The sequence below is a fragment of the Bacillus sp. LH1 genome, assembly GCF_057924895.1.
The window spans coordinates 747,501-860,289 of the sequence record NZ_CM175007.1; the positions used below are offsets into that span (position 1 = coordinate 747,501).

Below are 112,789 nucleotides of genomic sequence, written 5' to 3' on the forward strand. Positions count from 1 at the left end.
GTGAGAATGCCGGTATGAGTAGCGAAAGACGGGTGAGAATCCCGTCCACCGAATGCCTAAGGTTTCCTGAGGAAGGCTCGTCCGCTCAGGGTTAGTCAGGACCTAAGCCGAGGCCGACAGGCGTAGGCGATGGACAACAGGTTGATATTCCTGTACCACCTCTTTATCGTTTGAGCAATGGAGGGACGCAGAAGGATAGAAGAAGCGTGCGATTGGTTGTGCACGTCCAAGCAGTTAGGCTGATAAGTAGGCAAATCCGCTTATCGTAAAGGCTGAGCTGTGATGGGGAAGCTCCTTATGGAGCGAAGTCTTTGATTCCCCGCTGCCAAGAAAAGCTTCTAGCGAGATAAAAGGTGCCTGTACCGCAAACCGACACAGGTAGGCGAGGAGAGAATCCTAAGGTGTGCGAGAGAACTCTGGTTAAGGAACTCGGCAAAATGACCCCGTAACTTCGGGAGAAGGGGTGCTTTCTTAACGGAAAGCCGCAGTGAATAGGCCCAAGCGACTGTTTAGCAAAAACACAGCTCTCTGCGAAGCCGTAAGGCGAAGTATAGGGGGTGACACCTGCCCGGTGCTGGAAGGTTAAGGAGAGGGGTTAGCGTAAGCGAAGCTCTGAACTGAAGCCCCAGTAAACGGCGGCCGTAACTATAACGGTCCTAAGGTAGCGAAATTCCTTGTCGGGTAAGTTCCGACCCGCACGAAAGGTGTAACGATTTGGGCACTGTCTCAACCAGAGACTCGGTGAAATTATAGTACCTGTGAAGATGCAGGTTACCCGCGACAGGACGGAAAGACCCCGTGGAGCTTTACTGTAGCCTGATATTGAATTTTGGTACAGTTTGTACAGGATAGGCGGGAGCCATTGAAACCGGAGCGCTAGCTTCGGTGGAGGCGCTGGTGGGATACCGCCCTGACTGTATTGAAATTCTAACCTACGGGTCTTATCGACCCGGGAGACAGTGTCAGGTGGGCAGTTTGACTGGGGCGGTCGCCTCCTAAAGTGTAACGGAGGCGCCCAAAGGTTCCCTCAGAATGGTTGGAAATCATTCGTAGAGTGCAAAGGCATAAGGGAGCTTGACTGCGAGACCTACAAGTCGAGCAGGGACGAAAGTCGGGCTTAGTGATCCGGTGGTTCCGCATGGAAGGGCCATCGCTCAACGGATAAAAGCTACCCCGGGGATAACAGGCTTATCTCCCCCAAGAGTCCACATCGACGGGGAGGTTTGGCACCTCGATGTCGGCTCATCGCATCCTGGGGCTGTAGTCGGTCCCAAGGGTTGGGCTGTTCGCCCATTAAAGCGGTACGCGAGCTGGGTTCAGAACGTCGTGAGACAGTTCGGTCCCTATCCGTCGTGGGCGTAGGAAATTTGAGAGGAGCTGTCCTTAGTACGAGAGGACCGGGATGGACGCACCGCTGGTGTACCAGTTGTTCTGCCAAGGGCATAGCTGGGTAGCTATGTGCGGAAGGGATAAGTGCTGAAAGCATCTAAGCATGAAGCCCCCCTCAAGATGAGATTTCCCATAGCGTAAGCTAGTAAGATCCCTGAAAGATGATCAGGTTGATAGGTTCGAGGTGGAAGCATGGTGACATGTGGAGCTGACGAATACTAATAGATCGAGGACTTAACCATATAATATGTAGCAAATGTTATCTAGTTTTGAAAGAATATAAAAAACTTGTTGACTTTCGAGGTCAAATGAGTTAAAATGATTCTTGTCTTAAATGAATACAGTCTGGTAATGATGGCAGAGAGGTCACACCCGTTCCCATACCGAACACGGAAGTTAAGCTCTCTAGCGCCGATGGTAGTTGGGACCTTGTCCCTGTGAGAGTAGGACGTTGCCAGGCAAAATGGAGGATTAGCTCAGCTGGGAGAGCACCTGCCTTACAAGCAGGGGGTCGGCGGTTCGATCCCGTCATCCTCCACCATATATGTCGGAGGGGTAGCGAAGTGGCTAAACGCGGCGGACTGTAAATCCGCTCCTTCGGGTTCGGCAGTTCGAATCTGCCCCCCTCCACCATTCTTAATTAATGGGCTATAGCCAAGCGGTAAGGCAACGGACTTTGACTCCGTCATGCGCTGGTTCGAATCCAGCTAGCCCAGCCATTAAGAGCCATTAGCTCAGTTGGTAGAGCATCTGACTTTTAATCAGAGGGTCGAAGGTTCGAGTCCTTCATGGCTCACCATTTTAATGAAATATGCGGGTGTGGCGGAATTGGCAGACGCACTAGACTTAGGATCTAGCGCCTTTGGCGTGGGGGTTCGACTCCCTTCACCCGCACTTTTAATAAAATAACTCATACATGTCTTGCGGAAGTAGTTCAGTGGTAGAATACAACCTTGCCAAGGTTGGGGTCGCGGGTTCGAATCCCGTCTTCCGCTCCAATTTTCAATATGACATGCCGGGGTGGCGGAACAGGCAGACGCACAGGACTTAAAATCCTGCGGTGGGTGACCACCGTGCGGGTTCGACCCCCGCCCTCGGCACCATATGCGCCCGTAGCTCAATTGGATAGAGCGTTTGACTACGGATCAAGAGGTTAGGGGTTCGACTCCTCTCGGGCGCGCTTTTATTAACGGGAAGTGGCTCAGCTTGGTAGAGCACCTGGTTTGGGACCAGGGGGTCGCAGGTTCAAATCCTGTCTTCCCGATATTCCCAAAAAACATGGGGCCTTAGCTCAGCTGGGAGAGCGCCTGCCTTGCACGCAGGAGGTCAGCGGTTCGATCCCGCTAGGCTCCACTTTATTTAATATATGTCTCGGAGGTATACCCAAGTTCGGCTGAAGGGATCGGTCTTGAAAACCGACAGGCGGTGAGAATCGCGCGGGGGTTCGAATCCCTCTACCTCCTCCATTTTTTCTTTAATGGCTTAGACATATAATAATAAAATATTTATTTTTTCCTTCATGGAGGTATACCCAAGTTCGGCTGAAGGGATCGGTCTTGAAAACCGACAGGCGGCGAGAGTCGCGCGGGGGTTCGAATCCCTCTACCTCCTCCATTTTTAAAACTTTATATTGTCGCGGGGTGGAGCAGCACGGTAGCTCGTCGGGCTCATAACCCGAAGGTCGCAGGTTCAAATCCTGTCCCCGCAACCAAATGGTCCCGTGGTGTAGTGGTTAACATGCCTGCCTGTCACGCAGGAGATCGCCGGTTCGACCCCGGTCGGGACCGCCATTTATGTTGGCTCGGTAGCTCAGTCGGTAGAGCAGAGGACTGAAAATCCTCGTGTCGGCGGTTCGATTCCGTCCCGAGCCACCATTTTTTTTATGCCGGCTTAGCTCAATTGGTAGAGCAACTGACTTGTAATCAGTAGGTTGGGGGTTCAAGTCCTCTAGCCGGCATCATTTAGGGGCATAGTTTAAAGGTAGAACTGAGGTCTCCAAAACCTCCAGTGTGGGTTCGATTCCTACTGCCCCTGTAAAGTATATGGGCCTATAGCTCAGCTGGTTAGAGCGCACGCCTGATAAGCGTGAGGTCGATGGTTCGAGTCCATTTAGGCCCACCATATATTATTCCGCAGTAGCTCAGTGGTAGAGCTATCGGCTGTTAACCGATCGGTCGTAGGTTCGAGTCCTACCTGCGGAGCCATGGCCCGTTGGTCAAGTGGTTAAGACACCGCCCTTTCACGGCGGTAACACGGGTTCGAATCCCGTACGGGTCATACCAAAAAGAGTCAGCATTATGCTGGCTCTTTTTTATTTTGTTAATCCTTTTTATTACGTTACTTTCCAGAAATAAATAAAGGAATTTTGGAAAAGCTATGGTATGTATAAAAAGGAGGAAATCATAATGACACGAGTGAGAGACTTAATGAGTACCCATATTGTACATTGTACACCGCTAGACAATGTATATGAGGCAGCTGTAAAAATGAAGGAAGAATCGATTGGATTAATTCCTGTTGTTGAAAATGAGCAAGTTGTTGGGCTTGTTACTGATCGTGATTTAGTCGTTCGAGGGATTGCTGAAAAACATCCTGGATCTAATAAGATTACAAATGTAATGACAACAAATATTATCTCAGTTTCTCCAAATGATTCTATTGAAAAAGCTACAGAGCTAATGGCACAGCATCAAATTAGACGATTACCAGTAGTTGATAGTGGTCAACTTATTGGCATGTTAGCACTAGGAGATTTAGCTATAAGGGAATCAGCAGATGATCAAGCTGGATTTGCCTTGAGCGAAATCTCAGAGCGTACAGAGTAAATTGAAACTTTCATTAACCGAGAGTTTAATGGTCACTCATAAAGAGCTAAATTATATATAAATTTCAGATACATTATTCTAGTATATATGGATTAAACTAATATGTTAGCGTGATGTATCTGAGACATTATATAATAAGTATGTGGTTAATAATTTCGACATTTTTTTAAAATTTGTTATTCTTAATTTTTAATAAGAGAAAAGATGATATACTGATAGATATAAGTATTATGAGAGATTTTGAATATAACAATATTAATTTTTAGTGGTGCGATAATAAATTAATATTTCCTACATAGATGAAAAGGGAAGGGGAATTATATGAAGGCTGTACAGGGCGATCCAAATTGGAATTTGGTTACAGATACATATATAGAACCAAATAATTTCGCTGAATTATTTTCTTTGCTTGTACCTTGTCACCCAAAAGGTGAGGGGAAAGAACGAACTATATTAGTATGGAAAGAGAAAGAATTTTATAAAGAAGAAAATTTAGCGGCATTTATCGTATATGGCATGAATAAAGCAAAGAAATTACCGCAGTTTCATAAAGATGAAATTCCAACTTTAGTGCGTATTCTTCGCTTATGCCAAGAGATTGGTTGGTATGAAGAGGCAAATGATTTTATGATAGCGCAAGGATTAGCTGAGTTTGTTCATACTTCATTGGAATATGAAACATGGGATCTTTTGACGCAATCAGTTGCTTTAAATTATTTAATTATTAAATATCGTATAGGTGAATTGACAGATAGGGATATTGAAATTTGGGATAGAGTTAAATTTAATGAGAAGTGTATAACCGATTGTAAACATTTATTATCTCATAAAGAAGTATTGGAATTTACATTCTTTTATATGTGCAAGAGAGCGAAATCATTATCAAAAGAGCAATTAAATAGTGATATGATGAGTTTAGCAATGTATTGTAATACTTTTGTATATGATTTGTATACACATGATTTATTACGGAAATATCGTAAGTGTACAGATTTCCTATCATATTATGGACCTAGTCAGGCAGTTTTAGCATGTCAAAGAGCTGTATTATCTCAAATTTCCGATCGCTTAGACCCATTAAAGACAACGCATGTAGATGATTATTTATATGTGATGAAAGAAATGATGGAGCATATGACGATAGGAGTAATGGATCGATATGGTCATTTTATTGGAAAGCTACTATCTTATGTGCCATTTTTCGAAATGATACAAGTTCCACAGCATGCATATTATTGTGAAGAATTACTGTATATTTGTAAGGGCATTGAATATAAAGAAGAAACACTACGCAATTATATATTTATACAATTACATGATTGTTTACCATCATTTTTTAGGCTATTTCTTAAAAATAAGCGTTACGCAACGATTCATGATATTCTTTTCTATTGGTGCGATGACGAACAACGAATGAGCTTAGAGAAAAAATATAATCTGAGCTTTATTTATGAAAAATATGCTTGTGGATAAACAATATTTTCGATATGAAAAATTAATATAAATTAAAAAGGATCTCCAGTTTATGTGAGATCCTTTTTTGTTAGTAAAACAAGGAGAAAGTGATTAAGACAAGAAACAACATTCCATATAGGAGAAGTTGTGCAGTATAACTTCCTTGTATACCAAAAAAAGTATTGGCTTTCTTATACAAATGCAATATGTATTTTATTGGAGCATCTTTGAAAGATTGGTACACAGTGTCTCCTCTTTCTAAGCTTCTTGTTCTTGTTTTTGTTTTTGGTTATAAGGGACATTAATATATCTAGCTACAAATAATAAAACAGCCATAAAGAATACTGGAAATACAGTAGATAAATAAAAGCCATTACTAATTATATTTGTTATGAGAGCACTCAAAAGAAAAATAGCATTATAAATATGGGCAATTTTTTGTTTTAGTTGCACTTGAAATGATTCCATCATAATTTCTAATGCAACAAAAGCAATAATAATAGATAAAAATACAATGTTTGTATTGTAAATGATTAAACAACAGATTAAACCTAAAAAGGCTACGTATTCAATTATAAGAGGTATATTGCGTGGCATACAATTTACCTAACTAAATATGGCAGTGGATTTACTGCATTTGTTTTTTCAAAATTCCATTCTCCATTATGTAATTCAAAATGAAGATGTTGCCCGTATGAATGACCTGTGTTTCCCATATGACCTATTAATTGTCCAGTCTGTACTTGATCACCAGCTTGTACAGTGCGATCCTTCATATGAGCATAAACAGTTGTATATAATTTCCCATTGATTTGATGCGCAATGAAAACAACATTGCCATAGCTAGCTGAATAATAAGATTTCACAACTTTACCTGCAGCAGCAGCTTGGATAGAGACGTTTCCTGGAGCGGCAATATCTATACCATAATGCATTTGTTCCCAGCGTATATCAAAGGTTGAGCTAATTCTTCCTTGAGCGGGGAATTTGAAAGCAGCTGGAATTGATGAAGGCTGATCTGTTTTAGCTTGTGGTTGATTTTGTACTACATAGTGTTTTGCTACATATCCGTATCCTGTGCCAAAACGAATTTTATACCAAGTACCTACAGTTTCTACTACTTGTACTTGAGTACCGTTTTGTAATGAACCGAGTAGAGCGCTACTTGTACTAGCTGTGCTACGTACATTTAGATTAGGTGTTGCAACAGTATATTTTGTATTATTTTGAACGGTGATTCCTTTTACTAAGGGTTGTGAACCATTAGAGATGAATGCTTTTTGTACGTAACCTGTTTGGCCATTATGTGATATTTTATACCATTCGCCTTGATCTTCTTGAACGGTAATAAACTTACCATTTGGTAATACATCTAAAATGGAAGATTCTAAATTAGGTTCAGAGCGAACGTTTAATGCATTAGCATTAACGATGTATTGATCATTAGATTGAAGTTTGTTTTTTAGTAAAATAGCATCTTTTTGTACATAACCTACTTTATTATGAACAGATACTTTATACCAACCATTAGTTGTTTCAATGATGTTCACTTTTGTATTAAAGCGAATTGTATCAATTGATGTGCTTTTTACGTTATCTTCTGTATGTAATGCTACTTGATCGACTTTGACATACCCAGTTTTAATATTAGATAATTGTTCAGCGTTTGCTTTTTGTACATTTGTTTCACCCATAGAAGGAAGTAAAGAAGCAATCGCTACAGTAGTTGCTGTTAAAGCAGTAGCTTTCATATTCATGGAATAGAGACCTCCTCTAGTTGTATAGTTGTAATTTTATTATAGTATAAAGATATAATATAGTGGGGGTATTCACATAAATGTAATATGAAATCAATATAAAAATAAATTTTTTGAGGATAATGATTCCTTTTTATACAATTAATTGGGGTTTTATTTTCTAAAATAGAATGTATGTATTGTATAATTTTGATATTATGTTGACAATTAAGAAAATTAAAAAAGTTGATGATGTCTTATTAGGGTGTTATACTGACAGTGATAATTTTATAGTTTGCTAGGAGAGCTGGTGTTGCCAGCTGAGAGTAGGCCGTAAGCCTTTGATCCTTTTTATTACCTGATCTAGATTATGCTAGCGTAGGGAAGCAATTCGGACACTAACAATGAGTCCCCGTTTCTTTGCGTATAGAAACGGGGCTTTTTTATTTGAAAATTTCATATTGAAACCACTAGGGGTGCTTGACTTGCTGAGAGAGGAATAATCCTTAACCCTTACAACACCTGATCTAGGTAATACTAGCGAAGGGAAGTGGAACATCGAATAAATGTATAACTTTATTTGCTGTAACCACTTCTTATATATAGAAGTGGTTTTTTATTTAGATACATATATTGAAAGGGGATAGAGAAATGAAATTTTGCGATAGATTATTAGAAACTGTGCAACCGGTTTGGGAGATGAGTCATAATCATCCGTTTGTAGTGGGTATGGGAGATGGCACGTTAGAAAAAGATAAATTCCAGTATTATATTATTCAAGATTATTTATATCTGCTAGATTATGCAAAGTTATATGCGATTGGTGTTGTAAAAGCAACGAATCCACAAGTAATGGGAAAGTTCGCTGAACAAATTGATGGAATATTAAATGGCGAAATGACAATCCATAAACAATATGCAAAAAGACTTGGAATTTCTATAGAGGAGATAGAGTCTGCGAAACCATCTGCTAAAAATTTAGCTTATACAAATTACATGATGTCTGTATCTCAAAATGGCACACTTGCGGAATTAATAGCAGCGCTTCTTCCATGTATGTGGAGCTATTGGGAAATTGGAAAGCGTTTAAATGATATTCCTGGAGCAAGAGATCATGAGTTTTTTGGTGAGTGGATTCAAGGATATAGTTCGGAAGAATACGGTAATCTTTGTATTTGGTTAATAGATTTATTAAATGAAATGGCAGTTGGAAAGTCTGAGAAAGAACTAGAAAGATTAGAGGAGATCTTCTTATATTCCAGTCGATTTGAATATTTATTCTGGGATATGTCCTATCGTAAGGAGATGTGGGGATTTGAGGAGCAAGAACATACTACAGTTTCATAATGTTTCTTTTCATTACGATGAGAAACCAATCATCCATGAATTAAATGCTTCTATATATGAGAAAGAGTTTGTCAGTATTATCGGACCGAGTGGATGTGGAAAAAGTACTTTATTTCGCCTTATTACAGGTCTAGAAAAGGTAAGTACTGGACAGATAGAACTGACAGAAACAAAGAACCATCCTGTAGGATATATGCCGCAAAAAGATATGCTTTTGCCGTGGAGAACAATTATTGAGAATGCTGCCCTGCCGCTAGAGTGCCAAGGTGTACAGAAGAAAGAAGCAGAAGTAAAGGCAAAGGAACTGTTACATAAATTTGGTTTGCAAGGGTATGAGCAAAAATATCCGAAAGATTTATCTGGTGGGATGAGACAACGTGTATCTTTTATTCGAACTTTATTAACAGGCGGGGAGATATTGCTGTTAGATGAACCATTTAGTGCGTTGGATGCTTTAACGAAGACCTCTTTGCAAGAATGGTTGTTTGAACAATGGCAAGAGTGGGAAAAAACAATTTTATTCATTACTCATGATGTTGAAGAAGCGTTATTTCTTTCAAACAGAGTTTTAGTAGTGGAACAGCAGCCGATAACGACTTTGACTGAGCGGACTGTACCGCTTGATCATAACAGAACACGAAAAGATTTATATAAACCGGAAGTATTAGCGCTGAAAGATGAGCTTCTTAGTATGTTACAAAGGCAGGTACTTGTGTGATGAACCGATTGAAAGAATTAGTTCCTGCTATTACACTTTCTAGTATTTTACTAGCTGTGTGGGAAATAGGAGCAAGAATTGTAGATGAGATGTACATTTTACCGTCACCGTCTGCGATTGTAATGAAGATATGGAAACTAAAAGACATATTATTTACAGTTCATTTACCTGCAACGTTATACGTCGTTTTAATAGGTGTTGTTATCTCTATCGTATTAGGTGTAGGGCTAGCGATGTTAATGAATGCGAGTACATGGATGGAAAGAGCATTTTATCCATTATTAGTTGCTTCACAAACGATTCCAATTACTGCGCTTGCTCCGCTATTTGTTTTATGGTTTGGATATACAATTTGGAGTAAGGTTGTTGTCACAGTTTTAATTACGTTTTTCCCAATTGCGGTCAATACGTATGATGGACTGCGTAGTACGAAAAAAGAATGGGAGGAGCTCTTAGTTACATATGGAGCAACAAAAAGAGATATTTTTCTTAAATTAAAGTTGCCGTCTGCTCTTCCTTATTTTTTCTCAGCTTTAAAAATTGCAGTTCCGCTTAGTGTTATCGGAGCAGCAATTGGAGAATGGCTCGGTGCACAAGCTGGGCTTGGATATTTCAGTAAGAGAATGATGACGCAGTTAGATGGAGCTGGCGTATTTGCACCTATTGTATTGTTATCATTATTAGCTATTTTCTTCGTCGTAATTATTTCCATATTAGAAAAGAAATTCATTAGTTGGAGGAAGCATTCATGAAATTTTTAAAACGCATCTTTGTGTTTACATTATTAATTGCAATAATTGCAGGATGTTCGAGTAATTCAGCATCAGACAAAAGTAAAAAAGAGAAAGAAATAACAGTCATGTTAGATTGGTATCCAAATGCGGTACATAGCTTTATCTATGCAGCAATTGAAAAAGGATACTTTAAAGAAGAAGGTGTAAAGGTAAATATTAAATTCCCTTCTAATCCGACTGATCCATTAACGCTAGCAGCAGCAGGGAAGGTGACAGTTGGCTTGTATTATCAGCCAGATGTTGTTATGGCGAGAGCGAATGAGCAAATTCCAGTGAAATCAATTGGGGCTGTCGTACGTTCACCATTAAATCATGTTGTATCACTGAAATCAGCGGGCATTCAATCACCGAAAGATTTAGAAGGAAAAACAGTAGGATACTCTGGAACACCATTAAGTGAGATGTATTTAAAAACGATGGTAAAAGAAGCTGGTGGTAATCCTAATACAGTGAAAGTAGTAGATGTTGGCTTTGATTTAGTACCAGCATTAATTACGAAGAAAGTAGATGCGGTAACAGGGGCATACATTAACCATGAAGTACCTGTTATGCGTCATGAAGGCCATGAACCAGCGTACTTTAATCCAGCTGATTACGGAGTACCAAACTATCATGAGCTTGTGTTTGTAACAGGTGATAAAACGTTGAAAAAAGATAAAGAGGCGTTGCAAGCTTTCTTACGTGGTACGAAAAAAGGCTATGATTTCATGAAGAAAAACCCAGATGAAGCATTGAATATTTTATTAAATCATCAAGAAAAAGAAAACTTCCCACTTGTGCCAGAAGTTGAAAAGGAAAGTATGAAAATTTTATTAGAGAAGATGGAAACGAAAGATGAGCCATTCTTATCAGATTCAAAAGAATCTTGGGAGAAACAAAATAAGTGGCTGAAGGACAAAGGAATGACGAATGAAACCGTCCCAGCCGATGAATTATTCGAAAATATTTTAAAGTAGGCGAATGAATATGAAAAATGAGCTCCACGTAATCTCAAATGGCCATATGCCATTCGAAGAGTTAGTGAATGTAGCGATGCAAATTGAGAGTGAGATTGATTATTTGCATATTCGTGAGCGTGAGAAGAGTACGAAGGAATTATATGAAGGTGTGGAAAGTCTATTAATGGAGGGCTTTCCAGCTTCTAAAATTGTCATAAACGATCGAATTGATATTGCAATTTTATTAAATATTCCTCGTGTTCAACTAGGATATCGAAGTACAGATGTAAAGTCAGTGAAAGAAAAGTTTTCGTATTTGCATGTCGGTTATTCTGTGCATTCGCTAGATGAAGCAATAGTAGCTTTTAAAAATGGAGCGGATTCACTCGTTTATGGCCATGTATTTCCGACAGATTGTAAAAAAGGTGTGCCAGCGAGAGGGCTTGAAGAAATTTCAGACATTGCAAGGTGTTTATCTATACCGATTACAGCAATTGGAGGAATTACCCCAGAAAACACAGTGGATGTTCTTACTAACGGTGTAAGCGGTATAGCAGTTATGTCTGGAATTGTAAGTAGTAGTAACCCGTATAGCAAAGCGAAATCTTATAAGGAATCAATAAGAAAGTGGGCGGAAAAACATGTGTGAGAAGTATGATGTAGCGATTATTGGTGGTGGTGTAATTGGTAGTTCAGTTGCACATTTTCTAGCAGAAAGAGGACATAAAGTAGCGATTGTGGAGAAGCAAAGTATTGCATCGGAAGCTTCAAAAGCAGCTGCTGGTTTACTTGGTGTTCAGGCAGAATGGGATGCGTATGATCCGCTATTTGAACTTGCTAGAGAAAGCCGAGCTATATTTCCACAACTTGCAGCAGTTTTACGTGAAAAGACGGGTGTTGATATTGGATATGAAGAAAAAGGAATTTATCGTATTGCTCAAAATGAAGATGAGAAGGAAAGAATTCTTCACATTATGGATTGGCAGCAGAAAACAGGTGAAGATTCTTATTTTCTAACGGGAGACCATGTGCGGGAAAAAGAGCCATATCTATCCGAATCTATTATAGGAGCAGTATATTATCCGAAAGACGGTCATGTTATTGCACCAGAGCTTACGAAAGCATTCGCACATTCTGCAGCGATTTCCGGTGCTGATATATATGAACAGACAGAAGTATTTGATATCCGTATTGAAAATAATAAAGTGACTGGAGTTATTACAAGTGAAGGTATTGTCACATGTGAGAAAGTCGTTATTGCAGGAGGTTCATGGAGCACGAAGTTACTCAGTTATTTTCACCGCGATTGGGGTACATATCCAGTTAAAGGAGAAGTGGTTGCGGTAAGAAGTAGAAAACAACTTTTAAAAGCACCTATTTTTCAAGAAAGATTTTACATTACTCCAAAGCGCGGTGGACGTTACGTAATTGGGGCAACAATGAAGCCACATACGTTCAATAAAACTGTGCAGCCAGAAAGTATAACTTCTATATTAGAGCGTGCTTATACAATATTGCCAGCTTTAAAAGAAGCAGAATGGGAAAGCACGTGGGCAGGATTAAGACCACAATCGAATCATGAAGCTCCTTATATGGGAGAGCATGAAGAAATAAAAGGTTTATATACTTGCACGGGCCATTATCGAAACGGTATTTTATTAAGTCCTATTTCTGGCCAATATATGGCTGATTTAATAGAAGGAAAGCAATAGAATCATTTGCTAGATTCATTGCTTTCTAGAAGAGTTTAGAAAGGGGATGGAAGTTTGAATTTAAAAATTAATGGTAACCAAATTGAAGTGCCAGCGAGTGTAAAAACAGTAGCTGAGCTACTTACACATTTAGAGCTAGATAACAGAATTGTTGTAGTAGAGCGTAATAAAGATATTTTACAAAAAGATGATCATACAGATACATCTGTTTTTGATGGAGACCAAATTGAGATTGTAACTTTCGTAGGAGGCGGTTGATTATGTTAAACATTGGACCATTTTCATTTCATTCTAGACTTTTATTAGGAACAGGTAAATTCCCTGATTTTGACGTACAGCAAAAGGCAATTGACGTTTCTGAAGCTGAAATTTTAACGTTTGCAGTACGTCGTATGGATATCTTTGATGCAAAGCAACCTAATTTATTAGAGAAACTTGATGTGAAAAAATATACGTTATTACCAAATACAGCAGGAGCAAAAAACGCTGAAGAGGCTGTTCGTATTGCAAAATTAGCAAAAGCTTCTGGGCTTTGTGACATGATAAAGGTAGAAGTTATTGGTGATGATAGAACGTTATTACCTGATCCGGTAGAAACATTAAAGGCATCTGAAATGTTACTGGAAGAAGGATTTATCGTACTTCCGTATACATCTGATGATGTTGTATTAGCACGTAAATTACAAGAGCTTGGCGTGCATGCGATTATGCCAGGAGCATCTCCAATCGGATCAGGACTTGGTATTGTAAATCCATTAAATTTGAGCTTCATTATTGAACAAGCGACAGTACCAGTTATCGTTGATGCCGGTATTGGTAGCCCAGCTGATGCGGCATTTGCAATGGAATTAGGAGCAGATGGCGTGTTATTAAATACAGCTGTATCAGGAGCAAAAGATCCTATTAAAATGGCACAAGCAATGAAATTAAGTATTGAAGCAGGCCGTTTAGGATTTGAAGCAGGTCGCATTGCACGTAAGCGTTGTGCAACTGCAAGTAGTCCTTTAGAAGGAATGAGCGTAGTTGAATAATCGATATTCTCGCCAAGAACTATTTTCTCCAATTGGAGAAGAAGGACAGCAAAAGATAAGAGAAAAGCATGTGCTTATTATCGGTGCAGGTGCATTAGGTAGTGCAAATGCAGAGATGTTTGTAAGAGCAGGTGTTGGCAAGATAACAATTGTTGACCGTGATTATGTAGATTGGAGTAATTTACAAAGACAACAATTGTATGCAGAGAGCGACGTAAAGAATAATCTTCCAAAAGCTATAGCGGCTAAAAAACGTTTAGAAGAGATTAATAGTGATGTAACAATAGAAGCTCTCGTTCAAGATGTAACAGCTGAAGAGCTAGAAGAACTTGTTATAAATGTTGATGTAATTATTGATGCGACTGATAATTTCGAAACGCGCTTTATTGTAAATGATATATCACAAAAATATTCTATTCCATGGATTTACGGTGCATGTGTAGGTAGTTACGGTCTTTCTTACACAATCCTTCCTAGTAAAACACCATGTTTATCATGTTTATTACAGTCGATTCCGCTTGGCGGGGCAACATGTGATACAGCGGGTATTATATCACCTGCTGTATCTCTTGTCGTTTCTCATCAAGTAACAGAAGCTCTTAAACTGTTAGTAGAAGATTACGAATCACTTCGAGATGGGCTTGTATCGTTTGATATGTGGAAGAATGAGTATTCATGTATGAATGTGCAAAAACTTCGCCAGCATAATTGTCCTTCATGCGGAGAGAATGCATTATATCCGTATTTAAATAAAGAAAACACATCAAAAACAGCAGTTTTATGCGGGCGAAATACAGTTCAAATTAGACCACCTCATAAAGATGAAATGAATTTTGAACAATATAAAGAGTTGTTGGAAGGTCGTGTAAATGATTTAAATATAAATCCATATTTACTATCATTTTCTGTTGAAGACAAGAGGTTAGTAGCCTTTAAAGATGGCCGTGTGCTCGTACATGGAACGAAAGATATAAGCGAAGCAAAAACAATTTATCATCGCTATTTTGGATAGAAAAGGATGAGTGGGATGAAAGTGAATAAAGCTTTAACAATTGCAGGGTCTGATAGCGGCGGCGGTGCTGGAATTCAGGCAGATTTAAAAACATTCCAAGAGCTTGGTGTATACGGAATGACGGCTATTACGGCAATTACTGCTCAAAACACGCTTGGCGTTCAAGGGGTATATCCTGTTCCATTAGAAGGTATTACAGAACAGCTGAATTCAATTGGTACGGATGTAACACCAGATGCAGTGAAACTAGGAATGTTATTTAGTAGTGAAATAATTCAAATTGTTGCAGAACAAATTAAAAAGTTTGGCTGGAATAATATTGTGCTAGATCCCGTTATGATTGCAAAAGGCGGTGCATCATTATTACAGCAAGAAGCAGTTCAAGCATTAAAAGAATATTTATTACCAGTAGCAACTGTTATAACACCGAATGTCCCAGAAGCAGAAGTGTTAACTGGGGTGGAGATTCATAATGTTGAAGATAGTAAGGAAGCTGCAAAAGTATTGCACAAATTAGGTGCTAAATATGTGCTTATGAAGGGCGGACATGCAGAATATCAAGGGAATGAAGTAATTGATTTCCTCTTTGATGGAGAAGAATTTATTGAGTTTAGAAGCGAGCGAATTCCTTCAAAGCAAACGCATGGAAGTGGGTGTACATTTGCTTCAGCGGTTACAGCAGGACTTGCGAAAGGATACTCAATTGAAGATGCTGTTCAAGAAGCAAAACGATTTATTAGTATAGCAATTGAAGAGCCATTGAATATTGGTAGTGGTCATGGACCGACGAATCATTTTGCGTATAAAGTGAATAGAACGCGTGTATAGATAAGTGAAAAGCCAGTTTTATAACTGGCTTTTTTTCTGTTTACTTTTTCAAAATACAGGAGTAATATATCAGCCAGAATACATTTTTTTGTAAACGCTGAGTCCAATTATATGGAGCGGAGGAACCAATTTGTGCAGTGTCACTAGGGGTGAATCTTTCAAGTTTGAAAGTAGGGCTACTCTCAAAGTCCGAATCCGACAGCTAACTTCGTAAGCGTCTTGAGAGAGGACGGTGCCATGATGGATACATCACTTCATCGATCTGATTAGTATAGGGGAATATCAATCTATGTTTGATTTCTTTTATACTAAGGAGGATGAGGTACATGGAACTAACACTTATTTGTGTTGGAGAAGAAAGTAAGGTAAATAGTTTAAGAGATTTAGTATCATTTCAACATGAGTTAATTATTTTTACAGCAAATGAAGAGATAGCGGCTGAAGTTAGGAATTGTGGGTTTGATTGGACTTATAGCTGCAGTAAGGAGCAGGACTTTACTAGTATTTGTGAGTGTATTAAGAAGGTGATTTTACTAGGGGATGAGCTTCCAATCGTTAGTTTTTTCACAGAACACATTCGCTTTTCTTTTCAAGCACCTATTACTGTTGTTACAAGGAATAAACGATATCCAGCGAGGCTCTATGAAACAATTGGAGCTAAGTTTGTCGTGTTTACAAATTGTGATAATATTTCTTTTTTATTTTTTGAATAGGGCGGGGGAAGAAATGATGAAGGTACTATTACTTGGAGATATAGCAAATCGTTGGGCAGTATCGGTAGAGCGAGTTCAAGAATTGGTTCAGATCGATCCCCTTTTTCCAGGGCCGTATATTATATTACCATCAAAAGATGCTTTGTATTTAGAGGTAGATATTACCGAGTATGAGCAGCTACATGCAGAATTGACACAAGTTTATATTCGCGGGAGAAATTTACGTGCATTTTTACGAGGAGAATAAAGGTTGAATAAAAAAGAGCGAATGCTGAGTGCAACAAGCTATGCACTTCATGTCATTCGCTTTTTTTATTTCATATTTAAAAGGTCATTTTTAAGAAAAGAAAAGAGAAATAAAGAAAATAGATGAAATAACAGTAATAATCTTCAATGTAAGCGTTTAAATGAATGTAAATATTATTATTTTCAGTAATTTACCCCTTTACAAGTGAAATATAGAGGAGTATATTTACTCTCATAAATCATTCATAAAATTTCCAAAAAAACCTAAAATCGCTGAGTTCCAGAAATGGAGCGGGGGAACCAATTTTGTGCATCGTCACTTGGGGTGAATCTTTCAGTTTTGAAAGTAGGGCTACTCTTTAGGCCCGAATCCGACAGCTAACCTCGTAAGCGTTTAGAGAGGAGGTTTACTTTTTGTTGTTCATTTTTTGAACACTGAGTAGAGCTCAGTGTTCTTTTTTAATATTTAAATGGTAAATTTTAACAAAAAGAGAGGGATAGTTATGTTAGATGTTGTAATGGTCGGGATTTTTATTTTATTAGTTGCATCGATGGCAAGTCTTGCAAGTTGGTCAGATAAAGTTGTGAAAGAAGGAAAGCAATCATGATGATTGTCTTATCGGTTATTGTCGCAGCAATTACAGTGTATTTAGTGTATGCATTATTAAATCCAGAGAAGTTTTAATTAGGGGGAATCATTCATTATGATTTGGGTTGCAGTCATTATTACAATGCTCTTGTTTATTTTAGTAGCAAAGCCAACGGGGATTTATTTAGAAAAAGCTTTTCAAGGTAGCAAAACGTTAGATAAAGTATTCGGGCCTTTTGAAAAACTTATTTTTAAAATTACGGGTGTAAAAGCATACAATCAAACGTGGAAACAGTACGCATTATCATTAGTTTTATTAAATGGATTTATGATCGTTGTCGTATACTTCATTTTCAGATTACAAGGTGTGCTGCCGCTAAATCCAGCACATATTGAAGGGATGGAGCCTACGCTCGCTTTTAATACAGCGATTAGTTTTATGGCTGATACAAATTTACAGCATTATAGCGGTGAAAATGGTTTATCCTATTTATCACAATTAATCGGGATTACATTTTTAATGTTTGCGGCACCAGCAACGACATTAGCGCTCGTTATGGCTTTTATAAGAGGACTTGCTGGAAAAGAACTTGGTAACTTTTTCGTTGATTTTACGAGAGCGTTAACGAGAGTGTTTCTTCCTATTGCATTTATTGCGGCACTAGTTTTTGTCGCACTTGGCGTACCACAAACGTTAGATGGGGCGGTTACAGCACAAACGATTGAAGGTGCAAAGCAAAGTATTTTACGTGGACCTGTTGCATCATTCGTTTCCATTAAGGAACTTGGAAATAACGGCGGTGGATTTTTCGGAGCAAATTCTACGCATCCTTTCGAAAATCCAGGACAAATGAGTAATATTTTGCAAATGATGCTTATGATGTTATTACCAACAGCACTTCCATTTACGTACGGACGAATGGTCGGAAATAAAAAACAAGGCCGCATCCTTTTCGTGTCACTATTTATGGTATTTTTACTAGGGTTTATAACGATTACGACATCTGAACTAAACGGGAACCCGGCATTAAATGGAATGGGTATCGAACATGTACAAGGAAGTACAGAAGGGAAAGAAGTACGATTTGGAACAGTATTTTCTTCACTATACGCAACGGTAACGACAGCTGCTGAAACAGGCGCTGTTAATACGATGCATGATACGTTAACACCAATTGGCGGTTTAGTTCCGCTTGTAAATATGATGTTAAATACTGTGTATGGCGGCGTTGGAGCAGGTTTTGTAAACATTATTATGTATGCAATTATCGCGGTGTTTATATCTGGGTTAATGGTTGGACGGACACCAGAGTTTTTAGGTAAAAAGATTGAAGGTAAGGAAATGAAATTAATCGCGGTCACGATTTTATTTCATCCATTGCTCATTTTAGGATTTTCGGCATTAGCTCTTTCAACAAATTTAGGGACGGATGCTATTTCTCATTCCGGTTTCCACGGTTTGACGCAAGTGGTATATGAATATACATCGTCAGCTGCGAATAACGGATCTGGATTTGAAGGATTAGGAGATAATACACCGTTTTGGAATATTACGACTGGTTTAGTTATGTTTTTAGGACGTTACTTCAGTTTAATTACGATGCTAGCTGTGGCAGCTTCATTGAAAGAAAAAACGGTAGTGCCAGAAACAGTCGGAACGTTCCGTACAGATAATAGTTTATTTGGTGGCATCTTCATCGGAACAATTGTAATTGTCGGTGCATTAACATTCTTCCCGATGTTAGTACTCGGTCCAATTGCAGAATTTCTTACATTGAAGTAATGGAGGGTAAATGATGAGACCGGTAGTAGTAAAAGAAAAACAATTAAATGAGTCACAAATACATGCTGTAGAAGATGAAGTTAGACAAGCGAAAACGATGGATCGTGATATCGTAACACATGCGATGAAGCAATCCGTTGCGAAATTGAATCCGAAAGTCATGATAAAGAATCCGATTATGTTCGTTGTGGAAATTGGATTTATCATTACGTTCATTTTATCTTTTCTTCCAAGTAGTTCTAGTAGTATACCAGGATGGTTTAATATAACAGTTTCTCTCATTCTATTATTTACAGTTTTATTTGCGAATTTTGCAGAAGCATTAGCAGAAGGTCGTGGTAAAGCGCAAGCCGATTCTTTAAAGCAGTCGAAGAAAGATGTGTTTGCAAATGTAGTAAAAGAAAATGGAGACATTGTCCAAGTTTCAGCAACTGATCTTAGAAAAGGTGACGTTGTTATCGTAAAACAAGGAGAAATGATTCCAAGTGATGGTGAAGTAATCAAAGGATTAGCATCTGTAGATGAATCTGCAATTACAGGTGAATCAGCTCCTGTTATAAAAGAAGCAGGCGGTGATTTTTGTTCCGTAACAGGTGGAACGATGGTCGTAAGTGATGAAATTACAATTGTCATTACGAGTAATCCTGGTGAATCATTTATCGATAAAATGATTTCTTTAGTAGAAGGAGCTGCTCGTCAAAAAACGCCGAATGAGATTGCTTTAAATACAGTATTAACGAGCTTAACTCTTATTTTCTTAATCGTCGTTGTGACGTTGCCGATTTTTACAAATTATTTAGGTTTTCAAATTGATACTGCTGTACTTGTAGCGTTGTTAGTATGTTTAATTCCAACGACAATTGGTGGTTTGCTATCAGCGATTGGTATTGCGGGGATGGATCGGGTGACAAAATTTAACGTGCTAGCGATGTCAGGGAAAGCAGTAGAAGCTGCGGGCGATATTAATACAATTATTTTAGATAAAACAGGTACAATTACTTTTGGGAACCGAATGGCTCATACATTATTGCCTGTAGGAAATGAAACGATTGAGCAAGTTGGAAAGTGGGCCGCTATTAGTTCTGTTTTAGATGAAACACCAGAAGGTCGATCTGTTATCGAGTATGTGCAGGGAAAATCTATATCATATAATAGAGAACTTGCAGAACAAGGTGAGTTTGTTCCGTTTAAAGCAGAAACGAGAATGAGTGGTGTTGATTTACAAGACGGAACAAAAGTGAGAAAAGGTGCTGTAGGTGCCGTTATTGAATGGGTTGAGTCACAAGGCGGAACAATTCCGAAAGATGTAAATCAAAAAGCAGACTTAATTTCAAAAGAGGGCGGAACACCACTTGTAGTTGCAGTAGATAATCGTATTTACGGTTTAATTTATTTAAAGGATACAGTAAAACCGGGTATGCGTGAGCGTTTTGAACAGTTACGCCAAATGGGGATTAAAACGGTTATGTGTACAGGTGATAATCCGTTAACAGCAGCAACCATTGCAAAAGAAGCTGGAGTAGATGAATTCGTTGCCGAGTGTAAACCGGAAGATAAAATTGCTGTCATTAAAGCAGAGCAAGATAAAGGGAAACTTGTAGCGATGACAGGTGATGGTACAAATGATGCTCCAGCATTAGCACAGGCGGACGTTGGATTAGCGATGAACAGTGGTACGACAGCAGCGAAAGAAGCGGCAAACATGATTGATCTAGACTCGAATCCAACGAAAATTATTGAGGTTGTAGGAATCGGTAAGCAATTGTTAATGACGCGAGGTGCTTTAACGACGTTTAGTATTGCAAATGATATAGCAAAATATTTTGCAATCATTCCAGCAATGTTTACACTTGCGATTCCGCAAATGGAGGCATTGAACATTATGAAATTAACATCACCACTGTCAGCGATTTTATCAGCATTAATATTTAACGCTGTTATTATTCCATTACTCATTCCGTTAGCGATGAAAGGTATTGCATATAAACCGATGAGTTCTAATGCATTGCTTAGCCGAAACTTACTTATTTATGGGCTTGGCGGAGTTATCGTTCCGTTCATTGGAATTAAAGTAATTGATATAATTGTCGGCTTGTTCATATAAGGAAGAGGGGAAAAAGATGGAGAAGAAACAAAGTATACTATCACCAATTATCCGTATTACTTTTACATTTCTAGTGTTGTGCGGACTTGTATACCCGCTTATTGTTACTGGTATTGCACAAGCCGTGATGAAGGATAATGCGGATGGAAGTCTAATATATAATGATAAAAATGAAGTGATTGGTTCTAAATTAATCGGGCAAAACTTCACGGATCCACGTTATTTTCAAGGGCGTGTTTCTAGTATTGAATATAAGGCTGAAGCATCTGGTTCAAATAACTATGCACCATCTAATCCAGATTTAGAGAAACGAGTAGAGAAAAGTATTGAAGAGTGGAAGAAACAAAATCCGAGCGTTCCAGTTACAGAAGTACCGATTGATTTAGTGACAAATTCAGGTTCAGGGCTTGATCCTGATATTAGTCCGAAGGCAGCTTCTGTGCAGGTGGATCGCATATCGAAATTAACGAATATTCCGAAAGAAAAACTTAATCAATTGATTAAAGATCAAACAGAAGGTGCTGCGCTTGGTTTATTTGGAGAGACCCGCGTAAACGTCTTAAAGCTAAATTTGGCATTACAGGAATTAATGAAATAGTAACAGTGCTACCTCAATCTAACGGATTGAGGTAGCGTTGTTTCGAATGAAAGGTAGTGTTTATTTTGTATGCAGATGATTATGAACCGAAGTTTCAAAGGCGAACGCCAGAGGAATATTTAGAATATATTCGTCAGCAAAATCGCGGAAAGTTAAAGTTATATGTAGGAGCAGCTCCAGGCGTAGGAAAAAGTTATAAAATGCTCTTTGATGCAAGGGAAATGAAAAAAGATGGAATTGATATTGTAATTGGTTTAATTGAAACGCATGGAAGAAAAGAGACGGCAGAAGCAATTGCTGATTTAGAAAAAGTTCCTTTGAAAGAAATACAGTATAAAGGAAAGGTATTTTATGAGCTTGATGTGGAAGGAATAAAAAAACGCGCGCCGCAAGTAGTCGTAGTGGATGAACTTGCGCATAGTAATGTTCCTGGTTCTAAGCATAAAAAACGTTATATGGATGTGCAGGAATTGTTAGAGGCTGGTATATCGGTATTATCAGCTTTTAATATTCAACATTTAGAAAGTGTTCATGATATTGTAGCTCAAATTACGAATGTAAAAGTAAGAGAACGAATTCCAGATTTTATTTTACAAAAAGCAAATGAAATTCAGCTCGTTGATGCAACACCGGAAGTACTTCGGAAGAGGTTAATAGACGGAAAGATATATAAAGAAGAAAAAATTCAGCAAAGCTTACAAAATTTCTTTACGCTTAATAATTTAGGAGCACTTAGGGAATTATCGCTTCGTGAAGTCGCTGACGATATGGACGAAAAGATTAGTCAAACAGTGATAGAACCAATCGGAGTGAAAGAAAAAATTCTCGTTTGTGTACAATACAGTTCAACAGCGGAGAAATTAATAAGACGGGGATGGCGCATGGCTGATCGGTTAAACGCTGAATTGTACGTATTAAACGTTGAGAGGGAAAATATAGATTCTATTTCAGCTGGAAAAAAGCAGACGATTGAAGAGTGGAAGTTGCTAACGAATCAATTTGATGCAAGTTTTGTATTAGAAGAAGCAAAGGGAAGAAAGCCAGCAGATGTTATTATTGAAGTGGCAAAAAGATTACAGGTGACGCAAATTTTACTTGGACAATCGGCTAGAACAAGGTGGGAAGAAATACGAAAAGGCTCTATTGTAAATGAAATTATGAGACAAACAAAGTATATTGATATTCATATTGTTGCGGATCAAAGAGGATAAATAGAGCCGACCTTTTTGGGGGCTCTATTTTGCTTTTTGTACAGAATGAAAACTTAGCATTTTCATTGTATATAAGATTACAAGTAAAAACATAATTGCGCCTAGGAAGAAAATCCAAAAGTAATTTTGGTTAAATAAAAGAAATCCACCTATAAGTGGCCCTGTGCCCATACCAAGATAGCGGATGAAGTTGTACATACCGATAGCTGTTGCGCGTTCTTGTACGAATTCTTCTGTTAATAAAGTAGTGTGAGTTGGCATAGAAAGTCCCATACTAAAACCGTACAAAGATGTAACGATAATAATGAATGGGATATTGATGCTATATGTGAAAGAGAATAAAACGACACATATAATATTGAAGAAACTCGTAATAAATAAAGCTTGCTTTGTTGTGAGTCGTTTTTGCAAAAACTTGTAGCAAAAACTTCCTAGCATGATAGAAAGAGACATTGGTACAAACATAAGACCAATTTTATTTACAGTTAAATGAAATGAATTTGTTAAAATACTCGGTAAAAAAACGAGAAAGCAAAAGTAAATACAAAATTGAATGAAGCCAATAAGAGTAATAGAAAATCCAGTTTTATTTTTTAAGATAAGAGAGTAATTCTTTTGTGCTTTAGATTGTTTAATTATATTTGGCCTTGTTTCTGGGAGTAGTGAAATGTTTATAATTAATAAGATAATGCCAAGTGTAGATAAAAAGAGAAATACAGATAAGTGACCATTTATACTGCCAAGATAACCACCTATGAGAGGAGCCATTGCAGGTGCGAGGGCAAGTAACATTTGGTATAGGCTCATCGCTTCTCCGCGTTCTTTTCCTTCAAATAAATCGCCGATAATCGTTGCTGAAACTACAGGTATAGCCGCTATTCCTATAGCTTGAACAGCTCTAAAAAAGAGAAATAAATAAATGTTTGCCGAAAAAGCACATCCGATTGAACCAATTGTACTAATGACTAAACTAGGGATAAGGACAGATTTTCTCCCTTTTGTATCAATTAAAGGTCCATATACGAGCTGCATAATTGCAAGAACGAATGTGAAAAGTGAAACTGTTACATTTACAAGATAAAGAGAAGTGTGAAAAGAATTTTGAATCATCGGTAAGATAGGTGTGTAAATATTTTGAGCGAAGGAACCGAGTAAGGCACTAATACAGACAACATATAAAATGAAAGTTAGTTTAGATTTTTTCATCTTGTTAACCTCCTTGTAATTTAGTTTCCTTGGAAACTAAATTTATTTTAACATGATTTTCTTACTTGTAAAGATGAAAAAATGGTTTTAAAATGGTATATAGTTAAATTGTTTCTTTGGAAACTTAGGAGGCGAACGGATTGAAGCATGCAACGAAGCAAATGGAAATACTGTCGGACATTCGTACACTTTTGCATAAAAAAGAAGAACATTTAAAACGACAAAATGAGAAGTTTCTTCGTGAGACAGGCGTAAGTAGTATGTCTTTATCTGAGTTACATGTAATCGAATGTATCGGAAAAAATGGTTTGATGAATGTAACGGCAATTACGACAGAAATGGGCATGACGAAGGGAGCAATCTCTAAAATTTGTACAAAGTTGTTTCAAAAACAATTCGTTGAGAAGATGCAAATGTTAGATAATCAAAAAGAAATCTTCTTCAGCTTAACGGAGAGTGGGAATGAAATATATAAAGCTCATGAAAAATTGCATAAGCAAGCTGAAGAAAAGTGGTTGTTACTTTTAGATGGATATACGAAAGAAGAGCAAGACTTTATTCAAAGGTTTATAAAGGATGTCTCCGGTCATTTGGAAATATAATTGGAAGAAAAAACTCCTTTTTCTCAAGTCTTTTAAATATAATTTCTGAAAGAACTCATATATAATAGAAAAAGATACTTAACATGGTGAATAATTAAAGAGTCAATATATATAGAGGAGAGAGTAACATGCTTGAAAATACGGGGTTAGTATTAGAAGGCGGCGGTATGCGTGGTGTATACACGGGCGGGATATTAGAATACTTTATGGAACAAGATTTATATTTTCCATATGTAATCGGTGTATCAGCTGGTGCTTGTCATGCAGCGTCGTATCTTTCCAGACAAAGAAATAGAAATAAAACGGTCAATATTGATTATGCATCACATCCGAAATATTTATCGTATAAAAACTTATGGAGAAAACGTCAGCTATTTGATATGGATTTCATTTTCCACGAAATCCCAGAAAAGCATGTGCCGTTTGATTTTGAAACATACTTTAATAGCCCGGAACGTTTCCTTGTAGGAACGACGGATTGTGAAACAGGGCAATCAGTTTATTTTGAAAAAGAAGGCACGAATGATGATGCGCTAAATTTATTACAAGCGTCTAGTTCATTGCCTTTCATTGCACCAGTAGTAAATTATCGTGGCAAGCAACTGTTAGATGGCGGGATTTCTGATCCAATTCCAGTTCGTAAAGCACAGGAAGATGGATTTAAAAAATCAGTCGTTATTTTAACGAGAAATCATGGCTACGCGAAGAAAAAATCAAAGTTTGGATGGGTTGCAGCGAAAGCTTATAAAAAATATCCGAACCTTGTTAACACGATGCTAAATCGTTATGAAGTGTATAATGAAACACTTCACTATATTGAAAAAGAAGAACAAGCTGGCAATTTATTTGTTATTCGCCCAGAAGTGCCGCTTCAAGTAGATCGTATGGAAAAAGATACAGCAAAACTACAAAATTTATACGAGCAAGGCTATGAAGATGCAAAGAGGCAATTTGCAGATTTGCAGGCGTTCTTGCAAAAATAAATATTAGGCTGTGGAGAAGAATTTCTCTGCAGCCTTTTTATATTGCTACTTATACGTTACTTTTTAAAAATGTATGAATGTTTAAGTGTTTAAAGAGTTTGTAAAACATCGGGGTTTCTTGTTGAGGAGAATTTATTTGAAGGATATTATGATGATGTAGCGCTACTAAAATATTAAATTTATGAGGTGATTGTTAATGAAAGGAAAACTTTTTTCAATTACGACTTTAGTATTATTAGCAACATCAATCTCAACAAGTGCATTCTATCCAACTCTAAGCGGTCACAAAAGCGGTAACCTACTATCTTATAGAGCTCAAACTACTACGAATCAAAATGCATCTCGTTGTTCAGTAGCAATTTCTTTTATTAAATCAAATGGAAATAATTCATATATTGAAAGCGCTTCAGACAAATTAGGGTCCCATGAATCTGGAAGAGCATTAAACGCAACTGTGAGTAATGGTGCATATAACGCCTTTGGTGCAAAAGGACTATACTCGGAGCATTATGCAAATGAGAATAATGACTATCAAGAAGATACACACAAAGGTACTTTTGATAGTAACGGTAACTTACGATTACAGTGGTAAAAAGCATTAAACAGTTGTCTTTATAAATATTTGGATAAGGAGATGTTCATCATCTCCTTCTTATTTAAAAGGAGCACAGACATGTACCTAGCTTTTAAAAATATAAAAAGCAATAAACTGTTTTTCTTAATTCTCCTTATGTCATTTTTTATTTCTTTTCTTTCTATATCAATAGCCGCACTTTTAACAGAATCTAAACGAAACTTTATATCTGCTTTTCAAATCGGTTTTCCAGAGAAGAATCAAATTTTAACTGTTCCGATAGCGAATGCAACTGAATTGGAAGAGATAATTCCTTTCATACAAGATATTTTTGTTAAAAGTGATATTTATGTAGAGCATTTAAAAGCATTAAATAGTTCAGGGGCAACAAAGATTATAGCTGTGAACTTAAAAGATGATTATTATTGGAAGCCATATATTTCTGAAGGACAATATTTTCATCGTGAAAATGTAAACAATATGGTTGTTGGCGATCAAACGAATGTAGAGGAGTTATATGAATTTGATGATACATATAAAAAAATAGGAACTATATCAAGAAAAGACAGTGACGTCGGTGTAGCAGGTATATACGTTCCACTTCAAAACTTACCTACTATATCTAAAAAAGGTATTATCGCGAGTAAACAATTACAATTAACAGTTGTTAATCCTACATCATCTATTCATAACGAAATAAAAAAGTTTATGGATAGGAGTAAAGAAGTGCTTTCGGGAGATGTTCAAATACTGAATGAACGAGATCTTCAGGAACTACATGTGACACATATAGATCCAGCAAATAAGTATTATTATAAATTCATTCTTGTTGCAATTGTTTCTGGCATTTCTGCGGTTTTATTTTGGATTTATAAAAAAGAAAGAGAGATTTCATTAAAAAAAGCAGTAGGTGCTTCTAATATATCTATTTACTGCGAACTATATATTCAAATTTTGTTTATTTCTCTAGTGGCGATGCTGTTGGTTTTTCTGGTGTTAGAAATGTTTTCTGGAACAATTCATACGTATTTTCAGACATACTTATTAAAACCGTTAACACCATATGTATTGGTATGTAATATTGTTTTTATAATTTTTCTTACAATGTTTGTTACTGTAATTCCAATCAAGCACATTATAAATATATATCCCGGAAAACATTTAAGAACGTAGGAGGTCTTCATGTTTTTTATATTTGATTCTATACGGTCTGTGAAAAAACGGTTATTACCAAGTTTGATTATAGTAATTTCTTTAATTATTGCATTTTCTTCAGCAATAGAATTTGTTAGTAATCTTTCGGGATATCGAAAAATGATGACGGTAGCAAATAATTTATCGACTCATAAAAATTTTTATGAACTTTATGCGACGCAAGATATAACATTGTTTAGCGAAGAAAAAGCAAAAAATGATTATCAACATTTCATGCAAGGGTTATCTAATACGATACCAATAACAAATAAAACAAATTATTTGTTCCGTAACTATTCACTTAGTTTAAAAAAAGAAAATGGAACGATAAAGACTCTTATTGTTGATAAAGATATTAATAAGTACTTTCATATACGAATTTCACAAGGCAGATATTTTGAGGAATCGGAATTTCATAAATCAGTATTTGATATTAGACCTGTTATATTAGGGGCTAATTATATAGAAAAGGTATCTATTGGTGATGTTATACCATCTGGAAAAATGAAGCTAAAAGTAATTGGCTTTTTAGAAAAAAATTCACCATTTACATATCCTCGAAGTGGTGAAATATCGGATAATCGTATTACATTATTAGATGACATGGCGATTTTACCAATTGGAACAGAAGAAATAGAGTTCTATAGTGTAGAACTTTTATACAATGGGTTAATTATAGAAACAAAGGAGCAGATAAATATAAATGAATTTCAAAAGAAAGTATTAAAGGTAACGGAAGGTAAGGGTTATTCGTATTATGTTACAAATCCGAATAAATTGTTAGAAAATGAAAAACAAGGTATTGATAATATGTCATACCCCTTATTATTAAGCGGTACAGTCTTATTTTTTTCATTTCTATCTATTGTATTGACATCAATGGCAGCACTTTATATGGAACGTAAAAATATTTCTATTAAATCAGCGTTAGGTGCAAGCACTTTTCAAATATGTCTTCCATTTATTATTGAGTATATGTTGCTATTCGTTTTAGCGATATGTATAGGAATAATGTATTTTCAATGGGAGAATAGCGGAGTAATTGAAATTCAGAAAGGGCTAGAAAATAGTATAGTATCTTTCTTTGGAACGTTAAAAGTCTCTATAGAATCATTGGTTGTTATAGGTGCTTTATCACTTGTAATGATCCTCGTTATATATGCAATCATTTATTTCAATGTACTAAAAATAAAAAATACATATATGAAAGAGGTGTTATAGATGATTCAGCTCGCAAATGTGGCTAAGGGCTTTGGAAAGAATAATTTTAGTGCTTTAAAAGATATTAATCTTACAATAGAAAAAGGCGAAATGATAGCCATTATGGGCCCCTCTGGTTCGGGGAAGTCTACTCTCCTTAACATTATTGGCTTAATCGATACCCCCTCTGCTGGAAAGTATTTTTTAGATGGAATGGATACGAGTACATTAAAGCAAAACTATCATAAGTATAGAAACACGGAAGTTGGATTTGTGTTTCAAAACTTTTCGCTACTCGATGATTATACGATTATTGAAAATGTAATGCTTCCACTTGTATATAGAAGAATTTCTCATAAGAAACGTATGCAAATATCAAAAGAAATGCTGAAAATGGTAGGGCTTGAGAGGCATATTAACAAATATCCTTACGAGTTATCAGGAGGAGAACAGCAAAGAACAGCAATAGCAAGGGCTTTAGCACAAGATACAAAAATTATACTTGCTGATGAACCGACTGGTGCTCTTGATCAAGAAAATGGGGAAAAAATTATGAGTATTTTACAAGAGATTAATAAAGAAGGAAAAACAGTGCTAGTTGTTACACATGATCAAAAGGTAGCTGCATATTGTCAGAGGACGATACGGTTACTTGATGGTTGTATGGCATAATATGGATAATGTTATGTGAAGAGGTGATACATATGGAAAATGTATATAAAGGACTTAGGCATACCGGATTTACTGCAATGCTTATTTTTGGAGGGGTATTTCTACTTCGCTGGCTCATACATGATGAGATGCTACTGGATCAGCTTATTGGATTTAGTGTAGGAATGGTAATGGTTGTTTCGTCAGTTTCCATTCAAAAGTATAGTAAAGAATTACAGATGAATGAGAAATATTAATAATTTTTAATTGCTGTTATCTTTTTCATAGTTTAGGAATAGTGGAGGCTTTCGTGTGATTTTCTTATTTGTAGTATATTTTGTTTTCATTATGACGTTGGTAATTACGTTTCTTCTTTCACAAAAGTCATATAAGAAGCCTGTTATTAAATATATACCAACGTTAGTATTGTTTATTTTGGCTTTCATTTCTTCTGCTATGTTTGTATTGAATAATGGAATGGGAGAGCTGATGATATCGGTCTCTTTAGGGGTTGCAGCGATAGTGAACGGTCTTTTACTTCTTGTTTTGAAAGTAGTTCGTGTGATTGTTGCAAAGGGAAAGTAGAGCATCGAATTCGATGCTCTACTTTTTATTTACGCTTCTTTTTAATAAATGAAAAGGCTAAAGCTGTAATTAAAATGCTGCCTTTAATGATATCTTGTGCATAATAAGGGACGTTCATCATTGTGAGTCCATTTAATATAATTCCAATTAATACCGAGCCGAGGAATGTTCCGACTATATTTGGTTTTTTGGCACCGAACATTGCGTAACCGATATAGGCAGCTGCGACTGCATCCATTAATAATGGAGCACCAGCTGAAACTTGTCCTGTTCCAACGCGGCTGCATAGAATAATGCCGCCAATAGAAGCTAGTAAACCACTAATCATATAAGCATATACACGGTAACGATCAGTAGGAATACCGGCTAATCTAGCAGCTTCTCGATTCCCACCAGTCATATAAAAGAAACGACCGTACGTTGTTTTTTCTAAAAATAGATGTGCAATTAAAACGACAGTAAGCATGATAATGACAGGGACTGGAATTCCTAAGACGGAACCTTGACCGATAAATAAAAAAGATGGAATAAAATGTCCTGTTGCACCGGACATTCCTTCATAAATTGAAGATCCTTTTGAAAATGTTAAGTGTAGTCCATTGACGATATACATGATACTTAATGTAGCTAGTAAATCGGGTAGTTTAATTCGGATAACGAGTAGTGCATTTAATAATCCAACTAATAACCCGCAAAGAATAGGAACAAGGAGTGTGACTAATAGTTCTTGTCGATATAAAACGAGACAAGAAGCAGCTGCAATTGTTGCTAAACTAGCGGTGGAGCCGACTGATAAATCAAACCCATCTACAATCAATGTAAAGGTAACGCCGATTGCAAGTAACGTTACGATGGAAATAGAACGTAAAATATCACTAATATTGTTATATGTTAAAAAAGAATCATTGACGATAGAGAAAAAAATTGTAACACCTATAATAATAGCAATTGTACTAAATTGATAAAAAAGATGAGTAGGTAAATATAGTTTCTTAGTTTTCGTTTTATGAACGAGATTCAATGGAATAGCTCCCTTCAGATAAATGTAAAAGCTGTTCAGGAGATAGTTCGTTTGGTAAGTATTCACCTACAAATTCTCCGTTTGCCAGTATAAGAATGCGATCAGCGATATGCAACGCTTCATCTTGTTCTCCTGTGAAATAAATTACGGAACTTCCGTTTTCTGTAATGTTGCGAATGAATTGAAAAATGTCTTGTTTCGCAGCGATGTCTACACCTTTAGTTGGCTCGTCTAAAAGAAATAGATTAGGTTTGAATCCACTCCACTTTGCAATTGAGACTTTTTGTTGGTTTCCACCGCTAAGTGAATGAATAAGTGCCTTTGGGTCATTTGGTGAAATACCGAAAGAAGAAATTGCTGTAGTAGCATCATTTAATTCGGTTTGTTTTCGTTTCCAACCTGATTGATGTAAATTTGTGTGACTTATAATATCTTCCGAAAGAAATACGCCTTGTTTTCTTCTTTCTTCTGGTACAAGTGCGATTTTCGCTTTAATCGCATCTCGTGGTGTTTTAATCGTTAGTTTTTGACCGTCTATTTCTGCGTGATAAGTATGAAGAGCACCAAATAACGTTTCAGCAAGTGTTGTTTTTCCACTTCCAATTAATCCGTATATCACAACAGTTTCTCCTTTTCGTATTGTAAGAGAAAGGGGAGAATGACCTTCGTGTAATAGAAGCTCTTGTACTTTAAATAGTTCCTCGCTCCCGGTTTTTGGTGCGGTATTAATAGGAAGTGTAAGTTGTTTTCCAGTCATCGCTTCCACAATTTGTTGATCTGTAATCGTTGTAATGGTTTCAGAAAGGGCAACTTGACCGTTATGTAATACAGTTACATCATCCGCGAAATTTCGAATCTCTGATAAACGATGAGAAACTAAAAGGATGCCAATTCCTTTTGATGTTAAATCTTTTAATAGTTTCCCAAAGGTTTCAACTTCTTTTGGTCCAAGAGAAGAAGTAGGTTCATCTAATAAAAGGTAATTTGTATTGTTAGATAAAGCTCTTGCGATAAGAAGTAATTGTTTTTCATGTAATGAACAGTTTGAAACATCTTCCGAAACATTTAAATTTACCTGTACAGTTTGCAAATGTTGTTTAGCAAGTGCGACTAATTTGGACTTTGAAAATAGTACTTTATTTTGCATTGCTAAATGATCGATTAGTACATTTTCTAATACAGATAATCCGGGAATAAGTCCGTGATCTACTTCTTGTGTTACGAAAGAAATGCCATGTTTTTTTGCATCGCGCGGTGAAGTAAAGGAAACAGACTGAGTATCAATTTTTATATCGCCAACAACTGGTTGAATTTCACCAGTTGCTATTTTTAGTAAAGTACTTTTTCCTGCACCGTTCATGCCTAGTAAAGCGTGTACTTTTCCTTTTTGAATATGAATAGAAACATCTTCTAGAACAGGTGTAGCGACATGATAAGAATGTGTAATGTTTTGAAGAGAGAACGTCATCATTTTTTCTCCTTCTCTAATTTTTTCATCCAAGGGGAATATGCATCTTTTGAGTCTCCCCAACCGTTTATATATTTTGATAACTGATCCATTGTTATATTTTCTTTTGGTAAACTACTTTTCTTTACTAAATAAGGTTCTAGTGAATAAATATCTGGCGTTTGTTCACCAGCAATTTTTTTGTATAAAAATCGTACTTGAACCTTACCTACTTCAGCTGGATCAGTTGCAGCTGTAGCAGTCCAAGGTGAGTTTTCTTTTTGCATGAGTTGTAAATCCTCATTACTTAAGTCAATGCCATATACTTTTATATCTGTACGACCAGCTTGTTCAAGTGCTTTAACAGTCCCTTTAGCAAACTCATCCCACGAAGCGAAAATAGCTTGTAAATCGCCTTTTTTCGGATATTTCTTTAGTAAAGCTTCTACTTGTGTTTGTGTATCGAGTGGCGTGTTATTACTAGCAGTACCGAATCTTGCGACTTCTTTTATATTTGGATACCGTTTATAAAAAGCATCAATGATAACATTGCGACGTTCCATTGGAGCAAATCCGCCGACCCATACAACTGCGATATTTCCTTGTCCATTCAAATCTTCCGCTAACGTTTTTAATGATTTCCATGCAAGACTATAGTCATCTTGATCAATAATTGTCACACCTGGCAAGCGTAGATCGTTATCGAACGCAACTACGGGAATGTTCGCTTGTAACGCTTTTTCTACTCCAGGTTTTAGTGCTTCAGAACGGCCATGATCAATTAAAATACCATCCACTTTTGAGTTAATAGCAGTATCTAAATTTGCAGCCATTTTTGCTAAATCGTTATCAGAATTGTAGACTTGTACACTGCCGCCAAATAGCTCAACTTGTTTTTTGACACCCTCAATATATTGAGAGGAAAAAGTTCCGATGGACATTTGCATAATTAATGCGATTTTTAATGGCTTCTTCATTTGGCTTGGAATTTCTGTTTGTAATTGATTTTCTACCGTTGTAGTCGCCTTTCTCACAGTTTGTTGCTTTTGTGAAGAGATAGTATCTTGTTCATTTGTACAAGCTGCTAATGTAAATAAGAGAAAAATAAGTACGATGGAACATAATTTTTTCATAAAAAAATCCCTCCTAAACTAAAAAGAGAGAGGAGGGAGTGAAAATAAAAAACGCCTTTTCATATAGAAAAGACGCCTTATCATATTACTCTTATCTTTCAACACAATGTGTTGTAAGAATTAGCACCGTGCCCATAAATGGGTCGGTTGCCGGGCTTCGTAGGGCTCATCCCTCCACCTGCTCTTGATAAGACATCCGATATTTAACTATTTTGAATTATTCCACAAACGAATGGTATTGTCAAACAGTATTTATAAAAAAATCCCTCAGGAAGAGGGATTTTAATGTGGTAAGAATATCAATTGATAAGCAAACAAAATTCCAAATACATATACAAGTGGGTGAACAGCACGGAATTTACCTTTTGCCACTTTCATAAGTGGGTATGAAATAAATCCAAGTGCGATACCTGTTGCGATACTTGATGTAAGTGGCATGCTTAAGATTACTAAGAATGCTGGGAATGCTTCATCAAATGCGTCCCAATCGATGTGGCGAACTGAACCCATCATAAGACTACCAACGATAATTAATGAGGGTGCAGTAATAGCTGATACACCAGAAACAGCACTTACTAATGGGCCGAAGAATGCTGCTAGTGCGAATAGAACCGCTACTGTAACAGTTGTTAAACCAGTACGACCACCAGCTGCAACACCAGCAGATGATTCAATGTAAGCTGTTGATGGTGTCGTTCCGAACATAGAACCAATAGTTGCTGAGAATGAGTCAGATAGAAGAGCTCGTCCTGCTTTTGGAAGCTTTCCGTCTTTCATAAATCCACCTTGTTGTGCAACGCCAAGTAATGTACCTGTTGTATCGAATAGTGTAACAAGGAAGAATGAGAATACAACGCCGTATAATCCGTAGTTAATTACGTCAGATACAGCAGTAATTGGATTTGAAACGATAATTCCTTCTGGTAAACCAGGCATTGATGTAACACCGTTTGAGAATGATAATTGTCCCGTGAAGAAAGCGATAATACCAGTTAATAGCATCCCGATAAATAGTGCGCCATTTACATTTAAAGACATAAGGACAATTGTAATTCCAAGTCCAGCTAATGCTAGTAGTACTGGAGCAGAGTGAAGATCACCAAGTCCAACTAAGTTTGCATCATTTTTTGTAACGATACCTGTTAAACGTAAACCGATAAAGGCGATAAATAGCCCGATACCAGCAGTAATTGCATGTTTTAAGTTTTCAGGAATTGCTTCCATTAATTTTGTACGGAAAGATGTAAATGATAGCAAAATTAAAATCATACCTGCTACGAATACAGCAGAGAATGCAATTGCGAAAGTCATGCCTTCATGCGCTTTTACAACAGAGTAAGAGAAGTAAGCATTTAATCCCATACCTGGCGCGATTGCGATTGGTAAGTTTGTAAAGATTGCCATAAATAATGTTCCGACAACAGCAGCGATAATTGTTGCTGTAAATGCTTGTTCAAATGGAACACCTGCATCTCCAAGGATAACAGGGTTTACGACAATGATATATGCCATTGTTAAGAAGGTAATAATACCTGCCATAATTTCAGTTTTAATAGAAGTTTTATGTTTTGAAAGGTTAAACATATAAACATCCTTTCTGTTTACGAATAATTTTCACAACAGTTATATATAATATTCGTTTTTTATCTATTTTGCAATAGTTTTGCATAAAAAGTTTATAACAATTCATATTTTGTGTCTTAAATTCGAATATTAATCGTAAAACGATGTGTGAATTTCAGCTTTTTATTGTGCACATGCTAAGGAAAAGGAGTTGAAAGCAGCTATGCCACAGCAAAAAAACTTTATAACAATGCCTGCGCAACATCAAAATAAGCAGCCAGGTATTGAATCATTAATGAGCCCCCTTCCGCAGTTTGAAGATGCAAACTATAAAGGAAGTGAAAAGTTAAAAGGGAAGAATGTGTTAATTACGGGAGGAGATAGCGGAATTGGACGAGCAGTTTCCATCGCTTTTGCAAAAGAGGGAGCAAATGTTGCGATTGCTTATTTAGATGAGGAAGAAGATGCAAATGAGACGAAACAACGTGTTGAAAAAGAAGGTGTAAAGTGTGTATTGTTGCCGGGGGATTTGAGTAATGAACAGCATTGTAAAGATATTGTGGAAGAAACCGCCCGGCAGTTAGGTAGTTTAAATATTTTAGTGAATAACGTTGCACAGCAATATCCGCAGCAAGGGCTAGAGTATATTACAGCAGAACAGCTAGAAAAAACATTTCGTATTAATATTTTTTCTTATTTTCACGTTACGAAAGCAGCCCTTTCTCATTTGAAGAAAGGGGATGTCATTATAAATACGGCATCTATCGTTGCATATGAAGGAAATGAAACGTTAATTGATTATTCCGCAACGAAAGGAGCAATCGTAGCTTTTACAAGATCACTTTCTCAATCGTTAGTGCAAAAAGGGATTCGGGTAAATGGTGTTGCACCAGGCCCGATTTGGACACCGCTTATTCCATCGAGCTTTGATGAGAAGAAAGTCTCTCAGTTTGGGAGCAATGTTCCGATGCAACGGCCTGGTCAACCATATGAGTTAGCGCCGGCATACGTATATTTAGCATCTGGTGATTCATCCTATGTTACTGGGCAAATGATACATGTAAATGGGGGCGTTATTGTAAATGGATAGTTTTCATTTATAAGAGCAAAGTAATGTTAATTCCACTTATTATAGGGAGCGCTAGGGGGGATATAGCTGAAAAAGTTATGTTTCATCATACTATTATTTTTCATCCTACCGGTTAGTGCTTTTGCTAATACAGATCATTTAATATTAGTAAATCTTACGACGAACCAGTTGTCTTTTTTTGAAAATGGAAATTACACAAAAACATTTCCAGTAACGACTGGAAGAGATCGTACACCTACGCCTGAAGGTAATTTTTGTATTATAACTAAATTTAAAAATAAAGAATACCATCGAAAAAAAATACCTGGGGGTGCACCGAATAACCCTCTTGGTACGAGGTGGCTTGGACTAGATAAGAATGAATATGCAATTCACGGGACGAACCGGGAATGGACGATTGGAAGTAGGGAATCAAATGGCTGTATTCGTATGCATGACAGGGATATACAATGGTTATATGACCGAGTACAATTACAAACAAAAGTAATCATTTCTCGTTTTCATACGAGCCCCGAATATGAAGCGAATAAGCTTGGTTATCGCGTTGTGAGCTGGAATGGTCGAAAAATAGAAGAAGAACAAATTGGAGTACTTACGCTAGTAGACCGTGCGGATATATATTGGCAAGAACCAAATGGACAGTTAACGAAAGTGAAAACGGTATTGCCAAATGAAAGATATCCAGTGTACTCAAAACGAAAAGATGGAATATATTATATAGGAAACAATTCGTATATTATAGATGAAACAGGAGAGAAAGTTCGTTACGAGCAAATTCCTTCTTCGATTTTAAGTAATATATATAAACGGAAATACAATGTTCCGTAATGGCTACCGTATTATAGACGGTAGCTTATTTATACTTGGAGTTTAACTGCAACTATTGTATTTTGCTGAATATAATACAGTACAGATAGGGGGCGGTTATATTATGAAAAGTGAATTTGCGTTTAAAGTTTTCTTAGTAACGACCTGTTTATTTATCGTGTATTTATATGCGTTTCTCGTCTTTTCTTTTTATGTTCCATATGTTGATTTAATATTATTCTTCGGATTTATTTGGGCGTTTGTGAAAGCGAGGGAAGGAGAGAAGAGTATATATCGGCGCATTACCCTATGCGGGACGGCCGTTCTCGTTATTTTGTACTTTTTTATTATGCATGATTTTTGGAGAGGAATGTAAAAAAAGCATACGATTAATCGTATGCTTTTATATCTGTTAATGATGGAAGAGAGGCAATTGCACCGTAATTTGTACATGTGATAGCGCCTACTTTATTTGCAAAGGAGATAAATGCTGTTAAGTCTTTGAAATGATACGAAAGTGTATGTTCACTTTGGGCAATCTGATATAACATTGCTCCAACGAAAGCGTCACCAGCACCAGTTGTATCGACTTGTTGAATGGAAATAGAAGAGACAATAGTTTGACCTTCATTTGTCGCAAGAAGGGTACCGTCTTTTCCAAGTGTAATAGCTACTACTTTTGCGCCATAATTTAATAATTTGAGTGCAGCTTGTTGTAAATCACTCTCTTTAGAGAGCATAGTAGCTTCCTCTTGACTTACTTTTACGAAGTGTGCATGTTTTATAAAGGTTAGACAATCTTGAGAGAATTGTTCTGTATTTGTAATGAGTGCACTTCGATAATTTGGATCAAAAGAAATGAAATGGCCTTTATCTTTCGCATATTGTAACAACTGAAAATACGTTTCTTTTAATGGGCTTGATAGTAAAGCTGTCGCTGAACCGAAATGTATTAAATCATTCGTTTGTATTTTTGATAAATCAATGCTATTGAATTGATATTCACCATCTGCACCACGCATAAAAGTAAAATCACGTTCGCCATCTTGATCGATGGATACGAATGCAAGTGTTGTTTGTTTATCTTTTATGAGCATGGATGTATCGACTTGCGCACGCTGTAAAGTTTGTTCAAGAAACTCACCAAATGGGTCGTTTCCTACTTGCCCCATAAATGTAGCGTGTCCACCTAATTTTGTAATCGCAGCAGCAACGTTAGCGGGTGCTCCACCAGCTTTTTTTTCGAAATCTGAACCGTTTACTAAAGAAACATTAGTATTTCGGCACACAAAATCAATTAATAGTTCACCTATACAAAAGACATTTCTCATACAATCCCTCTTTTCAGCTTATATTGTGTGATGGTAAAGTTTAGTTTTGCATCTGAAAAGATTGCGATATGATGTTTCATGTCTTTTCGAGGAAAAACTCGGGACGTAAAGACTGTTGAACCATCGTATAAGAAAATTTCCACGATGCTTTTATCTACAAATATTTGTAGTTCTATCGTATCTTGAATATCGATTTTTTTACAGCGTTCAAATCCATATTCTCCGCCAAATTGATGGTAGAAGTTGCCCCTGTCTATAGAAATAGTACCTTGTTCCCGATTAAATGTAATGGGGAAACATTCCTCCTCATTGTGGAAGAGAGAAAGACCAAACCGTTTTGCATCTTCTGTTTTAAGTGTAACAATTAATTCATAGGAGTCTTCATCATCAAGCGTTGATAATACATTTAATCCGGCTGTTATATCTCCTGAAATGTCTTTTTTTGTTGTTCGTAGTTTTGTTAATTCTGAAACTGGTTTTTGTTTTAAGATGTTATCTTCTAATGTTAATTCACGTGGAAGTGTTAGGCAATGAGCCCACATATAATCATCAGAAGGATATGTGATTTCACTTGATCCTGCCCAAGCAAACAATAGGCGACGACTAGTAGAGTCTTCTAAAGTTTGAGGGGCATAAAAATCGAACCCTTTATCAGCTTCGTAATAGGAATCAACATGGAAATATAAATTTTTAATATCGAAATGGCCTATAGCATAAACGACATTGTATACATTGTGAAAGTTTTCTCCGTCTTTTTCAATTCCTTGCGGTGAAAAGAGAAGTACATCTTTCCCTGATAATTGGAAGTAATCGGGGCATTCCCACATAAATCCGAATTCTTTTAAGTTTGTTGTAATCTCGCCTTGGAAATGCCAATTGTATAGGTCTTGTGATTTGTATAGTAATAGAGTTCCTGTTTTATTTTCACGTTGGGCCCCGAGTAACATATAGTACATATCATTATGTTTCCAGACTTTTGGATCACGTACATGTTTTGTATATCCGTCAGGAATTATATCAATAACAGGATTATTACTATATTTCGTCATCGTATATTGTGAATCCATTGTTGCCATACATTGTTTTGCATCACGGGAATCATCAGGCTTTTTTATATTCCCTGTATAAAGTAGATGAAGAAGGCCATCTTTTACGATAGCACTACCAGAATATGCACCGTGTGATTCATAGCTTTCAGTAGGGATGATGGCTACAGGCATACGCTCCCAGTTAATAAGGTCTTTTGACCTCACATGCCCCCAATGCTTCATTCCATGAATGGGACCAAATGGATACCACTGATAAAAAACGTGATATTCATCATTGTAGTATGATACACCGTTAGGATCATTCATTAATCCAAATGGTGGGTGGATATGATAAATTGGTTTCCATGAATCTTGGTTTGCAATTTCATATAAAGAATGTAATTCGTCTTTATTAGATTGCAGTATTGTTTTATATTTTGACATAGGTTTTCACCCCGTTATTATTTACTTTCTTTATATAAAATGAATGTGGCAACAAAAGCAGTGATAACTGCAATAGCGAAACCAATTATATAGTGAATCATGTTCATCATGCCAAGAGGTGCAACAATTGTAAGCATCGGAATACCTGTTAAACCGTATGCATTAGCCGCTACTTGCATCCAAACAACGTAAGCGCCTCCAATTGCGCCGCCAATAGCTGCTGCAATAAATGGTTTACCAAGTTTTAAATTGACACCAAAAATAGCTGGTTCTGTAATTCCTAAAAATGCTGAAGCTGCTGCTGGAATTGCAATTTCTTTCGTTTTTTTGTTTTTGGTTTTGAAATAGACAGCTAAAGTAGCACCGCCCTGTGCAACGTTCGCCATTGACCAAATAGGGAGTAAGAAATTGACACCGATATCTTTATTTGCGAGTAAGCCCGCTTCAATAGCGTGGAAGCTATGATGTAAGCCAGTAAGAACAATTGTTGAATACAACCCACCGAATATAAGTCCAGCTACTGGCCCTGCAAATTGATAAATTGTATTTAAAAGGTACGTAATGCCGTCACCGATTTTATATCCAATTGGTCCGATAATAATAAGTGATAAAAAGCCAGTTATAATAATTGTTAAGAATGGTGTAACTAATAAATCTAAAGAGTTCGGAACACGTTTTCGAAGTTCTTTTTCAATTGTACTCATAACATATACACATAATAAAATAGGTAAAACAGTACCTTGATAGCCAATCATATCAATATCCATACCAAGGAAATGTAAAACTGTGGGTTTTGCATTTGAAAGAGTCCAAGGATTTGTTAAGCTTGGGTGAGTTAATATACCACCAACAACTGCACCTAAGAAAATGTTTCCACCAAATTCTTTAGCGGCACTAACTCCAATTAAAATGGGTAAAATGATGAAAGCTGCACTTGAGAACATATCAAGTAATTGGATAAGTGAGTGATCTCCAGGAACTAATTTAAACGCTTTCAACATTCCGAGTAGACCCATAAGTAAACCGCTTGCAACGATAGCTGGAATAATTGGAACAAAAATATTAGATAGTGTCTTTGCTAGGCGGGCGATAGGATTCATTTTTTTCTTAGGTATATCGTTTGATGTTGTAGAATCTAGTTCGGCTATTCCAATTAGTTTTGAGAATTCATCATATACTTTGTTTACTATGCCAGTTCCAAAAATAATTTGATATTGCTCGGTCGTTGCAAAAGCACCTTTTACTCCATCGATGTTTTCGATTTCTGCAGCGTTTATTTTCGTATCATCCTTTAATATAAGACGAAGGCGAGTCGCACAATGTGTGGCACGAACAATGTTTTCCTTTCCACCAATATTCTGTATTACTTGAGTTGCAATTTGTTTCATATCCATAAAAATTCCCCCTTACTATAAATTCTCTTTTATGGAACCGGTTCCGCAATAAGTTAAAATAAAAAACAGGGAAATGATGTTGAAAATCCTGTTTTTAAAATGTGGAACCGGTTTTAATTTTATTATAGAGCGCCTTTATATTTTGTCAACGCTTTCTTGGATTTTTAATGTATAACGGGAGTGTAATATTTTTGGTATAGTTTTGTTTTCAACAAGCTGTGAAAGAGAAGTGGCAGCAAGCTTTCCAGCATACTCATAGTCAAACGCAATTGTCGTTAAACTAGGGTGTACCATTTCTGAAATATCATATCCACCGAATCCTGTTACAGAAATATCACCTGGTACAGAAAGAGAGTGGGAGTGAATGACTTTCATTGCGCCAAGAGCGATGTTATCTGTAGCACATACGATAAGAGTTGGGCAATTATTATCTAAAATATGTTGTACTTGTTTCATGGCATCTTCTATGCGGAAAGTTGTTTCGTAATATGAAACGTTGCAAGTCGGTTCTAAATTTTCAATTGCTTTTTGAAAACCATTTTTTCGATTTATTCCAACAGAAATATCATCTTTTTCTATCCCTAAATAGGCAATATGTCGATGGCCTTGCGATAAAACGTATGCCCCTAACTCATAAGCTGCATCATAATCATCGTGAACGAGGCAATATTGATCTTTATATTCTTGCCCGACGAATAAAATAGGGATGTTTGAATTAGCCATAATTTTTTGATGTTCATTCGTCAATGTTTTTGTTAATAAAATAATGCCAGCTACCTTTTGTTTTATAAAGTTTTCAATTGCTTGTATTTCAGTTCCGGTTGTTTGATTTGCATTTGCTACAAGCATTTGATAGTTATTTTCCTGTAATGTTTTATCGATCCCGATAAGTGTTTTCATTGTAGCGAAGGAGTCTAATCGGGGGATGATGACACCAATTAAATTTGTTGTTTTTGCTTTTAAACTTTGAGCAAATGTATTGGGAGAGAAATTTGTTTCTTGAATAATACCTTCGATTTTAAGTTTTGTTTTATCACTTACATATCCGCCGTTTAAGTAACGAGAGACTGTGCTTTTTGCAACTCCAGCCAATTTGGCGATATCTGCAATTGTTTTAGCCATAGTATTTCACCTTCGTATTCATAAAAATGTTAACTTTATTATAGGGAGAATTAGAGATGACGTAAACAAGAAGAGGGAAAGAAAAGACCACCTCACGTATATGAGGTGGAATAATTGTTAATATCTAGGCTTAAATGTATGACAACAAGTCTCTACACTCGTTGCTACAGAACTTTCTAGCGTCTCGTTTGTTAAAACAGCAGCTGTATATGAATCATTTTCAGTTTGACCAGTTTCATCTGCATCAGGCTGAACGATGATCGCACTTGCTTGACAAAAGTTACCTTGTCCCCAAAAAGAACAGTTGGAAACAGAACATCTTACTTCTGGCATAAAACCCCCTCCTTATACATTAGTGTGGGATTTTACGCCCATTTCATGTGTAGAAGGAGTTTCCTTTTCTAATTACTTTTTCGTTTGTTCAAGCCATTCTTTTAATTTGTCTTTCGGCTGTTCACCGCTAATACGGCTCACTTCTTTGCCATCTTTAAAATGAATGATTGTTGGTGTACCTTGAATTTTATATTCATCCCAAGGAGCATCTAATTTTTCAATATCCATAACTTTCATATCAACGTTCAAGTCTTTAGCCATTGGCACTACGACAGGAGATAATTTTTGGCAATGAACGCAAGATGTTTGATAAAAGTATACTGTTTCTTCTTTTTTCTCTTTTAAGTTCTTTTGAAGATCTGAAAGAGAAATTTTATTTGTGTAGTAGTCAGGACCATCTGTTTGACTACCAGTAGCATTATCAATTTTTTGGCTAGTTGAAGCGTTTTTTTCTTCCATTTGTGTTACAGCGAAAATTGCCGCAAACAAGGCGATAATAATACCACCAAATATAAGCATTTTTTTCATTCTTTCATCTCCTTATTTGTTTTTGATGACAATAAAGCTACAAACAGCGATTGTAATAAAGCCGATAAGTGCTAAAAACGGGATTGTCACAAAACCGAACCAGTTTATGTATTCTCCCGTACATGGTACACGTCCACAAGCTGCCCCAGCAGCTGAAAATGCTGCGACTTTTTGAATTGCATAGTGATATAAAGAAATACAAGCACCAATAGTTGCGATTGGTAAAGAATAACTTGCAATGCGATAATCTTTCTTTGCTACAGCGATACCAAGCCATAAAACGAATGGATACATAAAAATACGTTGATACCAACAAAGAACACAAGGCTCAAATTTCATGATTTCGGAAAAGTACAGACTTCCTAGTGTAGCGATAAAAGAAGCTCCCCATGCGGTAAGTAAAGCATATTCTTGCTTTTTTTCTCGTCCCATATTTTATACCTCTCTTATAATAGTTACATACTAAATTATAGTATGAAGTAGTATGGAAAAGAAAGAAAAAATATGTTTATCAATAAAAGTTTTATAAGGAGAAACTTTTATTGATATAAACATTTTAAAAAAGCGCCATTCTCCGGAAGAGAATAGCGCTATATTTTACATTTGAATTTGTTCTACTTCTTCTACATGCGACTTTTGGGATGCGTGGTCAATATATTGAAATAGGAGCTGCAATTGTTTATCAACTTCTGGAAGTTCTTTACTGTATTGATAAGCGTGTAAAAAATGCTCAATACGTTTAGAAAATAATTGATCGTTCGTTTGAACCATGAGAACGAGTAATTTATCCCAATTACAGCAATACGTGTAATAGAGAGCTTTATCATAGTCGTTATATGTTTGCACTGTGTACCCTCCTTACCGAGAGTTATATATAGTGTGTGATAAGTAAGGGGAAATACACTTGAAAGAATTTGTTAAGAAAAAAAGTGAATGAAAAGAAAAAACGAGGAGTTTCCTCGTTTTTTAAGCTTTTGGCATTGGCGTAGGTGTTGGTTTGCCATAGCCTTCTTTGTATTTATTATCGATATAGTTACGAATTTCAAGCGTTGATTTTCCTTTTTGTTTCATGGAAGCAGATTCAACTGCGATTTCTAGGCAATTGACGCAAGTCGTTGCATGGGAGTCCCAAACAACTTCACCATTCTTTTTAATTTCACGAATAAAGCAGTTTTTATTATTTTTATGTCCTACACTTTCACCGCAACCACAATAGCATGGAATCCAATCTAATAGTTCTGCATTTTGTCCAGCGACAGTGTAGATATCTTTCATTTGTGGATCAAGCTTGTCTAGGAAGGTAGGAAGTGTGTCGACTCCTTTTGTTTTCTCTTGAATGTCAGCTTGCTGAGTGTGCGATGCGTGGTCATGTTCTTCTTTTTTTGATTCAGAAGATTTTTGGTCATTTGTACTAGTACTTCCGCATCCAGCAAGAATTAAGCTTAGTACTGCAAGTAAAGAAAATACATACTTTTTCATTCGCTTGTCCCCTTTATAAATGTATTAATCAAATTGTATCAGACTAAGGGACACCTAGGGAGAAGTTTTTTTTGAACGATTTTTGAAGTACCATCTTAGTGAATGAAACAAAAATAAAATTGGGATATAAGCGTATACAATATATAAACCCGCTTGAGATAGTACGGTATTTAATGTGTTGATACTTTCACGGTTTGTGAAAAGTAGAGAAGCTGAAAATATGATGAAAATAAAAAACGGTAATGTAAATTTAAATGAAATATGAAAGGAACGCTTCATCGTTTGACATGATGACCAAATGGTTAAGCAGAGGTTTGGTAAAATAATTAAAAACCAAACGAAAATAATAATATATTCAAAGCGCTGGATAAAAGGAACTTTAATTATTTTTAACATCGTTAAAGTAGGCCAAATAGTACGGTTTAATTGTCCCTCGCTGTAATACATAAAAGATACGATAGCTAAAACTACATAAATTAAGGTGCTAAAAGCAATTCCAGCATGGGCCCATCGCTTTAAAGATTTTCCTTTTTCAATAAAGGGATAAAAGATAAGAATTGTTTCAAACCCCAGAAATTCCAATGCGGATTGTTTTGCAGATATAAGCATGTCAAAAGGTGAATGTGTAAAAATAGGTAAAATATTACGAAAATGAGCATATTTCATTGGATAGATTAAAAAGAATACAACGAAAATAGGAAGAACAATACCCCAAAAACATATCCCTGTCACAGAACGGAAGCCACCTTTTATAATGTAGTAAGTGACTAATAAAAACATAAGCGTAAGTTTCCATAACTTAATGGTAGGGAAAATCCAAACTTGTATCACTTCCATATACGTACGAAGAACCGTAAGGCAAAATAATAAGCAATAAAGAGTGAAAATTACAGAAAATATAGAGCCAACCCATTTTCCAAAGGTTGTTGTATGAATGCTAATTAAATCTCCGTCTTTTTCAAGCATTTTTAACATACAAAACAGCACAATATGAGTTGCAATTCCCGCAATAATAAGAGAAATCCAGGCATCATAACCAGCGTTTTTTAAAATTACACGTTGATATCCGAGAATTCCTATACCAATCTGGAGAGAATGCAATAAAATAAATGCAAAATATGGAGAGACTGTCTTTGTTTTATTCATTGTATTCATTGCTTATTTCACCTCACTATTCTCCGATTCCAGATTGTACAATATTAAGATCTAAATTTACATCCACCGCTACATTTTTATACATATTTCGAATTTGTGTTATATTCCATTTTCTCGTATGGCTTCTAATTTCATCTCGTATTCCTAAAGGATCAATTTCCTTTTCTTGAAATTGTTTTATTAGATCTTCACAGTCTTTTTCAACATTTCGTTCAATTTGTTTTTTTATATAGTTGATATTTGTTTCTTTTCTTAAATCAATCCAATTAGGAGAGTTTTTAATTAATCCATTTAATTTTAAATGGATTTTTACTTTTGGTATGTCGCCAGTTTGATCTATATTATACTTATTTTCCCCAGCTAAGTTTTGTATAACAACCATACCTTTATGTTTATCCTTTTTTATCGCTGCTTCGTAACGTCCATTTTTCGTAGGATTAATAAGTAATTTTGCTAAAACAGAATGTCTTTTGTCCGTATACATGACGACTTTATCGCCTTTTAAAAAGGCAAGCCCTTTGACAGCGACAGAATGATTATCGTCCATTTTAATATAAGGAACATAGGCATCACATACGGAAGAGTAATAATTATATAAAAAAATGTTTAATTCGGTTTGTGGAATGTTTTCATTTCTTATATTTTGTTCGAGTAAATCAGCAATATATAAAGACCCATTTTTTTTTCCGTAATTTAAAAGCTCTTCAGCTGATCCATCTACAATTGCTAGTTGTACATCACGCCCGATATTTGGGTCACGTTGTAAGTTAGTAATAATCTCTCCCATTCCGCGTTCTCCTAGAGCTTTTCCAAATAGGACGACACGCATTTGACCTACAACGACATTGTGAGGAGATTTTGCATTTAATCGTGAAGCGATTGTCTCAAGTGAACGGGCAGATGTTGATTGCGTTTCTGGTTTAGACTTTACACCATGTGTGTACTCTGGGAATAGAATAGTTCCTTGGAATCTTTTGTTTTTTGTGATGTCAAATCCAGCGATATGAATGATACGCTGCGTATCCACTATATAGGTTTGTGTACAGCCAGTTTGTAAAATGAAGAAGATAATTATAATAAGGTGCAATAAAAATTTTTTCATTCATTCTCACCATCACGTTTTTGCTTCGCTTTGTTTGGATTATAGCGCCATTTTGATTTTGGTCTAAGAAAAGAAGGTCTTTGAGCTGTTTGACTAAATGGTAATCGAAGAAAACCTTCTGCTGTACCTAAACCACGAAATGGATATAAAGGTAATAAATAAGGTGATCCAAGTGATTTTAATTTAATTAAATGAGCTAAAATAAATACAAATCCGACAATAAGACCTAATCCTCCGAATGCACCGGCTAAAAGAATAAGTGGAAAGCGTAATAACCGGATAGTAGAAGACATCTTTACGGTCGGTGTTGTGAAAGATGCAAGAGCGGATAAAGCAACTGCAATTAATAAAATTGTACTAGTCAAAGCTGCCTCCACGGATGCTTGGCCAATTACAATCCCCCCAACAATACCAATCGTTTGTCCGACTTTTGTCGGTAAACGCGCTCCAGCTTCACGAAGCAATTCAATTGTAATTTCTAAAAAGAGTGCTTCTAGAATGGGAGGGAAAGGTACGTTAGCTCTCGAGAAAATAATAGGACCTAGTAAATCAGCTGGAATCATTTGATAATGATATGTTAAAGCCGCTGTATAAATAGCGGAGGAAAAAAGAGAAAATATAGCTCCGAAAAAACGAATAATACGAAAGAACGATCCAATCATCCACGGTAAATAATAATCTTCTGGTGAAATGAAAAAATCCAGTAACGTTGTTGGTCCTGATAAAGCATATGGAGAGCCATCTGTTAAAATTAAAACTTCCCCGTTAATTAATGCAAATACAGCTCGATCTAATCGTTCTGTAGGTAATAGAACTGGAAAAGGTGAATTGCTATTATCACTAATAAATTGCTCAATCATAGTTGAATCAAATGGGACATCAAAGTCAATGTCTTCTAGCCGTTGAATTGCGGTGTTGATGAATTGTTCATTTGTAACTCCTTCTATATAAGCAACTGCTACTTTCGTTTTTGACATAGATCCGACGGTAACTTCTTTAAAAATGAGTTGCTCCGTTACGATATTTCGGCGTAATAAGTGTATATTTGTATCAAGGTTTTCAACGAAACCGATTTTAGGCCCGATTACGCTATACTCATTTTCTGTATCGTTATATAATCGTGTTCCTAAAACAGTACTTTCGGCACGAATTAAAGCATATTGATCAGGATTCGAATTGTTTTTTAAGCGTATTAAAATATATCCACCTAATAATTTCTCACGAATATCATCAATAGAAGGGGAGATAATAATGTCTTCAATAGAGACGATATTACATAAATCAGAGATGTTTTGGATTTGTTCCGATTCCTTTTTTAGAGGAGTTAAAATGAATTGTTTAATAATAAGTGCTTCCACGACAGATCTATAATAAAACAAGCACAATGTTTCATTTTCAAGTACGTTATGAGAAACAAAGTCGCTTGATTCTTTCATGGTTTGTATAAATTCTGGAATAGAACAAAGTGTTTTTGTATTAGTCTTTTTTGATTTTTTAGATGATAAACCGAACATTTTCTCACCCCTAACATATATCATTTACTTGTGTTAGTTTTTGGGAAAGACGGGAATTTATACTTAAAAATTGAAAGTTCATAAAGAAAAGGAAGAGTGGTGAATGCCTCTTCCTTTTTAGCATTTTAATTTGTTTTTTGTTCTTTAATAGACTTCACTAATTTCATCATTTCCGCTCGTATATCTTCTCTTTTTACATTTAATTTTTCGGCAATTTGTTTAATGTCCATTCCATCTTTTTTCATCTTTAATACATCATCAAGAGGAGTATTGCTTTTTTGAGAGATGATTGTTAACACAGTAAGATGACGCAATTTGATGTTATATTCTTTCATTTTTTGCTTTAGCTGATCCGGTGTGGATTTTTGCATAGTTGCTAACTGTTGTAGCAGTGCTTGCTTTGTTTCTTTATTCATATGATGCTTTTTCAGCTTACTTGGATCTATACCGAAATGCTCGGCTGTTTTCTCCCAAGATTTATTTTGCTTATAGTAAGCTAAAACATCTTGTATTTCTTTATTACTAATTCTTGCAATATGAGCAGCTTTCCAAATTTCATGTTTGTTATAGCCGAGTTTTTCTAGCGATTGTATTTCTTCATCTGAAATTGGTTTATGGTGATGCATTGTTACTTCTTTTGGGGTGGCAGCGGAAGCGGGGAAGATAATTGCTCCGCATAATAATGCTGCCATAGTCATACTTACCGCGATTTTTTTGTACATGTAAACTCCTCCTAGATGGATAATGTAGAAAACTGTACACATATCATTTCCATAAAATGTGAAATACTTGTGAACAAGTTAAGTTTTTTTATTCACAGCATGGAATGACGTTTTTAGAAGTTTTCCAACATAAAACATTGATTAATAGTAAAAAACTAAGGTATAATCGAAATTGAAAATCAATATCAATACTAATGATAAACTTATACATATAGATAAAAATAAGGGAGAGATAAATATGACTACATATACTTCCATCGCTAATGTGATTAAAGAAAGACGCTCTGTTCGTACATTTACAGACAAAGCAGTAGAAAAAGATTTATTAATTGAACTATTAAACGATGCAACATGGGCACCTAATCATAAGCACCGTGAACCATGGAATTGTAAACTATACATCGGAGAAGGCCGCAAGAAATTAGTAGATGCGGTATTAAACTCTTTCACGGAAGAAGAAAGAGCGAAACGCGGTAAAATTTTATCAGATCGTTTTTTAAGCACGCCTGCACAAATCGTTGTATATATAAATGAAGATCCACGTCAAATTCAACGTGATGAAGATTACGCTGCAACATGTGCATTTATGCAAAACTTCCAACTTCTTGCTTGGGAACGTGGATTAGGTTGCGTTTGGAAATCAGGCGGATTAAACTACAATCCATTATTTATAGAAGGAATCGGTTTAACAAGAGGCCAACGTATCGTTGGAATTCTTCATATCGGCTATTTCGATAAAGCACCAGAAGGAAAAGCTCGTACTCCGATTACGGAGAAGATGGAGATTATCGAAGGTTAATAGATGAGACATTCTCGTTTTTGCGGGGTGTCTTTTTATTATGCAATCAATCCTCATGAAAGCTTGTTTTTCATCATACACTTTCTTAAGGGAAAGTGTAAGGAGGGAAAATAATGAGAGCAAGTGATGATAAAGCACTGCAATATGCGATTGCGGAAATTACGGAAATTGCGACTGGATTTGGGCTTGATTTTTATCCGATGCGTTATGAAATATGTCCAGCGGAAATTATTTATACATTTGGTGCATATGGGATGCCGACAAGGTTTTCACATTGGAGTTTTGGAAAACAATTTTTCAGAATGAAATTACAATACGATTTAGGACTTAGTAAAATATACGAACTCGTTATTAACTCTGATCCATGTTACGCCTTTTTATTAGATACGAACTCTTTAATTCAAAACAAATTAATTGTAGCGCACGTTTTAGCACACTGTGATTTCTTCAAAAATAATATTCGTTTTTCAAATACGAAGCGAGACATGGTGGAGAGTATGGCGGCAACAGCGGACCGTGTGAAAGCGTATGAGCATAAGTACGGAAAGGCAGAGGTAGAAACATTTTTAGATGCCGTACTTGCCATTCAAGAGCATATTGATCCGTCGCTTATGCGTCCGAAGCTCGCATGGAGTATTGATGATTTAGAAGATGAAGAAGTAGAAAAGAAAAAGGTGTCGCAATACGATGATTTATGGAATTTAGATAATCGCAATAAAAAGCAGGAACGTTCTAATGTGCGTAAAAAGAAGAAAATTCCACCACAACCAGAGAAAGATTTACTGCTCTTTATTGAAGAATATAGTCGTGAGTTAGAAGATTGGCAGCGTGATATATTAACGATGATGCGCGAAGAAATGTTATATTTTTGGCCACAGCTTGAAACGAAAATCATGAACGAAGGCTGGGCATCCTACTGGCATCAACGCATACTTCGTGAAATGGACTTAACCTCTGATGAAGCAATTGAATTTGCGAAATTAAATGCAGGTGTTGTACAGCCATCAAAAACAAGTATTAATCCATACTACCTCGGTATTAAAATCTTTGAAGATATTGAAGAACGGTACAATAATCCGACTGAAGAAATGAAACGACGAGGCGTAAAACCAGGATCTGGCCGTGACAAAATGTTTGAAGTACGCGAAATTGAATGGGACGTATCGTTCCTAAGAAACTACTTAAATAAAGATCTTGTTATGCGAGAAGATATGTACTTATTCCAGCGCCAAGGAAAAGAATATAAAGTAATAGATAAAGAATGGGAGAATGTGCGTGATCAACTCGTAAATATGCGGACAAATGGTGGGTTCCCGTACTTAGTAGTAGAAGATGGAGACTACTTAAAGAACGGAGAATTATACATTAAACATAGTTACGAAGGAATCGAGCTCGATTTAAAATACTTAGAAAAAGTATTACCATATCTTCATCAGCTATGGGGAAGAACGGTGCATATGGAGTCGATTGTGGAGAGTAAGGGCGTTGTGTTTTCTTATGATGGGAAGATGGTGCATCGGAAGTATGTGTGAGGGGAAGAACGGACATAGGATACTGTGTCCGTTCTTTTTATTTGGAACAAAGTTAAATATGCTATTCTTGAAAAAAGGGAGTTACATAGAGAAATGGAGTGATTTAAATGAGCAAAGTAGGGATATGTAAGGTTGATATTACGCCGCCTGTAGGTATTGATTTTGTCGGATATCATAGAGAGACAGGCATAAATAATGTTGAAGAACGTATTTACGGGACAGTTTTTGTATTTGAAAAAGATGAAATGAAGACTGTGTTTATAAGTATTGATAATATTGGGATGCTAGTAGAAGATACGAATATGATTCGTGAGCGAGTAGCAAGTAGGCTTCATGTGCCATTTGAGCGAATAACGGTTGTTTATACTCATACGCATTCCGGTCCAGAGACAGTCGGTGATAATCCGCTAGTGCAGTCGTATAAAACGATTTTAGTAAATAATGTAGTGCATGGTGCTATTACTGCGAATAACAACTTGAAGCTATGTGAAGTTGGCTGGGGTGTTACGACAGGTGATATTGGGGTAAATCGAAGAGAGAGAACATGTGATGGAAGAGCGAAGATGGGAACAAATATAGATGGTGTTGTAGATAAGCGAATTGGTATGTTAGCAATAAGAGATGCTGAAACGAAGGAGTTATCTGGGATTTTAGTATTTTGTACTGCGCATCCTAATGTTTTAAAAGGTGATAGTGATGAATTATCAGCGGATTATCCTGGAATGACGAGAGAGATTTTAGAGCAGATAGTGAACTGCCCTGTTATTATCGTTCAAGGTGCCGCTGGAAATGTGAATGCGAAGTACCGCGGTTCAAGTGAAGCGTTAAAACAAATGGCCTATTTACTTAGTGGACATGTATTAATGATGTTGCCAACAGTTACATATAGCTCAATTGTAAATTTAAGGACAGTTTCGAGTATGATGCAAATGAAGTTGAAGGATATTCCTGAATTTGATGAGATACGAAGCATGGCTCGATTAGCCGAGAAGCAGTGGGGCGTGAATACGGATGAATGGCTTACTATCGTTTTAGAGAAATATGAGCAAGGTATTCGGCGGTTAAGTATTGATTTAGAAGTGCAGTTATTTCAAGTTAATGATGGTATGTTTTCAGGTTTACCGATGGAACCTTTTTCGGAAACGGCATTAGAAGTGAAAGAGAATCTTCAAAATGAATTAGCTTTCTTTGGTGGATATACGAATGGATATATTGGTTATTTACCAACGAAGGAAGAATTCTTATACGGTGGGTATGAAGTGGAATTAAGCCCTGTTGTGTATGGATCGGTTACGAATTTATTGATACCACCGGAGGAGAATACTGCGGAGTTGGTTGTGAAGAGAGTTATGGAATTATATAACGCGTAAAAAATATATTTAGTAGAATAAAATTTAAAGAAATTAATGATTTTTAATACATCTGTAGAAAACGAATCCATTTTGAAGAAGATGAATCAAAATGGATTCGTTTTTTGTTTACCAGACAGGTCGTATATTTGATGATAATTTCTCTGTATTTTCTTTAGTAACGAATGTTGTTAAATCCTCTTTCAGTATTTGCATTCGTTCTATACCTATGTTTTCAATCCATCGCTGTTCTATTTCAGCTACTATTTCTTCTTTTACTTTCATTACTGACAAACCACGTTCGGTTAAAACGATGATTTTACCTCTTTTATCAGTAGGATGTGTTTTGCGTGTAACGTAGCCATTACTCTCAAGAGAATCCACCATTTTACTTACAGCTTGTTTGGAAATCCCCAAATACTCAGCTAGCTCTATACCAGTTGCCCCATTAGGAAGGATGCGTTTGAACATAAAACCATGTGCTGGCCTAATATCTTCAAATCCTAATTCACTTAATTTGTCATGTAGCTCAGTGATTAATGTGCTAAATGATAATGATAAAAGCGATGTAAGATCTAACTCGTTAAATGTTTGATCCATGTATATAACCTCCGCGCTTGTAGTCAATTAAGTTGACTATATGTAATGTCTATTGTACTATACATAATATAGTCAATCAAATTGACTATATTATGTCGGTAGAACAAATAATGATTTATATAATATAGAATCAATGGAGGTTTCACATGGTTAATATCGTGAAAATTAGAGGGAGTGTATTTGCACCGTATGCATCGCTGGAACCTATTAAGGACCCTGCAACAGGAAGAGTGTTTGAATATGCTGGAGATGCACGTGAGTTTACACCACAAGCTGTGAACACAAAGCGTTCAAGATTAGAACAAGAAGTGAATATTGATTTTTATAAAAGAGAAATTTTCACATATGCAGATGCTTGTATCGTCACCGTGAAGATTACAAATTCAGATGGCTCAATTGAGTATCAAAAGGGAGAAACAAGTACAGAAAACATTGTATGTACAAATATTGTATGGAGTGAAGATGAAGTTTCATTTGAAATGAGAGCAAGTGCAAGTAATCCTTTAAACGCAGCAGCACCTGCAGCTGATTATTTTTTGACTATACGAGCTAATGAAAGTGGCACTGTGAATATTGAAGGTGTACATGATGGTTTCCCTTGCTATGAATTTTATAAACAAGTAGATTTTGGTTCGTTTGAATTGATATACACACATGATTTCAGAAAAACGGATGATACCCCAGCAGCACTAGCTGGAGAGATGGAATATAGCTTTAAAACGACAGTCTAAACATAAATATAGCGCTATTTTTTAGAAGGAAATAGAAAAGTAAAAGAGAAATCTATTGGTTTTAGGATTGAAATTATGGTCTGTTTTATTTAATAAGCATTCAGCATCTAAAATAAAATTATAGAGGTGTTTCTTATGACTAATATCGTGAAAATTAGAGCCAGTGTATTTATTCCAATGTCTTGGACTGAGGCTAAGAAGGATATGGAAACAGAAAAAGTAATTCAATTCGAAGGTGATTCACGTGAATTCACACCGTATGCGGTAAATGCGATGCGCTCTAGAGTTGAGCAAGAGGTAGTAGTTGATTTCTATAAAGAAGAAGTGTTTTCATATGCGAACACGGGTATTACGACCGAGAAGATTACAAGTCCAGATGGTTCTGTGAGTAAAAGAACAGGGAAAGCAAGTACAGAAAATATTGTGTGCACTGATATCACATGGAATTCTGAAGGTGTGCAATTCAAAATGAGTGCGAGTGCAAGTAATCCATTAAATGTATATGCACCTCCTGTGGATTATGTATTAAATGTATGTGTGAAACAGGATGGTAGTATTGATATTCAAGGGGAGCATGATGGATTCCCTTGTTTTGAATTTTATAAGCAAGTAGATTTCGGTTCATTTGAAAAAATATATACACATGATTTTAGAGAAACTGGTGATACAGCGGCAGCCCTAGGCGGGAACATGGAGTATAGTTTTACAAAGAGATTATAGGAAGTATGATAATAGAACGATGGATTGATTCATTCGTAAAGAACTTGGAAATATCTAAGTTCTTTTTTTGTTTCAAATTTGTGAAAGACATATTGATTGAAATTAAATTTTTTATAATTTATTATATACCCGTACAGGTATAGGTTTTATATGTGTGATATATGAGGGAATTAAATAATAAATAGTATGGAGGTTTGACATATGTCTAGAAAAATTATAGTAGTAGGCGGAGTTGCTGGCGGGGCATCAGTAGCTGCAAGGCTTCGTCGTTTAAGTGAGGAAGATGAAATTATTATGGTTGAACGCGGTGAATACATTTCGTTCGCAAACTGTGGATTGCCATATTATATTGGCGGTGTCATTACAGAAAGACAAAAGTTATTAGTACAAACTGTTGAAAGGATGTCAAAACGTTTTAATTTAGATATACGTGTATTGAGTGAAGTTGTAAAGATTAATAAAGAAGAGAAAACAATTACGATAAAGAATGTAACTACAGATGAAACATATAACGAGGAATATGATGTTTTGATTCTTTCACCAGGGGCGAAACCAATTGTTCCACCTATTCCGGGCATTGAAGAAGCGAAGGCGTTGTTTACGTTACGAAATGTACCTGATACAGATCGTATAAAAGCGTATATTGATGAGAAGAAACCACGTCATGCGACGGTTATTGGTGGAGGATTTATTGGAGTGGAAATGGTTGAGAATTTAAGAGAACGCGGGATTGAGGTTACTCTTGTAGAGATGGCAAATCAAGTGATGCCACCAATTGATTACGAAATGGCGGCATATGTACATGAGCATATGAAGGTGCACAATGTTGAGCTTGTTTTTGAAGATGGTGTAGATGCGTTAGAAGAGAATGGGACTGTTGTACGTTTAAAAAGTGGCTCAGTTATAAAAACAGATATGATTATTTTAGCAATTGGTGTACAACCAGAGAGTAGTTTAGCGAAAGATGCAGGATTATCATTAGGAGTTAAAGGAACGATAAAGGTAAATGAGAAATTTCAAACATCTGACCCATATGTATATGCAATTGGTGATGCGATTGAAGTGAAAGATTTTGTTACAGAAACAGAAACGATGATTCCTTTAGCGTGGCCCGCTAATCGTCAAGGTCGTATGTTAGCAGATATTATTCATGGCCATACGGAGTCTTTATATAAAGGTACGATGGGAACTTCTGTGGCTAAAGTTTTTGATTTAACAGTTGCTTCGACTGGAGTAAATGAGAAAATATTAAAACGATTAAATATACCCTATGAGGTAGTACATGTACAGGCAAATTCTCATGCAGGATACTATCCAAATGCTACGCCAGTGCTAATAAAATTAATTTTTAATAAAGATAGCGGAAAAATTTACGGAGCACAGGCTTTAGGGCGTGATGGAGTAGATAAGCGTATCGATGTTATTGCAACGGCAATGAAGGCAAATTTAACTGTAATCGATTTACCAGATTTAGAATTATCATATGCCCCGCCGTATTCTTCTGCAAAAGATCCAGTAAACATGGTGGGGTATGCCGCAAGTAATATAGTAGATGGTTTTGTGGAAACGGTACAATGGCATGAAATAGATCGTATTGTTGACAATGGTGGATATCTTATAGATGTTCGGGAGCCCAATGAACTAAAACAAGGAATGATTAAAGGCTCTATTAATATTCCGTTAGATGAATTACGTGATAGATTGGATGAAGTGCCAATGGACAAAGAAATATATATCACTTGTCAACTTGGTATGAGAGGGTATGTTGCAGCGCGTATGTTAATGGAAAAGGGATATAAGGTAAAGAATGTAGATGGTGGTTTTAAATTGTATGGGACAGTATTGCCAGAACGTGTTGTATATTGATATTTTTCATTTTCTATTTCAAGATTTAGTGGAAGATGAAAACCTATAGATTAAGGTTTTACTTTTTGTTTTGCGAACATATAAGGCGAAAAATAAAAATAGAGGTTTACAAAATACCCTACAGGGTATAATATATTGTCATAGGTTATAAATAGTGACATAATGGTAATGAGGTGATTATAGGATGGAATATAATCAAGATATGAAAAATAGATTGAAACGTATTGAAGGTCAAGTTCGTGGTGTGCTTCGTATGATGGAAGAAGGAAAAGATTGCCGAGAGGTTATTACACAGTTAACGGCATCTCGTTCTGCACTTGATCGTACAATTGGACTCGTTGTTGGAACGAATTTAGAGCAATGTTTGCGTGAACAGTTTGAAAGTGGAAATGGTTCAAATGAAGAGTTAATTAAAGAAGCCGTTCAATTACTTGTAAAAAGCCGATAATCTGTCAAACGTAAGTGTTGACAGATTTTCAAAAACGGTTCAATATACCCCTATAGGTATATGTATATAAATTGTGGAGGAATCGATTATGAGTATAAAAGTGGATATGAGTTTAGATTGTAAAGGTTTGGCTTGTCCGATGCCTATTGTGAAAACGAAGAAGGCGATAGAAGGATTAGCACCAGGGCAAGTGATTGAAGTTAAGGCAACAGATAAAGGATCTACGGTAGATATAAAAAGTTGGGCTAGTAAAGTAGGACATCAATATATCGGGACGAAACACGAGGGTGATGTATTGGTGCATTATGTTAGGAAAGCAAACGAGCATGAAGTGAATGAAGTTGTGAAATATCCACATACAATTACGAATGCAGAATTACAGTCTATATTGTCTCATGGAGAAGAGAGCATTGTATTAGATGTTCGCGAAGCAGCGGAATTTGCTTTTGGCCATATTCCATCCGCCATTTCGGTGCCATTAGGTGAATTAGACAGCGCAGTATTAGATAAGATGAAGCAAATTTATGTTATTTGTCGAACTGGTAACCGTAGTGATGTAGCTTGCCACATGTTGAAAGAGAAAGGTTATGCAAATGTGAAAAATGTCATCCCAGGCATGTTAGAGTGGAAAGGGAATGTGGAAAAATAAAATTTTTTAAATAAAAATATACCTACGGGGGTAATGAGATGGATATTAAAGCATTACAAGCAAAAGATGTTGCAGAGAAAGTTTTATTCGGAGAGTTATTCATTTTAGATGTTCGTAATGAGGCGGATTATGAAGATTGGAAAATTGAAGGGAAACAAGTTTCTTCTATTAATAAACCTTATTTTGACTTGTTAGATGGTGTAGATCATATTGTCAGTGAACTACCTAAAGATAAAGATGTTTTAGTAGTATGTGCAAAAGAAGGGTCTTCTATATTTGTGGCAGAGCAATTAACAGAGGCTGGATTAGAAAATATTTATTATTTATCTGGTGGTATGAAGGCTTGGAGTGAATATGTAAAGCCTATAAAAGTGGGAGATTTAAAAGATGGCGGAAGTATGTATCAGTTTAACCGTCTTGGAAAAGGTTGTTTATCATATATGGTTATTTCAAACGGTGAAGCAGCAGTTATTGATGCGGTAAGGACAGCCGAGGCATATGAAGAATTTGCGAAAGAGCATGCTGTTACGATTACGAATGTAATGGATACACATTTACATGCAGACCATATTTCTGGAGGACGTAAGTTAGCGGAAAAAGTAGGGGGTACGTATTGGTTACCGCCAAAAGATGCGGAGGAAGTCGTTTTCTCATACGAACCGCTCGTTGAAGGATCTGTTATTACGGTGGGGGGTACTAAAATTGAAATTGACGCGTTATACTCACCAGGGCATACGATTGGAAGTACGTCATTCATTGTAGATGATTCTTATTTATTATCAGGCGATATTTTATTTGTAGATTCAATTGGGCGTCCTGATCTTGCTGGTAAGGCTGAAGATTGGGTGAGTGATTTACGTAATACTTTGTATAGCCGATATAAAGAGCTATCTCAAAATTTAGTTGTGTTACCGGCTCATTATTCAAAAATAAGTGAAATGAACGAAAGTAGTATTGTTAGCGCAAAATTAAAAGATTTATTTGAGCATAATGCAGGATTAAATATTGAGGATGAGGGAGAGTTCCGTAAAGTTGTAACAGAAAACTTACCACCTCAGCCAAATGCATATGAAGAAATTCGTCAAACCAATATGGGTAAAATTCACCCGAGTGTGGATAAAGAGCGTGAAATGGAGATTGGTCCAAATCGTTGTGCAGTGCACGAATAATGAAATAAATAAAAAATGGAGGAATTGATGATGAATATAAAACAAGTGTTAGATGCGAAAGGTTTAGCCTGTCCAATGCCGATTGTAAGAACAAAGAGAGCAATGGATGCTCTACAAACTGGAGAAGTGTTAGAAATACATGTAACGGATAAAGGGTCAGTTAAGGATATTCCAGCGTGGGCAAATAAATGTGGCCATGACATCGTAAAGCTTGAAGAAGAAGGCGATGTGCTGAAGTTTTGGATTAGGAAGGCGTAGTGAAGCAATAGTTTTGTAAATATAGAGAGGTTGGTTATATGAACACAATATTAAGTACGCTTTTCATTGTACTTGCTGCATGGTTTGTTATTTCACGATTTTTACCAGTGAAAGGTGTTCAAAATATAAATGGCAAAGAATTGAAAAGTATAGTGGGGAAAAAGGGGAAGTATTTTATTGATGTCCGTACAGTAGGTGAATATAGAGGGAATCATATGAAAGGCTTTCAAAATATCCCCCTAAATGATCTAGCAAGTAAGGCGAATCAATTAGATAAGAATAAGGAAGTAATCGTTATTTGCCAAAGTGGAATGAGAAGTAAGCAAGCAGCAAAGGTATTGAAAAAACTAGGGTTTCAGCAAGTAATAAACGTTTCAGGTGGTATGAATGGTTTGTGAGGAGGAAATTTAAAATGAAAGAAATGACTACAAAAGAATTAGAAGAAAAATTGTTGCGTAAAGAAGCGGTAAATATTGTGGATGTACGTGAAGTAGAAGAAGTAGCTGAAGGGAAAATTCCAGAAGCATGTAATATTCCACTAGGACTATTAGAGTTTCGTATGCATGAATTAAATAAAAATCAGGAATATATTATCGTTTGTCGTTCAGGCGGGAGAAGTGCAAGAGCTGTTCAATTTTTAGAAAGTTACGGTTTTCAAGTAATCAATGTGGTAGGTGGTATGTTAGCTTGGGAAGGAAAAGTAGAATAGGGAGAAACAATTTTTATAAATAAAAATACCCCTATAGGTAATTGGAGGGAGAACAATATGGAACAACAGAAGAAAACAACAATCGTTTTATTTAGCGGAGATTACGATAAAGCAATGGCTGCTTATATTATTGCAAATGGTGCAGCGGCGTATGATCAAGAGGTAACTATTTTTCATACTTTCTGGGGATTAAATGCTTTAAGGAAAGATGAGCATGTGAAGGTAAAGAAAACTTTTATAGAAAAAGTGTTTGGAAAAATGATGCCACGCGGTGCGGATAAGATGGGATTATCAAAAATGAATTTTGCAGGTATGGGACCAAAGATGATTAAAGGTATTATGAAAAAACATAATGCGATGCCTTTACCAGATTTAATCGATTTGGCGAAAGAACAGGGGATTAAACTTGTCGCTTGTCAAATGACAGTAGATTTATTAGGGTTAAAAGAGGAAGAGATTATGGAAGGGGTAGAGTTTGCAGGTGTAGGGGCATATTTAGCAGATGCTTCGGATGGGAATGTAAACTTATTCATTTAATCACCTTCTTTTTAGAAGGAGGGGGATGTAAGGTGAGTGGAGTATTATTACTTTTTATAATTGGGTTTATAGGATCGTTTATATCAGGAATGGTTGGAATTGGCGGTGCAATTATTAATTATCCGATGATCTTATATATTCCAGTATTGTTAGGATTTACTGGCTATACGTCACATGAAGTGAGCGGTATTACAGCGGTACAAGTATTCTTTGCAACTTTTGCAGGTGCCTGGGCATATCGGAAAAGTACTGATATGAATAAAATGTTAGTTGTGTATATGGGAGCTAGTATATTAATAGGAAGTTTTATAGGAAGTTTTAGTGCAAATCTATTAGATGAACACGCTGTAAATGTTGTTTATACAGTATTGGCGACCATTGCAGCTATGATGATGTTTGTACCGAAGAAAAATAATAGTGGAGCAGTTAAGTATAATAAATGGTTAGCAAGTGTGTTAGCGTTTATTGTAGGAGGTGTTTCGGGCATTATTGGAGCTGGAGGTGCGTTTCTTTTAGTTCCTATTATGCTAGTTATTTTAAAATTACCATTGCGCATGACGATAGCGACATCTATCGCTATTACGTTTATTTCCTCAGTAGGGATTACGACTGGAAAAGTGATTACTGGACAAGTAGTTATCATTCCAGCTCTAATTATTGCGGTTGCAAGTATATTTGCTGCGCCACTTGGAGCGCGAGTCGGGAAGAGGATAAATCAAAAAGTACTACAATATATGTTATCGATTTTAATTGTCGGCACTGCTGTTAAGATGTGGATTGATATGATATCGAAATAAAAGGATGGCGCTGCTTGCAGCCCATCCTTTTATTTATGCCCAAATAACTTTCATTAAGTTTTTATATTCGTCATTCGCTAATTTATATAGCATTCTCGTATGTTCAAAGACAAGTGCTGGATTAAAGTTTGGTTCTGAGAATGCAAGAGATGTTGAAATATCAATTGCATTTTGCTTATTTAATGTGAATTTTGCAAAGCGATAAGATGTATTTAATTCATTGATGACATGTAAAATATCATTTGTTGATGTTGCATCAGGTACGTGAGCAACATTGAAGCAGTATATATCCACCGTAGGATGTTCGTTTTGGAAAGCAGCGATAAGTTGAATCTTTGCGCCAGCTTCAGTCTCTAATCCTACTGAAAAATGAACAGAGCCATCATTTTCATCTATATTTTCTTCCATGTATATATCGTTGGATTTTAAGTAGTCTTTAAAATCTGAGATGTTATGTTTTACTGCAGCTTTCATATGTATGAGCCCCCTGATAATTGGAATAGATTGCTACTATTTATTATAATTTAAAAATATTAAAAAAGATAGTTAGAAAGTTCTGATTTTTAATTCTGAAGAAATAAAAAGAAGCCGTACTCTACCTCCATAGAGTACGGCTTCTTTACTATTCATTGTCGTTAGACGATGTTTCTGTATCTTCACTGCTATTTTTGTTCTTATTTTTCACTTCATTGTTACTTGATTCGCGTTCACTTGAATTTTCAGACTTAGATTCTTTTGTCTTTTTCGAATCAGAGTCTGAGTCAAACTTTGTATATGCAGGTAGTCCAAGATGAGTACGAAGTTCATTTGTAACATTAGCTAATTCTTTTTTATCTGGATTGTAGTAGTAAGTTCGACCACCACCAGCAGATTTGCTACAAGTATCGTCACCTTTTGCCATATAGCAATCATCACCTTGGATTTGTAATTTCTCAATTTCCGAATCCGATCCATATTTATAGAATGACAGCATATCATCAAATGTTAAGTTTGTAACGAATTGGCCGTTAATATCATCAATGATGTTGCCAACTTTTGTTACAGAACCAACACTTGTTAGTTTCTTTAAAATAGCCTCGATAACGAGTTGTTGACGTTGTCCACGCATTGCATCACTATCGATGTGTCTTGTTCTAGCAAGAGCAAGAGCTTCTTCGCCATTTAGCTTTTGAACACCTTTTTCTAGGTGAATAGCCTCAGCATTATCATTGCTATCTTGCTCAGTAAATTCAACTGGTACATCAACTTCAACACCGCCCAAGTCATCGACGATTTTTATAAATGATTTAAAGTTGAATTTTACAAAATAATCGACAGGAACATTCATTAATTTTTCAACTGCATCAATGCTTGCTTGTGGTCCACCATTTTTTCCGTTTTTAGCAGAACCGAATGCATGAGCGTGTGTAATTTTATCTTTTTTCTTTTCTATTGGAATATAAGTATATGTGTCACGTGGGATACTTAATAGTTTAACAGTTTTGCTATCTTTATTAAATGTTGCAAGTAAAAGCGCGTCTGTTCTTATAGCTTCACCATATTCTTTTCCACGGACATCGCTTTCATCAACACCCATTATTAAAACAGAGACATTGTTTGTAATAGGTTTTACAGCCTTATCACGTAAATCAGATTTATCACCGCGTGCTAAATCGTGTGCGGCATTTCGAACAGCAGAAGATGCTTTATTTACTAAAAACCAAGTATAACCGCCGCCTATTAATAAAACGAATAGTATAGCGCTTATAATAATTTTTATTTTTTTCTTATTTTTTTTCGGTTTATTGCGTGTATTTTCTTGCAAAGATGGGTTTTGCTCCATTTCCTGTACTCCTTCATTTGGATTGAAATACGACACTCATATCCACTTATTATAATGAAATTTAGCGAAAAAAAACATTACAAAACATTTACATTTCGTAAAAATTCAATATATTTATAAAAAGTCAGATTTTCTATATTATATTTTTGAGATGTAGAATAAGTATAAGTTGTTTTAGTAGAAATGAAAATATGTATTGTGAGAAAGTGATAGAGAAGTAAGATTTGTTGAAATATAGCCAAGAAGAAACGAGTAGGTTTACTAAGTTTTTCTATATAATAAAGAAGAACTTTACGGATAAAGGAGAGAGCATAATGAATCATACATCATTCCGAGCAATCGTTGTGAACGAAAAGGAAAATCATCAGTTTGTAAGAAAAGTTGTTGAGAGAGAAGTAAGTAGTTTACCTGAAGGAGACGTATTCATACAAGTTCATTATTCTTCATTAAATTATAAAGATGCTCTTTCAGCTACTGGTAATAAGGGTGTTACGAGAACATATCCTCATACGCCAGGAATTGATGCTGCAGGAGTGGTTGTGAGTAGTGAAGATGCTACCATTAAAGCAGGAGATCAAGTTATTGTAACGGGATATGACTTAGGTATGAATACCTCTGGTGGTTTCGGAGAATATATTCGCGTGCCATCATCTTGGGTCGTGCCTTTACCGGAAGGAATGTCATTAAAGGAAAGTATGATGTATGGGACAGCAGGTTTTACTGCGGCTTTGTCGGTATATAAGCTTATTGGAGCAGGAGTCAAGCCTAGTATGGGAGATGTTTTAGTAACGGGTGCTACAGGCGGCGTAGGGAGTGTAGCTGTTAGTATATTAAGTAAGCTAGGGTTTAACGTAGTAGGAGCGACAGGAAAAATGGAAGAGGAAGATATGCTACTACGTCTAGGAGCGAAAAAGGTGATTCATCGCGCGGAATTGAATGATGAATCAGGAAGACCGATGTTAAAAGGGATATACGCGGGAGTTATCGATACTGTAGGTGGACATATGCTAGAAACAGCTTTAAAAACAGTAAAGTATGGTGGTTGTGTAACGACATGCGGTAATGTGGCAGGCCAGGAACTACAAACAACGGTATATCCGTTTATTTTACGAGGTATAAGCCTTTTAGGGATAGATTCCGTGCAATGCCCAGTAGATGTGAGAAGAGATGTTTGGACGCTTTTAGCGAAAGAATGGGGAAATAAAGAGTTACTATCTTATACAGAAGAATGTACATTAGAAGAATTAGAGAAGAAGTTTGCACTTATATTGCAAGGAAAGTTAAAAGGAAGAACAGTTGTTAAAATATAATGAAAAAAGAGACGCTTAAGTTAGCGTCTCTTTCTTATTATAATGATTGTTTTAGATTGATTTTTCCTTGTTCACCTAAAACACCGTCAGCGATATTTACAGCGTGATCGCCAATGCGCTCTAAGTTACTTACCATATCGACGAAGATGATACTTGCATCACCTGAACAGCTGCGTTCGTTTAGACGTAATACGTGACGTTTACGAAGAACACGTTCCATTTGGTCGATTTTGCGTTCTTTGGCAATAACAGTTTGAGCTAGTTCAGTATCGAAGTTTGTTAAAGCTTCAACTGAGTCTTGCAGTGTTGAAATTGTTAACTCAAGCATTTCGTTTAATTCAGCTAATGCTTCATCTGATAGTGAAACACGGTTTGAAATTTGGAAATCTACAAGTTCTACAAGGTTTTCTACATGATCACCGACACGTTCAATATCTCCAACAACACCTGCTAAAACAGAATGTTTTTCAGAATCCGTAGGTGAAAGTGGCTTTTCTGATAGTAAAACTAAATACTCGGTAATTTTTTTATCTAAATTGTTAATAGCTCCTTCTAATTGAGTAGCCATGTTTGCGTGTTTTTTGTCTTGTGTATTTAAAAATTGATTTGCTTCTTTTAATCCATGTAATGAGAACTCAGCCATACGGATAATCTCTTTTTGAGCTTCAGTTAAAGCGATGGCTGGAGATTGTTCAATAAAGATTGGATTTAAATGTTGTGGTTTGAAGTCAATCGCTGCATCTTCACCACGAATAATTTTTGTTACGATCCATGCTAACACTGCAATAAACGGGAATTGAATGATTGTATTTGTTACGTTAAATGTTCCGTGTGCAAATGCAATAGTCATTTCTGGATTCAAGTTTAATGATGTTTGGAAATATTGAATTAAACTTGTAAATGGTATTAATAAAATTGTAAAGATAATTGTACCGATAATATTAAAGATAACGTGAACTAATGCTGCACGTCTTGCTGCAATTGAAGTACCGATTGCTGCTAATACAGCTGTAATTGTTGTACCGATGTTATCACCGAATAATACAGGAAGAGCTGCTTGTAAATCGATTGCACCTTGACCGAATAGTTCTTGTAAAATACCGATTGTTGCACTTGAACTTTGTACAATTAAAGTAAAGACTGTACCGACAACAATTCCTAAAATTGGATTATCACTCATGCTCACTGTTAATTCTTGGAATGATTCTAAAGAACGAAGAGGTTTCATACCTGCGCTCATTAATTCTAAACCGAAGAATAACATACCAAAACCGAATACAACTTGACCTACAGAATGTACTTTTTTATTTTTAAAGAAGAATAGTAAGATTGCTCCAACTGCCATAACTGGGAGAGCATATTCTCCGATTTTAATTCCGATAATAAATGCAGTAACTGTCGTACCGATGTTTGCACCCATAATAACACCGATTGCTTGTCTTAATGTCATAAATCCGGCACTTACAAGTCCGACTGTTAAAGCGGTTGTTCCTGAACTGGATTGGATTAATACAGTAACTAACATACCTGCTAGTACACCCATAAGTGGGTTTGTTGTAAAACGATCTAGAATATCGCGAAGACGATCTCCAGCTGCTTGTTGCAGTCCATCGCCCATGTATTTAATCCCGAATAAGAAAATACCTAATCCACCAATGAACTGGAAGATCATATCTTGAACATTATATTCCACGCATTCCACTCCTTAAATTTCATGTACGATGTAATTATTAACTGAACCTTGAGTCACTGTAAACGGTTTGCTAGTAAAATTTACACTAAATTTACAAAGGGAATAAAAGTTTACAATCCCTTAAAGAAACAACTGCATTTCATTGGTTTTTATCTTGTATAAATCTTAATTTTGTAAAGAAATCACACTTTTTAGAATAATGTTGTTCAGTCGAATATCAAGGAAAGCGTCTGCAAGTTCATCGTATATTTTTTGATGAACTTAAAAAAAATATGTAGGGAAATGCATGTAGTTTTAGAACAGCAAAATGAGGGAAAACAATTCTTTTAACATGATAAAAAAGCCACTGAATTATCCAGCAGCTTTTTCCGTGTTTTTATCGCCATGCTTTTGTTTTCTTATGCTTGTAATGTAAATGAAGAGAAAAGCAATAAGTAATAGAGAGGAGTAACGATATACAGTTGCATAGTTTGTAAAGTGAGCAATAAATCCAAAGATAATCGCTCCAGCGCCGATTCCAAGGTCAAATGCGGAGAAGAATGTAGCAGTTGCTACGCCGCGTCGATGCGGTGCTACGCGGTCAATCATCCATGCTTGTAGTGCAGGTTGGATCGCTCCAAAACCACTTCCGTAACATGCTGCAGCAATAATTAAGCTCGGAATTGTCGTCGTATACGACAATAAAATAATACCTGTAAACGTTATAATAACTCCCGGAATGATGACGAATGTATGGCCTTTCGCATCATATAGCTTTCCAGAGAATGGACGAGTCACAGCAATTGCTAGTGCGTTACATAAAAAGAAGAGACTAATATCAGCTATGCCGACTTCTGTAGCAAATAGTGTGATAAAACTTCCGATTCCTCCGTACATTAATGTAATACATAATATTAATAATGAAGGAAGTAAAGCTTTACGCTCAATAAATCCATCGAGAAAAGTACTAGATGATTGTTGTGGAGGCTGTTTCGTTTTTTGGATTTGAAGTAGTTTCGTTAATATTAATGAAACAATTGTGCACGATAATGCACATAAAAAAAGAATTGTGAAGTTATATGTTTGCATAAGCCATAGTCCGATAAGTGGACCGAGGGCCATTGCAATTGTTCCAGAAAGGCCAAAATATCCCATGCCTTCTCCGCGGCGAGCTGAGGGAATTAAATCAGAAACGACAGTTCCATATGTAGTCGTTGTAATACCGAAACCAGCTCCGTGCAAAATACGAACAGCAAGCAAGAGAAAAATAGTTGAGGCGAAAAGGTAACTGCCCATAGCGAGTAAACAGATAGCAGTACCGATCATTAAAATGATTTTTTTATTGAATTTTTGCAAGGCGTTCCCAGTTAGCGGTCTAACAAAAAGTGCCGCAACGGTAAACATACCGACAACAAATCCGATATTTGAACTTGTGCCACCAATTTCTTTCACATAAACAGGTAAGGTTGGAATTAACATTTGAAACCCTAAAAACATACATAAGTTTGCAAAAATTAAAGCAACAAACTCTTTTGTCCATAACGGTTCTCGTTTTACGAGTATTGCTTCTCCCATATATTCATCCCCTATATAAAATTTTCTCTTTTCTTTCGAGTATATGTATTGGCCAATGCAACAGTCAAGGAAGGTGTCTTGAAAACGGATAACAATTTTTAAGGTGAAAAACTGACAAATTTGTGTAAAGGCTACACAACTATGAAAAAAAGATGTAAAGTATAGATGTATAGACTTGTAGGTGTTAAGAATGATAGAAATTGTTTTTTCTTTAAAGAAAGCGGATTCAAAGGAGTAGTGAACAAGAAGGGGATATATACTTTTTCACTACATATATTTGAAAAGGTTTACAATATGATGAAGAAAGAGGCGTGTACATATGAGACGATTAGGTATTTCTATTTATCCAGAACATTCAACAGTAGAGAAAGATAAGGAGTATTTAACATTAGCAAGTAAATATGGGTTTACACGTGTGTTCACATGTTTATTATCTGTGGATGGAGAAAAAGAGAAAATTATTGAAGAATTTAAAGAAACGATCTCACATGCGAATGCATTAGGGTTCCAAGTATTAGTGGATATTAGTCCATCTGTTTTTGAACAATTAGGTATTTCGTATAATGATTTATCATTCTTCCATGAATTGGGTGCGTACGGTATTCGTTTAGATGTTGGTTTTTCAGGATTAGAAGAATCAATTATGACTTATAATCCGTATGGTTTGAAAATTGAGATTAATATGAGCAATGGTACGAAGTATGTAGATAACATTATGAGTCATAGACCAAATCGTGAAAATTTAATTGGTTGTCATAATTTTTATCCGCATCGTTATTCAGGGTTATCATACGATCATTTCATTAAATGCTCGAAACAATTTAAAGATTACGGTATGAGAACGGCTGCTTTTATTTCATCATTTGATGCAACATATGGACCTTGGCCAGTAACAGAAGGGTTATGTACATTAGAGCAGCATCGTGAATTACCGATGACAACACAGGCGAAACATTTATTCGCGACGGAATTAATTGATGATGTTATTATTGCAAACGCATATGCGTCAGAAGAAGAATTACAAGCACTAGGTGCATTAAATAAAGAGAAACAAACATTTGATATAGAAATATATGATACAACGACAGAACTAGAAAGAATTATCGTATTAAACGAACCACATTTTTATCGCGGAGATGTATCTGAATATATGATTCGTTCTACACAAAGTCGTGTGAAATATAAAAAAGAAGAGTTTAAACCTCATAATACGCGTGAAATTAAGCGTGGGGATTTATTAATTGATAATGAACAATATGGTCAGTATAAAGGCGAATTACAAATTGCATTAAAAGATATGGTGAATACAGGAAAAACAAATGTAGTTGGTCGAATTGTAGAAGAAGAGATTTTCTTACTAGACTATTTACAAGCATGGGATAAATTCGGATTTACATTAAAGAAATAGAGAGAATATAAAGGGGAAAAACTACTGATTTCAGCAGCTTTTCCCCCTTTATATATAAAGAGCGAGAGGAAGAGCTATGACAAAGGTGCATCAGCGATTAATTTCTATTTTAGAGGAATTTTTAGAAGAGAAATCGATGTTAAATCGAGCTTTTTTAGCGGGCCGTTTACATGTATCGACGAAGACGATTCAAAAGGATATAAAATTATTAAATGATATATTGGAAGAAAATGGAGCGAAAATCGAATCGCAAAGAGGGACTGGGTACGAATTAGAAATTATACAAAAGAAGAAATTTGAAGACTTTTGTGTGAGTCTATTTCAAAAACAGACGGAAAAGATCCCAACTTCTTATGAAGAAAGAATAGCGTACATTCTGCAGCGTGTTTTAATGACAGAGGGATATGTGAAGCTTTCAGAATTAGCGGAAGAGATGTATGTGAGCAAATCAACGGTCAATTTAATTATGAAAGATGTTACAGATATATGTGGTCGCTATAAATTACAAATTGAGAAGAGACCGTATTATGGTATACGTATTGTTGGAGAGGAATTTAATATTCGTTCTTGTTTATCACAATATGGTTTACCGCGTTATGACCATACTCCGTTTCATGAGCAATTTGAGCAGACGGAGACATATTTATCGCTACCGCATATATCACTCATTCGTTCAATTATATTAAAGTATATTGAAGGCGGAACAATATATTTATCTGATTTAGAAATTGATAATTTAGTCATTCATATTGCAATCGCATTAAAGCGTTGTCAAAGCCAACATTATATGAAAGGACTGCATGCGGAGCAATCAGAACTTATAATAAAGAAAGAATATACAATTGCGAAGCAGATTTTAGGAGATTTAGAGAAAGCGTTAAAATTTTCATTTCCAGAAGAAGAAGTATTATATGTGACGATGCATTTATTAAGTACTGCTGTTACAACGAGAAATCGCTATGAAAATATAGAAGAGCTATTAGGGAAAGATATATATGCATTTATGCAACATATTCTTTTTAAAGTAGCGGAAGAACGGAATCTTATTTTTTATTATGATGAAGAATTATTATTTGGATTTGGTATTCATTTAAAAACGTTATTAAATCGTTTGAAGTATAAGTTAAATACGAGAAATCCTCTTTTGGCAGAAGTGAAAAAGAATTATCCGTATGCTTTTGAAATTGCGGTTCTCGTTGGAGATATCATTGGTGAATATACGGGTGAATCGATCCCTGAAAGTGAAATTGGTTATATTGCAATTCACTTCGGTGGAGCTATGAGCCGTTTGCAGGAGCAAAATCAAAAGAAAAGATGCTTATTAGTTTGTGCGACTGGTCAAGGAAGTGCCCAACTATTAAAATATAAAATTTTATCACAGTTCCGAGATAAATTAGAGATTGTAGGTATTACAGGCTATTATCAATTGAAAGTAGAAGATCTTTATAAAGAAAAAATAGATTGTATTATTAGTACGATTCATATACCGAGTGGCTTGCCTGTTCCAGTTATAAAAGTGAATTCAATATTTGATGATAAAGAGATTAAATCGATTGGTCAGCGGTTGTTTACGCATGTGAATACTAGTGTGCAGCCTTATATTAAGGAAGATTTAATCTTTTTAAATTATAGTGCTTCTACGAAAGAGGATGTTATTCAGTTTTTATGTGAGAAAGCTGCTGAGAAACGCTATGTACCAAAAAACTTTTATGCTTCTGTTATGGAAAGAGAAAATACGTCTCCGACAGCGGTTGGGAATTCAGTTGCAATCCCGCATCCGATGCAGTTATTAAGTGAGGAAACTTTTTTGATGTTTTGCACACTTGAAAAGGCTGTTGATTGGGGAGATAAAAAAGTACAAGTAATTATTTTATTTAGTGTAAAGCGCAATAATAATGAAGATTTGCAAAGGCTTTATGATTTTTTATATGATATTATGTCTAGTCAAACTACGATAGAGAAACTTACTCAGACCGAGGTAATTGAAGATTTTCAAGAGATTTTATTATCATTTTGAAAAAGTATATAAAAACTTCCGTTACATAACGGAAGTTTTTTATGTTTAATTGTATGCGTTTTCATAATAAGATGGAAATATAGAAAACATATAGCTTGGGGGAATTTAAAATGGCTGATATGCAAACTCCATTTGCGTTAATTTTACATGGTGGCAATGCGAGAAGTGCGGCGCTTGAAGCAATTGCTTTTGCAAGACAAGGAGATTTCGGGAATGCCGGTGAAAAGATGAAACTTGCTAGTGAGGAAATTTCAGCAGCGCATCGTATTCAAACGGATTTAATTCAAGAAGAGGCAAGAGGAAATCATGCAGAAATTAGTTTACTGTTGGTGCACGCACAAGATCATTTAATGAATGCAATTACAGTGAAAGAACTGGCTGAAGAATTTATTGCTCTTCATAAACGAGTAGAAGAGAAAGTGACCGTATAAGATGTACATTTTATTATGTTGTGCAGCAGGTATGTCAACGAGTATGGTCGTAAGAAAAATGCAAGAAGAGGCAAAGAAACAGGGGAAGAATTATAAAATTAAGGCAGTTGATTCAGAACTAGTGAAGCTTGAAATTAAGGAAGCCGATGTCGTTTTAATTGGCCCACAGGTGAAATATTTATTTCCAGCTGTAGAGTTTCTTGCAAATTCATACAATATACCAGTTGCGATTATAGACCAACGAGATTATGGCATGTGTGATGGTTTGAAGGTGCTTAAGCAAGCAGAACAATTAGCTTTAGCATAATTATATCTTTTTAAATATAAACATTATAATGTTATAAAGTTTATTTCGTTCTTTTATAGTAGAGAGAAAGAGGAGGGCTATTGATGAATGGGTTTATGAGTTTTATGGAACAAAAGATTATGCCAACAACGCAAAAGATTGCAGGACAACGACATTTATTAGCAATTCGAAACGGGGTTATTTCTACATTACCGTTAACGATCGTCGGATCATTTTTTGTTATCTTTTTAAATTTACCAATTGATGCATATATGGAATGGATCGCACCGTTTCGCCATATTTTAGATATTCCATTCCGATTTACAGTAGGACTAATGGCGTTATACGCAGCGTTTGGTGTAGGGGCTTCGCTCGCGAACTTTTATCAGCTCAATCAGTTAAGTGCAGGGTTATTATCTGTACTCGCCTTTTTACTAGCATCAGTTGAACCAATTCAAATTACGAAAGCTGTACCAGGTGTTATTGATGCAGGGAGATATATTTCAGTAGGAACATTAAGTGCAACGTCTTTATTCGGCGCAATTGTTACAGCATTAATTGCAGTAGAAATTTATCATTTTATGATTAAGCATAATATCTCGATTAAATTACCAGATAGTGTACCACCAGCAGTTTCAAATTCGTTTGCAGCATTAATTCCAACATTAGCAGTTATTCTTTTATTCTGGGGCATTCGCTACGGTTTGAAATTTGATGTGAATACAACGATCACATATTTAATCGCACCATTAAAATCAGTATTAGTAGGAAATAATTTATTCGGTGGTTTATTAACAGTATTCTTAATCGTGTTTTTCTGGTCATTCGGTATACATGGACCAGCGATTTTAGGACCAATTATTCGTCCGATGTGGGATTCAGCAATTCTTGAAAATATGGAAGTATTCACGGCTACAGGAAATGCACATCAGTTACCAAACTTATTTACAGAGCAATTTATTCAATGGTTCGTATGGATTGGCGGATCAGGCTCAACGTTAGCTTTAGTAATTATGTTTATGTTCTCTAAATCTAAGTTCCTAAAAGAGTTAGGTAGATTATCATTCGTACCAGGTTTATTCAATATTAACGAACCAATTATTTTTGGGGCACCGATTGTAATGAACCCAATTCTAATTATTCCGTTCGTTATTACACCGTTAGTGACAACGACAGTATCATATTTTGCAGTTGTTTCAGGTATGATTCCACTTATGATGGCGAAACTGCCATTTACGATGTTAGCACCAATTGCAGCGGTAATTAGTACGGACTGGACAATTATGGCTGGTGTACTTGTACTTGTTAACTTTGTCATCTCATTCGTTATTTACTATCCATTCTTCAAAATGTATGAGAAACAACAATTAGCAGGAGAGGAGAAAACAGAATGCTCGGAGCAATTATCATCTTAATTACATTCGTGGTCGGACAGTGTATTGCCCATTATTCGAAATGGGTACAAAGTAAATCTTTATTAGTGTTACTACTAGTATCAGTTTTATTTATCGGTTGTTCAATGGGTGCATATGTAATGTTAGGATTGCAATCACCGTACGTAATTATTGTACCGACAATTTTATGTGCAACGTGTTTATCTGCAAAATATAGATTTACGAGCATGGCATTAATACAACGTGTGAAGGAGATGCAAAAGCATGGAGCGTAAATTAGGAATTTCACTTTATCCAGAACATTCAACGAAAGAAAAAGATATGGCTTATATTTCCGCAGCGGCACGACACGGTTTCTCAAGAATATTTACTTGTTTATTATCTGTGAATCGTCCGAAAGAAGAAATTGTAGCTGAATTTAAAGAGATTATCAATCACGCAAAAGATAACAATATGGAAGTTATTTTAGATGTAGCTCCAGCTGTGTTTGATCAGCTTGGTATTAGTTATAGCGATCTATCATTTTTCGCAGAATTAGGCGCAGACGGTATTCGTTTAGATGTAGGTTTTGACGGATTAACGGAAGCGAAAATGACGAATAATCCGTACGGTTTAAAAATTGAGTTAAATGTAAGTAACGATATTGCGTACTTAGAAAATATTCTTTCGCATCAAGCGAATAAATCAGCTTTAATTGGTTGCCATAATTTTTATCCGCAAAAATTCACTGGTCTTCCATACGATTATTTCATTCGCTGTAGTGAACGCTTTAAAAAGCATGGTATTCGCAGTGCAGCCTTTATTACATCACATGTCGCAAACATCGGTCCATGGGATATTAACGATGGATTATGTACATTAGAAGAGCATCGTAATTTACCAATTGAAGTACAAGCGAAGCATTTATGGGCAACAGGGTTAATTGATGATGTCATTATCGGAAATGCTTATGCGAGTGAGGAAGAGTTAGAGAAACTAGGAAACTTAAATCGCTACATGTTACAGCTAAAAGTGCACTTTGTAGACGAAGCGACTGAAGTAGAGAAGAGAGCTACGCTGCAAGAATTACACGTAAGGCGCGGCGACATAACAGAGTATATGGTACGTTCTACAGAAGTACGTAAAAAGTACAAAGATTATGACTTCCCAGTGCGTGAAAGTGTGCTGCAGGAAAGAGGGCAAGTTGTAATTGGAAACAATTCATTTGGTAAGTATAAAGGTGAACTGCAAATCATTCTGAAAGAAATGCCGATAGATGAACGGAAAAATATCGTCGGTACAATTGCGGAAGAGGAGTTATTCTTACTAGATTATGTAGGAGCTTGGACGCAGTTTACTTGTGTGGAATAGGGAAGATAGGGCGCGTTCCAAATTTTGGACCGCCTTTTTAATATTAAAGTACTTTTAACGTCAAAATTTGTCGGTAAATCGATATCTCTTGTCGAATCGTTGATATATTATAAGTTACGATAGATATATTCGAAAAATCGTTGATATATTGTAGGTTACGATAGATATATTTGAAAAATCGTTGATATAATTTCATTTACTATGTTATTTTTCAGTAGTTTAATAGAGCAAAAAAAGAGCCAGTCTCAACGATGAGACTGGCTCTTTTTTTACTAACTAGTTTAATACTTTAACTGTAACTGTTTTACGTCCCCAGCTACTTGATGAACCTTTATCTGGCATTAAAACATCAATTTTATTTCCTTTAATAGCTCCACCAGTATCACCAGCAATTGCTACTCCGTAACCTTCAACCCATACTTTTGAACCTAATGGAATGACACTTGGATCAACTGCAATTAGTTTCATGTTTGGATTAGCTGTTAAGTTGTGGCCTAAAGCTGATTTTACTTGGTCGCCTGCTTTATAACCATTTTCAAGTGGATCTGCTGTGTAAGCTGTTGCTACAACACGTAACTCACGAGAAGATGATGGTGCACTTGTTTCAGTTTCTTTTGCAACAGGTTGTTGTGTAGCTGGTTTTTGAGCTTTAGCCGCTTCTTGAGCCTTAGCCGCTTCACGAGCTTCAGCTGCTTCTTGAGCCTTAGCTGCTTCACGAGCTTCAGCTGCCTCTTGAGCTTTAGCTGCTTCACGAGCTTTAGCTGCTTCTTGAGCCTTAGCCGCTGCTTGAGCTTCAGCATCTGCTTGAGCTTTAGCTGCTTCACGAGCTTTAGCTGCCTCTTGAGCTTTAACTTCTGCTTGAGCTTCAGCATCTGCCTGAGCTTTAGCTGCTTCTTGAGCCTTAGCTGCTTCACGAGCTTTAGCCGCTTCTTGAGCTTTAACTTCTGCTTGGGCTTCAGCTGCTTCGCGAGCTTTAGTTGCTTCCACTGCTTTAGCTTTTGCTTGAGTTTCAGCTACTTCCTGAGCTTTAGCAGCTTCACGAACTTTAGCTGTATCTTGAACTGTAGTCGTTTTTTCAACTTTAGCTACTGGTTGAACTTTAACTGGTGCTTTACCTGTTAAGTAAGGAACATGAACATAAGCTGTTTTTCCGTTATATTCAAATTGAATCCAATCATTTTGTACTTGGTGTGTTGTTTCAATTACATCATCTTTTTTCAACTTACCAAGAATCTCTGAGTCTGTGTTTGCCCCAGCACGTACGTTTAATACGTTTGCTGTTACGTAGTAAGTGTCTTTTGTATAGTCAGCGCTTATGAAAGCTTCTTTACCGCTATTCAATTGAACTTTTGACCAACCATTTTCTGTATGTAAAACATTTACTTTATATCCATCTAATAATTTTCCTACAACTTTTGATTCAGTAGTTGGGTTTTCTCGTACGTTTAGTACGTCAGTCGTTACGATTGTTTCTGCTTTAGCAGATGTTGTGAAAATCCCAAGACCAAAAACCGCTGCTGTTGCTATACCCATAAATTTTTTCATAATAGCCTCCATTGCATTTGTTTTCGTTGACCTCATTATAGCAACCATTATTTTCTTATTTGCGAAAAACATAAAATTACAAAGCTTTCGTAACGGGGCATTAATATTCTGTAACAATTCCATAAATATCCTGATAGCGCTTCCTTGTTGTTTTTTGGCGTATTAGGGCATATGAAACACAAAATGAGTAGTATTTCAATTACTGTAACGTTAATAATGTTACAGTAATATTTCTTGATGATATCTATAGCGTTACAAAAACAGCTTATTTTACTGTTTGAATGGAAATTTAGTTATGAAACGATAATCTTTTTAGGCGTGAAAATATATAAATGAGGTGAAATTTAATAAAATATCGATATAATTGTTACAAAATCAGTCGAAGTATGGAAAAAATTACGCCTTGATTTTCGTCTATTACATAGTATTTTTGCAATAATAGAATTAGATAATAGCCTTAGTACCTATAAATAATGAAGAGTATTAGAATGGTAGTTGTAACGTGAAACATATATAATAGAAGAAACTCAATTTAGTAGATAAATAAAAAACGCGGGAGTGTAAACTCCTACGTTTTTGTTTATTCATATCGTAAACATTCAATTGGATCCAGTTTGGCAGCTTTGTTAGCTGGCAGTAAACCGAATATAATACCGATTAACATTGAGATACCTACTGCAAGAAGTCCAAGTTCTTTTGAGACAACGAGTGGCCATCCAGCAAAGATTGAGACGATCCAAGCGAAGAAAATACCGAGCATGAATCCGATGAAACCACCAAGTCCTGTTAATATACAAGATTCGATTAAGAATTGTGTTAATACTTTACCACGTGTTGCACCAAGTGCTTTACGAATACCAATCTCACGTGTACGTTCTGTTACAGATACGAGCATGATGTTCATTACACCGATACCACCAACAAGTAAGGAGATAGCGGCAATACCACCGAATACCATTTTCATCATACCGATTGATTCGTCTAGTTGTTTCGTAAATTCACCTAAATCTTGTGCTTCGAATTTGTGCTCAAATTTAGGAGCTTTCATTTCGTTTAAGACAGAAACAGCTTGTTTTTCTACACTTTTACGTTCTGTCGGAGAGGTCATTGTTAATCTTACAGAGTCATACTCATTTACTCCTGAAATGACGGGCGCATTTTCGAGTGATGTATAACCTTCAGGCATAGGCATTCCAAAGTCATTTTTCGTTTCGTATACACCAACTATTTTATACGGCTTTCCTTTTATATCTGTGTATTGATTTGATTCCCAACCACTACTAAATAATTTGTTGAAAGCTTCTTCATTTAATATAACAGCAGGGATTGCTTGATTTAGTTCACTGTCATTTAATTCACGACCGTGAACTAATTTTATTTTCGAATCTGTCATAAAGGCGCCTGTTCCACCTTTTAAATCAAGATTTACATCTTTTGAACCAGCAGATGCTTTTACTTTCATACTTACGTCTGGATACACATCTTTAACGCCTGGTACAGTTTGCAGACGGTTTAGCATATCAGGTGTGATTTTGGCACTATCTGTTCCGTAATCAGGATTGTTGTAGTAAATCGTTACTTCGTTATCTTTTCCTTGGCCTAATTCTTTTTTAAACTTTGCGTTTGTACCATCACCCATTGAAATGATAGTAATAATGGCACTAATACCGATAATAATACCTAACATCGTTAAGATAGAACGCATTTTATGAGCAAAGATAGAGGAAAGGGCCATGCGTATATTTTCACTCGTATTCAAAATTAACCTCTCCAATCTTGGACGATATTTCCGTCACGAATTACAATTTGACGTGCTGCAGCTTCCCCGATTTCACGGTCATGGGTAATCATAATGATTGTTGAGCCTTGTTTATTTAATTCGTAAAAGAGGTCCATAATTTGTGTACTTGTTTTCGTATCAAGTGCTCCCGTCGGTTCATCGGCTAAAATGAATTTCGGGTTATTTACGATTGCGCGGGCAACGGCGACACGTTGCTTTTGACCACCGGATAATTCGTTCGGTAAGTGAGTAGCGCGATCAGCTAAACCGACTTTTGTTAAAGCGGCTAATGAGCGCTCGCGTCTTTCTTTTTTATCGACTCCAGCGTAAATAAGAGGTAGTTCTACATTTTGAAGCGCTGTAAGTCTCGGTAATAACATGAAGTTTTGGAATACGAATCCGATCTCTTTATTACGTACGTGTGCAAGTTCTGTTTCAGTCATGTTTGAAATATTTTGACCGGCTAGTTCGTACGTACCTGTCGTCGGTTTATCTAAGCAACCGATAATGTTCATTAGTGTTGATTTACCAGAACCAGAAGGTCCCATAATTGAAGTGAATTCTCCTTGGTTCAGTGTTACGTCAATTCCGTGTAATATTTGAACGGACTCTGCACCATTTTGGAAGGATTTCGTGATGCCTTTTAAGTTAATCACTGGGCGACAACCTCCATACCATCTTTTAAGTCTTTTTCAGGTTTAGAGATAATTTCCTCTCCTTTTTTCACTCCAGAAACTTTTGCTTCGCTATCAGTCTCGAATTCAACAGTAACTGCTTGTTCTTTCGCCTTACCGTCTTTTACAACGAAGACAACATTTTTGTCACCTTTTTTCACGATACTGCTTTTCGGAACAATTGTACCAGTTGCTTCGCCAGATTTACTTGTTACGTAAACGTGGAAGCCGTTTTGTAATTCGTCACTATTATCTAATGTGACAGTGAATTGATAGTTAGAAACAGTTTTATTTTCATCCATGCTCTTTAATGGTGTAGAACCGATTTCTGTTACTTTTCCTGTCCAAGTCTTACCAGCGACAGTTTTTGATGAAACAGTTACTTCTTGCCCAACTTTCATACTAGCAAGCTCATATTCAGAAATTTGACCTTTTACTTTAAATTGACCAGCGTGACGAAGAGTAATTCCGCTCATACCTGTTTTTTCGTCAGCAGTTTTTACGATATCATCAATTACGCCATCAGCAGGACTTGTTACAGAAAGATTGTTTACTTTCTCTTTTGCTGCTTTAATCATTTCATCAGCTTTTTCAACTTCAAACTTTTTCATTTCAATTTGTGATTCTAATTGCCCAACTTCGGCTTCTGATGCTTTTAATGCTTCAGCAGGAAGGCCTGCATTTTTATCTTTTTGTAATTTTTGTTTCGCTACATCAATTTGTTTTTGGAGCAACGTTACTTCTTTTTGTGCGATTTTCTTTTGCATTTCTGCTTCTGTTACACCTTGTTTCGCAGTCGGATCATTGTATTTAAATAGAAGCTGACCTTTTTTCACTTCATCGCCTTTTTTCACAGCTAATTCATATGTTCCTTTTGTTGGATCGAATGAAATAGTTTCAATTCCATTTGGAATAACTTCGCCACCAAATTTTTGCGCGTTTTGGATTTGTTTTTCGGTTACTTTATATCCGCTATATGCCATTGCTACATCTGAACCGCCACCAGCAAATGCAAAGTATGATCCAGCTGCAATTCCGATTGCTACTACACTAGTAATTAACACTTTATTTTTCTTCTTCATCTATTTATCACCTTTTCGTTCGTTTTAGTATCTACATTAAGTATAGAAGAGGTAAAGAATCTGACAAATCGTTTTAGCTTACAATAACCTTACAGTTTTGTAAGGTATGAATATGTAAATGTAAGGTAGAGGTTGTCCTAGTGTAAGCAAATGAATTGACTCGTCGTTTCTTTCTTACAATAATATTGTATGGAGGAAAGGAGGAAGGAAGATGGAAGCTTATTTTAGCGCACACCCATTAAAACCATTTATTCCATACTCAAGGCAACATGCCCTTATATTATTTATTATGTTGGTGGGGATATTTTTTCTGTATCAATACCAAGATGTATTACGTCAAAGTGAGTGGAATATAACGGTTCGATATGCAATTGCATTTTTATTTATAGGTAGTGAAATTGGGCTTCATATGTGGGAGTGGAAAGCGGGGATTTTTGAGCTAGCTACTTCATTACCGTTTGAATTATGTACGATTAGTTTATTATTAGCGTCGATTATGATCGTAACGAAAAGTTACCGCATATATGAGATTGTATTTTTCACGGGAATTATTGGTGCATCACAAGCTATTTTAACGCCAAACTTGCAGTATGCTTTTCCGCATTTTCGTTTCATTGAATATTTTATCGCGCATATATTGCTCATTTGGGCACCACTCTTTATGACTTGGGTGGAAGGCTATAGACCGACCTTGCAATCTATTAAGCGTACGATGATATTTTTAAACATATTGATTCCGCTTGTTTCGTTTGTGAATTATAAAACAGGCGGTAATTATATGTTTTTAGCTCATAAGCCAGAAACAGCTTCATTACTCGATATGTTAGGACCGCATCCTTACTATATTATTTCATTAGAACTCGCAGCGCTTATTGGGTGTTTTATTTTGTATATGCCGTTTGCAAAAAGAGAAAGGCATGCGCATAAAGAATCACTAGGATCATAACCTAGTGATTTTTTATGTTTGAATATTTACAATTCAGAAAATTAAGAATAAAATTAGAGAGTAAAATATAAAGTAAAATATAAAGAGAGAGAAGGGAAAACGTGGTCAAAAAAGTTTTTCTGAATGGGATGGAAGTGACAATTCAATTTATTATTTCGATTTTGGGGATTATTATGTTAGGGGCTCTGCCGAAATTGTTTTATGGATTTAAGCTGGATGTATCAAAGTACATACAGAGTTTAAAAGAAGTGTTTGTGAACTTAATGGATATTTCCAATTTGCAATATGTGAAAGGTAAATTTTTATTTCCGCAGCTGTTCGTCCATTATAAAGAAACGATTATTATTTTTTTAGCTGCTTTTTTTATTTCATTATTTGTAGCATTTTGTATTGTTTATGTAATTATGAGTAGTTCACCGCGTATACAACATCGAATTAAATCATTTCTTATCTTCCTAGAATCTATTCCAGATATCCTTCTTATTTTAGTATCACAAATTTTAGTTATATGGTTTTTTAAACAAACAGGTTTTTTACCTTTTCAAATTGCTTCAATTGGAGGCGAGTCAATTAGAGGATTGCCGATACTTTGTTTGAGCATCCCGACTACGATTATGTTTGTAAAAATGGTCGTGCTTCGTTTTGAAAATGAACTAGAAAAAGATTATGTACTATTTGCTAAGGCGAAAGGGCTGGGGCGCTTTCATATTTTAAATCGTCATATTTTACGAAATGTGTTGCTTAGTACATTATTCTTTGCGAAAACGAATATCTTTTTTATGTTATCTAATTTATATATTATAGAATGGATTTTTAATACGGGTGGTATTTTTATGTTTTTGAAATCTTATTTTGGTATTAGAGTTGAGGTTTTCATCGTTAGTGTGCTTCTTATATATATTCCGATTTTTATTTTATTTAAATTGTTTCATTATCTCATTCCGGCTGCGATGAAGGAGAGATTATAATATGTGGACGTATATAAAACGTGATAAAAGATTTTGGATAAGCATTGGGTTTCTTCTCCTATTAGTTCTTTTGAGCATCGGAAATACGTTATGGAATGATGGACATATTAGACAAGTTACATTGCAATATGATGCGGATGAAAATCCACAAGTGCCACCGTTTTCACCTTCATTCCAATTTTTACTCGGGACAGATCGGAAAGGATACGACCTTTTACATTTAGTTATTGAAGGCGCGAAGTGGACGATTGGTATATCTATTTTAATTGCGGCACTTAGAATGGTAATAGGTGTGTTTTTCGGTGTCGTACTCGGAACGTATATAAAAAGAGGATTTTCAAAAATTGAGGCTTTCTTTGATAGTTTTACAGTTATTCCGACAGTTATGATTGCGTATTTTTTTCTTCAATCTGCAAATGCATTTGGAAGCGGGGAGGAAACAACAACCTTTTTTGAAAGGGCTTCGTTTCAAGTTGTCTTACTTGTAATGCTTGTAATGCCAGTTATTGCACTGTATGTTGCGAAGGAAGTTCGTAAATTGCGAACGGAGGAATTTGTTGATGCCGCACGCATATTAGGTGGATCGAGAAGACATATTGTTATAAAGCATCTTTTCCCGCACCTTTATATGACGTTTATACTTGTATTTTTTCAGCAGTTTACGCAGACTCTTACTATTTTACTGCACTTAGGGTTACTAGAAATATTCTTTGGCGGAACGGTTAAGTTTTTAGGACCGATAGAAGAAATAGAATCTTACACACATGAATGGTCAGGGCTAATTGGAGTCTATTTTAGATCTTTAACAGTGCATCCATGGATTCCTCTCGTCCCAATTACATTTTTCGGGCTTACCATTTTTTCAGGAAATATGATTGTAAAAAGTCTAGAAGAGGCGATGTTGAAAGTTCGATTAGGGGGAGAGATAAAGAAGGAAGTTGTAGAAGAGGAACAATCTGCTGTACAGTCAAAGGAAGAGTTGTTTACGTTTAAACATACGATGTGAAGAGAAAAAGAAGCAAGCATGGATTTCATGCTTGCTTCTTTTTACTTTGCAGAAACTTCACCTTCAGCTTCTGTTTGCGGAATAAAGTATCCGATTATACCACCAATTATTGCTGGAACGATCCAGCCGATTCCTAAGTTATAAAAAGGAATCGTGTGTACGATATTAGCGATAAAACTTGGTATCATTCCCACATTATCGAGTGCATGAATACAGCTAATAATGAATGCTGCGATCATTGCTCCGATGTAGACAGAAGGTTTACGTTTCGTATATTTATCGATAAATGATACGAAAATTAAAATGATTGTAATTGGGTACAAAATAATTAATACAGGTAGTGTGATTTTAATTAATAAGCTTAATCCTAAGTTTGAAATAACGAAACTAAAGATACAAACGTATAGTACGAGCTTTTTGTAAGAAACATTTGTTAATACTGTTGCGAAATAGTTGGCGAATGCACTTACAACACCAATTGCTGTTGTTAAACAAGCGAAGATAATGGCGATACTTAATAAAACATTACCGCTTGTCCCAAAGAATTGGTACATAACAGTTGCTAATAGTTGACCACCGTTCTCGAATTGTCCCAAGTTTCCGTTTGAAGCTCCGATATAACCGAGTAAGAAGTAAACAATTGTTAAGAATAGAGCAGCGATACTTCCGCAAATGATTGTATATTTCGCGATAGATTTCTTCTCTTGTATACCGTTTTGACGAATTGCATTTACAACAATTGTTGATAGTACGAGAGCGCCAATTGCATCTAACGTTAAAAATCCTTCAAGAAATCCTTTGAAAAACGGGATGTCTTTATAGTCACCGATAGGCTCTGCAAACGTTCCTGGTGAAAGAATCGCTTTTGTTGCCATAATTGCAATAATTACAAGTAAAATTGGCGTTAATATTTTACCAATATGATCTACTAGCTTGGATGGATTTAATGATAAGAAGTAAACGACTGTAAAGAAAATCGCACTAAAAACTAACATAGAATACCATTGATCTGGGAAAAGTGGTGCAATCCCAATTTCATAAGATACAGATCCAGTTCGTGGAATAACAAATAGTGGGCCGATTGAAAGATAAATAATGATAGCGAATACTGCTGCGAATTTTGGATGAACACGGCTCGCTAAAGTGTTAAAACTACCACCAGCAAGGGCAACAGCAACGATAGCAAGTAAAGATAAACCGACGTCTGTAATAATAAACCCTGTAATGGAAACCCACATATTTTCTCCGGAAGAAAGACCAAGAAGGGGCGGGAAAATCATATTACCAGCACCGAAGAAAACTGCGAATAGTAATAAACTAATCGAAAGTATTTGCGCTGGTTTCAAAGTTGTACGCATATAAAGAAAATCCTCCTAATGAGTATTTTTGTCGAAAATTCAAATAATTTGTCGAGTAACTGTTATTATTTTAAAGGTCTGATGACTAGAAAGCAATAGGGAATTTTGAAAAAATTAAAAAATAATGCATTAAATCGAATAAATATACTATTTGTATGTTTAATAGGGAGGATTTAACTTTTAACGTAAAAAAACACATATCGCTAGGATATGTGTATTAAAAATATATTTTTCTATCGCGTTCTTCTTTTAAAATTTCAACGGCTTCTCGGAAGCGTTGTGAATGGACAATTTCTCGTTCGCGTAAAAAGCGTAAGCTGTCATTTATGTCGGGATCGTCAGATTGGTTGATAAGCCATTGATATGTGGCACGCGCTTTTTCTTCAGCCGCAATATCTTCGTATAGGTCGGCAATTGGATCACCTTTAGCTTGTATATAGGTTGCAGTAAATGGAACACCAGCTGCGTTATGGTAATGAAGTGCGCTGTCATGATCGACGTAATGAGGGTCGAGACCAGCTGCCTTCATCTGTTCAGGAGTCGCATCTTTTGTCAGCTTATAAACCATCGTAGCAATCATTTCAAGATGCGCAAATTCTTCTGTACCAATATCGGTAAGGAGGCCAATGACTTTATCCGGGATTGTATAACGCTGATTTAAGTAACGTAGTGCAGCAGCTAATTCTCCATCTGCACCACCGTATTGCTCAATTAATAATTTTGCAAGTGCTGGATTACAAGTTCCTACTTTAACAGGGTATTGTAATTTTTTTTCATAAATCCACATAGTTTCTCTCCTTTATATTTGCCATGGCCAAGGACCTTTGCTCCATTCCCAAGGGGCATTAGAATAGCTATTTCCATACTGTTGAAGCGGTCCATATTTTTCTTCCATCTGTTGTTTTAATACTCTTCGTTTATAGGAAAAATCATTAAATTGGTTAATAGCTGCTGTATCGTCTGGGTGGGTGTCTAAGTAAAGGGTTAGTTCAACTAATACAAAGTCTAATTCTTGGAGATTCTCTAAAAGTCGATAATACTCTTCTGGTAGTGGCTGGTTCACGTCAGTAGTCACCGCCCTTTTTTATAAGGATTTTCGTAATAATCATAAAAGATAGGCCATAAGGTTCCTTTTTGTAGTGCTTCTTTCGGTGAGAATTGTGGTAAATTTGGCGGTTGAAAACCTAAATATAAATTAGGAGGGGTAGAGTAATATTTTTTACCAATAGGAGGACAAGGATCTTGAGGACTATGATATGGCACATATGATTTCATATATTTATCCATTAATAAACCTCCCTATATTCTTCATCACTACGTATTGTATTCAGACATAATAGGCCTTTATGACACATATAAAAAAGTAATAGGTACGGGGGGAATGAATGTGGAGAATGTGAAACAATTCATTGTATTGGAAGTGAAAAACTTAAAGGAAACTTTGTATTTTTATGAAGGGATTTTAGGAATCAAGCCTAGTTTAGAAAGACCCCAATTAGATGTAACAGGGGTTTGGTATGATGCTGATTCAATGAGAGTTAGTTTTGTAATGAATCGTAGTTTGGGTGGGCGGGAGAAGAGTGTTACGGATTCGGTTGATGTACTAATGTTTTCAATTTCTAACATAGAGAACTTAAAGAAGAGGTTAGTGTTTTATAAAATTGCATATACAGAAAACAAAAGTGAGAAGAGTATTGTAGTACAAGACCCAGATGGATATAAAATTCAAGTGATAGAGAAGGACGAATAAACGGAGGGGATTTAGTGGAGAGGAATTATGAAGAAAGTGCATTGTTTGAGCATCAATTTTGGCTAAAGGTGCTTACTGATCATTCGCAATTTTTACTTGATGCATTAGCTCCGAAGGAAAAAGAGGATATAAAAAAGGCCACTTATTTTGTTGAAACATTTACGAATCTGTTAAATAAAGTTCGTAATGTGAATCTCATTGCGTTTTCAAAAGAGGCAGAACGAGCCGCAAAGGAAATACGAACGTTTAAATTAAGTATTATACAGAAACAACTCGAGGGAAAAATCACTATTCATTTTACGCCAACTTTCATCAATCATATGGTAAACGAAGTAGAAGAGTATATAACAGTGTTAGAATTTTTAAATAAAGGAGAAGTTCCGCCTGTTTTTCATGAATTACATTATCATCTCGTTTGGTTAACGGATGCGGCTGGCCATGCAGGGTCTATTTCTGGTGGATTAGATCTTGTTGAAAAAAGATTAAAAGAGAAAAGCGAAGAATTTACGAAGCACTTTGAACAATTTTACTTAAAGGCAGTTGAAATGACGGGGTATTTACGGACAGAGCTTCATCATTTTCCTGCATTAAAGAAGTTTACAAAAGATGTTTCACTTGAGTTAAAATTATTTTCGCATTTTCTCCATGAGGTCGAAGAGCTGGAGTTATCGAATGAAATATTAAGTGCATTATCTGCTAGAATGGCGGATCATATGGCAAGAGAAGAATGTTATTACTTATTAAAATTAGCGCAATCGTCTGGACTTGAGATGCCAAAATGTAATCCGCTTTAAAGAGAAAAGAGGTCAATTTTATTTGGCCTCTTTTTCTGCTTTATTTTCTCTTTTTATTTTTGCTTGTTCAATACTTGCCTGTAATGTCTCCATAATATTGATGATGTTTGGAGTTGGAGAGATTGTTTCGGTTTTTTCCTGTTGTTCAATTTTGTTTTCGATTAGTTCGGTAAGGGCTTCTTTATACTCATCTGTATACATCTCTTGTTCAAAAGGATTTGTAAGATGGTGGATTAAATTGATTGCTGCTGTGAGTTCTTGTTTTTGAATCGGATAATTTTCGTTACTTGGTAAGTTAGGTGTATTTGTTATATCGCGAATTTCATTAGGGTAGTGAATAGTTTGTAATATAAGCCCATCTTCAAAGTTACGGATAATAGCTAAATGTTGTTTTTTTCTAATGGAAATATGGATAAGACCAAGTTTATTCGTACGTTCAAGTGCTTCTTTTAATAATAAATATGATTTTTCATGTCCTGAGGTAGGGCCTATAAAATAAGAACGATCGTAGAGAACAGAATCAATTTCGTTATTTTGGACAAAAGATATAATACGAATAGATCTTGGTTCGTGAGCTTTTTGCAACTCAGCTAATTCTTTTTCATCCATAATAATGTACTTATGAGGTGCGTATTCATAGGCTTTTACAATATCTTTATCATCAATTTCTTCATCCGTACAATCAGGAGCAAATTTTTTATATTTAATAGGTGTTAAGCATTCTTTATGAAGACTTAAAAATTTTATATCGTTTTCTTCTACGGCACTGTATAGTTTGATTCCTATATTTAATAGTCCAAGTGAAAGGGCACCTTTCCATACGGTATGCAAATGAAGCCTCTCCTTTCATTCAAAAATGATTATGTATATTATGAGATAGTAAGAAATTTCCTATACGTTTTTTGTTTTTACGGAATGTTAAGCAGGAGGATGTGGGATATAAAATATATTGACAAGCCCTTCAAAATATTTTAATGTGATTGTATAAAATTGTGTATATAAAGGGGAGTAACTTATTACAGTAAAGTCGTCATTACAGGGAGAAACCCTCGGCTTTATTGGCAACGTTTCGTTGTTAGTGAGACCTTTACCAGCAATGGTAAAGGCCCCTTATTGTCTTTTTTAGGACCCTTACCATGTTTGGTAGGGGCCTTTTTGTATACAAAGAGAGGAGATATAAAAATGAAAAAACTTATTAGTAGATTAAGAGTTGTATTTCATGTTCGCCGATTTGTTCCATTCCTATTTGACTTTTTCACTTCAAAAGAGGTTTCAATAAAGAAGAAAATTTTATCTATTGCGTTTTTAGTTGGTTATGTTGCGATGCCGCTCGATTTAATTCCAGACTTCTTACCGTTTATCGGTATTTTAGATGATATTGGAATTGTATTATTTATTTTGAACCGAATTGTAAAAATGGCGCCAGTTCAATTACAAGAAAAGCATAACGTAAACGTAGGATAGGAGTTGGGGTAGAAAATATGGAGCAAATTATTTTAGATATAATCGAGTTTTTAAAGCAATTTTCTTATTTTGGAGTTGTGTTAGCATTAACGTTTGAATTTATTCCAGCAGAAGTAGTTTTGCCCATGGTTGGGTATTGGGTGTACGAGGGAGATATGAATTTTTGGCTTGCTGTATTAGCCGGAACCCTCGGCGGAACGACAGGACCTTTAACGTTATATGCACTCGGTTATTACGGTGGTCGTCCTCTATTAATAAAATACGGGAAATACTTCTTCATTAAAGAAGAACAAATTCAAAAAGCAGATGATTTCTTTGAGAAATATGGACCGGTTGTAGCATTTGTTGGACGCTTTGTGCCAGGAGTTCGAACGCTTATTTCTGTTCCATGTGGTATGGCGAAAATGAACATATGGAAATTTAGCATATATACATTTGTAGCAATGTTCCCGTTAACGACTTTGTATGTTTATTTTGGAATGAAATTAGGTCCACATTGGGAAAAGGCAGCGGACGTTGTTGGACAATATATGCTACCAATATTAGGAGGCGTTATTCTTATCGTTGCTAGTATCTTTGTCTATAAATATATGAAGAAAAGAAATAAAACGGAATCTATTTAGTCATTTGAATATTTTTTGAAAATAGATGAATAGTACAGGCAAAAGACTCTGAGGGACATACACATATAGGGAATATAAAAGAGAGAGGGGAAACAACTATGTCTTGTGAGTGCTCAGGGTCAGCATTAACTTGTTGTCCAGATAAAAATTATGTGCAAGATAAAGTGTGTAGTCCGTGGTCTGCTACTGTAGTTGCAACAGCAATTGATAATGTTCTCTATACAAATAATATTAACCAAAACGTAATTGGTACTGGCTTTGTTAAATATGATGTTGGACCAGGCCCAATTACTGTAGAGGTACTTGATTCTGCTGGGGGTACAATTGATACACAAACATTAAACCCAGGAACGAGTATTGCTTTTACGTATCGCCGCTTTGATAGTATACAAGTTGTGTTACCTGCAACACCTGCTGGAACGTATCAGGGAGAATTTTGTATTACAACACGTTATCCACTTTCATAGCAGAATAGGAGAGGATCGAAATGGGAATGAGAAGTTCCAGTTTGTCTTGTTGTTCTAATAAAACACTTGTGCAAGACCAAGTATGTACAGACTGGTCTATTACAGGTGCTGGTACTCAAATTGTATATACAAATAATATCACGCAAGAAGTATATGGTTCAGGTTACGTGAAGTATGATGTAGGTGCCAACCCGATTACAGTTGATTTTTTAGTAGGTGCAACAGTGGTTGATACAATTACTGTACAACCACAAAGTAGTGGTACTTTCACTGTCCGATATTTTACTACTGTCCGAATTACTACGACAGGAACGACTGTTAATCAAGGAGAGTTTTGTATTACAGTACGTTATCCAATCTCATAAAAAGCATACCGTGAACGGTATGCTTTTTATATTAAGGAAATAATGAAATTGGTATTCTATAAGCAACATGTAAATTCGCAACAGTACTTGCCTTCTAAATATAGTGAAGGATTACTTGTTATATTGATAATATTGATCGACTGTAGGTCTTTTCCTGTGTACGATATTGTATTACCAGGAAACACAGTGAAAATATTGGTTACTGTTCCAACGATTTGAATTGTAATTGCTTCGTTGCTGCTAGTACTATTGTAAACCGAGACAGTACCTGATATAAGTAGTATCCCATCACTTTGCCATAGTATCATTAATTGTGATGTATCTTTGGCAGAGGAGATGGTGTTATTAGTTATGAGGAAATTCCCTGCAAATTCATTTGTTACTCGCTCGCAATTTGGATTTGGAGGAGGGGGCGGTGGACAAGGGTCTGGACAAATAATAGATAAAGGAGCGAAACAGCCGATATTTTTTTTATTCTTCAATACAACCCCTCCTTTTAAGTTGTCTTTTATTACTATTAAATGTAAAAGCATGGCCGATGTGTTAAAAAAAGAAGGAAATATTAAAAATTAAGATTGTCTAATAGGCTTAAACCTTAACTTATCATTAGTGTTATAGAAAAGATTATATGTGAATAGTCATAGGAAAAGAATGATCAGACTCTTTTAGACAAAAGGTGGTTGTATACAATAGTACGAGTAATGTTGAACTTAATTTCTAATTAACTGTATATTTACAAAAATCTAATAAAGTTCATTTGTTATTTAAACGACATTAACATGTATTAGATAAAATAGCCCTTGTAATGAATCAATTATTATGAGGAGGATTCACGTGGACAGAAATGCTTTAAGAAAAGTAAAAGGCCTTATTGGATTATTAATGGTTTTTGTATTAGCATTCGTATCATTTCCATGGAGTACATCAGTCAAGGCGGAAGAGAAAAAGCAAGAAAAGGCATCAAGTGAGAAGAAGATAGTTTTTCCAGTTGTAAGTGATGTGCATATTAAAAACAGTGGAACAGATGATACGTTTCGCTGGAAAAGAGCGATTGAACAGTTTAATACACTAGCACCAAAGCAAGATGCATTTGTTATTGTAGGTGATTTCACAGATACAGGATCAGTGCAGCAATATGATCGTTTCATGCAAGTGTATAATGAAAATGCAAATAAAGATGCCGTGAGAATGAATTCTCTTGGTAACCATGATTATTGGAACGGTTTATCTGTAGAGGGCGCACAGAAGCGTTTCTTAGAAAAAACAGGTATGGAATCAATTTATTATCATAAAGTGGTAAAAGGTTATCACTTCCTTGTTATGTCTCCAGAGAATGGAACAACTCATGGCTATTATTCGGACAAGCAAATTAATTGGTTAAAAGAAGAAATGGCAAAAGCGCAAAAAGATGATCCAGAAAAACCGATTTTTATATTTTTACATCAACACATTAAAGAGACAGTATACGGTAGTCATGAATGGGGAACACAAGATAGCGCAAAAATTAATGCAGTATTAAAAGAATACCCACAAGTTATTACGTTTTCAGGTCATTCACATTATCCATTAGATGATCCGAGATCGATACATCAAAAAGACTTTACATCAGTTGGTACATCTTCAGTAAGTTATATGGAAGTTGAAGGTGGTAAAGTACAAGGGAATATCCCGCCAGGAGCTAGTACGTTAAGCCAAGGTTTATTAGTAGAAGTAGATGATAAAGAAGTAACGATTAATCGTCGTGATTTCCATACGAATTCTTGGACAGGCGAGCCTTGGAAAATTAAATTACCAGCAAAGAAAGACACATTTACACATGTAGAAGATCGTGATAAAGAAAAGCCTTACTTTGCTAAGGATGCAAAGCTTGCTGTATCAAATGTAACAGAAAATGCGGCAACAGTAACATTCCCACAAGCATTGGACAACCTCCTTGTTCACTCTTACCGTGTGCAGGCTAGAGATAAGCAAACGGGTGAAATAAAAAATAAATTGTTAGCATTCTCAGAGTTTTATCGTGATCCAGTGCCGAAAGATCTTACGTTTACGCTTGCGGGGTTAGATGGCGGGAAAACATATACACTTGAAGTCGTTGCAATTGATTCGTTTGGTAATGAAAGTGTGCAGCCGTTAACGGCAGAAATTACTACGAAAAAAGATGATATTGATCCGAATGTAAAAGTGCCAAAGGCTGATGTTTTTGATGTGAATTTTGCAGATGGTACATTTAAAGACAATTCACCATTTGGAACAAAAGGTGATGTGAAGGGCAATGTGACTATTGAATATGATAAAGCATTGAAAAAGAATGTTATGAAGTTAAACGGACAATCTAATACATTTGGATACCTTCCATTTTCAGCAGCACAAAAAGAGAAAGTAGCAAATACATTTACGTTAGAAACGGTATTTTCAATGAATCAAATCCGTGGACAAGGTATTTTGCAAAATACAGAGAGCGGTGGAATTGGATTTGAGTCTACCGGAAGCGGCTATGTTGAATTATGGGCTCACATTGGCGGCAGTTATAAACGTGTTGGAGTTCAATTAGAAGCAAACAAAACATATCACTTAACAGGAACGTATAACGGAAGTGAAGTAGCTATTTATGTCGATGGTAAAAAAGTAAATAGCCAACCAGCTACTGGGAAAGTATATCATCCAAATGTACCATTTGTACTTGGAGCGGATCCTGATAGTAACGGCAATGGTGGTATTCCGTTAAACGGTAAAATCGCGCTTGCGAAATTATATAGTAAAGCGTTAAGTTCTTCAGAAGTATTAGCAGCGTACAATGAGTTTTCTAACCGTACGAAGTTAGAGCAAGTAAATGCGTTATATGAAGAACTTGGAAAAGTAAAAGAAGTGTTAGCTGGTACGTATGAGTTTGGTGATAAGCCAGGTCAATATTCAAAGGAAGCATTTCAAGAACTAGAGAAAAGCTATAATAATGCAAAACAAGTGTTTGAAAATATAGGAAGTACGGGAGAGCAAATCGTTCAAACATATAACGAATTAAAAACAGCTAATGTAACATTTGTACAATCTAAAGTAGTAGAACAACCGAAAACACCGAAAGAAAAATTACAAATCAATATTGAATCTGCAAAAGTAGTAGTGAAAAAAGCGCAAGATGCAAATGTAACGGACGGTTCAGTGAAAGCACTGAGTCAAAAAATTACAGTGGCCGAAGCTGTAGTGAAAGATGTAAAAGTAAAAGATGCACAGGTAGAAACGATGAATCGTACATTAGAGTATACGATTTCACTCGTTGAAAAAAGCATAAACAAGTAAGAGAGAAGAAAAGAAGCTTATCATGATAGGCTTCTTTTTTGTTATACTAAAAATAGCATAGAATGAAGGAGCGAATAATTTGGAACAGAAAAAGCTAAAAAGAATTCTTGAATATGTATGGATCGCGGTTGTGCTCCTTGTAGGATATTATTTCTTAAAAGAAAAAAGTATATGGGTTTTATTTTTAATGACGTTTTTATTAGCGGGTTTAGGCACGTTATTTATTAATTTCTTCTTTGATAGTTTAAATGCCTGGAAGAATAAAAAGAAGGGAACGAAGTAAAGGAGGGAATATATGCAAAAGTGGAAGCTCATATATCAGGTGATTATTTTCCTATTGCTTGTAGGTATTGGAATTGTGAAATACGCAACGCCAATAGGAAATTGGGCATGGTTTACAGCTTGCATCGGCATATTTTTCATTTTACAATCGTTGACGAAAAAATATAATAGTACAGAAAGATAGCTCGCCGCTAAAACGGCGAGCTATTTTGTTATGCTTTTTTCTTTTCATCATTTGTTTTTTCAATAGCTAAATGACTATGTTTCCTAGAGTAGAAGAAATAGAAGCATAAGCCGACCATAAGCCAAACTGCAAAGCTAATCCATGTTGTTTTAGACAAATTGATCATTAAATATAAGCAGCAAAGAATCGCGACAACTGGTAATACAGGTACGAAAGGTGTACGGAATCCACGTTTTAAATCAGGGTGTGTTTTTCGTAAAATAAGTACTGCGCAGCAAACGAATGTAAAGGCTGTTAACGTACCGATGTTTACTAAATTCGCTAGCAAATGTAAGTCTAAAAGGCCTGCTAATAAAGCAGCAACAACGCCAGTAATCCACGTATTTAATAAAGGGATTTTTACTTTTTTATTTACACGTGCTAACGCTTTTGGAAGTAAACCGTCACGGCTCATCGCATACGAAACGCGAACTTGTCCATACATAACGACTAAGAGAACGGTTGTCATTCCAGTCATCGCTCCAACAGCGAGTAGTCCTGCAATTGTATCCTCACCAACGAAATGCAATGCAAATGCAACTGGATCAGAAACGTCTAATTGCGTATAAGGAACCATACCTGTTAAAACGAAAGATACGATCATATATAAAACAGTACAAATAAGAAGAGAACCGATAATACCAATTGGTAAGTCACGCTGCGGTTTTTTCGTTTCTTCTGCAGCTGTTGCGATTGCATCAAATCCTAAGAAGGCGAAGAACACAGTGGCAGCCCCAGTAATAATACCGTCGTATCCGAATGGGATGAACGGTGTCCAGTTTTCAGGTTTTACATATTTTGCACCTGCTACGATAAAAGCGATAATAACGGCTAACTTAATAAGAACCATAATATTATTAATGCGTGCGCTTTCGCGTATACCAAAACTTAAAAGGCCTGTAATAAGAAGTAAAATACAGACAGCAGGTAAATCGATGAGACCACCTTTTCCTACGCCGGGGGCCGAGGCGATTATGGCGGGCAGGTGTATATTGAACCCTTGTAGTAATGATTGCAAATAACCAGACCAACCGACAGCTACTGCTGCAACGGCAAGTAAATATTCGAGCATTAAACACCATCCGACGATGAAGGCGACGACTTCTCCGACTGTCATGTATGCGTAAGTATACACACTTCCTGAGACAGGAATAGAAGAAGCAAATTCAGCGTAACAAAAGGCTACACAAGCACAAGTAAATGCAGCAATAAGGAATGATAGCATAATACCAGGACCAGAATGTTTTGCTGCAACAATACCTGTTAATACAAAGATCCCTGTCCCAATTACGGCGCCGATTCCTAAAAATGTTAAATCGAGTGCAGTTAATGTTCTAGCTAGCTGCTTTGGTGATTCAGTACTAAGCGCTTTTTTTCGTAATAATGACTTCACTTTGGACTCTCCCCCCGTTTTTTCATTTCCATAACTGCGACTATAGTATGAGTCCATTAAAAAAGAGTAAGTAAGGAAGTGGAGGTGCAGTTATGGTATGTAGTTTTTTAAAATTGCTGGATTAATCTTAATATAATTCAGAATATTTTGTCAAATAAAAATATGACAAATAAAATGCGGATCAATAGGGGAAACTACTTGCAGAAATGGACGGGGGTTAACGACCCACTGATTAAAGTTAAAGTAGGAGCAGATGCTATGTTATTTTATTTTGAACTTGTCGTCATTTTACTTTGTACGAAATTAGCTGGTGACATTAGTGTAAGACTTGGTCAGCCTTCTGTACTTGGTAAGTTAATTGTTGGTATTATTATCGGTCCGGCTGTACTTGGTATTATTAATAGTTCTGAACTGATTGATGAATTGAGTGAGATTGGTGTTTTGTTACTTATGTTTATGGCGGGACTTGAAACAGATTTAGAAGAGTTAAATCGGAATTTGAAATCGTCGTTTGCAGTAGCGGCCGGTGGAATTATTTTTCCTTTCATCGGTGGTTATGTAACAGGATTGCTGTTTGGATTAATACAATCCCATGCCATTTTTTTAGGGTTATTACTTTGCGCAACATCGGTTAGTATTACGGTGCAGACGCTACGTGATCTAGGAAAAATGAATACGAGAGAAAGTACAACCATTTTAGGTGCTGCCGTATTTGATGATGTCATTGTCGTTATTTTATTAGCATTTGTAATGAGTTTTTTAGGAACGCAAGATGTGAATATAACACTGGTCATTGTAAAGAAAATTATTTTCTTTGTAAGTATTGTTTTTATTGCTTGGAAAGTCGTTCCTTGGATTATGAAAATGCTTGTCCCGCTTCGTGTAACAGAAGCGTTAATTAGTGCAGCTCTTATTATTTGCTTCTCTTTTTCTTATTACAGTGAAATGATGGGAATTGCAGGCATTATTGGAGCATTCGCAGCAGGAATTGCTATTTCTCAAACAGAGTATAAGCATGAAGTGGAACATAAAATTGAACCGATTGCTTATGCAATATTTGTTCCAGTATTCTTCGTAAGTATCGGAATGGAAATTACATTTCAAGGCATTGGAAGTCAGCTTTGGTTCATTATTATTATGACTCTCGTTGCGATTTTCACAAAGTTAATCGGATCCGGCTTAGGCGCAAGACTGACAGGATTTAATCGCCAATCTTCTATCAGTATTGGTGCAGGGATGGTATCACGTGGTGAAGTAGCGCTTATCATCGCAGCAAATGGACTTACGGCGAATTTATTAGCGAAAGAAAATTTCACAGCGATTGTTATTGTTGTTATATTGACGACGATTATTACACCGCCACTTTTGAAGAAATATTTTGTATAGACAGGAAGGGCTTATCTGATGTAGGTAAGCTCTTTTTTTATTCCCAAAAGCAATGATCATATAGCATGAAGGGTTTGTAATTATGGTAAAATCTATGTATGTGATATGACAAGGAGAGGGAAGTGTGAAGATTACGAAGGAGAAGGTTATCGGTGTAATCGTACTTATTGCAGTATGTATACCATTTACTGCATGGAAAGAATCAAAAGTGAAAGATTTTCCGGTTTCTATTTTTTCGGAAGAAGCAGATGGTGAGTACGGTCAGAAGCTGAAATATACTGCTTTTTTACCTGATGTTGCGATTTGGATGAACGGTTGGGAAAAGAAGTGGACAGAGGGGGAAAGAACTGTTTATCAAAAAGGGAATCGCATTGTAAATGTGTTTCATCCTCCTGGCGATGATGGTTATTACCTTCTTGAAGCAAGAGAAAATAAGTGAACGCAACCGTAAGAAGTGGAGGTTAAATAGTGAAAGCTTCAACATTACTATTTAAAATTGAAAGTAATATGGATCAATTTTCACCAGCTGAGAAGAAGGTTGCCATGTACATAATGGAGAATGCAGAGATTGTACCGAATTTAACGACGAAAGAAGTGTCAACGAATGCAGGAGCAAGTGAAGCGAGTGTCGTTCGCTTTTGTAAATCGATTGGAATCGGAAGTTTTAAAGCATTTAAGATAGCACTCGTTCGTGAATTAACGATTGCTGATTATAATATTAACGATTTTTCAGTGATGAATACAGAAGATGGACCGTATGATTTATTTAATAAAGTTACTTATGTGAATAAAGCTGCAATTGAGGCGAGTGTTACTGCAATAGATAAGAGGGAACTTGAGAAAGCAGCGGATCGTATTGTCAATGCGGGCAAAATTATATTTTACGGAGTAGGCGGATCAGCTACACCAGCAATGGACGGGGCTTATAAATTTACGCGGCTTGGATTTACAGCGATGATGCTATCTGATTTTCATATGATGTTGCCACTTGTGACGAATTTAAAAGAAGGCGATATATTTGTTGCGATTTCAACATCTGGTCGAACGAGAGATGTGCTTGAAATGGCGCAGTATGCAAAGAGACAAGGTGCAACTGTTATTGGAATTACGAAGCTAGATCAATCATCCCCCCTATATAAAGAAGCGGACATTCGTCTTTGTATGCCAGATGTAGAACAAGATCATCGTATTGCAAGTATTGCGTCGAGAATGACGCAACTGAATATGATTGATGCTTTATATGTGATTACTTTCAACCGAATTGGTAATAAAGTATTGGATCAATTTATGGAGACGCGAGAAGAAGCGTTGCGGTTACGGAAGTTAAAGTAGAAGAAAAGATGAGGAGACTCATCTTTTTTATTATCTTTGACACAAATATGTCATGTTGTGAAATTTTATTTCATAAAATAAGAAAGTGTTATTGATTTTTAGTTTCTTAAAGTTATAATAAAAGTGTGAAATATAATTTCAAAGAGGGTGGAAATATGTTAGAAAATTTATCGACAGAACATCGTAATGAGAAAACAATGAAACTGGATGAAATGAGCATAAAAGAAGTGTTGCAAAGTATGAATGAAGAAGATCGAACTGTTGCGTTAGCAGTTGAAAAAGAGATAGAACAAATTGAAAAGGTTGTACAGACTGTTATTAAATCTTTTGAAGAAGAGGGACGCTTAATTTACATTGGTGCTGGTACGAGTGGTCGTTTAGGTATCCTAGATGCAGTGGAATGTCCGCCGACATTTGGAACGGATGATAAAATGGTGCAAGGATTTATAGCAGGTGGATTGAAAGCGTTTACTAAGGCGGTGGAAGGTGCCGAAGATCGCGAAGAGTTAGCAGAAGAAGATTTAAAAAGTATTGGATTAAATGAGAAAGATACAGTGATTGGAATTGCTGCCAGTGGCAGAACTCCTTACGTAATTGGCGGCTTGAAATACGCACAGAGCGTAGGAGCGAGTACAGCGAGTATTTCTTGTAATAAAAATGCTGAAATAAGTAAATATGCAAATTTAAATGTGGAAGTAGAAACAGGTGCAGAAATATTAACAGGATCAACGCGTTTAAAAGCTGGTACAGCACAAAAATTAGTGCTGAATATGATTTCAACAGCTTCGATGATTGGTGTAGGAAAAGTATATAAAAACTTAATGGTAGATGTTCAATCCACAAATGAAAAGTTAGTAGAACGGTCAAAACGAATTATTGTGGAAGCAACAGGCGCTAGTTATGAAGTAGCGGCAGAGTATTATGAAAAGGCAGAACGTAACGTAAAAGCTGCAATTGTTATGGTGTTGTTGCAGTGTGAATATGGGGAAGCACTGGAGAAACTAAAATACGCTAAAGGGTTTGTGAAGAAAGCACTATAAAATAATAGGGAGGGGGATTCTATTATGAAGAAAGAAGAGAGAATGGCCAAGGAAATTTCGGAGCAACTTGGAGGAATAAAAAATATTCGTAGTATTGCTCATTGTATGACGAGACTGCGATTAACGCTTCATGATGAAAGTAAAGTAAATATGGACCTTTTGAAAAAAGTTGAAGGCGTTATGGGTGTTATAGAAGATGAGACGCTTCAAGTTGTCGTTGGTCCGGGAACAGTAAATAAAGTGGCAGCTGAAATGGAAGGTTTGACAGGACTACGAATTGGTGAGGTAGCAGATCATCACCTTGAAGATATTGGGCAAGAGATGAAATCAGAGATTAAGAAGAAAAATAATACACCGGTGAAAAACTTTTTACGAAAAATAGGAAGTATTTTCATTCCGTTAATTCCAGGACTTGTTGCGTCAGGAATTATAAACGGGATTGCTAACTTTGCGAAAAACGCTGGTGCTGATCCAAATGCAACGTGGTTACAAATGTTACTACTCATTGGCGGCGGTATCTTTACATTCTTAGGAATTTTAGTCGGCTGGAATACAGCGAAAGAATTTGGCGGGACACCGGTTCTTGGGGCAATTGCTGGTATTTTAATTTTCAACCCGGCGATGGCAAACGTAAAATTGTTTGGTGAAGCATTAGTGCCCGGACGGGGCGGATTATTTGCAGTTATTTTTGCAGCATGGCTTATGGTTGTAGTGGAAAGACAAGTTCGAAAAGCAGTGCCAAACGCAGTTGATATTATCGTGACACCACTCATTACTGTATTAGTTGTAAGTATCGTAACGATGTTAGCCATTCAGCCATTAGCAGGTTTCTTATCAGATGGTATTACGAGCGGAATTAATGCTATTTTAAATATTGGCGGAGCATTTGCTGGCGCAGTACTTGCGGGAACATTTTTACCTCTCGTTATGGTCGGATTGCATCACGGTTTAACACCAATTCATATGGAATTTATTAATCAAACACACGTAACACCTTTATTACCAGTGCTCGCAATGGCTGGTGCTGGCCAAGTGGGCGCAGCAATTGCGATTTATGTGAAAACAAAAAACAAACGACTTCGAAATGTAATTAAAGGTGGATTGCCAGTTGGCTTTTTAGGAATTGGTGAGCCGTTATTATACGGGGTGACATTACCACTTGGGAAACCGTTTATTACTGCTTGTTTAGGAGCGGCTGTCGGTGGTGCATTCCAAGCAGTTATGCAAACAGCTTCTCTTGGAATTGGCGTATCAGGGCTATCTTTAATTCCGTTAATTGCTGACAATAAATATTTACTCTATTTCTTAGGTTTAGTAATTGCATATGCTTTCGGATTTATCTTTACGTACTTCTTCGGATTTAAAGAAGAAATGGCAGAAAACATATAGAGAAAGGGATTCCTTTCTCTTTTTCTATTAATAGAAAGGGAGATTTATATGATCGGAGTTTCCATTTATCTTTCAAAAGAACGAGTAGAGAAACAAGAAGAGTGGCTAAAAGTAGCGAAGGAAAATGGGTTTACATCTATTTTTACATCACTGCACATTCCAGAAGATGATCCAAATACGTATAAAGAGTTAATTCAAATATTGGGGAAACAAGCTCTTGCACATGAAATGGAGCTAATGGTTGATGTTTCTCCAAAATCGTTACACCATTTAGGGCTAACATATGAAAATGTGGAAGAGCTATTGGACTGGGGCATTACCGGTTTAAGAATGGATTACGGCATTGCGCCAAAAGAAATTGCAAGCGTATCTCATAAGATGAAAGTAGCTTTAAATGCGAGTACGATTACAAAGTCATTTTGGAAAAGCTTACTTGAAGAACGTATACGAGTAGAGAATGTAGAAGCATGGCATAATTTTTACCCACGTCTAGAGACAGGACTAGCAAAGTCCTTCTTACAAAAACAAAATCAATATTTACAGAAGTGCAGAATAAAGACGATGGCATTTATTCCAGGAGATGCGGAAAAACGAGGTCCGTTATATGAAGGGTTACCAACGTTAGAAAAACATCGCAATATGCGCCCGCTTGAAGCGTACTTAGAACTTGTTCAAGATTGTGGTGTTGATAAAGTATTGATTGGAGATATAAGCGCAAGTTTGGAAAGTATGCAAGAAGTAGCTAGTGCGAGTAGAGGGATTATTCCATTGCGTTACAAATCATTTATAACTGATAAAGAAGTATTAAAAGTGGTGGAGCAAGTGCATACAAATAGACTAGATCCAGCTCGTGATGTTATTCGATCTGTAGAATCAAGGGAAGGAAATAGAGTGGTGTTACAGCCGATGCATACAATTGTAAGAAAGAAAGGCAGTATTACAATTGATAATGAATTGTACGGTAGATATGCAGGGGAGATGCAAGTTGCTACACATGATTTACCTGTAGATGAGAAAGTGAATGTTGTTGGAATAGTTGTGGAAGAGGACGTTTCTTTACTGCCTTATATTGGCGCTGGAAAAATGTTTCAACTTTTTCTATGCGATAGAATAAAAGCTTGAATTAGCGCTATTTTGTAGGAAAACATTATCCGTAAAACGGATAATGTTTTTTGTTTTCTTTAAAAAAGTATTTGACGAATGAAATAAAATACCGTATTGTTTTGACTTGTAAATAAAAGTTCACCATAACAAAACAAAAAGGAGAGTTCAAAATGAATCAATATATTGGGAATTTAATTATTCGTATCGTGTTAGGAGTTACGTTCTTTGCACACGGTTTAGCAAAGTTTCAATCAGGTATCGATAATGTAGCAGGATGGTTTACAAGCATCGGTTTACCAGGTGGCCTTGCATACGGCGTAGCAACTGTAGAATTAGTTGGTGGTATATTATTAATTATCGGTTTAGGTGTACGATATGTAGGATTGTTATTCGCTCTTATTTTAGCTGGAGCTATCGTAAAGGTAAATGGAGCAGCAGGTTTATTAGGAGATGGAAAGAATCCAGGATATGAATTAGATCTTGCATTATTATCAATGGGTGCGTATTTATTCGTAGTAAAAGCAGAAGGATATGTAGATCGTTTCTTAAAAGAGAAAGTAATGAAAACGAAGTAAATTTTATTTATAAATTGTTGACTTGAAGAATTATTGTAACTATAATGATTACAACTAATGAATTACGAATGAAACAATTTAAATATTTTTTTACACAATATGTAACTGTATAGGTTACATCTTGTGTAAAAATAAATAAACGGGAGGAAGTAATATGCCTAAATCAAATTTAGAAATTATTCAAAGCACGTATGAAGGATCAGCTTCTTCGAATGCAAAGCATTTAGCAGAAGCCCTCTCTGAAAAAGTGGAATGGACAGAGGCAGAAGGTTTCCCGTATGGCGGAACATATACAGGCGTAGAAGCTATAATGGAAAATGTATTTAGCCGTTTAGGATCAGAATGGGATGATTATAAAGCAAGGGTAAATACATATCATGAAGTAAACGGAAAAGATGCAATTATTGCTGAAGGTATGTATTCTGGAGTTTATAAAGAAACAGGAAAATCATTTGAAGCAGAATTTGTTCATGTATGGCAACTTGAGAACGGAAAAATCGTGAAGTTTAAGCAATATGTAGATAGTCATATTGTTAGGGAAGCGATGAAGAGATAATGCTTTTTAAATGGATCTTAGGTATATGCATTACAATTATAGTAATTTTCTCGTCTATAGTTGGCGGAAAGAAATTGCTTGCATATGTGGAAAAAGAAAATGAAAATATTCAAATCGAGCGAGCGGCAAACGAAAAAGAGAAAAAAGCTGCAGAAGAAGCTCCGCAAATTAGTGAAGGTGAAATTATTTCTACTATGCATAAAATGGTGCACCAAAAGGTAAAATCCTCTGAAAAATGGGGATTTGTAGAGATGACAAAAAAGGAAATTTCTAATGTGAAAAGGGATATTGAAAATAGTACAGGTTTTCAATATAAAATGAAGTTATTTTCTATTATAAATAGATGGGAAAAAGGAGATTTTTCTCAAACTGTTGAGGAGCATAACTTTTTATGGAGCCTTCAAGGTGGAGATACTGGTAAGGCGACGGAACGTTTATCGCCAGAAGAGGAAAAACAGTATATAAAAGAAATGAAGAGTAAATAAAAACATCGCCAACCCAGATGACGATGTTTTTTCATTAAGAATGTTTTCGCATTAAAGGTCTAACAGGCTGAACGGCAACAGTTTTGAAATGAGAAAATAAATAACACCCTGTTACAACGACAATTGTCCCTAAAATTTGTATCCACGTTAATTCTTCTCCGAGGAATATGAATGCTAAAATGGCTGTGAAAATTGGATTGAAGTTTAGAAAAATACCTGATGTAGTTGCGCCTAATTTTTGTACACCAATATTCCAAAATACCATACAAAGAACTGTCGAAATAAGCCCAGTATATAAAAGTGATGTGATGAAAGAAGTATTTATATTTGAAACAGTGAAGCTACCTATGTTAAACGGTAGTAATAAAATAACGCCGAAAATACCAGAGTACAACGTTGCCATAAGTGGTGTAGTTGTTTTTGTTGCCCATTTACTACAAACAGAATAGATTCCCCAAATACAAACTGCTGCAATCATCCATAAATCGCCGCTATTAAAATGTAGTGAAAATAAAAGCGAGAAATCACCTTTTAATAGGACGAGGATAACCCCGAAGAATGAAAGAATCATGGATAGGATTTGAAGTGTATTTACTTTTTCTTTTAGAAATAATACTGAAAATAATGCGATTGAAATTGCATTCAATGTAGAGATAAGACCTACATTCGTAGCGGATGTTTTTTCTAATGCTAAAAATTGAAAGATGTTAAAAAGAGCGACCCCTGAAATTCCCATCAATATTAAAGGAAGTATTGCGGTACGTGGTGGAAGGATTTTCTTTTCTTTAAACCATACCATCGGTAATAAACAAACAATCGCAATCATCCATCTTAAATTTGTCAGTGTCATCGGCGATGCATGATCGACGAGTGATTTTCCAACGACAAAATTTCCTCCCCATAATAAGCTCGTTAGTAATAGTAAAAAGACGTAAAAATAAGGCATGCTAAAATCCCCTTTTTTGTAATCAATACGAATTGTAAATAATTTTAGCATTTTTCTTTATTATGTAATATATTCTTTTGTATAATGGTGAAAATTCGATAAAATCTTTAGTTGCGAATGATATTTACGGAATGATATTCAGTTTTGTGTAAGGTATAAGGTGTTTTTTCGAATAATCATCGGTAAGAAAAAAGGGGGAATTGTAATGGAGTCGTCTGTTATTAAAGTGTTGGATGATTTGGATGTACAAATTTTAGATATATTGCAGAAGGAGTCACAAGTAAGTAATGCAGAGCTGGCACGTCGCGTTAATTTATCACCGGCTGCGATGCATGCAAGAATAAAAAGATTGGATGGGGAAGGTTTCATCGATAAGCAAGTTGCGATTTTAAATCAAGAAAAGCTTGGGTTTGATTTATTATGTTTTATTTTTATGAGTACGAATATTCATCAATTTGACAAGTTGGAAGTGTTGGAGAAAGAATTAGAATCGATGCCGGAAGTGTTAGAATGTCACTGTTTAACAGGAGAGTACGATTATTTATTAAAGGTTGCAAATCGTGATCGTAAAGAACTAGAGCAGTTTATTAGAAAGTTGAATAAGCTTGGTATTACAAGGATACAGACAAGTTTAGCACTTCGTGAAATTAAATATTCGACGGTATTGCCGATACGAAATGAGGAACCGAGCATCGATTAGATTGCTTGGTTTTTTGTTTGTATAAATTGATTGACGAGGAGAAAAGAGAGATGTATTATTATATAAAATTATGAATTAAAATTCATTTTAAGTTATAAATATTAATATTGAGGGGCAAGGGGATGTAATATGAAAATCTGTAATGCAGTGACGAGTGATGTGAAAGAAATTTATAGTCTTATTGAGGTTTATGCAAAAGAGGGAGTTGTTTTACCACGTTCTCTTTTGTCTCTTTATCAATATTTGCAATGTTTATATGTTATGAAAGAAGATGAGAGAATTGTTGGAGTTGCTGGATTGCATGTATTAGGAGAAGATCTTGCAGAAATACGATCGTTAGTAGTTTCGCATACATATGCAGGGAAAGGGATAGGGCGTATGCTCGTAAATCATGTAATGGAGGAAGCTACGAAAATAAATGTAAGAAGAGTAATTTCCTTAACATATGAAACAGTATTTTTTCAAAAGTGTGGATTTGATTTTATAAATAAAGAAGCGTTGCCAGAGAAAGTATGGATTGATTGTAGACATTGTCCAAAGGTGGATTATTGTGATGAAGTGGCGATGGTGCGGTATGTTGGATGAAAATTTTATAGAGAAAAAGTTCCCACTATTATTTACATATATAGTGGGAACATATATTTCCATAAGAAATGGACAGGTTATTAAGAATTTGAATTCTTTTGTCTCACGGCAAAATTATAAAGTGGATCTTTAAGTTCATAGTTATACGTTAAACCGTCGACAATTCCTACAACTTTATCATTATCATAAAGGTCGAGCATAAATTGTGCCATTTGTTTTGCAGTGTGGAATTTTGGTACAACATTATCATATTGGAATTCATCAATATCAAATGAACGCTTCGCAAATTCTGTTTCAGTTGCAGCAGGAGCTAAAACTTTTGCTTGCAGTTTTGCGCCTTGTTCTTTCAGTTCGTGAGACAGCCCTTCTGTAAATGCACTTACATAGAATTTCGTAGCGCAATACGTAACAGCATCAGCAACAATTGTGTATCCGCCGCCCGATGAAACGTTAATAAGCTGTGTTCCATCAATCATTGAATAATCTCGAACGAAAAGAGAAGAGAGTATTGTTAGTGCTTCTATATTGACATGCAACATCGTCTCTATTTTATTTAAATTTTGTTCAGCAATTGAGGCGAAATTACCAAAACCTGCGTTGTTAATCCACGTTTCAATTTGAAAAGCTTGTAGGCTTTCATAAAGTTTATAAACATCTTCAGTCACAGATAAATCAGTTTTTCGAATGACAACATCCAACTCAGGATGCATTTCGTTAATTTTCAATTTTAATCCGTTTAATTCTTCTTGTCTTCGAGCTACAAGTACTAAATTTTTTCCGCGAGATGCAAATGCTAAAGCTGCTGCATAACCAATTCCGGAACTTGCGCCAGTAATAACCGTGTATTTCATATAAAATCCCCCTAAATTCAAATTCATTTATGGTTAGATTGTATTTGTTAGAGTATACTCTAAGTCAAACGTTTTTTATAAATTTGATACGGTTATAAAATATATGAGGGTAAGCATGTGAAGGGAGTTTTAGTATGTACACAATTAGCGAGGTAGCAAAATTATTAGGCGTGAGCACACATACACTACGTTATTATGAAAAGGAAAATATATTAATTGCAAATCGTGATACAAATGGAAATCGACTTTACGAAGAGTCACATATAAAGTGGTTGCAGTTTGTAATGAAATTAAAACAAACGCAAATGCCAATAGCGAAAATAAGAGAATACGCTAGATTATATACAGAAGGGGAGCATACAACAGAAGCTCGTTTACAGCTCCTAGAAGATCATAGGAAATCTATTCAGATTCAAAGAGAAAACTTAGAGGTTACAGAGAAGATGCTTGAGAATAAAATTCGTGCATACAAAAACTTATTGGAAAATAAATAGATGGTTGTTATGTGATGAAAAATGGATTTGATCTATGAGTATTTCATCATAGTGTGCGGACAAATAAAAAAGAGCAGCTAGCAAAAGCTAACTGCTCCATTCAAGGGATCTCTCCAAGGGGGAGTGGAGAAAATATTATGTTACTAGCAGTATTGACAGATTATTAAGAAATATACAAATCAGATGAAAGAAATTTTAAATAAACTTTCGGCATTGACAGTTTTTAAAATGTTCATGTACAATATATATGAATGACATTCAGTCATTTTTATGTGACAGGATGCAGTTAGCTTAGAAATGGAACAAATACAATGGTAAATGAGGATGATAGTTGTTTTTATATAGTATTGATGAAAGAGTATATTTTTTTAAAATAAAAATGACTGATAGTCAGTCATAAGAGGTGAGAGGTATGAAAAATAGAGCTTGGTTATATGTCATATTAACATGTATCTTTGAAATTTTTTGGGTGTTTGGTTTTAATACAGCCAATACTTGGTGGCATTGGATTATTATTTTAGGAGTTATCGCTGTTGATTTTCACTTCCTTTCTAAAGCGTGTGAACATCTTGCAACAGGGACTGTATATGCTGTTTTCGCCGGAGCTGGTACGGTAGGTACTTTCTTAATGGATGTATTTCTTTTCGGTGGAAGTTTCAGTGTAGGGAAGTTATTTTTTATCGTGATGGTTGTAGCTGGCGTTATCGGTTTAAAGCTAGCTGATAATAAAGAAGAAACTGTGGAAGGAGCTGCTTAAAGATGGGTTGGTTTTTCGTATTTTGTGCTGCAATTAGTGAAATAGTCGGTGTGATAGGTCTTAAAATGTACAGTAAAGATAAGACATTAGCCAATGGTGCAATTTATATCGGTGGGTTTGCTACATCCTTCGCATTTTTGTATACTTCCTTCTTATTTTTACAAGTAAGTGTCGCATATGCGGTTTGGATTGGTATCGGAACAGCAGGTGCAGTTTTGTTAAACATGTTCTTGTTTGGTGAGTCGAAAAGTAAAGCGCGTATCATTAGTGTGTTTCTTATTGTATGTGGAGTGACAGGATTAAAGGCACTTTCTTAAAGATATATTGCATTTTTATCTCCTAATTGTTTATTAGGAGATTTTATTATAAAAAAATGATTTCCTCTTAGAGTTCACTATCATTGACAGTACAATCGATTATCTTATAAAATGAGTGACAGTCATTCAATATGCGTGTGAAAGGGTTTAGATGATGAATAAAAAAGAGAAAATTGTCTATGCAGCTATTGAAGTGTTTCAGGAAAAGGGCGTCGAAAAAACGAAGATTTCTGATATCGTGAAATTAGCTGGCATTGCGCAAGGAACTTTCTATTTATATTTTCCTTCTAAGCTATCTGTTATGCCTGCAATAGCAGAAGTGATGGTTGAAAAGATGATACTTGCAGTGAAAGAAAAAGTACAAAAAGATGTACCTTTTTCAAATAAAGTGGCACAAGTAATCGATGCGGTGTTTCACTTTATAGAGGAATACCGTGAAATACAAGCTTTAATGTATGCAGGTCTTGCATCTACTGAACATATAAAAGAGTGGGAAGCTGTGTATGAGCCTCTTTATATGTGGTTAAGCGAATTTTTAAGTGAGGCGAAAGAAGCCGGTGAAATTCGTGATTCGGTTCACGCAGAGCGAACAGCGAAGTTATTTATCGCTCTTGTTGAATCAGCAGCGGAACAAGTTTATTTATATGATCATAAAGATGATGAGCAAGTGGATTTGCAAAAGGCAGAAGTACTAGATTTTTTAACACATGCACTACATATAAAGAAGTAGTAAGATGAACCTGTCTGAAAAGGTAGGTTCATTTTTGAGGAAAACTGAATGATAGTCATTCACCTAATACTTATGTATGTGTAGAAGGATAGAGTGAAATTCTAATGAGTGGAGGCATCCTCACTCATTACTAGCCCGCAAAGAGCAGGATAAAGAAAAAGCTTCTTGGGTATTATTTTTTGAGAGGAACTTATGGGAAGAGGTGTTAAAAAGTGAAGAAACCGATAAAAGAACAAAAGATGGTATTGGTTATTCTTTTGAGTAATATATTTATCGCTTTTTTAGGGATTGGATTAATCATTCCGGTTATGCCGTCCTTTATGAATGATATGCATTTAACAGGGAAGACGATGGGATATCTCGTTGCAGTGTTTGCAATGGCACAGCTCATTACTTCACCTATTACAGGCCGATGGGTTGATCTTTACGGTAGGAAGAAAATGATAATCATTGGATTATTTATTTTTGGTGTTTCAGAGCTTCTTTTTGGATTAGGAAAAGATGTGTGGATGCTTTATGTGGCAAGGGTATTAGGCGGAATTAGTGCTGCTTTTATTATGCCTGGTGTTACGGCATATGTTGCGGATATTACATCTATTCAGGAACGTCCAAAGGCGATGGGATACTTATCTGCGGCTATTAGTACTGGATTCATTATAGGGCCTGGAATCGGCGGATTTATTGCAGAATACGGTATACGTGTGCCGTTTTTCGTTGCAGCAGCAATTGCTTTTATAGCATGTGTGATTTCAATCTTTATTTTAAAAGAACCGTTAACGAAAGAAGAACTTGCAGAGATTTCTTCTAATACGAAAGAATCAAGTTTTATTGGTGATTTAAAGAAATCATTACATCCAATGTATGCAATTGCATTTATTATCGTATTTGTACTCGCATTCGGATTATCGGCGTATGAAACTGTGTTTAGCTTATTCTCAGATCATAAATTTGGTTTCTCGCCGAAAGATATTGCAGCAATTATTACAATCAGTTCAATCTTTGGGGTAGTTGTGCAAGTATTTATGTTTGGCAAATTGGTAGACATGTTCGGTGAGAAAGTATTAATTCAAATATGTTTAATTGTAGGTGCAGTATTAGCATTCGTCTCAACTGTAGTCTTTAATTATTGGATTGTACTTCTCGTTACTTGCTTCATTTTCTTAGCATTTGATTTACTTCGTCCAGCTTTAACGACGTTTTTATCAAAAGCAGCTGGAAAAGAGCAAGGATTCGTTGCTGGAATGAACTCGACTTATACGAGTTTAGGAAATATCGCAGGACCAGCGATGGGCGGAATATTATTTGATATGAATATTCATTATCCATATGCATTTTCAGGAGTTGTTTTAATAGTTGGTCTCGCTATTACATTTATGTGGAGAGAGAAACAGTTGGCTGAAAGTTTTGCGAAGTAATGAAGCCCCTTACGACTGTAAGGGGTTTTTGTTTTATAAACTTAACCCAAACCGTTTTAATTCAATAAAAATCCCCTCTAATTGTTTTCCTTTATCCGTTAATGTGTACTCTACACGAGGCGGAACTTCTGGATATACTTTTCTCGTTATAATGCCTTGCGATTCTAATTCTTTTAGTCGAAGCGATAATGTTTTTGGACTAATCCCATCCATTGATTTTTGTAAATCACTAAAGCGTAATGTTCCTTCGATAAGAAGATCACGAATGATTAAAAATGTCCATTTTGTACTAATTACATCAAGCGTTTTAGCGATAGGACAAGGTATGCCAGGTAAACCTTTCGTTAATTCAACTGGATCTATATTGTTCATGGAACAAGCCTCCATAAAATTTTTTTGGATGAATTTGCTTTATAGTATCACAAAACTATACTTTTGGTAACTATATGAAAAAAATATCACTACTTCCATAAATGAAGTTAGTGCATATACAATAGCAATACGAAACATAAAGGATTTATATGAGGAGGTGGTGATTTCCATGGGGATAAAAAAGTTATTTGGATTCCTTAGTTTGTTTGTTATTTGTATTGTGCTTGTAGCATGTGGTGTGGAACAAAAAACTGAAGTCCAGTTATTAAAAGAAATGCCAAGGCCAAAAGCAATGACAATTGATCCCTCACTAAGTAAAAAAGAAGCGACAGAAATGGTTCATGCGGCGCAGCGTTTTTATGCATTTTGGGATACAGGTAAGGAGGAACTTATTCCGCAGACTGTTACTGAAAAATTTTTCGATAATACATTGCCGAAAGGGCGACCACAAGGCATTGAAGGATTAAAGTTTGCAGCGCAAAATTTTCGTAAAGTTGTGCCTGATATACATTGTGAGATTGAAGACTTATTAGTTGTTGGTGATAAAGTAACAGCCCGTCTTTCTTTTACAGGAACGCATAATGGTAAGAAAATTAATTTTTTTGCAATTGATATTTTACATGTGAAAGACGGAAAGATAACGGAAGATTGGCATTTAGAAGATAATCTTACACTACAGCAGCAACTCGGCTTAATAGCCGAAGGATAGATCATATAGGGGAGAGAAAAGTAATGAAAAATATATTTATTATAAATGGACATGAAAAATACGGTACAAAGGAAGGACGATTAAATAGAACGTTAGTAGATTATATGGTTACTGTATTAGGCGAGAATCATCATGTGAAAACAACAACGATTCAAGATGGTTACAATATTAAAGAAGAACAAGATAAGTTTTTATGGGCCGATGTTGTTATTTATCAAACACCGATTTATTGGTTTAGTGTACCGGGCTTATTTAAAACGTATATGGATGAAGTATATGAATACGGTTTGTTCTTTAAAGGTGCAGATGAATATGGAACAGGTGGTTTATTAAAAGAGAAAGAGTATATGTTCTCTACAACTTGGAATGCACCTGAAAAAGCATTTGGAGATAAGACGAAGTTCTTTGAAGGAGAAAGTTTAGAATCAGCGCTTAGTCATTTACACCGCGTGCAAAAGTTTCTCGGTATGAGTCCGTTAAAGAGTTTTGCTTGTTATGATGTGGTGAAGAATCCGGATATTGAGCAATATTTATTGAACTTGAAAGATCACTTAGATGAAGTAATTAAATAATAGTTTATATTTGTATGTGAAGAAGGTACTACTAAGGATGTAGTACCTTCTCCTTTTATAAAAACTCACACTTTAATGCGTGGATGGCTGTATCCATAACTTCGCAAAATTTGCCCAACCGAATGAATCAATTGTTACGTTTTTTAAAGAAGAAGGGTATGTTTTTCTTTTTAAAACGTGATAGTTAAATAAAATGATGTATTCTGCTTGTAAAAACTCTTCAATCTCATACATGAGTTCATAACGCTTTTCTTTATTTTCTTCTAGTAAAAATGTATCTAGTAAACAGTTAATTTGTTTTTCGTAGTGCGGGTCTATGAACCGATTTACGAAGCAACTTTTATTTTTAAATACATTTAAGAATGCAATTTCATGATTGGCAGCAAAGACTTCTCCCATGAAAATAATATCAGCATGTTTATCAATAGAGCGATCCATATAATCTGAAACGGGAAATGGGTGAAGCGCTACTTGTATACCTAAACTTTCACATCGTTCTTTTAAGAAATATGCATCATTTGCACTATCTTTAAATGCGAAGAAGTAAATATGTATCGTTTCTCCATTATATGTACTCTTTTTCAAATACTCTTTTGCCTTTTCTAAAGAGTAGGATCTTCTTGTTGCAAGGCGGCTTCTATCAGGGAAGAAGCTTGATGCAGCAATTGTCCGTCTACCCTCTATGTTACGAAGTATCATTTCAACATCATATAGTTCTCTCCAAGCTTTTCGAAAGTAAATGTCGTGATGAGGACCAGGTTTTTTAAAGTTGAAGCTAGCATAAATACAACCTATTTCTTCTATTTGTATATCATGCCTTTCATTTTCCTCTTCGTTTGGTAGTTCATAATCAGCATCTATTTGCACATGGTCAGGAATACCCCAAAATTCAATACGGTCTAATAACGCGCGCTCTTTAAAATAATGGGTGAACGCTTCGAGTACGATATTATCTTCAGAGTAATGAGCAAGTTTGAAAGGTCCAGTACCTATATAATGATGATTTTGAATACTCGTATCACGCGGTAAAATTGCGAGCTGCATGGAACTTACATAGTGTAAGAAAAATAAATTTGGTTTTGCTAAATGGAATCGAATTTGCAGTGGTGATGGTGTTTCAATTTGAATAATTTCTTCTGTTAACCATTCGAAAGGGGATTGAACTTGTTTTAGTCTTTCAAATGAAAATTGTACATCTTTAGAAGTTAAAATTGTTTCGTTATGAAAATATATATCTTTTCGTAAATAAAAGGTCCACGTAAGTCCATCTTCACTTAATTCCCACGTATGCGCAATGTGAGGCTCCATTTTTTCAGTAACATCGTTATAGACGACTAACGTATCAAAAATTTGACTCGTAAGATGGCTCTCTGTAGTTACAGCCACAAAAGCCGGATCTAATGGGAATATCTTTCTCGATATAGGAATCTTTAATACGTCGTACATATCATTTGAAGGTTCGTATCCAAAATGATGATGTAGTTTATTTTCTATCTTTTTTTGAAGTGCAAGGGGTAGAGGTTCTTTTAAAAGAAGAAAAACATCCTTTAATTTTTCTTGCGCTAACAGTTCATCTGTATAGGATTCAATCGCTTCTACGAAATTATGTATAAATAGAATTTCCGTTTTATTTCCGCGGCCTCGCCCTGGAGTCCAGCTAATTAATTGTTCCTCGCTCATTTTCTTTAATAAAATCTTTACGTTTTTCGTACTGCAATATAAAACATCCGCTAATTCTTGTAAGCTATTTTGTATATGTTTTTGATCTTGTGCATGTAGTCTTAGTCTAATGTA

General features: G+C 35.9%; 124 protein-coding genes, 20 tRNA genes, 2 rRNA genes and 5 riboswitches (2 of these 151 only partly in view). Of the genes, 106 read left to right on the forward strand and 40 right to left on the reverse strand.

Annotated elements, in window-relative coordinates:
- From ACX9TM_RS03745 to ACX9TM_RS03860, 24 genes are all read left to right on the forward strand, one after another.
- A 23S ribosomal RNA gene (locus tag ACX9TM_RS03745) occupies nt 1-1,631 on the forward strand (it extends 1,291 nt beyond the left edge of the window).
- A 102-nt stretch (nt 1,632-1,733) separates the two neighbouring features.
- Nucleotides 1,734-1,849, forward strand: a 5S ribosomal RNA gene (rrf, locus tag ACX9TM_RS03750).
- A 5-nt stretch (nt 1,850-1,854) separates the two neighbouring features.
- Nucleotides 1,855-1,930 (forward strand) — tRNA-Val (locus ACX9TM_RS03755).
- A gap of 8 nt (nt 1,931-1,938) precedes the next feature.
- A tRNA-Tyr gene (locus tag ACX9TM_RS03760) sits at nt 1,939-2,022 on the forward strand.
- Between the two features lie 11 nt (nt 2,023-2,033).
- Nucleotides 2,034-2,108: transfer RNA gene (locus ACX9TM_RS03765), tRNA-Gln, on the forward strand.
- 4 nt (nt 2,109-2,112) lie between these two features.
- A tRNA-Lys gene (locus ACX9TM_RS03770) sits at nt 2,113-2,188 on the forward strand.
- A gap of 14 nt (nt 2,189-2,202) precedes the next feature.
- Nucleotides 2,203-2,283, forward strand: a tRNA-Leu gene (locus ACX9TM_RS03775).
- A gap of 29 nt (nt 2,284-2,312) precedes the next feature.
- Nucleotides 2,313-2,387, forward strand: a tRNA-Gly gene (locus ACX9TM_RS03780).
- Between the two features lie 16 nt (nt 2,388-2,403).
- Nucleotides 2,404-2,492 (forward strand) — tRNA-Leu (locus ACX9TM_RS03785).
- Between the two features lie 3 nt (nt 2,493-2,495).
- A tRNA-Arg gene (locus tag ACX9TM_RS03790) sits at nt 2,496-2,569 on the forward strand.
- 10 nt (nt 2,570-2,579) lie between these two features.
- Nucleotides 2,580-2,653, forward strand: a tRNA-Pro gene (locus ACX9TM_RS03795).
- A gap of 16 nt (nt 2,654-2,669) precedes the next feature.
- Nucleotides 2,670-2,742 (forward strand) — tRNA-Ala (locus tag ACX9TM_RS03800).
- A 20-nt stretch (nt 2,743-2,762) separates the two neighbouring features.
- Nucleotides 2,763-2,855 (forward strand) — tRNA-Ser (locus tag ACX9TM_RS03805).
- Between the two features lie 55 nt (nt 2,856-2,910).
- Nucleotides 2,911-3,003 (forward strand) — tRNA-Ser (locus ACX9TM_RS03810).
- Between the two features lie 20 nt (nt 3,004-3,023).
- Nucleotides 3,024-3,100: transfer RNA gene (locus ACX9TM_RS03815), tRNA-Met, on the forward strand.
- A gap of 3 nt (nt 3,101-3,103) precedes the next feature.
- A tRNA-Asp gene (locus tag ACX9TM_RS03820) sits at nt 3,104-3,179 on the forward strand.
- Nucleotides 3,180-3,187: 8 nt separating this feature from the next.
- Nucleotides 3,188-3,263 (forward strand) — tRNA-Phe (locus ACX9TM_RS03825).
- 10 nt (nt 3,264-3,273) lie between these two features.
- A tRNA-Thr gene (locus tag ACX9TM_RS03830) sits at nt 3,274-3,346 on the forward strand.
- Between the two features lie 6 nt (nt 3,347-3,352).
- Nucleotides 3,353-3,423 (forward strand) — tRNA-Trp (locus ACX9TM_RS03835).
- Nucleotides 3,424-3,433: 10 nt separating this feature from the next.
- Nucleotides 3,434-3,510: transfer RNA gene (locus ACX9TM_RS03840), tRNA-Ile, on the forward strand.
- Between the two features lie 8 nt (nt 3,511-3,518).
- Nucleotides 3,519-3,593 (forward strand) — tRNA-Asn (locus ACX9TM_RS03845).
- 1 nt (nt 3,594) lies between these two features.
- Nucleotides 3,595-3,666, forward strand: a tRNA-Glu gene (locus tag ACX9TM_RS03850).
- 128 nt (nt 3,667-3,794) lie between these two features.
- The gene (locus tag ACX9TM_RS03855; protein ID WP_000199006.1) at nt 3,795-4,214 is read left to right on the forward strand and encodes a CBS domain-containing protein; all 420 of its coding nucleotides are present in this window, start codon (nt 3,795-3,797) and stop codon (nt 4,212-4,214) included.
- A gap of 321 nt (nt 4,215-4,535) precedes the next feature.
- Nucleotides 4,536-5,687 carry a DUF3965 domain-containing protein gene (locus ACX9TM_RS03860; protein ID WP_000648912.1) on the forward strand — a complete coding sequence of 384 codons (1,152 nt, stop codon included), beginning with the start codon at nt 4,536-4,538 and terminating at the stop codon, nt 5,685-5,687.
- Nucleotides 5,688-5,927: 240 nt separating this feature from the next.
- On the opposite strand, the gene ACX9TM_RS03865 is transcribed toward ACX9TM_RS03860, so the two are convergent.
- On the reverse strand, nt 5,928-6,266 hold the full coding sequence (locus ACX9TM_RS03865; RefSeq protein ID WP_001137824.1) for a hypothetical protein: 339 nt from the start codon (nt 6,264-6,266) through the stop codon (nt 5,928-5,930).
- Nucleotides 6,267-6,271: 5 nt separating this feature from the next.
- Nucleotides 6,272-7,426 (reverse strand): SH3 domain-containing protein, encoded by a 1,155-nt coding sequence (locus ACX9TM_RS03870; protein ID WP_001056030.1) that lies wholly within the window; start codon nt 7,424-7,426, stop codon nt 6,272-6,274.
- A 269-nt stretch (nt 7,427-7,695) separates the two neighbouring features.
- A riboswitch (TPP riboswitch) is annotated at nt 7,696-7,807 on the forward strand.
- 60 nt (nt 7,808-7,867) lie between these two features.
- Nucleotides 7,868-7,971, forward strand: a riboswitch (TPP riboswitch).
- 85 nt (nt 7,972-8,056) lie between these two features.
- On the opposite strand from ACX9TM_RS03870, the gene tenA reads away from it, so the two are divergent.
- The 18 genes from tenA (at nt 8,057) to kdpDN (ending at nt 23,029) form a co-directional block, all read left to right on the forward strand.
- Entirely contained in the window at nt 8,057-8,752 is a 696-nt protein-coding gene (tenA, locus tag ACX9TM_RS03875) for a thiaminase II (protein ID WP_000666827.1), read from the forward strand.
- Nucleotides 8,721-9,470, forward strand: a complete 750-nt coding sequence (locus tag ACX9TM_RS03880) for an ABC transporter ATP-binding protein (protein WP_001256799.1) — start codon at nt 8,721-8,723, stop codon at nt 9,468-9,470. Before tenA ends, ACX9TM_RS03880 begins: the two co-directional genes overlap by 32 nt.
- Entirely contained in the window at nt 9,470-10,222 is a 753-nt protein-coding gene (locus ACX9TM_RS03885) for an ABC transporter permease (RefSeq protein WP_001080855.1), read from the forward strand. The genes ACX9TM_RS03880 and ACX9TM_RS03885 overlap by 1 nt, the downstream gene beginning before the upstream one ends.
- On the forward strand, nt 10,219-11,220 hold the full coding sequence (locus ACX9TM_RS03890) for an ABC transporter substrate-binding protein (RefSeq protein WP_065212398.1): 1,002 nt from the start codon (nt 10,219-10,221) through the stop codon (nt 11,218-11,220). Before ACX9TM_RS03885 ends, ACX9TM_RS03890 begins: the two co-directional genes overlap by 4 nt.
- Nucleotides 11,221-11,230: 10 nt before the next feature.
- Nucleotides 11,231-11,851, forward strand: a complete 621-nt coding sequence (tenI, locus tag ACX9TM_RS03895; protein WP_000787170.1) for a thiazole tautomerase TenI — start codon at nt 11,231-11,233, stop codon at nt 11,849-11,851.
- Nucleotides 11,844-12,914: a glycine oxidase ThiO gene (thiO, locus tag ACX9TM_RS03900; protein ID WP_065381829.1), complete on the forward strand. Its 1,071-nt coding sequence runs from the start codon at nt 11,844-11,846 to the stop codon at nt 12,912-12,914. Before tenI ends, thiO begins: the two co-directional genes overlap by 8 nt.
- A gap of 54 nt (nt 12,915-12,968) precedes the next feature.
- A complete protein-coding gene (thiS, locus tag ACX9TM_RS03905; RefSeq protein ID WP_001049502.1) occupies nt 12,969-13,172 on the forward strand; it encodes a sulfur carrier protein ThiS in 204 nt (67 codons plus the stop codon).
- Between the two features lie 2 nt (nt 13,173-13,174).
- Nucleotides 13,175-13,945 carry a thiazole synthase gene (gene thiG / locus ACX9TM_RS03910; RefSeq protein ID WP_000931981.1) on the forward strand — a complete coding sequence of 257 codons (771 nt, stop codon included), beginning with the start codon at nt 13,175-13,177 and terminating at the stop codon, nt 13,943-13,945.
- Nucleotides 13,938-14,957 (forward strand): thiazole biosynthesis adenylyltransferase ThiF, encoded by a 1,020-nt coding sequence (gene thiF / locus ACX9TM_RS03915; RefSeq protein WP_001065417.1) that lies wholly within the window; start codon nt 13,938-13,940, stop codon nt 14,955-14,957. Before thiG ends, thiF begins: the two co-directional genes overlap by 8 nt.
- Nucleotides 14,958-14,972: 15 nt before the next feature.
- Nucleotides 14,973-15,785 carry a bifunctional hydroxymethylpyrimidine kinase/phosphomethylpyrimidine kinase gene (thiD, locus tag ACX9TM_RS03920; RefSeq protein ID WP_000867388.1) on the forward strand — a complete coding sequence of 271 codons (813 nt, stop codon included), beginning with the start codon at nt 14,973-14,975 and terminating at the stop codon, nt 15,783-15,785.
- 85 nt (nt 15,786-15,870) lie between these two features.
- A riboswitch (cyclic di-AMP (ydaO/yuaA leader) is annotated at nt 15,871-16,018 on the forward strand.
- 93 nt (nt 16,019-16,111) lie between these two features.
- Nucleotides 16,112-16,498: a hypothetical protein gene (locus ACX9TM_RS03925; protein ID WP_000424090.1), complete on the forward strand. Its 387-nt coding sequence runs from the start codon at nt 16,112-16,114 to the stop codon at nt 16,496-16,498.
- Nucleotides 16,499-16,511: 13 nt separating this feature from the next.
- A complete protein-coding gene (locus ACX9TM_RS03930; RefSeq protein WP_001985933.1) occupies nt 16,512-16,745 on the forward strand; it encodes a hypothetical protein in 234 nt (77 codons plus the stop codon).
- A gap of 260 nt (nt 16,746-17,005) precedes the next feature.
- Nucleotides 17,006-17,151: riboswitch (cyclic di-AMP (ydaO/yuaA leader) on the forward strand.
- A gap of 96 nt (nt 17,152-17,247) precedes the next feature.
- Entirely contained in the window at nt 17,248-17,352 is a 105-nt protein-coding gene (locus ACX9TM_RS03935; RefSeq protein ID WP_000887894.1) for a SipW-dependent-type signal peptide-containing protein, read from the forward strand.
- Nucleotides 17,352-17,429 carry a K(+)-transporting ATPase subunit F gene (gene kdpF, locus ACX9TM_RS03940; RefSeq protein ID WP_223153441.1) on the forward strand — a complete coding sequence of 26 codons (78 nt, stop codon included), beginning with the start codon at nt 17,352-17,354 and terminating at the stop codon, nt 17,427-17,429. Before ACX9TM_RS03935 ends, kdpF begins: the two co-directional genes overlap by 1 nt.
- A 19-nt stretch (nt 17,430-17,448) precedes the next feature.
- Nucleotides 17,449-19,116, forward strand: a complete 1,668-nt coding sequence (gene kdpA / locus ACX9TM_RS03945; RefSeq protein ID WP_000638330.1) for a potassium-transporting ATPase subunit KdpA — start codon at nt 17,449-17,451, stop codon at nt 19,114-19,116.
- A 13-nt stretch (nt 19,117-19,129) separates the two neighbouring features.
- On the forward strand, nt 19,130-21,220 hold the full coding sequence (gene kdpB / locus ACX9TM_RS03950; protein ID WP_001248003.1) for a potassium-transporting ATPase subunit KdpB: 2,091 nt from the start codon (nt 19,130-19,132) through the stop codon (nt 21,218-21,220).
- Nucleotides 21,221-21,236: 16 nt separating this feature from the next.
- Entirely contained in the window at nt 21,237-21,818 is a 582-nt protein-coding gene (gene kdpC, locus ACX9TM_RS03955; RefSeq protein WP_000412608.1) for a K(+)-transporting ATPase subunit C, read from the forward strand.
- A gap of 56 nt (nt 21,819-21,874) precedes the next feature.
- Nucleotides 21,875-23,029 carry a KdpD-like non-kinase potassium sensor gene (gene kdpDN, locus ACX9TM_RS03960; RefSeq protein ID WP_072769987.1) on the forward strand — a complete coding sequence of 385 codons (1,155 nt, stop codon included), beginning with the start codon at nt 21,875-21,877 and terminating at the stop codon, nt 23,027-23,029.
- A 24-nt stretch (nt 23,030-23,053) separates the two neighbouring features.
- On the opposite strand, the gene ACX9TM_RS03965 is transcribed toward kdpDN, so the two are convergent.
- A complete protein-coding gene (locus ACX9TM_RS03965) occupies nt 23,054-24,235 on the reverse strand; it encodes an MFS transporter (RefSeq protein WP_065212395.1) in 1,182 nt (393 codons plus the stop codon).
- A gap of 140 nt (nt 24,236-24,375) precedes the next feature.
- Between ACX9TM_RS03965 and ACX9TM_RS03970 the strand changes: the two genes are divergently transcribed.
- From ACX9TM_RS03970 to ACX9TM_RS04005, 8 genes are all read left to right on the forward strand, one after another.
- Complete coding sequence (locus ACX9TM_RS03970; protein WP_000679681.1) at nt 24,376-24,837, forward strand: MarR family transcriptional regulator; 462 nt, start codon at nt 24,376-24,378, stop codon at nt 24,835-24,837.
- Nucleotides 24,838-24,965: 128 nt separating this feature from the next.
- Nucleotides 24,966-25,820, forward strand: a complete 855-nt coding sequence (locus ACX9TM_RS03975) for a patatin-like phospholipase family protein (protein ID WP_000892677.1) — start codon at nt 24,966-24,968, stop codon at nt 25,818-25,820.
- A 196-nt stretch (nt 25,821-26,016) separates the two neighbouring features.
- Nucleotides 26,017-26,412 (forward strand): hypothetical protein, encoded by a 396-nt coding sequence (locus ACX9TM_RS03980; RefSeq protein WP_063220045.1) that lies wholly within the window; start codon nt 26,017-26,019, stop codon nt 26,410-26,412.
- A gap of 81 nt (nt 26,413-26,493) precedes the next feature.
- The gene (locus tag ACX9TM_RS03985) at nt 26,494-27,567 is read left to right on the forward strand and encodes an ABC transporter permease (RefSeq protein WP_000280225.1); all 1,074 of its coding nucleotides are present in this window, start codon (nt 26,494-26,496) and stop codon (nt 27,565-27,567) included.
- Nucleotides 27,568-27,576: 9 nt separating this feature from the next.
- Complete coding sequence (locus ACX9TM_RS03990; protein ID WP_063220046.1) at nt 27,577-28,809, forward strand: ABC transporter permease; 1,233 nt, start codon at nt 27,577-27,579, stop codon at nt 28,807-28,809.
- A complete protein-coding gene (locus ACX9TM_RS03995) occupies nt 28,810-29,460 on the forward strand; it encodes an ABC transporter ATP-binding protein (RefSeq protein ID WP_063220047.1) in 651 nt (216 codons plus the stop codon).
- Nucleotides 29,461-29,468: 8 nt separating this feature from the next.
- On the forward strand, nt 29,469-29,696 hold the full coding sequence (locus tag ACX9TM_RS04000) for a hypothetical protein (RefSeq protein ID WP_002195168.1): 228 nt from the start codon (nt 29,469-29,471) through the stop codon (nt 29,694-29,696).
- A 55-nt stretch (nt 29,697-29,751) separates the two neighbouring features.
- Complete coding sequence (locus ACX9TM_RS04005; RefSeq protein ID WP_000576483.1) at nt 29,752-30,024, forward strand: hypothetical protein; 273 nt, start codon at nt 29,752-29,754, stop codon at nt 30,022-30,024.
- Between the two features lie 25 nt (nt 30,025-30,049).
- Here the strand turns inward: ACX9TM_RS04005 and ACX9TM_RS04010 are convergent, their stop codons facing one another.
- The 4 genes from ACX9TM_RS04010 to ACX9TM_RS04025 all read right to left on the reverse strand — a co-directional run bounded on the left by ACX9TM_RS04010 (nt 30,050) and on the right by ACX9TM_RS04025 (nt 35,209).
- On the reverse strand, nt 30,050-31,045 hold the full coding sequence (locus ACX9TM_RS04010; protein ID WP_001054980.1) for an ABC transporter permease: 996 nt from the start codon (nt 31,043-31,045) through the stop codon (nt 30,050-30,052).
- Nucleotides 31,029-32,516 carry a sugar ABC transporter ATP-binding protein gene (locus tag ACX9TM_RS04015; protein ID WP_063220073.1) on the reverse strand — a complete coding sequence of 496 codons (1,488 nt, stop codon included), beginning with the start codon at nt 32,514-32,516 and terminating at the stop codon, nt 31,029-31,031. Before ACX9TM_RS04015 ends, ACX9TM_RS04010 begins: the two co-directional genes overlap by 17 nt.
- Nucleotides 32,513-33,625 (reverse strand): sugar ABC transporter substrate-binding protein, encoded by a 1,113-nt coding sequence (locus ACX9TM_RS04020; RefSeq protein WP_016125488.1) that lies wholly within the window; start codon nt 33,623-33,625, stop codon nt 32,513-32,515. The genes ACX9TM_RS04015 and ACX9TM_RS04020 overlap by 4 nt, the downstream gene beginning before the upstream one ends.
- Before the next feature lie 88 nt (nt 33,626-33,713).
- A riboswitch (SAM riboswitch) is annotated at nt 33,714-33,819 on the reverse strand.
- A gap of 88 nt (nt 33,820-33,907) precedes the next feature.
- Nucleotides 33,908-35,209, reverse strand: a complete 1,302-nt coding sequence (locus tag ACX9TM_RS04025; RefSeq protein ID WP_000482713.1) for an NCS2 family permease — start codon at nt 35,207-35,209, stop codon at nt 33,908-33,910.
- Nucleotides 35,210-35,411: 202 nt separating this feature from the next.
- On the opposite strand from ACX9TM_RS04025, the gene ACX9TM_RS04030 reads away from it, so the two are divergent.
- The 3 genes from ACX9TM_RS04030 (at nt 35,412) to ACX9TM_RS04040 (ending at nt 37,461) form a co-directional block, all read left to right on the forward strand.
- Nucleotides 35,412-36,278 carry an SDR family oxidoreductase gene (locus ACX9TM_RS04030; protein ID WP_001136261.1) on the forward strand — a complete coding sequence of 289 codons (867 nt, stop codon included), beginning with the start codon at nt 35,412-35,414 and terminating at the stop codon, nt 36,276-36,278.
- Between the two features lie 66 nt (nt 36,279-36,344).
- Nucleotides 36,345-37,106, forward strand: coding sequence for a L,D-transpeptidase (locus tag ACX9TM_RS04035; RefSeq protein WP_025709928.1), 762 nt, complete (start codon nt 36,345-36,347; stop codon nt 37,104-37,106).
- A gap of 103 nt (nt 37,107-37,209) precedes the next feature.
- A complete protein-coding gene (locus ACX9TM_RS04040; RefSeq protein ID WP_000834195.1) occupies nt 37,210-37,461 on the forward strand; it encodes a hypothetical protein in 252 nt (83 codons plus the stop codon).
- A gap of 13 nt (nt 37,462-37,474) precedes the next feature.
- On the opposite strand, the gene ACX9TM_RS04045 is transcribed toward ACX9TM_RS04040, so the two are convergent.
- The 13 genes from ACX9TM_RS04045 to ACX9TM_RS04105 form a co-directional block, all read right to left on the reverse strand.
- Nucleotides 37,475-38,416, reverse strand: a complete 942-nt coding sequence (locus ACX9TM_RS04045; protein ID WP_001246640.1) for a carbohydrate kinase family protein — start codon at nt 38,414-38,416, stop codon at nt 37,475-37,477.
- Nucleotides 38,413-39,888: a beta-fructofuranosidase gene (gene scrB, locus ACX9TM_RS04050; RefSeq protein WP_000049750.1), complete on the reverse strand. Its 1,476-nt coding sequence runs from the start codon at nt 39,886-39,888 to the stop codon at nt 38,413-38,415. The genes ACX9TM_RS04045 and scrB overlap by 4 nt, the downstream gene beginning before the upstream one ends.
- Nucleotides 39,889-39,905: 17 nt before the next feature.
- Nucleotides 39,906-41,282: a sucrose-specific PTS transporter subunit IIBC gene (locus tag ACX9TM_RS04055; protein WP_000367320.1), complete on the reverse strand. Its 1,377-nt coding sequence runs from the start codon at nt 41,280-41,282 to the stop codon at nt 39,906-39,908.
- Between the two features lie 135 nt (nt 41,283-41,417).
- Nucleotides 41,418-42,404, reverse strand: a complete 987-nt coding sequence (locus ACX9TM_RS04060; RefSeq protein WP_001140401.1) for a LacI family DNA-binding transcriptional regulator — start codon at nt 42,402-42,404, stop codon at nt 41,418-41,420.
- Between the two features lie 117 nt (nt 42,405-42,521).
- The gene (locus ACX9TM_RS04065) at nt 42,522-42,737 is read right to left on the reverse strand and encodes a DUF1540 domain-containing protein (RefSeq protein WP_001115482.1); all 216 of its coding nucleotides are present in this window, start codon (nt 42,735-42,737) and stop codon (nt 42,522-42,524) included.
- A gap of 72 nt (nt 42,738-42,809) precedes the next feature.
- A complete protein-coding gene (locus tag ACX9TM_RS04070; RefSeq protein ID WP_000738435.1) occupies nt 42,810-43,265 on the reverse strand; it encodes a thioredoxin family protein in 456 nt (151 codons plus the stop codon).
- Nucleotides 43,266-43,277: 12 nt separating this feature from the next.
- A complete protein-coding gene (locus ACX9TM_RS04075) occupies nt 43,278-43,697 on the reverse strand; it encodes a disulfide formation protein C (RefSeq protein ID WP_000532265.1) in 420 nt (139 codons plus the stop codon).
- 165 nt (nt 43,698-43,862) lie between these two features.
- Nucleotides 43,863-44,111, reverse strand: coding sequence for a YhdB family protein (locus ACX9TM_RS04080; protein ID WP_001195459.1), 249 nt, complete (start codon nt 44,109-44,111; stop codon nt 43,863-43,865).
- Nucleotides 44,112-44,231: 120 nt separating this feature from the next.
- Nucleotides 44,232-44,744 carry a PCYCGC domain-containing protein gene (locus tag ACX9TM_RS04085; protein WP_000761036.1) on the reverse strand — a complete coding sequence of 171 codons (513 nt, stop codon included), beginning with the start codon at nt 44,742-44,744 and terminating at the stop codon, nt 44,232-44,234.
- 54 nt (nt 44,745-44,798) lie between these two features.
- Nucleotides 44,799-45,899: a GerAB/ArcD/ProY family transporter gene (locus tag ACX9TM_RS04090; RefSeq protein WP_001095038.1), complete on the reverse strand. Its 1,101-nt coding sequence runs from the start codon at nt 45,897-45,899 to the stop codon at nt 44,799-44,801.
- A 16-nt stretch (nt 45,900-45,915) separates the two neighbouring features.
- Entirely contained in the window at nt 45,916-47,001 is a 1,086-nt protein-coding gene (locus ACX9TM_RS04095; RefSeq protein ID WP_000714134.1) for a Ger(x)C family spore germination protein, read from the reverse strand.
- Nucleotides 46,998-48,515, reverse strand: a complete 1,518-nt coding sequence (locus ACX9TM_RS04100) for a spore germination protein (RefSeq protein ID WP_000467485.1) — start codon at nt 48,513-48,515, stop codon at nt 46,998-47,000. Before ACX9TM_RS04100 ends, ACX9TM_RS04095 begins: the two co-directional genes overlap by 4 nt.
- A 125-nt stretch (nt 48,516-48,640) precedes the next feature.
- Nucleotides 48,641-49,237 carry a hypothetical protein gene (locus tag ACX9TM_RS04105; RefSeq protein WP_000276979.1) on the reverse strand — a complete coding sequence of 199 codons (597 nt, stop codon included), beginning with the start codon at nt 49,235-49,237 and terminating at the stop codon, nt 48,641-48,643.
- 238 nt (nt 49,238-49,475) lie between these two features.
- Between ACX9TM_RS04105 and ACX9TM_RS04110 the strand changes: the two genes are divergently transcribed.
- From ACX9TM_RS04110 to ACX9TM_RS04120, 3 genes are all read left to right on the forward strand, one after another.
- Nucleotides 49,476-50,036 carry a nitroreductase family protein gene (locus ACX9TM_RS04110; RefSeq protein WP_000214819.1) on the forward strand — a complete coding sequence of 187 codons (561 nt, stop codon included), beginning with the start codon at nt 49,476-49,478 and terminating at the stop codon, nt 50,034-50,036.
- A 113-nt stretch (nt 50,037-50,149) separates the two neighbouring features.
- Nucleotides 50,150-51,568 (forward strand): stage V sporulation protein SpoVR, encoded by a 1,419-nt coding sequence (spoVR, locus tag ACX9TM_RS04115; protein ID WP_001202693.1) that lies wholly within the window; start codon nt 50,150-50,152, stop codon nt 51,566-51,568.
- 107 nt (nt 51,569-51,675) lie between these two features.
- Complete coding sequence (locus ACX9TM_RS04120) at nt 51,676-52,938, forward strand: neutral/alkaline non-lysosomal ceramidase N-terminal domain-containing protein (protein WP_000048638.1); 1,263 nt, start codon at nt 51,676-51,678, stop codon at nt 52,936-52,938.
- Between the two features lie 108 nt (nt 52,939-53,046).
- Here ACX9TM_RS04120 and ACX9TM_RS04125 read toward each other — a convergent pair whose 3' ends face one another.
- Complete coding sequence (locus tag ACX9TM_RS04125; protein ID WP_000372891.1) at nt 53,047-53,517, reverse strand: MarR family winged helix-turn-helix transcriptional regulator; 471 nt, start codon at nt 53,515-53,517, stop codon at nt 53,047-53,049.
- Between the two features lie 146 nt (nt 53,518-53,663).
- Between ACX9TM_RS04125 and ACX9TM_RS04130 the strand changes: the two genes are divergently transcribed.
- From ACX9TM_RS04130 to ACX9TM_RS04180, 11 genes are all read left to right on the forward strand, one after another.
- Nucleotides 53,664-54,248 (forward strand): DUF3238 domain-containing protein, encoded by a 585-nt coding sequence (locus tag ACX9TM_RS04130; protein ID WP_000247265.1) that lies wholly within the window; start codon nt 53,664-53,666, stop codon nt 54,246-54,248.
- A gap of 135 nt (nt 54,249-54,383) precedes the next feature.
- Nucleotides 54,384-54,968, forward strand: coding sequence for a DUF3238 domain-containing protein (locus tag ACX9TM_RS04135; protein ID WP_000182101.1), 585 nt, complete (start codon nt 54,384-54,386; stop codon nt 54,966-54,968).
- Between the two features lie 201 nt (nt 54,969-55,169).
- Nucleotides 55,170-56,834 (forward strand): CoA-disulfide reductase, encoded by a 1,665-nt coding sequence (gene cdr, locus ACX9TM_RS04140; protein ID WP_065381827.1) that lies wholly within the window; start codon nt 55,170-55,172, stop codon nt 56,832-56,834.
- 184 nt (nt 56,835-57,018) lie between these two features.
- On the forward strand, nt 57,019-57,282 hold the full coding sequence (locus tag ACX9TM_RS04145; protein WP_000456206.1) for a metal-sensitive transcriptional regulator: 264 nt from the start codon (nt 57,019-57,021) through the stop codon (nt 57,280-57,282).
- A gap of 88 nt (nt 57,283-57,370) precedes the next feature.
- Entirely contained in the window at nt 57,371-57,931 is a 561-nt protein-coding gene (locus ACX9TM_RS04150) for a sulfurtransferase TusA family protein (RefSeq protein ID WP_000023952.1), read from the forward strand.
- A gap of 38 nt (nt 57,932-57,969) precedes the next feature.
- A complete protein-coding gene (locus tag ACX9TM_RS04155) occupies nt 57,970-59,100 on the forward strand; it encodes an MBL fold metallo-hydrolase (protein ID WP_065381826.1) in 1,131 nt (376 codons plus the stop codon).
- 27 nt (nt 59,101-59,127) lie between these two features.
- Nucleotides 59,128-59,358, forward strand: a complete 231-nt coding sequence (locus ACX9TM_RS04160; RefSeq protein WP_002093886.1) for a sulfurtransferase TusA family protein — start codon at nt 59,128-59,130, stop codon at nt 59,356-59,358.
- A gap of 38 nt (nt 59,359-59,396) precedes the next feature.
- Nucleotides 59,397-59,756, forward strand: a complete 360-nt coding sequence (locus ACX9TM_RS04165) for a rhodanese-like domain-containing protein (protein ID WP_001092318.1) — start codon at nt 59,397-59,399, stop codon at nt 59,754-59,756.
- Nucleotides 59,757-59,770: 14 nt separating this feature from the next.
- Nucleotides 59,771-60,067, forward strand: a complete 297-nt coding sequence (locus ACX9TM_RS04170; protein WP_000661810.1) for a rhodanese-like domain-containing protein — start codon at nt 59,771-59,773, stop codon at nt 60,065-60,067.
- Between the two features lie 57 nt (nt 60,068-60,124).
- On the forward strand, nt 60,125-60,604 hold the full coding sequence (locus tag ACX9TM_RS04175) for a DsrE/DsrF/DrsH-like family protein (protein ID WP_000437728.1): 480 nt from the start codon (nt 60,125-60,127) through the stop codon (nt 60,602-60,604).
- Nucleotides 60,605-60,636: 32 nt separating this feature from the next.
- On the forward strand, nt 60,637-61,401 hold the full coding sequence (locus ACX9TM_RS04180) for a sulfite exporter TauE/SafE family protein (protein ID WP_000017251.1): 765 nt from the start codon (nt 60,637-60,639) through the stop codon (nt 61,399-61,401).
- A gap of 33 nt (nt 61,402-61,434) precedes the next feature.
- On the opposite strand, the gene ACX9TM_RS04185 is transcribed toward ACX9TM_RS04180, so the two are convergent.
- A complete protein-coding gene (locus tag ACX9TM_RS04185; protein ID WP_000642362.1) occupies nt 61,435-61,875 on the reverse strand; it encodes a hypothetical protein in 441 nt (146 codons plus the stop codon).
- Between the two features lie 148 nt (nt 61,876-62,023).
- Nucleotides 62,024-63,223, reverse strand: coding sequence for an LCP family protein (locus ACX9TM_RS04190; protein ID WP_000437390.1), 1,200 nt, complete (start codon nt 63,221-63,223; stop codon nt 62,024-62,026).
- Nucleotides 63,224-63,537: 314 nt separating this feature from the next.
- Between ACX9TM_RS04190 and ACX9TM_RS04195 the strand changes: the two genes are divergently transcribed.
- The gene (locus tag ACX9TM_RS04195; RefSeq protein ID WP_001016960.1) at nt 63,538-64,533 is read left to right on the forward strand and encodes a YhdH/YhfP family quinone oxidoreductase; all 996 of its coding nucleotides are present in this window, start codon (nt 63,538-63,540) and stop codon (nt 64,531-64,533) included.
- Between the two features lie 37 nt (nt 64,534-64,570).
- On the opposite strand, the gene ACX9TM_RS04200 is transcribed toward ACX9TM_RS04195, so the two are convergent.
- Both ACX9TM_RS04200 and ACX9TM_RS04205 read right to left on the reverse strand, forming a co-directional pair.
- Nucleotides 64,571-66,226, reverse strand: a complete 1,656-nt coding sequence (locus ACX9TM_RS04200; RefSeq protein ID WP_000456278.1) for a Na/Pi cotransporter family protein — start codon at nt 66,224-66,226, stop codon at nt 64,571-64,573.
- 351 nt (nt 66,227-66,577) lie between these two features.
- Nucleotides 66,578-67,780: an MFS transporter gene (locus ACX9TM_RS04205; RefSeq protein ID WP_000503239.1), complete on the reverse strand. Its 1,203-nt coding sequence runs from the start codon at nt 67,778-67,780 to the stop codon at nt 66,578-66,580.
- Between the two features lie 319 nt (nt 67,781-68,099).
- Here ACX9TM_RS04205 and ACX9TM_RS04210 point away from each other — a divergent pair, with 319 nt between their 5' ends.
- The 7 genes from ACX9TM_RS04210 (at nt 68,100) to ACX9TM_RS04240 (ending at nt 74,666) form a co-directional block, all read left to right on the forward strand.
- Nucleotides 68,100-69,188: a DUF871 domain-containing protein gene (locus ACX9TM_RS04210; RefSeq protein WP_001253349.1), complete on the forward strand. Its 1,089-nt coding sequence runs from the start codon at nt 68,100-68,102 to the stop codon at nt 69,186-69,188.
- Nucleotides 69,189-69,264: 76 nt separating this feature from the next.
- On the forward strand, nt 69,265-71,205 hold the full coding sequence (locus ACX9TM_RS04215; RefSeq protein WP_065381825.1) for a BglG family transcription antiterminator: 1,941 nt from the start codon (nt 69,265-69,267) through the stop codon (nt 71,203-71,205).
- Nucleotides 71,206-71,315: 110 nt separating this feature from the next.
- Nucleotides 71,316-71,636, forward strand: a complete 321-nt coding sequence (locus ACX9TM_RS04220) for a PTS lactose/cellobiose transporter subunit IIA (protein WP_000774631.1) — start codon at nt 71,316-71,318, stop codon at nt 71,634-71,636.
- A gap of 1 nt (nt 71,637) precedes the next feature.
- Nucleotides 71,638-71,943: a PTS sugar transporter subunit IIB gene (locus tag ACX9TM_RS04225; protein WP_000275641.1), complete on the forward strand. Its 306-nt coding sequence runs from the start codon at nt 71,638-71,640 to the stop codon at nt 71,941-71,943.
- Nucleotides 71,944-72,026: 83 nt separating this feature from the next.
- Nucleotides 72,027-73,337 carry a PTS sugar transporter subunit IIC gene (locus ACX9TM_RS04230; protein ID WP_001013053.1) on the forward strand — a complete coding sequence of 437 codons (1,311 nt, stop codon included), beginning with the start codon at nt 72,027-72,029 and terminating at the stop codon, nt 73,335-73,337.
- Nucleotides 73,313-73,591 (forward strand): hypothetical protein, encoded by a 279-nt coding sequence (locus ACX9TM_RS04235; protein ID WP_000900048.1) that lies wholly within the window; start codon nt 73,313-73,315, stop codon nt 73,589-73,591. Before ACX9TM_RS04230 ends, ACX9TM_RS04235 begins: the two co-directional genes overlap by 25 nt.
- The gene (locus tag ACX9TM_RS04240) at nt 73,581-74,666 is read left to right on the forward strand and encodes a DUF871 domain-containing protein (protein WP_000440054.1); all 1,086 of its coding nucleotides are present in this window, start codon (nt 73,581-73,583) and stop codon (nt 74,664-74,666) included. The genes ACX9TM_RS04235 and ACX9TM_RS04240 overlap by 11 nt, the downstream gene beginning before the upstream one ends.
- A 276-nt stretch (nt 74,667-74,942) precedes the next feature.
- On the opposite strand, the gene entC is transcribed toward ACX9TM_RS04240, so the two are convergent.
- The 4 genes from entC to ACX9TM_RS04260 all read right to left on the reverse strand — a co-directional run bounded on the left by entC (nt 74,943) and on the right by ACX9TM_RS04260 (nt 79,747).
- Nucleotides 74,943-76,334, reverse strand: a complete 1,392-nt coding sequence (gene entC, locus ACX9TM_RS04245; RefSeq protein ID WP_000421966.1) for a cell wall-binding protein EntC — start codon at nt 76,332-76,334, stop codon at nt 74,943-74,945.
- A gap of 457 nt (nt 76,335-76,791) precedes the next feature.
- Entirely contained in the window at nt 76,792-77,946 is a 1,155-nt protein-coding gene (locus ACX9TM_RS04250) for an ABC transporter permease (RefSeq protein ID WP_001986269.1), read from the reverse strand.
- A 26-nt stretch (nt 77,947-77,972) separates the two neighbouring features.
- Entirely contained in the window at nt 77,973-78,647 is a 675-nt protein-coding gene (locus ACX9TM_RS04255) for an ABC transporter ATP-binding protein (protein ID WP_000609104.1), read from the reverse strand.
- The gene (locus ACX9TM_RS04260) at nt 78,644-79,747 is read right to left on the reverse strand and encodes an efflux RND transporter periplasmic adaptor subunit (protein ID WP_000728807.1); all 1,104 of its coding nucleotides are present in this window, start codon (nt 79,745-79,747) and stop codon (nt 78,644-78,646) included. The genes ACX9TM_RS04255 and ACX9TM_RS04260 overlap by 4 nt, the downstream gene beginning before the upstream one ends.
- Nucleotides 79,748-79,958: 211 nt before the next feature.
- Between ACX9TM_RS04260 and ACX9TM_RS04265 the strand changes: the two genes are divergently transcribed.
- The 3 genes from ACX9TM_RS04265 (at nt 79,959) to ACX9TM_RS04275 (ending at nt 82,667) form a co-directional block, all read left to right on the forward strand.
- On the forward strand, nt 79,959-80,693 hold the full coding sequence (locus tag ACX9TM_RS04265; RefSeq protein WP_000388698.1) for a YwaF family protein: 735 nt from the start codon (nt 79,959-79,961) through the stop codon (nt 80,691-80,693).
- A gap of 101 nt (nt 80,694-80,794) precedes the next feature.
- Nucleotides 80,795-81,661 carry an ABC transporter permease subunit gene (locus ACX9TM_RS04270; protein WP_000239670.1) on the forward strand — a complete coding sequence of 289 codons (867 nt, stop codon included), beginning with the start codon at nt 80,795-80,797 and terminating at the stop codon, nt 81,659-81,661.
- A 1-nt stretch (nt 81,662) separates the two neighbouring features.
- Nucleotides 81,663-82,667 (forward strand): ABC transporter permease, encoded by a 1,005-nt coding sequence (locus ACX9TM_RS04275; RefSeq protein WP_000269966.1) that lies wholly within the window; start codon nt 81,663-81,665, stop codon nt 82,665-82,667.
- Nucleotides 82,668-82,708: 41 nt separating this feature from the next.
- Here the strand turns inward: ACX9TM_RS04275 and brnQ2 are convergent, their stop codons facing one another.
- From brnQ2 to ACX9TM_RS04295, 4 genes are all read right to left on the reverse strand, one after another.
- Entirely contained in the window at nt 82,709-84,025 is a 1,317-nt protein-coding gene (gene brnQ2 / locus ACX9TM_RS04280; RefSeq protein ID WP_001260934.1) for a branched-chain amino acid transport system II carrier protein BrnQ2, read from the reverse strand.
- 217 nt (nt 84,026-84,242) lie between these two features.
- Nucleotides 84,243-84,812 carry a spore coat protein CotJC gene (gene cotJC, locus ACX9TM_RS04285; RefSeq protein ID WP_000265278.1) on the reverse strand — a complete coding sequence of 190 codons (570 nt, stop codon included), beginning with the start codon at nt 84,810-84,812 and terminating at the stop codon, nt 84,243-84,245.
- A 12-nt stretch (nt 84,813-84,824) separates the two neighbouring features.
- Nucleotides 84,825-85,088, reverse strand: coding sequence for a spore coat protein CotJB (cotJB, locus tag ACX9TM_RS04290; protein ID WP_001075543.1), 264 nt, complete (start codon nt 85,086-85,088; stop codon nt 84,825-84,827).
- 8 nt (nt 85,089-85,096) lie between these two features.
- Nucleotides 85,097-85,312, reverse strand: coding sequence for a spore coat associated protein CotJA (locus ACX9TM_RS04295; protein ID WP_000362187.1), 216 nt, complete (start codon nt 85,310-85,312; stop codon nt 85,097-85,099).
- A 34-nt stretch (nt 85,313-85,346) separates the two neighbouring features.
- Here ACX9TM_RS04295 and ACX9TM_RS04300 point away from each other — a divergent pair, with 34 nt between their 5' ends.
- Both ACX9TM_RS04300 and ACX9TM_RS04305 read left to right on the forward strand, forming a co-directional pair.
- Nucleotides 85,347-85,775 (forward strand): VOC family protein, encoded by a 429-nt coding sequence (locus ACX9TM_RS04300; RefSeq protein WP_162837398.1) that lies wholly within the window; start codon nt 85,347-85,349, stop codon nt 85,773-85,775.
- A gap of 14 nt (nt 85,776-85,789) precedes the next feature.
- The gene (locus tag ACX9TM_RS04305) at nt 85,790-86,569 is read left to right on the forward strand and encodes a DUF2935 domain-containing protein (protein WP_000440988.1); all 780 of its coding nucleotides are present in this window, start codon (nt 85,790-85,792) and stop codon (nt 86,567-86,569) included.
- 18 nt (nt 86,570-86,587) lie between these two features.
- Here ACX9TM_RS04305 and ku read toward each other — a convergent pair whose 3' ends face one another.
- Entirely contained in the window at nt 86,588-87,400 is an 813-nt protein-coding gene (gene ku, locus ACX9TM_RS04310) for a non-homologous end joining protein Ku (RefSeq protein ID WP_000557740.1), read from the reverse strand.
- 351 nt (nt 87,401-87,751) lie between these two features.
- Here ku and ACX9TM_RS04315 point away from each other — a divergent pair, with 351 nt between their 5' ends.
- From ACX9TM_RS04315 to ACX9TM_RS04330, 4 genes are all read left to right on the forward strand, one after another.
- Nucleotides 87,752-88,033 (forward strand): YkvA family protein, encoded by a 282-nt coding sequence (locus ACX9TM_RS04315; protein ID WP_000733844.1) that lies wholly within the window; start codon nt 87,752-87,754, stop codon nt 88,031-88,033.
- 17 nt (nt 88,034-88,050) lie between these two features.
- A complete protein-coding gene (locus ACX9TM_RS04320) occupies nt 88,051-88,656 on the forward strand; it encodes a DedA family protein (protein ID WP_000435017.1) in 606 nt (201 codons plus the stop codon).
- Nucleotides 88,657-88,754: 98 nt separating this feature from the next.
- Nucleotides 88,755-89,123 carry a DUF3992 domain-containing protein gene (locus ACX9TM_RS04325; protein ID WP_001277537.1) on the forward strand — a complete coding sequence of 123 codons (369 nt, stop codon included), beginning with the start codon at nt 88,755-88,757 and terminating at the stop codon, nt 89,121-89,123.
- A gap of 20 nt (nt 89,124-89,143) precedes the next feature.
- On the forward strand, nt 89,144-89,488 hold the full coding sequence (locus ACX9TM_RS04330; protein WP_000525819.1) for a DUF3992 domain-containing protein: 345 nt from the start codon (nt 89,144-89,146) through the stop codon (nt 89,486-89,488).
- 56 nt (nt 89,489-89,544) lie between these two features.
- Here ACX9TM_RS04330 and ACX9TM_RS04335 read toward each other — a convergent pair whose 3' ends face one another.
- Entirely contained in the window at nt 89,545-89,928 is a 384-nt protein-coding gene (locus tag ACX9TM_RS04335; RefSeq protein ID WP_232306849.1) for an S-Ena type endospore appendage, read from the reverse strand.
- Between ACX9TM_RS04335 and ACX9TM_RS04340 the strand changes: the two genes are divergently transcribed.
- From ACX9TM_RS04340 to ACX9TM_RS04355, 4 genes are all read left to right on the forward strand, one after another.
- Complete coding sequence (locus ACX9TM_RS04340) at nt 89,813-90,061, forward strand: hypothetical protein (RefSeq protein WP_002025365.1); 249 nt, start codon at nt 89,813-89,815, stop codon at nt 90,059-90,061. The two genes, ACX9TM_RS04335 and ACX9TM_RS04340, sit on opposite strands and share 116 nt — an antisense overlap.
- A 261-nt stretch (nt 90,062-90,322) precedes the next feature.
- The gene (locus ACX9TM_RS04345; protein ID WP_065382195.1) at nt 90,323-92,782 is read left to right on the forward strand and encodes a LamG-like jellyroll fold domain-containing protein; all 2,460 of its coding nucleotides are present in this window, start codon (nt 90,323-90,325) and stop codon (nt 92,780-92,782) included.
- A 79-nt stretch (nt 92,783-92,861) separates the two neighbouring features.
- The gene (locus ACX9TM_RS04350) at nt 92,862-93,065 is read left to right on the forward strand and encodes a hypothetical protein (RefSeq protein ID WP_000435797.1); all 204 of its coding nucleotides are present in this window, start codon (nt 92,862-92,864) and stop codon (nt 93,063-93,065) included.
- A gap of 12 nt (nt 93,066-93,077) precedes the next feature.
- Complete coding sequence (locus ACX9TM_RS04355; protein ID WP_001174839.1) at nt 93,078-93,248, forward strand: hypothetical protein; 171 nt, start codon at nt 93,078-93,080, stop codon at nt 93,246-93,248.
- Between the two features lie 28 nt (nt 93,249-93,276).
- Here the strand turns inward: ACX9TM_RS04355 and bcaP are convergent, their stop codons facing one another.
- On the reverse strand, nt 93,277-94,737 hold the full coding sequence (gene bcaP / locus ACX9TM_RS04360) for a branched-chain amino acid transporter BcaP (RefSeq protein WP_210734248.1): 1,461 nt from the start codon (nt 94,735-94,737) through the stop codon (nt 93,277-93,279).
- 105 nt (nt 94,738-94,842) lie between these two features.
- On the opposite strand from bcaP, the gene ACX9TM_RS04365 reads away from it, so the two are divergent.
- The 9 genes from ACX9TM_RS04365 (at nt 94,843) to ACX9TM_RS04405 (ending at nt 102,547) form a co-directional block, all read left to right on the forward strand.
- Nucleotides 94,843-96,066 (forward strand): cation:proton antiporter, encoded by a 1,224-nt coding sequence (locus tag ACX9TM_RS04365; protein ID WP_060852387.1) that lies wholly within the window; start codon nt 94,843-94,845, stop codon nt 96,064-96,066.
- A gap of 124 nt (nt 96,067-96,190) precedes the next feature.
- Nucleotides 96,191-96,505 carry a hypothetical protein gene (locus ACX9TM_RS04370; RefSeq protein WP_000704958.1) on the forward strand — a complete coding sequence of 105 codons (315 nt, stop codon included), beginning with the start codon at nt 96,191-96,193 and terminating at the stop codon, nt 96,503-96,505.
- A 29-nt stretch (nt 96,506-96,534) separates the two neighbouring features.
- Nucleotides 96,535-97,398, forward strand: coding sequence for a MurR/RpiR family transcriptional regulator (locus ACX9TM_RS04375; protein ID WP_000648175.1), 864 nt, complete (start codon nt 96,535-96,537; stop codon nt 97,396-97,398).
- Nucleotides 97,399-97,553: 155 nt separating this feature from the next.
- Complete coding sequence (gene murQ / locus ACX9TM_RS04380) at nt 97,554-98,438, forward strand: N-acetylmuramic acid 6-phosphate etherase (RefSeq protein ID WP_000892327.1); 885 nt, start codon at nt 97,554-97,556, stop codon at nt 98,436-98,438.
- 24 nt (nt 98,439-98,462) lie between these two features.
- Nucleotides 98,463-99,827, forward strand: coding sequence for a PTS transporter subunit EIIC (locus ACX9TM_RS04385; RefSeq protein WP_065381884.1), 1,365 nt, complete (start codon nt 98,463-98,465; stop codon nt 99,825-99,827).
- Between the two features lie 48 nt (nt 99,828-99,875).
- Entirely contained in the window at nt 99,876-100,949 is a 1,074-nt protein-coding gene (locus ACX9TM_RS04390; protein ID WP_065381885.1) for a DUF871 domain-containing protein, read from the forward strand.
- Nucleotides 100,950-101,101: 152 nt separating this feature from the next.
- Nucleotides 101,102-101,506 carry a DoxX family protein gene (locus ACX9TM_RS04395; protein ID WP_001077751.1) on the forward strand — a complete coding sequence of 135 codons (405 nt, stop codon included), beginning with the start codon at nt 101,102-101,104 and terminating at the stop codon, nt 101,504-101,506.
- 154 nt (nt 101,507-101,660) lie between these two features.
- Nucleotides 101,661-102,062 carry a nuclear transport factor 2 family protein gene (locus ACX9TM_RS04400; RefSeq protein ID WP_001126706.1) on the forward strand — a complete coding sequence of 134 codons (402 nt, stop codon included), beginning with the start codon at nt 101,661-101,663 and terminating at the stop codon, nt 102,060-102,062.
- Nucleotides 102,062-102,547 (forward strand): PRK06770 family protein, encoded by a 486-nt coding sequence (locus tag ACX9TM_RS04405; protein WP_000897975.1) that lies wholly within the window; start codon nt 102,062-102,064, stop codon nt 102,545-102,547. Before ACX9TM_RS04400 ends, ACX9TM_RS04405 begins: the two co-directional genes overlap by 1 nt.
- A gap of 34 nt (nt 102,548-102,581) precedes the next feature.
- Here the strand turns inward: ACX9TM_RS04405 and ACX9TM_RS04410 are convergent, their stop codons facing one another.
- Nucleotides 102,582-103,493 (reverse strand): DMT family transporter, encoded by a 912-nt coding sequence (locus ACX9TM_RS04410; protein ID WP_001146242.1) that lies wholly within the window; start codon nt 103,491-103,493, stop codon nt 102,582-102,584.
- A 205-nt stretch (nt 103,494-103,698) separates the two neighbouring features.
- Here ACX9TM_RS04410 and ACX9TM_RS04415 point away from each other — a divergent pair, with 205 nt between their 5' ends.
- On the forward strand, nt 103,699-104,193 hold the full coding sequence (locus ACX9TM_RS04415; RefSeq protein WP_000446097.1) for an Lrp/AsnC family transcriptional regulator: 495 nt from the start codon (nt 103,699-103,701) through the stop codon (nt 104,191-104,193).
- Nucleotides 104,194-104,322: 129 nt separating this feature from the next.
- Nucleotides 104,323-104,778 (forward strand): N-acetyltransferase, encoded by a 456-nt coding sequence (locus ACX9TM_RS04420; RefSeq protein ID WP_000686663.1) that lies wholly within the window; start codon nt 104,323-104,325, stop codon nt 104,776-104,778.
- 80 nt (nt 104,779-104,858) lie between these two features.
- Here the strand turns inward: ACX9TM_RS04420 and ACX9TM_RS04425 are convergent, their stop codons facing one another.
- On the reverse strand, nt 104,859-105,629 hold the full coding sequence (locus ACX9TM_RS04425; RefSeq protein WP_000878068.1) for an SDR family NAD(P)-dependent oxidoreductase: 771 nt from the start codon (nt 105,627-105,629) through the stop codon (nt 104,859-104,861).
- Nucleotides 105,630-105,763: 134 nt separating this feature from the next.
- Between ACX9TM_RS04425 and ACX9TM_RS04430 the strand changes: the two genes are divergently transcribed.
- The 5 genes from ACX9TM_RS04430 to ACX9TM_RS04450 all read left to right on the forward strand — a co-directional run bounded on the left by ACX9TM_RS04430 (nt 105,764) and on the right by ACX9TM_RS04450 (nt 109,342).
- Nucleotides 105,764-106,123, forward strand: coding sequence for a MerR family transcriptional regulator (locus tag ACX9TM_RS04430; RefSeq protein ID WP_000288065.1), 360 nt, complete (start codon nt 105,764-105,766; stop codon nt 106,121-106,123).
- A 412-nt stretch (nt 106,124-106,535) separates the two neighbouring features.
- Nucleotides 106,536-106,880, forward strand: a complete 345-nt coding sequence (locus ACX9TM_RS04435) for a DMT family transporter (RefSeq protein WP_000796022.1) — start codon at nt 106,536-106,538, stop codon at nt 106,878-106,880.
- Nucleotides 106,881-106,882: 2 nt separating this feature from the next.
- Complete coding sequence (locus ACX9TM_RS04440) at nt 106,883-107,197, forward strand: DMT family transporter (RefSeq protein WP_000539671.1); 315 nt, start codon at nt 106,883-106,885, stop codon at nt 107,195-107,197.
- A gap of 151 nt (nt 107,198-107,348) precedes the next feature.
- Entirely contained in the window at nt 107,349-107,927 is a 579-nt protein-coding gene (locus ACX9TM_RS04445; protein WP_002025356.1) for a TetR/AcrR family transcriptional regulator, read from the forward strand.
- Between the two features lie 212 nt (nt 107,928-108,139).
- Entirely contained in the window at nt 108,140-109,342 is a 1,203-nt protein-coding gene (locus tag ACX9TM_RS04450) for an MFS transporter (RefSeq protein WP_000742952.1), read from the forward strand.
- Between the two features lie 33 nt (nt 109,343-109,375).
- On the opposite strand, the gene ACX9TM_RS04455 is transcribed toward ACX9TM_RS04450, so the two are convergent.
- A complete protein-coding gene (locus ACX9TM_RS04455) occupies nt 109,376-109,714 on the reverse strand; it encodes a winged helix-turn-helix transcriptional regulator (RefSeq protein WP_001059470.1) in 339 nt (112 codons plus the stop codon).
- 169 nt (nt 109,715-109,883) lie between these two features.
- Between ACX9TM_RS04455 and ACX9TM_RS04460 the strand changes: the two genes are divergently transcribed.
- Both ACX9TM_RS04460 and ACX9TM_RS04465 read left to right on the forward strand, forming a co-directional pair.
- Nucleotides 109,884-110,423, forward strand: coding sequence for an ester cyclase (locus tag ACX9TM_RS04460; RefSeq protein ID WP_000511563.1), 540 nt, complete (start codon nt 109,884-109,886; stop codon nt 110,421-110,423).
- Nucleotides 110,424-110,446: 23 nt separating this feature from the next.
- Nucleotides 110,447-110,995 carry an NAD(P)H-dependent oxidoreductase gene (locus tag ACX9TM_RS04465; protein WP_000789191.1) on the forward strand — a complete coding sequence of 183 codons (549 nt, stop codon included), beginning with the start codon at nt 110,447-110,449 and terminating at the stop codon, nt 110,993-110,995.
- 72 nt (nt 110,996-111,067) lie between these two features.
- Here ACX9TM_RS04465 and ACX9TM_RS04470 read toward each other — a convergent pair whose 3' ends face one another.
- Nucleotides 111,068-112,789: the 3' portion of an SgrR family transcriptional regulator gene (locus tag ACX9TM_RS04470; RefSeq protein ID WP_000699824.1), read on the reverse strand. The gene runs 18 nt beyond the window's last position; the window shows 1,722 of its 1,740 coding nt (coding positions 19-1,740); the start codon falls outside the window, past its right edge; the stop codon is at nt 111,068-111,070.

What these genes read in the sequence shown, in the direction of transcription:
- ACX9TM_RS03855 (WP_000199006.1), top strand. Translation starts at nt 3,795, where the DNA reads ATGACACGAGTGAGAGACTTAATGAGTACCCATATTGTACATTGTACA.
- ACX9TM_RS03860 (WP_000648912.1), top strand. Translation starts at nt 4,536, where the DNA reads ATGAAGGCTGTACAGGGCGATCCAAATTGGAATTTGGTTACAGATACA.
- ACX9TM_RS03865 (WP_001137824.1), bottom strand. Translation starts at nt 6,266, where the DNA reads ATGCCACGCAATATACCTCTTATAATTGAATACGTAGCCTTTTTAGGT.
- ACX9TM_RS03870 (WP_001056030.1), bottom strand. Translation starts at nt 7,426, where the DNA reads ATGAATATGAAAGCTACTGCTTTAACAGCAACTACTGTAGCGATTGCT.
- tenA (WP_000666827.1), top strand. Translation starts at nt 8,057, where the DNA reads ATGAAATTTTGCGATAGATTATTAGAAACTGTGCAACCGGTTTGGGAG.
- ACX9TM_RS03885 (WP_001080855.1), top strand. Translation starts at nt 9,470, where the DNA reads ATGAACCGATTGAAAGAATTAGTTCCTGCTATTACACTTTCTAGTATT.
- ACX9TM_RS03890 (WP_065212398.1), top strand. Translation starts at nt 10,219, where the DNA reads ATGAAATTTTTAAAACGCATCTTTGTGTTTACATTATTAATTGCAATA.
- tenI (WP_000787170.1), top strand. Translation starts at nt 11,231, where the DNA reads ATGAAAAATGAGCTCCACGTAATCTCAAATGGCCATATGCCATTCGAA.
- thiO (WP_065381829.1), top strand. Translation starts at nt 11,844, where the DNA reads ATGTGTGAGAAGTATGATGTAGCGATTATTGGTGGTGGTGTAATTGGT.
- thiG (WP_000931981.1), top strand. Translation starts at nt 13,175, where the DNA reads ATGTTAAACATTGGACCATTTTCATTTCATTCTAGACTTTTATTAGGA.
- thiD (WP_000867388.1), top strand. Translation starts at nt 14,973, where the DNA reads ATGAAAGTGAATAAAGCTTTAACAATTGCAGGGTCTGATAGCGGCGGC.
- ACX9TM_RS03925 (WP_000424090.1), top strand. Translation starts at nt 16,112, where the DNA reads ATGGAACTAACACTTATTTGTGTTGGAGAAGAAAGTAAGGTAAATAGT.
- ACX9TM_RS03930 (WP_001985933.1), top strand. Translation starts at nt 16,512, where the DNA reads ATGATGAAGGTACTATTACTTGGAGATATAGCAAATCGTTGGGCAGTA.
- ACX9TM_RS03935 (WP_000887894.1), top strand. Translation starts at nt 17,248, where the DNA reads ATGTTAGATGTTGTAATGGTCGGGATTTTTATTTTATTAGTTGCATCG.
- kdpF (WP_223153441.1), top strand. Translation starts at nt 17,352, where the DNA reads ATGATTGTCTTATCGGTTATTGTCGCAGCAATTACAGTGTATTTAGTG.
- kdpA (WP_000638330.1), top strand. Translation starts at nt 17,449, where the DNA reads ATGATTTGGGTTGCAGTCATTATTACAATGCTCTTGTTTATTTTAGTA.
- kdpB (WP_001248003.1), top strand. Translation starts at nt 19,130, where the DNA reads ATGAGACCGGTAGTAGTAAAAGAAAAACAATTAAATGAGTCACAAATA.
- kdpC (WP_000412608.1), top strand. Translation starts at nt 21,237, where the DNA reads ATGGAGAAGAAACAAAGTATACTATCACCAATTATCCGTATTACTTTT.
- ACX9TM_RS03965 (WP_065212395.1), bottom strand. Translation starts at nt 24,235, where the DNA reads ATGAAAAAATCTAAACTAACTTTCATTTTATATGTTGTCTGTATTAGT.
- ACX9TM_RS03975 (WP_000892677.1), top strand. Translation starts at nt 24,966, where the DNA reads ATGCTTGAAAATACGGGGTTAGTATTAGAAGGCGGCGGTATGCGTGGT.
- ACX9TM_RS03980 (WP_063220045.1), top strand. Translation starts at nt 26,017, where the DNA reads ATGAAAGGAAAACTTTTTTCAATTACGACTTTAGTATTATTAGCAACA.
- ACX9TM_RS03985 (WP_000280225.1), top strand. Translation starts at nt 26,494, where the DNA reads ATGTACCTAGCTTTTAAAAATATAAAAAGCAATAAACTGTTTTTCTTA.
- ACX9TM_RS03990 (WP_063220046.1), top strand. Translation starts at nt 27,577, where the DNA reads ATGTTTTTTATATTTGATTCTATACGGTCTGTGAAAAAACGGTTATTA.
- ACX9TM_RS03995 (WP_063220047.1), top strand. Translation starts at nt 28,810, where the DNA reads ATGATTCAGCTCGCAAATGTGGCTAAGGGCTTTGGAAAGAATAATTTT.
- ACX9TM_RS04000 (WP_002195168.1), top strand. Translation starts at nt 29,469, where the DNA reads ATGTTATGTGAAGAGGTGATACATATGGAAAATGTATATAAAGGACTT.
- ACX9TM_RS04015 (WP_063220073.1), bottom strand. Translation starts at nt 32,516, where the DNA reads ATGATGACGTTCTCTCTTCAAAACATTACACATTCTTATCATGTCGCT.
- ACX9TM_RS04020 (WP_016125488.1), bottom strand. Translation starts at nt 33,625, where the DNA reads ATGAAAAAATTATGTTCCATCGTACTTATTTTTCTCTTATTTACATTA.
- ACX9TM_RS04025 (WP_000482713.1), bottom strand. Translation starts at nt 35,209, where the DNA reads ATGTTTAACCTTTCAAAACATAAAACTTCTATTAAAACTGAAATTATG.
- ACX9TM_RS04030 (WP_001136261.1), top strand. Translation starts at nt 35,412, where the DNA reads ATGCCACAGCAAAAAAACTTTATAACAATGCCTGCGCAACATCAAAAT.
- ACX9TM_RS04040 (WP_000834195.1), top strand. Translation starts at nt 37,210, where the DNA reads ATGAAAAGTGAATTTGCGTTTAAAGTTTTCTTAGTAACGACCTGTTTA.
- ACX9TM_RS04045 (WP_001246640.1), bottom strand. Translation starts at nt 38,416, where the DNA reads ATGAGAAATGTCTTTTGTATAGGTGAACTATTAATTGATTTTGTGTGC.
- scrB (WP_000049750.1), bottom strand. Translation starts at nt 39,888, where the DNA reads ATGTCAAAATATAAAACAATACTGCAATCTAATAAAGACGAATTACAT.
- ACX9TM_RS04055 (WP_000367320.1), bottom strand. Translation starts at nt 41,282, where the DNA reads ATGGATATGAAACAAATTGCAACTCAAGTAATACAGAATATTGGTGGA.
- ACX9TM_RS04060 (WP_001140401.1), bottom strand. Translation starts at nt 42,404, where the DNA reads ATGGCTAAAACAATTGCAGATATCGCCAAATTGGCTGGAGTTGCAAAA.
- ACX9TM_RS04065 (WP_001115482.1), bottom strand. Translation starts at nt 42,737, where the DNA reads ATGCCAGAAGTAAGATGTTCTGTTTCCAACTGTTCTTTTTGGGGACAA.
- ACX9TM_RS04070 (WP_000738435.1), bottom strand. Translation starts at nt 43,265, where the DNA reads ATGAAAAAAATGCTTATATTTGGTGGTATTATTATCGCCTTGTTTGCG.
- ACX9TM_RS04075 (WP_000532265.1), bottom strand. Translation starts at nt 43,697, where the DNA reads ATGGGACGAGAAAAAAAGCAAGAATATGCTTTACTTACCGCATGGGGA.
- ACX9TM_RS04085 (WP_000761036.1), bottom strand. Translation starts at nt 44,744, where the DNA reads ATGAAAAAGTATGTATTTTCTTTACTTGCAGTACTAAGCTTAATTCTT.
- ACX9TM_RS04090 (WP_001095038.1), bottom strand. Translation starts at nt 45,899, where the DNA reads ATGAATACAATGAATAAAACAAAGACAGTCTCTCCATATTTTGCATTT.
- ACX9TM_RS04095 (WP_000714134.1), bottom strand. Translation starts at nt 47,001, where the DNA reads ATGAAAAAATTTTTATTGCACCTTATTATAATTATCTTCTTCATTTTA.
- ACX9TM_RS04100 (WP_000467485.1), bottom strand. Translation starts at nt 48,515, where the DNA reads ATGTTCGGTTTATCATCTAAAAAATCAAAAAAGACTAATACAAAAACA.
- ACX9TM_RS04105 (WP_000276979.1), bottom strand. Translation starts at nt 49,237, where the DNA reads ATGTACAAAAAAATCGCGGTAAGTATGACTATGGCAGCATTATTATGC.
- ACX9TM_RS04110 (WP_000214819.1), top strand. Translation starts at nt 49,476, where the DNA reads ATGACTACATATACTTCCATCGCTAATGTGATTAAAGAAAGACGCTCT.
- spoVR (WP_001202693.1), top strand. Translation starts at nt 50,150, where the DNA reads ATGAGAGCAAGTGATGATAAAGCACTGCAATATGCGATTGCGGAAATT.
- ACX9TM_RS04120 (WP_000048638.1), top strand. Translation starts at nt 51,676, where the DNA reads ATGAGCAAAGTAGGGATATGTAAGGTTGATATTACGCCGCCTGTAGGT.
- ACX9TM_RS04125 (WP_000372891.1), bottom strand. Translation starts at nt 53,517, where the DNA reads ATGGATCAAACATTTAACGAGTTAGATCTTACATCGCTTTTATCATTA.
- ACX9TM_RS04130 (WP_000247265.1), top strand. Translation starts at nt 53,664, where the DNA reads ATGGTTAATATCGTGAAAATTAGAGGGAGTGTATTTGCACCGTATGCA.
- ACX9TM_RS04135 (WP_000182101.1), top strand. Translation starts at nt 54,384, where the DNA reads ATGACTAATATCGTGAAAATTAGAGCCAGTGTATTTATTCCAATGTCT.
- cdr (WP_065381827.1), top strand. Translation starts at nt 55,170, where the DNA reads ATGTCTAGAAAAATTATAGTAGTAGGCGGAGTTGCTGGCGGGGCATCA.
- ACX9TM_RS04145 (WP_000456206.1), top strand. Translation starts at nt 57,019, where the DNA reads ATGGAATATAATCAAGATATGAAAAATAGATTGAAACGTATTGAAGGT.
- ACX9TM_RS04150 (WP_000023952.1), top strand. Translation starts at nt 57,371, where the DNA reads ATGAGTATAAAAGTGGATATGAGTTTAGATTGTAAAGGTTTGGCTTGT.
- ACX9TM_RS04155 (WP_065381826.1), top strand. Translation starts at nt 57,970, where the DNA reads ATGGATATTAAAGCATTACAAGCAAAAGATGTTGCAGAGAAAGTTTTA.
- ACX9TM_RS04160 (WP_002093886.1), top strand. Translation starts at nt 59,128, where the DNA reads ATGATGAATATAAAACAAGTGTTAGATGCGAAAGGTTTAGCCTGTCCA.
- ACX9TM_RS04165 (WP_001092318.1), top strand. Translation starts at nt 59,397, where the DNA reads ATGAACACAATATTAAGTACGCTTTTCATTGTACTTGCTGCATGGTTT.
- ACX9TM_RS04170 (WP_000661810.1), top strand. Translation starts at nt 59,771, where the DNA reads ATGAAAGAAATGACTACAAAAGAATTAGAAGAAAAATTGTTGCGTAAA.
- ACX9TM_RS04175 (WP_000437728.1), top strand. Translation starts at nt 60,125, where the DNA reads ATGGAACAACAGAAGAAAACAACAATCGTTTTATTTAGCGGAGATTAC.
- ACX9TM_RS04185 (WP_000642362.1), bottom strand. Translation starts at nt 61,875, where the DNA reads ATGAAAGCTGCAGTAAAACATAACATCTCAGATTTTAAAGACTACTTA.
- ACX9TM_RS04190 (WP_000437390.1), bottom strand. Translation starts at nt 63,223, where the DNA reads ATGGAGCAAAACCCATCTTTGCAAGAAAATACACGCAATAAACCGAAA.
- ACX9TM_RS04195 (WP_001016960.1), top strand. Translation starts at nt 63,538, where the DNA reads ATGAATCATACATCATTCCGAGCAATCGTTGTGAACGAAAAGGAAAAT.
- ACX9TM_RS04205 (WP_000503239.1), bottom strand. Translation starts at nt 67,780, where the DNA reads ATGGGAGAAGCAATACTCGTAAAACGAGAACCGTTATGGACAAAAGAG.
- ACX9TM_RS04210 (WP_001253349.1), top strand. Translation starts at nt 68,100, where the DNA reads ATGAGACGATTAGGTATTTCTATTTATCCAGAACATTCAACAGTAGAG.
- ACX9TM_RS04215 (WP_065381825.1), top strand. Translation starts at nt 69,265, where the DNA reads ATGACAAAGGTGCATCAGCGATTAATTTCTATTTTAGAGGAATTTTTA.
- ACX9TM_RS04220 (WP_000774631.1), top strand. Translation starts at nt 71,316, where the DNA reads ATGGCTGATATGCAAACTCCATTTGCGTTAATTTTACATGGTGGCAAT.
- ACX9TM_RS04225 (WP_000275641.1), top strand. Translation starts at nt 71,638, where the DNA reads ATGTACATTTTATTATGTTGTGCAGCAGGTATGTCAACGAGTATGGTC.
- ACX9TM_RS04230 (WP_001013053.1), top strand. Translation starts at nt 72,027, where the DNA reads ATGAATGGGTTTATGAGTTTTATGGAACAAAAGATTATGCCAACAACG.
- ACX9TM_RS04235 (WP_000900048.1), top strand. Translation starts at nt 73,313, where the DNA reads ATGCTCGGAGCAATTATCATCTTAATTACATTCGTGGTCGGACAGTGT.
- ACX9TM_RS04240 (WP_000440054.1), top strand. Translation starts at nt 73,581, where the DNA reads ATGGAGCGTAAATTAGGAATTTCACTTTATCCAGAACATTCAACGAAA.
- entC (WP_000421966.1), bottom strand. Translation starts at nt 76,334, where the DNA reads ATGGAATTGTTACAGAATATTAATGCCCCGTTACGAAAGCTTTGTAAT.
- ACX9TM_RS04250 (WP_001986269.1), bottom strand. Translation starts at nt 77,946, where the DNA reads ATGGCCCTTTCCTCTATCTTTGCTCATAAAATGCGTTCTATCTTAACG.
- ACX9TM_RS04260 (WP_000728807.1), bottom strand. Translation starts at nt 79,747, where the DNA reads ATGAAGAAGAAAAATAAAGTGTTAATTACTAGTGTAGTAGCAATCGGA.
- ACX9TM_RS04265 (WP_000388698.1), top strand. Translation starts at nt 79,959, where the DNA reads ATGGAAGCTTATTTTAGCGCACACCCATTAAAACCATTTATTCCATAC.
- ACX9TM_RS04275 (WP_000269966.1), top strand. Translation starts at nt 81,663, where the DNA reads ATGTGGACGTATATAAAACGTGATAAAAGATTTTGGATAAGCATTGGG.
- brnQ2 (WP_001260934.1), bottom strand. Translation starts at nt 84,025, where the DNA reads ATGCGTACAACTTTGAAACCAGCGCAAATACTTTCGATTAGTTTATTA.
- cotJC (WP_000265278.1), bottom strand. Translation starts at nt 84,812, where the DNA reads ATGTGGATTTATGAAAAAAAATTACAATACCCTGTTAAAGTAGGAACT.
- ACX9TM_RS04295 (WP_000362187.1), bottom strand. Translation starts at nt 85,312, where the DNA reads ATGGATAAATATATGAAATCATATGTGCCATATCATAGTCCTCAAGAT.
- ACX9TM_RS04315 (WP_000733844.1), top strand. Translation starts at nt 87,752, where the DNA reads ATGAAAAAACTTATTAGTAGATTAAGAGTTGTATTTCATGTTCGCCGA.
- ACX9TM_RS04320 (WP_000435017.1), top strand. Translation starts at nt 88,051, where the DNA reads ATGGAGCAAATTATTTTAGATATAATCGAGTTTTTAAAGCAATTTTCT.
- ACX9TM_RS04325 (WP_001277537.1), top strand. Translation starts at nt 88,755, where the DNA reads ATGTCTTGTGAGTGCTCAGGGTCAGCATTAACTTGTTGTCCAGATAAA.
- ACX9TM_RS04330 (WP_000525819.1), top strand. Translation starts at nt 89,144, where the DNA reads ATGGGAATGAGAAGTTCCAGTTTGTCTTGTTGTTCTAATAAAACACTT.
- ACX9TM_RS04355 (WP_001174839.1), top strand. Translation starts at nt 93,078, where the DNA reads ATGCAAAAGTGGAAGCTCATATATCAGGTGATTATTTTCCTATTGCTT.
- bcaP (WP_210734248.1), bottom strand. Translation starts at nt 94,737, where the DNA reads ATGGACTCATACTATAGTCGCAGTTATGGAAATGAAAAAACGGGGGGA.
- ACX9TM_RS04365 (WP_060852387.1), top strand. Translation starts at nt 94,843, where the DNA reads ATGACAAATAAAATGCGGATCAATAGGGGAAACTACTTGCAGAAATGG.
- murQ (WP_000892327.1), top strand. Translation starts at nt 97,554, where the DNA reads ATGTTAGAAAATTTATCGACAGAACATCGTAATGAGAAAACAATGAAA.
- ACX9TM_RS04385 (WP_065381884.1), top strand. Translation starts at nt 98,463, where the DNA reads ATGAAGAAAGAAGAGAGAATGGCCAAGGAAATTTCGGAGCAACTTGGA.
- ACX9TM_RS04390 (WP_065381885.1), top strand. Translation starts at nt 99,876, where the DNA reads ATGATCGGAGTTTCCATTTATCTTTCAAAAGAACGAGTAGAGAAACAA.
- ACX9TM_RS04395 (WP_001077751.1), top strand. Translation starts at nt 101,102, where the DNA reads ATGAATCAATATATTGGGAATTTAATTATTCGTATCGTGTTAGGAGTT.
- ACX9TM_RS04400 (WP_001126706.1), top strand. Translation starts at nt 101,661, where the DNA reads ATGCCTAAATCAAATTTAGAAATTATTCAAAGCACGTATGAAGGATCA.
- ACX9TM_RS04405 (WP_000897975.1), top strand. Translation starts at nt 102,062, where the DNA reads ATGCTTTTTAAATGGATCTTAGGTATATGCATTACAATTATAGTAATT.
- ACX9TM_RS04410 (WP_001146242.1), bottom strand. Translation starts at nt 103,493, where the DNA reads ATGCCTTATTTTTACGTCTTTTTACTATTACTAACGAGCTTATTATGG.
- ACX9TM_RS04415 (WP_000446097.1), top strand. Translation starts at nt 103,699, where the DNA reads ATGGAGTCGTCTGTTATTAAAGTGTTGGATGATTTGGATGTACAAATT.
- ACX9TM_RS04420 (WP_000686663.1), top strand. Translation starts at nt 104,323, where the DNA reads ATGAAAATCTGTAATGCAGTGACGAGTGATGTGAAAGAAATTTATAGT.
- ACX9TM_RS04425 (WP_000878068.1), bottom strand. Translation starts at nt 105,629, where the DNA reads ATGAAATACACGGTTATTACTGGCGCAAGTTCCGGAATTGGTTATGCA.
- ACX9TM_RS04430 (WP_000288065.1), top strand. Translation starts at nt 105,764, where the DNA reads ATGTACACAATTAGCGAGGTAGCAAAATTATTAGGCGTGAGCACACAT.
- ACX9TM_RS04435 (WP_000796022.1), top strand. Translation starts at nt 106,536, where the DNA reads ATGAAAAATAGAGCTTGGTTATATGTCATATTAACATGTATCTTTGAA.
- ACX9TM_RS04440 (WP_000539671.1), top strand. Translation starts at nt 106,883, where the DNA reads ATGGGTTGGTTTTTCGTATTTTGTGCTGCAATTAGTGAAATAGTCGGT.
- ACX9TM_RS04445 (WP_002025356.1), top strand. Translation starts at nt 107,349, where the DNA reads ATGATGAATAAAAAAGAGAAAATTGTCTATGCAGCTATTGAAGTGTTT.
- ACX9TM_RS04455 (WP_001059470.1), bottom strand. Translation starts at nt 109,714, where the DNA reads ATGAACAATATAGATCCAGTTGAATTAACGAAAGGTTTACCTGGCATA.
- ACX9TM_RS04460 (WP_000511563.1), top strand. Translation starts at nt 109,884, where the DNA reads ATGGGGATAAAAAAGTTATTTGGATTCCTTAGTTTGTTTGTTATTTGT.
- ACX9TM_RS04465 (WP_000789191.1), top strand. Translation starts at nt 110,447, where the DNA reads ATGAAAAATATATTTATTATAAATGGACATGAAAAATACGGTACAAAG.